74 protein-coding genes and 2 pseudogenes (2 of these 76 only partly in view) are annotated in these 115343 nt (G+C 29.3%); 73 read left to right on the forward strand and 3 right to left on the reverse strand.

From position 1 onward, the window contains the following. Positions 1 to 1018, forward strand: the 3' portion of a protein-coding gene (gene ltrA / locus KHQ81_01055) for a group II intron reverse transcriptase/maturase (GenBank protein ID QVK18335.1). The gene continues 254 nt to the left of window position 1, outside the view; the window shows 1018 of its 1272 coding nt (coding positions 255-1272); its start codon lies beyond the left edge, outside the window; it ends in the stop codon at positions 1016 to 1018. A 564-nt stretch (positions 1019 to 1582) separates the two neighbouring features. Continuing rightward, positions 1583 to 2083 carry a GNAT family N-acetyltransferase gene (locus KHQ81_01060; protein QVK18336.1) on the forward strand — a complete coding sequence of 167 codons (501 nt, stop codon included), beginning with the start codon at positions 1583 to 1585 and terminating at the stop codon, positions 2081 to 2083. A gap of 181 nt (positions 2084 to 2264) precedes the next feature. Here the strand turns inward: KHQ81_01060 and KHQ81_01065 are convergent. Beyond that, positions 2265 to 3043, reverse strand: a pseudogene (locus tag KHQ81_01065) (DDE-type integrase/transposase/recombinase). An 859-nt stretch (positions 3044 to 3902) separates the two neighbouring features. Here KHQ81_01065 and KHQ81_01070 point away from each other — a divergent pair. From KHQ81_01070 to KHQ81_01285, 44 genes are all read left to right on the forward strand, one after another. Continuing rightward, complete coding sequence (locus KHQ81_01070) at positions 3903 to 5006, forward strand: hypothetical protein (protein QVK18337.1); 1104 nt, start codon at positions 3903 to 3905, stop codon at positions 5004 to 5006. Positions 5007 to 5134: 128 nt separating this feature from the next. Further along, on the forward strand, positions 5135 to 5968 hold the full coding sequence (locus KHQ81_01075; protein ID QVK18338.1) for a PRD domain-containing protein: 834 nt from the start codon (positions 5135 to 5137) through the stop codon (positions 5966 to 5968). Positions 5969 to 6011: 43 nt separating this feature from the next. After that, positions 6012 to 7988, forward strand: a complete 1977-nt coding sequence (gene ptsG / locus KHQ81_01080) for a glucose-specific PTS transporter subunit IIBC (GenBank protein QVK19517.1) — start codon at positions 6012 to 6014, stop codon at positions 7986 to 7988. Positions 7989 to 8268: 280 nt separating this feature from the next. Beyond that, a complete protein-coding gene (locus KHQ81_01085) occupies positions 8269 to 9366 on the forward strand; it encodes a sugar-binding protein (protein QVK18339.1) in 1098 nt (365 codons plus the stop codon). Positions 9367 to 9460: 94 nt separating this feature from the next. Continuing rightward, entirely contained in the window at positions 9461 to 10984 is a 1524-nt protein-coding gene (locus KHQ81_01090) for an ATP-binding cassette domain-containing protein (protein QVK18340.1), read from the forward strand. 4 nt (positions 10985 to 10988) lie between these two features. Further along, complete coding sequence (locus KHQ81_01095; GenBank protein QVK18341.1) at positions 10989 to 12164, forward strand: sugar ABC transporter permease; 1176 nt, start codon at positions 10989 to 10991, stop codon at positions 12162 to 12164. A 609-nt stretch (positions 12165 to 12773) separates the two neighbouring features. After that, the gene (locus KHQ81_01100; protein ID QVK18342.1) at positions 12774 to 13418 is read left to right on the forward strand and encodes a DUF2971 domain-containing protein; all 645 of its coding nucleotides are present in this window, start codon (positions 12774 to 12776) and stop codon (positions 13416 to 13418) included. A 333-nt stretch (positions 13419 to 13751) separates the two neighbouring features. Continuing rightward, positions 13752 to 13985: a hypothetical protein gene (locus KHQ81_01105; GenBank protein ID QVK18343.1), complete on the forward strand. Its 234-nt coding sequence runs from the start codon at positions 13752 to 13754 to the stop codon at positions 13983 to 13985. 359 nt (positions 13986 to 14344) lie between these two features. After that, on the forward strand, positions 14345 to 16564 hold the full coding sequence (locus KHQ81_01110) for an ATP-binding cassette domain-containing protein (protein QVK18344.1): 2220 nt from the start codon (positions 14345 to 14347) through the stop codon (positions 16562 to 16564). Then, positions 16557 to 18989: an ABC transporter ATP-binding protein/permease gene (locus tag KHQ81_01115; protein QVK18345.1), complete on the forward strand. Its 2433-nt coding sequence runs from the start codon at positions 16557 to 16559 to the stop codon at positions 18987 to 18989. Before KHQ81_01110 ends, KHQ81_01115 begins: the two co-directional genes overlap by 8 nt. Positions 18990 to 19236: 247 nt before the next feature. After that, entirely contained in the window at positions 19237 to 20508 is a 1272-nt protein-coding gene (locus KHQ81_01120) for a hypothetical protein (protein ID QVK18346.1), read from the forward strand. 13 nt (positions 20509 to 20521) lie between these two features. Further along, complete coding sequence (locus KHQ81_01125) at positions 20522 to 21418, forward strand: hypothetical protein (GenBank protein QVK18347.1); 897 nt, start codon at positions 20522 to 20524, stop codon at positions 21416 to 21418. 228 nt (positions 21419 to 21646) lie between these two features. Then, positions 21647 to 23212 (forward strand): WG repeat-containing protein, encoded by a 1566-nt coding sequence (locus KHQ81_01130; GenBank protein ID QVK18348.1) that lies wholly within the window; start codon positions 21647 to 21649, stop codon positions 23210 to 23212. A 79-nt stretch (positions 23213 to 23291) separates the two neighbouring features. Continuing rightward, positions 23292 to 24764: a WG repeat-containing protein gene (locus tag KHQ81_01135; GenBank protein ID QVK18349.1), complete on the forward strand. Its 1473-nt coding sequence runs from the start codon at positions 23292 to 23294 to the stop codon at positions 24762 to 24764. A gap of 940 nt (positions 24765 to 25704) precedes the next feature. Then, positions 25705 to 26517, forward strand: coding sequence for a MurR/RpiR family transcriptional regulator (locus KHQ81_01140; protein QVK18350.1), 813 nt, complete (start codon positions 25705 to 25707; stop codon positions 26515 to 26517). A gap of 7 nt (positions 26518 to 26524) precedes the next feature. Then, a complete protein-coding gene (locus tag KHQ81_01145; GenBank protein QVK18351.1) occupies positions 26525 to 27217 on the forward strand; it encodes an N-acetylmannosamine-6-phosphate 2-epimerase in 693 nt (230 codons plus the stop codon). Between the two features lie 13 nt (positions 27218 to 27230). Then, the gene (locus KHQ81_01150; protein QVK18352.1) at positions 27231 to 28697 is read left to right on the forward strand and encodes a hypothetical protein; all 1467 of its coding nucleotides are present in this window, start codon (positions 27231 to 27233) and stop codon (positions 28695 to 28697) included. 71 nt (positions 28698 to 28768) lie between these two features. Continuing rightward, the gene (locus KHQ81_01155; protein ID QVK18353.1) at positions 28769 to 32389 is read left to right on the forward strand and encodes a DUF5011 domain-containing protein; all 3621 of its coding nucleotides are present in this window, start codon (positions 28769 to 28771) and stop codon (positions 32387 to 32389) included. Positions 32390 to 32463: 74 nt separating this feature from the next. After that, on the forward strand, positions 32464 to 34005 hold the full coding sequence (locus tag KHQ81_01160) for a phosphodiester glycosidase family protein (protein QVK18354.1): 1542 nt from the start codon (positions 32464 to 32466) through the stop codon (positions 34003 to 34005). Between the two features lie 8 nt (positions 34006 to 34013). Further along, on the forward strand, positions 34014 to 34676 hold the full coding sequence (locus KHQ81_01165) for a DUF624 domain-containing protein (protein ID QVK18355.1): 663 nt from the start codon (positions 34014 to 34016) through the stop codon (positions 34674 to 34676). 25 nt (positions 34677 to 34701) lie between these two features. After that, positions 34702 to 37476, forward strand: coding sequence for an extracellular solute-binding protein (locus KHQ81_01170; GenBank protein ID QVK18356.1), 2775 nt, complete (start codon positions 34702 to 34704; stop codon positions 37474 to 37476). A gap of 224 nt (positions 37477 to 37700) precedes the next feature. Next, the gene (locus KHQ81_01175; protein ID QVK18357.1) at positions 37701 to 38633 is read left to right on the forward strand and encodes a sugar ABC transporter permease; all 933 of its coding nucleotides are present in this window, start codon (positions 37701 to 37703) and stop codon (positions 38631 to 38633) included. A 1-nt stretch (position 38634) separates the two neighbouring features. Further along, on the forward strand, positions 38635 to 39552 hold the full coding sequence (locus tag KHQ81_01180) for a carbohydrate ABC transporter permease (protein QVK18358.1): 918 nt from the start codon (positions 38635 to 38637) through the stop codon (positions 39550 to 39552). A 9-nt stretch (positions 39553 to 39561) separates the two neighbouring features. Continuing rightward, a complete protein-coding gene (locus KHQ81_01185) occupies positions 39562 to 41031 on the forward strand; it encodes a hypothetical protein (GenBank protein QVK18359.1) in 1470 nt (489 codons plus the stop codon). Between the two features lie 25 nt (positions 41032 to 41056). Further along, a complete protein-coding gene (locus tag KHQ81_01190; GenBank protein ID QVK19518.1) occupies positions 41057 to 41680 on the forward strand; it encodes a YIP1 family protein in 624 nt (207 codons plus the stop codon). A 9-nt stretch (positions 41681 to 41689) separates the two neighbouring features. Next, complete coding sequence (locus KHQ81_01195; GenBank protein QVK18360.1) at positions 41690 to 44224, forward strand: hypothetical protein; 2535 nt, start codon at positions 41690 to 41692, stop codon at positions 44222 to 44224. 11 nt (positions 44225 to 44235) lie between these two features. Further along, complete coding sequence (locus KHQ81_01200) at positions 44236 to 45195, forward strand: sugar ABC transporter permease (protein QVK18361.1); 960 nt, start codon at positions 44236 to 44238, stop codon at positions 45193 to 45195. Continuing rightward, the gene (locus KHQ81_01205) at positions 45179 to 46186 is read left to right on the forward strand and encodes a carbohydrate ABC transporter permease (GenBank protein ID QVK18362.1); all 1008 of its coding nucleotides are present in this window, start codon (positions 45179 to 45181) and stop codon (positions 46184 to 46186) included. The genes KHQ81_01200 and KHQ81_01205 overlap by 17 nt, the downstream gene beginning before the upstream one ends. 16 nt (positions 46187 to 46202) lie before the next feature. Continuing rightward, complete coding sequence (locus KHQ81_01210) at positions 46203 to 48149, forward strand: family 10 glycosylhydrolase (protein QVK18363.1); 1947 nt, start codon at positions 46203 to 46205, stop codon at positions 48147 to 48149. Beyond that, positions 48146 to 50452 (forward strand): family 10 glycosylhydrolase, encoded by a 2307-nt coding sequence (locus tag KHQ81_01215; GenBank protein ID QVK18364.1) that lies wholly within the window; start codon positions 48146 to 48148, stop codon positions 50450 to 50452. Before KHQ81_01210 ends, KHQ81_01215 begins: the two co-directional genes overlap by 4 nt. A 1-nt stretch (position 50453) precedes the next feature. Then, the gene (locus KHQ81_01220; protein ID QVK18365.1) at positions 50454 to 51419 is read left to right on the forward strand and encodes a GNAT family N-acetyltransferase; all 966 of its coding nucleotides are present in this window, start codon (positions 50454 to 50456) and stop codon (positions 51417 to 51419) included. Positions 51420 to 51447: 28 nt separating this feature from the next. Continuing rightward, a complete protein-coding gene (locus tag KHQ81_01225; GenBank protein ID QVK18366.1) occupies positions 51448 to 52965 on the forward strand; it encodes a DUF4127 family protein in 1518 nt (505 codons plus the stop codon). Positions 52966 to 52976: 11 nt separating this feature from the next. Further along, on the forward strand, positions 52977 to 54740 hold the full coding sequence (locus KHQ81_01230) for a family 20 glycosylhydrolase (protein QVK18367.1): 1764 nt from the start codon (positions 52977 to 52979) through the stop codon (positions 54738 to 54740). 11 nt (positions 54741 to 54751) lie between these two features. Next, the gene (locus tag KHQ81_01235; GenBank protein QVK18368.1) at positions 54752 to 56263 is read left to right on the forward strand and encodes a DUF4127 family protein; all 1512 of its coding nucleotides are present in this window, start codon (positions 54752 to 54754) and stop codon (positions 56261 to 56263) included. 48 nt (positions 56264 to 56311) lie between these two features. Then, positions 56312 to 57778, forward strand: coding sequence for a hypothetical protein (locus KHQ81_01240; protein QVK18369.1), 1467 nt, complete (start codon positions 56312 to 56314; stop codon positions 57776 to 57778). A 131-nt stretch (positions 57779 to 57909) separates the two neighbouring features. Continuing rightward, positions 57910 to 58461, forward strand: a complete 552-nt coding sequence (locus KHQ81_01245; GenBank protein QVK18370.1) for a hypothetical protein — start codon at positions 57910 to 57912, stop codon at positions 58459 to 58461. Between the two features lie 36 nt (positions 58462 to 58497). Beyond that, entirely contained in the window at positions 58498 to 60078 is a 1581-nt protein-coding gene (locus tag KHQ81_01250) for an FAD-dependent oxidoreductase (protein ID QVK18371.1), read from the forward strand. A 201-nt stretch (positions 60079 to 60279) separates the two neighbouring features. Continuing rightward, positions 60280 to 61875, forward strand: a complete 1596-nt coding sequence (locus KHQ81_01255) for a WG repeat-containing protein (GenBank protein ID QVK18372.1) — start codon at positions 60280 to 60282, stop codon at positions 61873 to 61875. 233 nt (positions 61876 to 62108) lie between these two features. Continuing rightward, positions 62109 to 63566 carry a WG repeat-containing protein gene (locus tag KHQ81_01260; GenBank protein ID QVK18373.1) on the forward strand — a complete coding sequence of 486 codons (1458 nt, stop codon included), beginning with the start codon at positions 62109 to 62111 and terminating at the stop codon, positions 63564 to 63566. 377 nt (positions 63567 to 63943) lie between these two features. Beyond that, complete coding sequence (locus tag KHQ81_01265; protein QVK18374.1) at positions 63944 to 65227, forward strand: hypothetical protein; 1284 nt, start codon at positions 63944 to 63946, stop codon at positions 65225 to 65227. A gap of 418 nt (positions 65228 to 65645) precedes the next feature. Next, positions 65646 to 66416 (forward strand): alpha/beta hydrolase, encoded by a 771-nt coding sequence (locus tag KHQ81_01270; protein ID QVK18375.1) that lies wholly within the window; start codon positions 65646 to 65648, stop codon positions 66414 to 66416. 149 nt (positions 66417 to 66565) lie between these two features. Beyond that, positions 66566 to 69280 (forward strand): DEAD/DEAH box helicase family protein, encoded by a 2715-nt coding sequence (locus KHQ81_01275; protein QVK18376.1) that lies wholly within the window; start codon positions 66566 to 66568, stop codon positions 69278 to 69280. A gap of 62 nt (positions 69281 to 69342) precedes the next feature. Further along, positions 69343 to 71214, forward strand: a complete 1872-nt coding sequence (locus tag KHQ81_01280; GenBank protein ID QVK18377.1) for an ATP-binding cassette domain-containing protein — start codon at positions 69343 to 69345, stop codon at positions 71212 to 71214. Positions 71215 to 71600: 386 nt separating this feature from the next. Continuing rightward, a complete protein-coding gene (locus KHQ81_01285; GenBank protein QVK18378.1) occupies positions 71601 to 76547 on the forward strand; it encodes a hypothetical protein in 4947 nt (1648 codons plus the stop codon). A gap of 141 nt (positions 76548 to 76688) precedes the next feature. Here the strand turns inward: KHQ81_01285 and KHQ81_01290 are convergent, their stop codons facing one another. Further along, entirely contained in the window at positions 76689 to 77987 is a 1299-nt protein-coding gene (locus KHQ81_01290) for an ISL3 family transposase (protein ID QVK18379.1), read from the reverse strand. 486 nt (positions 77988 to 78473) lie between these two features. Between KHQ81_01290 and KHQ81_01295 the strand changes: the two genes are divergently transcribed. From KHQ81_01295 to KHQ81_01385, 19 genes are all read left to right on the forward strand, one after another. After that, the gene (locus KHQ81_01295) at positions 78474 to 79649 is read left to right on the forward strand and encodes an NADP-dependent malic enzyme (protein QVK18380.1); all 1176 of its coding nucleotides are present in this window, start codon (positions 78474 to 78476) and stop codon (positions 79647 to 79649) included. A gap of 442 nt (positions 79650 to 80091) precedes the next feature. Further along, positions 80092 to 81024, forward strand: coding sequence for a sugar-binding transcriptional regulator (locus tag KHQ81_01300; protein QVK18381.1), 933 nt, complete (start codon positions 80092 to 80094; stop codon positions 81022 to 81024). 40 nt (positions 81025 to 81064) lie between these two features. Beyond that, complete coding sequence (locus KHQ81_01305) at positions 81065 to 81724, forward strand: L-fuculose-phosphate aldolase (protein QVK18382.1); 660 nt, start codon at positions 81065 to 81067, stop codon at positions 81722 to 81724. Between the two features lie 11 nt (positions 81725 to 81735). Beyond that, complete coding sequence (locus KHQ81_01310) at positions 81736 to 83031, forward strand: Na+/H+ antiporter NhaC family protein (protein ID QVK19519.1); 1296 nt, start codon at positions 81736 to 81738, stop codon at positions 83029 to 83031. Positions 83032 to 83234: 203 nt separating this feature from the next. After that, entirely contained in the window at positions 83235 to 84524 is a 1290-nt protein-coding gene (locus KHQ81_01315) for a Na+/H+ antiporter NhaC family protein (GenBank protein ID QVK18383.1), read from the forward strand. A 91-nt stretch (positions 84525 to 84615) separates the two neighbouring features. Continuing rightward, positions 84616 to 85668 (forward strand): S-methyl-5-thioribose-1-phosphate isomerase, encoded by a 1053-nt coding sequence (locus tag KHQ81_01320; GenBank protein ID QVK18384.1) that lies wholly within the window; start codon positions 84616 to 84618, stop codon positions 85666 to 85668. A gap of 29 nt (positions 85669 to 85697) precedes the next feature. Further along, the gene (locus tag KHQ81_01325; GenBank protein ID QVK18385.1) at positions 85698 to 86906 is read left to right on the forward strand and encodes an S-methyl-5-thioribose kinase; all 1209 of its coding nucleotides are present in this window, start codon (positions 85698 to 85700) and stop codon (positions 86904 to 86906) included. Positions 86907 to 86919: 13 nt separating this feature from the next. Further along, positions 86920 to 88092 (forward strand): iron-containing alcohol dehydrogenase, encoded by a 1173-nt coding sequence (locus KHQ81_01330; protein QVK18386.1) that lies wholly within the window; start codon positions 86920 to 86922, stop codon positions 88090 to 88092. A 254-nt stretch (positions 88093 to 88346) separates the two neighbouring features. Beyond that, a complete protein-coding gene (locus KHQ81_01335; protein QVK18387.1) occupies positions 88347 to 89939 on the forward strand; it encodes a spore germination protein in 1593 nt (530 codons plus the stop codon). Between the two features lie 7 nt (positions 89940 to 89946). Further along, a complete protein-coding gene (locus KHQ81_01340) occupies positions 89947 to 91125 on the forward strand; it encodes a Ger(x)C family spore germination protein (GenBank protein QVK18388.1) in 1179 nt (392 codons plus the stop codon). Positions 91126 to 91139: 14 nt separating this feature from the next. Further along, the gene (locus KHQ81_01345) at positions 91140 to 91352 is read left to right on the forward strand and encodes a hypothetical protein (protein QVK18389.1); all 213 of its coding nucleotides are present in this window, start codon (positions 91140 to 91142) and stop codon (positions 91350 to 91352) included. Between the two features lie 4 nt (positions 91353 to 91356). Continuing rightward, positions 91357 to 92436, forward strand: coding sequence for an endospore germination permease (locus KHQ81_01350; protein QVK18390.1), 1080 nt, complete (start codon positions 91357 to 91359; stop codon positions 92434 to 92436). Between the two features lie 166 nt (positions 92437 to 92602). Then, on the forward strand, positions 92603 to 93682 hold the full coding sequence (locus tag KHQ81_01355) for an endospore germination permease (protein QVK18391.1): 1080 nt from the start codon (positions 92603 to 92605) through the stop codon (positions 93680 to 93682). A gap of 88 nt (positions 93683 to 93770) precedes the next feature. Next, on the forward strand, positions 93771 to 94850 hold the full coding sequence (locus KHQ81_01360; protein ID QVK18392.1) for an endospore germination permease: 1080 nt from the start codon (positions 93771 to 93773) through the stop codon (positions 94848 to 94850). 254 nt (positions 94851 to 95104) lie between these two features. Next, complete coding sequence (locus KHQ81_01365; GenBank protein QVK18393.1) at positions 95105 to 95557, forward strand: GNAT family N-acetyltransferase; 453 nt, start codon at positions 95105 to 95107, stop codon at positions 95555 to 95557. Further along, positions 95554 to 96483: a ribokinase gene (locus tag KHQ81_01370; protein ID QVK18394.1), complete on the forward strand. Its 930-nt coding sequence runs from the start codon at positions 95554 to 95556 to the stop codon at positions 96481 to 96483. Before KHQ81_01365 ends, KHQ81_01370 begins: the two co-directional genes overlap by 4 nt. Beyond that, on the forward strand, positions 96476 to 97396 hold the full coding sequence (gene rihC / locus KHQ81_01375; GenBank protein ID QVK18395.1) for a ribonucleoside hydrolase RihC: 921 nt from the start codon (positions 96476 to 96478) through the stop codon (positions 97394 to 97396). Before KHQ81_01370 ends, rihC begins: the two co-directional genes overlap by 8 nt. A 35-nt stretch (positions 97397 to 97431) precedes the next feature. Further along, entirely contained in the window at positions 97432 to 98847 is a 1416-nt protein-coding gene (dcuC, locus tag KHQ81_01380; GenBank protein QVK18396.1) for a C4-dicarboxylate transporter DcuC, read from the forward strand. 166 nt (positions 98848 to 99013) lie between these two features. Further along, positions 99014 to 100027 (forward strand): LacI family DNA-binding transcriptional regulator, encoded by a 1014-nt coding sequence (locus tag KHQ81_01385; protein ID QVK18397.1) that lies wholly within the window; start codon positions 99014 to 99016, stop codon positions 100025 to 100027. A 79-nt stretch (positions 100028 to 100106) separates the two neighbouring features. Here the strand turns inward: KHQ81_01385 and KHQ81_01390 are convergent, their stop codons facing one another. Then, the gene (locus tag KHQ81_01390) at positions 100107 to 101366 is read right to left on the reverse strand and encodes a hypothetical protein (GenBank protein QVK18398.1); all 1260 of its coding nucleotides are present in this window, start codon (positions 101364 to 101366) and stop codon (positions 100107 to 100109) included. A gap of 504 nt (positions 101367 to 101870) precedes the next feature. Here KHQ81_01390 and KHQ81_01395 point away from each other — a divergent pair. The 8 genes and pseudogenes from KHQ81_01395 to KHQ81_01430 all read left to right on the forward strand — a co-directional run. Beyond that, positions 101871 to 104207 carry a beta-galactosidase gene (locus tag KHQ81_01395; GenBank protein QVK18399.1) on the forward strand — a complete coding sequence of 779 codons (2337 nt, stop codon included), beginning with the start codon at positions 101871 to 101873 and terminating at the stop codon, positions 104205 to 104207. 47 nt (positions 104208 to 104254) lie between these two features. Next, positions 104255 to 105694, forward strand: a complete 1440-nt coding sequence (locus KHQ81_01400) for an extracellular solute-binding protein (GenBank protein ID QVK18400.1) — start codon at positions 104255 to 104257, stop codon at positions 105692 to 105694. Positions 105695 to 105714: 20 nt separating this feature from the next. Further along, entirely contained in the window at positions 105715 to 108612 is a 2898-nt protein-coding gene (locus tag KHQ81_01405; GenBank protein ID QVK18401.1) for an extracellular solute-binding protein, read from the forward strand. Then, positions 108605 to 109489: a sugar ABC transporter permease gene (locus tag KHQ81_01410; GenBank protein QVK18402.1), complete on the forward strand. Its 885-nt coding sequence runs from the start codon at positions 108605 to 108607 to the stop codon at positions 109487 to 109489. The genes KHQ81_01405 and KHQ81_01410 overlap by 8 nt, the downstream gene beginning before the upstream one ends. Positions 109490 to 109501: 12 nt before the next feature. Next, positions 109502 to 110371, forward strand: a complete 870-nt coding sequence (locus tag KHQ81_01415) for a carbohydrate ABC transporter permease (GenBank protein ID QVK18403.1) — start codon at positions 109502 to 109504, stop codon at positions 110369 to 110371. A gap of 11 nt (positions 110372 to 110382) precedes the next feature. After that, complete coding sequence (locus KHQ81_01420) at positions 110383 to 112392, forward strand: YIP1 family protein (protein QVK18404.1); 2010 nt, start codon at positions 110383 to 110385, stop codon at positions 112390 to 112392. Continuing rightward, the gene (locus KHQ81_01425) at positions 112385 to 114559 is read left to right on the forward strand and encodes a hypothetical protein (GenBank protein QVK18405.1); all 2175 of its coding nucleotides are present in this window, start codon (positions 112385 to 112387) and stop codon (positions 114557 to 114559) included. The genes KHQ81_01420 and KHQ81_01425 overlap by 8 nt, the downstream gene beginning before the upstream one ends. Further along, positions 114552 to 115343 (forward strand): annotated as a pseudogene (locus KHQ81_01430) (sugar ABC transporter permease) (it continues 15 nt past the right edge of the window). Before KHQ81_01425 ends, KHQ81_01430 begins: the two are co-directional and overlap by 8 nt.

Here is a 115343-nt window from a genome sequence, read left to right on the forward strand (position 1 = left end):
TAGAATCATTCAACAAGCCATTAATCAAGTGCTATCACCAATTTTTGAGAAACAATTTAGTGACTCTAGTTTTGGATTTAGACCAAATCGAGGTTGTCATATGGCAATTGAGAGAAGTTTAATGTATTTAAATGATGGTTACAAAGTAATAGTTGATACGGATTTAGAGAAATTCTTTGATAAGGTTAACCATGATAAACTCATGCAAATATTATCTTTAACAATTAAAGATAGTGATTTAATGAGTTTGATAAGGAAATATCTAGTTAGTGGTATCATGATAAATGGAGTCGTAATAGATAGTGAGGAAGGAACACCACAAGGAGGACCATTAAGTCCATTATTATCAAATATCATGCTTAATGAACTAGATAAAGAGTTAACTAAAAGAGGATTAAGATTTGTACGATATGCCGATGACTGTAATATATATGTAAAAAGTATACGTGCAGGACAAAGAGTAATGGAGAGTATAACTAACTTTATTGAAAAGAAGTTAAAACTCAAAGTTAATCAGAGTAAAAGCAAAGTAGATTACTATAATAAAGGAATCAAATTTTTAGGCTTTGGCTTTTACTACAATCCCAGGCACAGACAAGTTAGAATCAAAGTACATCCAAAATCAATTAAAAGAATAAAAGAAAAGATTAAGAAATTAACATCTAGAAGATGGAGTATCAGTTTAGATTATCGGTTACTCAAAATAAAACAACTTATAACAGGTTGGGTTAATTATTATAAAGTAGCCGATATGAAATGGTTATTGATAAAATTAGATGAACAAATAAGATTTCGTGTAAGAATGTGTATTTGGAAAGCATGGAAAAAGATTGGGAAACGATTTAAATCCCTAAGGAAACTAGGCGCAAGTCGTCAAAAGGCTTGGGAATACGCAAACAGTAGAAAAAGCTATGCGCGAATCGCACATAGCTTTATCTTAACAACTACGATTACAAATAAAAGATTAGAACGTCGTGGTCTAATATCAATGACCGAATATTATTTATCTGTTAGATAACATATTGAACCGCCGTATACCGAACGGTACGTACGGTGGTGTGAGAGGTCTGAAATGAATAGAAAACTATTTATTTCTTCCTACTCGATTGTTTATTTGTTTTTAATATTATTATATTTGGTTATTAGTTTATTCCAACGACCAGGTATAAGAAATGTTAGAATAATTGCCGTTATCACAAATTGAGCAATTCCTCCGTAGATATAATACTTATGATCTGAAAAGTATTCTCTTTTAAGTATAATTGACATCGCCAATAAGTGCCCCAAAAAGAAATTGCAGATAAACCTAAATTAATATATTGTTGAATATAGAAACTTTTTTTCCCTTTTTTATAGATTTTAATTACTTTGCGTTCTTTCATAATCCCACCCCGTTTAATTATAAATTTAATAATTATATTACATATGTAAATGTTGTATCAAACAACTTCTTTTACATAACAAATATTATTGAATTATACGTTTACCTAAATATTATATTATTATTGAAGTTATCCTATTTATAATGATATAATTTACCTATATCAGAAAAAATGGAATGGTTTAACTGAGGAGGTAAATGATGGAATTTAAACTTAAAAATATTACACTTAGAACAGTAGTAGTTGATGATTTAAAAGAAGTTGCAAGAATATGGAACTTTGAAAAAGGAGAAATTACATTAGAAGAAGCAAAAGAAGCAATTGAGTGGATGAATAAAAATCATAAGTTAAATCAACTACATAAGATTGAACATCTGTGTTTTGCTATATTTGAAAATAATACCAGAAAAATAATTGGTTGGTGTGGTTTAGATGGCAGATATGAAAATACTGTTAAGATATTTTATTTAATTGATAAAGATTATAGAAGACGTGGTTATGCAACAGAGTGTTCGAAAAAGCTATTAGAGTATGGTTTTTTAAATATGGAAGTTGAAAGAATTGAGGGAGAATGTGCTATAGACAATATTGGATCACAAAAAGTACTTGAGAAATTAAAAATGAAAAAAGTTATCAATGAACAAAAAAAGGAGTCACATCATTATTTTATGACTTATAAAGACTATATAAATCTTTATTAGGTGTGTTGGTAGTGTCAAATAAATTATGAAAACTCATGATAACTCTATGACCCAAAATAAAAAAAACTGGAATTGTAGTATGTTAGATTACAATACTCAGTTTTATCTTACTATATCATTATATGCAAATAAAAAAGGCATATTTAAATACGCTTATATAGAGATACTCCTTAGTTAAAAATTAGTTTATATAAGAGTAACTCATATCTATTAGAGAAAGCCATTTGCTTGGCATATGAGGTAAATCCTCAAACTCTTCTAATTTAACAGGTGGGTTATAACCTAACGATTTATGTGGTCTTAGAAAGTTAAAAAACGTTGTAAACAAGACCATATAAGCATTAGCGCTCTTGATATTACCAAATCCGTTCATTTGGATATAATCGTCTTTGAAAGTTCTATTTAAACGCTCAGTTACTTGTTTAAATGGACGGTAATCCTTGTCTGTTTTCGTGTTATTAGTGAGTCCTATAACTTGAAATAAATCGAAATTTATGTTCATGCTTTTAAAGTATGACCATGCAACGTTGTAAATAGGATTACCATCCACAACTACTTTCAAATTCTTAGGTAGTTCAGTGTATTTTTTGAATGTTTGATATAGTGAAACGACTGCTGAAAAAGTATCACGTTTACTAAAAACTTGATAAGAAGTAATAATCTTTTTAATTTTATCTGAGAAGAAGAAGATATAATGCTTCTTCCCTTAACCCTAACATATGTTTCATCCCCACAAAGGTCAGATGATAAATCATATGGGTAATTTTCAAGTAAGGGACGAATCATTGTAGAAACACTATTTGCATAATTCATCACGGTTTGATGGGAAATCTTAACTTGGTGAATATCATACATGATAGCTGCAGTTTTCCTACTCGACAAACCGTAGTTAACGTAATACGTTAAGATTAAGCCTAGAGTATGCTTAGAATGTCTGATATTGGCTAAATCAACCTTCATATTTAAATTAGACATAGAGTCACGTTCTAGGGAATCAAAGTTAATATCGAAAGCACGATAGATATAATGAAGTTTAAATTTACCTGGTTTCTTTTTGAATTGTTTTAATTGATCTGGTGTTAATTTCTTTAATTTATCTAAATAAAAGGAACATTTCTTATGTCTACATTTATAAATAATATAACTATTACGGTCTTTAATTCTTTCAAGGTTCTTTGAACAATGAGGACATTTTAAAATAATCTTTTCAAGAAAATCATTATTCAAGGTAAATGTATGACTACATACCTTACAAAGTAACTGTTTTGATTTAATATTATTTTCATAGATGTAATCATGAGGAGCACCACAAATAGGGCAATTTCCTTTGAAATCAAGTTTTGATGGCCTTCGTCTAGTAACTGGTTTGAGATGCTTATTGTACTTTAAAAAATACACATTAAGCAATTCTTGATAATCTAGCTTTTCAACCTTCTGAATAATAGGTTCACCATCAACAGTGAACTTCCTAAAAGGTTCATAATAAGTGCCAGATGACTTAGAACTAGGTGTAGAAATAATGTGTGAATCTAGAAAAAGAATAAATTTATAAAGTAGTTTGTTTAAATACTTTAAAAATACTGAAAGAACTGATATAATTTTAACCATGATAGATACTCCTTATAGTTTTTTTGTGGTGATTAAATTATATCAGGTGTATCTATCTTTTTGTATATAAAGGGTTAAAAAAATATAACGAGAAACCTCCCAAACACAGGGGGGGAACTCATTATATAATAAAAAATAATATATATATAAGGTTTTGTATAGGGTTTAAGAAAAACTTTTACACTACCGGTGTGTTACAAGGGAGATATTTATGAATGAAAAAGAAGCAATTATAATAAACGAGTTAAACACGACTGGAGAATTATTTGGGATTGATAAATTTATATTTGAGAAAATAATACAAATGAGTAATTCATCTGTTTTAATAAAAGATATAAAACAGGTTGATTATATCAATAGAAATTATTATGGAGGTCGTGGAGAAAAGATCGTTTTAAAAATTAATTATAGTGAAAACAATAAGGATAAAGAAACTTCATTATTTATAAAAAAACATTGTCAAAAAAGTCCCAATGAAGCATTACACTATAAATACTTAACTAAGTTTAATGCTCCAATACCTAAGCTTTATGCTTATTATAGTAAATTAAGTCAACAAGACATTATTATTACGGAAGTTATAAAACCATTTTATGTAGATGATGACCCTATTTTTATGTTAAATAAGGATATATTAAAACCTTTTATAGAAACAACAGCCCTTTTTAATATGATAAAAATAAGTGATGAGTATAAAGAAATTATTTCTAGGGACTATGATATAATAAATGATAAATTGATACCGTTTGAAAATAAAATTCATGTGATGTTTAATAAAATAAGAACTGATTCAATATATTATAACTTAAAAAATAAAGTTTCTAAGAAAATGGAAGTTGAAATAATAAATATATTAAAAGAAAATATTGAAAGAATAAAAGTAATGGAAAAAGGGTTATATCATTGGGATCATAAACCACGGAATATGGGATGGAGTGAGATTCAACAAAAACATGTTCTTTTTGATTTAGAAGATACCTTGTGGGGACCTCGTTTTTATAATATTGGTATGTGGCTTGGAGGAGATGATAAATTTGAAGAGAAGTATACATCTAGAGAACAATTAGCAAAAATTTATTTAGATATATATAATGAGGAGAATAAAACAAAGGTTAGTGTTGATAGTTTATTACATGAATGTTATCCTTTATGGATTGTTTATAAAATAGAAACATTATTAATCTATTTTTATGAATCTGGTGAAAATCCTTATCGTTTAAGAAATCGAGAACCAAATGAATATAAAAAAGAGATGGAAGATAAATTTATCTATATATTAAATTTATTATGTAATTTGAAGAAAGAGATACATTAACTATAGTTAGTGTATCTTTTCTTATTTTCTCATTTAGAATAAATTCAGTGTCATATTTTATATTTATGGACAAACTATTATAAAAAGTAAAAAATATAATAATTTCATAAAAGAATGGTGTTAACTTAATGAGAAATTATGAGATAAAAAAAATATTAAGTAATAATGTAGTCCTTGTTAAAGAGGGAAAACATAATTATATCTTAGTAGGAAAAGGGATTGGATTTGGAAAAAAGAAAGGACAAACACTTGAAGATAACGATATAATTGAACAAAGTTTTATATCATTAGATAATTTAAATCAACACGAGCAAAAGACCTTTATTAATGAAGTTGATTCAGTGGTATTTGAGATATCAAAAGATATCGTTGAATTTGCAAACAAAAAGTTAGGTGAAACCCTAAATCCTAAGATACATCTGGGATTAATTGATCATATTAATTATGCGATGAAGCGTATTAATGAGGGAATTGAGATAGTTAATCCTTTCTTAAATGAAACAAAGGTTTTATATCCTGAAGAATACAAAATAGCAGAAAAAGCTATTGAGATGTTATCAAAACATTATAAAATTGAAATTCCTGAAGCTGAGATTGGTTTTATAACTTTACATATTTATGGGGGGAGAGATAATCGTTCAAAAACAGAGGCTTTAAAACATACAAAATTGATTAAAGATATTACTAAATATGTTGAAAGGCGTTTAGGAATTGATTTTTCTAAGAGTCCTTTTAATTATTCTCGCTTTATTATTCATTTAAAAGCTTTGATAAATCGCATCGAAATGGGAGAAACCGTAGATACCAATATTACTGATTCCTTAAAAAATGAATTCACTTTAGAATTCTCATTAGCAAAATCAATTGTGAAAATGATAGAACATTCATTAAAAAAAGAAGTATCAGCTAATGAAATAGGATATATCACATTACATTTAGGACGATTAAAACACTTAAAATAAAATCGTTGTTGGAGATGATTTAGTGAAAGCATTAAAGCAAAATATTAGTGGTTTATTTGGCATATTACAAAGAATTGGACGAGCGATTATGCTGCCTATAGCCTTATTACCAGCAGCAGGAATTTTATTAGGTGTAGGAATAGCCTTACAGGAGGAAGCTCTATTAGATTTATTACCATTTTTTAATACTTATTGGATAGAGAAGATAGCGACCATTATGTCTTCATCGGGTCAAATTGTATTTAATAACATACCCTTACTCTTCGCTGTTGGGATTGCAGTTGGTTTATCAAAAGGGGATGGTGTTGCAGCTCTTGCTGCTCTAATTGGTTATTTAATTATGAATACAACCATTGGAGTCATCCTTGATATTGACATGGAGATGGTACTTGATAAAAATAATCCATTGTATGCCTTAACCTTAGGGATTCCAACCATACAGACAGGGGTTTTTGGTGGAATTATTGTTGGTGTGTTAGCAGCATATCTATACAATCGATTTTATAAGATTGATTTACCTGTTTATCTAGGTTTTTTTTCTGGTAAACGATTTGTCCCAATTGTAACAGCAGTAGCAAGTGTTTTTTTAGGAATTGTTATGTCCTTTATTTGGCCAACCTTTCAAAATTGGTTAAACTTATTATCAAGGAATGTAATTGAGACGAATGAAACATTATCAGCATTCTTTTTTGGAATCTTTGAAAGAAGTCTTGTACCATTGGGGTTACATCATATTTTTTATTCACCATTTTGGTACGAATTTGGGTCTTATATAACTAGTACAGGTGAGATTGTTCGAGGCGATCAACGTATCTTTTTTGCTCAGTTAGCTGATAATGTTGAATTAACTGCTGGTACTTATATGACAGGAAAGTTTCCATTTATGATGTTTGGTTTACCAGCAGCAGCATTAGCGATGTATCATGAAGCAAAACCACAAAATAAAAAATTTGTTTCTGGCATCTATGTTTCAGCAGCTTTAACTTCATTTTTAACTGGAATTACTGAACCACTTGAATTTATCTTCTTGTTTGTCGCGCCATTTTTATATGTTATCCACATCTTGTTTGCAGGACTATCCTTTATGGTTATGCAACTATTAAATGTAAAGATTGGGATGACATTCTCTGGTGGGTTAATTGACTTTTTATTATTTGGTGTTATTCAAGGCAAAACCGACTGGTGGTGGGTGATTATTGTTGGATTAATTCTAGCAGTAATTTATTACTTTGGATTTCGTTTTGCGATTAGAAGATTTGATATTCAGGTTACAGGACGGGAGTCAAATCGTAAGAAGAAAAACAAAGATGTGGATAACACAACTTATCATCTAAATGCTGAACAAATTATTAATGCACTGGGTGGAGCTCAAAACATCGTTCATATTGATTCCTGTATTACCAGATTAAGAATTGAATTAAATGATATTAGTATCGTACAAAAAGAGAAAATTAAAGATTTAGGGGCTAGTGGATTATTAGTTATAGGAAATAATCTACAGATTGTCTTTGGAACAAAATCAAATATTATCAAAACAGAAATATGCAATATCATTGGTCATAAGAAAGAAGAATTGCGCTCATTTATTGCGCCTATGAGCGGGACTTTAATTCAACTAAAACATGTACCAGATGAAGTCTTTTCACAAAAACTAATGGGAGAAGGTTTTGCGATTATTCCAAATGATGGTGATGTGGTATCACCAATCAATGGTAAAGTCGAGAGTATTTTTCCTACAAAACACGCAATTGGATTAGTAGATGAGAATCAGAATAAAATTTTGATCCATATTGGAATAGATACGATTCATCTTAAGGGTGAAGGATTTGAATTGTTTGTTGAAGAGGGCTCAAATGTTAAAAAAGGCGATTTACTAGTAAGATTAGATTTATTTCGTATTCGTGATAAAGTCCCAACACTAATTACTCCAATTATAATTGAAAGTAAAGATGATACTCCCATAAATATTGAAGAAGGGATTGTTGTCACAAAAGGTGAAAAATTTTATTTTAAAACCTAATGAAATTTGAAAAACTAAAAAAATAATATAATATTTTTTTTAGTCATACATAAAAAACTTTATTTTGTATAATTTTGGCTAGAAAAAAGATATTGAAAACGCTTTTTACTTATGATATACTTTCCCTGTAATTAAATAACTGAAAACGTGTTACTAATTCGATTAGGCATGAGTGATTAAATAATAGGAGAAAAATCTCTTTCTATTATTGATTATTCATGCCTTTTTTGTGGTTTGTTTCAGTTATTAATTAAAATATTAAAATTAATAGGAGGAGAACATGAAAAAGATATTATCAATTTTTGCTGTTTTATTTGCAGTTGTAGCATTAACTGCATGTGGTAAAAAAGAAGATGTGAATATTGGGATTGTATTACCAACTAAAGAAGAACCAAGATGGGTTCAAGATGAGGCAAGATTTAAAGAAGCTTTAAAAGATACTGATTATTCAGTTGAAGTTTTATTTAGTCAAGGAAGTTCAGCAAAAGAAAAAGAAAATGTTGAAGCTTTATTAACTAAAGGAATAGATGTATTAATAATTTGTGCACATGATGGTTCTGCTGCAGCATCAGCTGTAGAATTAGCTAAAGAAGATGGTGTTAAAGTAATTGCTTATGACCGTTTAATCACAGATACAGATGCAGTTGATTACTATATTACTTTCGATAGTATTTCAGTAGGGGAAGCGCAAGCTCAATACTTAGTAGCTGCTGCTGGAGACGCATTAGTAGCTGATGCTTCATTACCATTATTCTTATATGCTGGTGCAGCTAGTGACAATAATGCTTTCTTATTCTTTGAAGGTGCTTTCAAAGTATTACAACCATACATTGAAAATGGAGCATTTGAAGTTCAAAACTACAAAGGAAGTGTAGATTTAACGAAAGAAACATTAACAAGATCTGAAATGGCTGATGTTTTAGGTGTTATCACAACAAATTGGGATTTCGCTGATGCAAAAGATTTAGCAGAAGCTAACCTAACAGGATATACTGGTGGTGCTGATACTTATATCTTAGCTCCAAATGATGGAACTTCTCGTTATATCGCAGATGTATTCGCTGCTGATGAAGCAATTGATAGCTATGTAATCACAGGACAAGATGCTGAAAAAGCTTCTATTCAATATATCATTGAAGGAAAACAAAGCATGACAGTATTTAAAGATGTTCGTGAGTTAGTTAAAGGTGCTATTAATATGGCGACTAATATTTTAGAAGGTAAAACAATTAACACAGATGGAACTTACAACAATAATGAAATCGATGTTCCAGCTGTACAAGTTGAAGTTGTTGTTGTTGAACAAAGTAATGTTAAAGCTAAATTAATCGATACAGGTTACTATGCTGAAACAGATTTTACTTGGCCTAAATCATAGTTAATTATATTAGTAATCTATTTTAATTAGTGATAGGGGTATTCCTATATCTCTATCACTATCTATTAAAACAATATTATTGGAGGTGAATTTCATGTCAAAAACACTTTTAGAGATGAAAAATATAACGAAAAAATTCCCAGGTGTCAAAGCTTTAGACAATGTTAATTTTAAAGTTAAAGAAGGAGAAATCCATTGTCTAGTTGGGGAAAATGGTGCTGGGAAGTCTACACTAATGAAAGTATTAAGTGGTGTCCATCCATATGGAAGTTATGATGGTGACATTATTTTAAATGGAGAAATTCAAAGGTTTGGACGAATTAGTGACAGTGAAAAAGTAGGGATAGCAATTATTTATCAGGAGCTAGCTTTAGTACCGGAGTTATCAGTTTATGAGAATATTTTTTTAGGACATGAAATCTGTTCTAATAAAATTGTCAATTGGAATGAAACGATTATCCGTGCAAAAGAAGAATTAGCAAAAGTAAAACTAAATATCAACCCGAATGTAAAAATAAAAGAATTAGGTGTTGGAAAACAGCAGCTAGTTGAAATCGCAAAAGCATTAAGTAAAGATGTTAAGTTATTAATTCTTGATGAACCAACCGCAGCACTTAATGAAGATGATAGTGAAAATCTACTACAATTATTAAAAGAACTTAAGAACCAAGGGGTTACATCAATTATGATTAGTCATAAGTTGAAAGAAGTATTAGCGATTGCTGATACAGTAACTGTACTAAGAGATGGACAAACAATTTGTTCTATGGATAAAGAAAAAGATGCCATTACTGAAAATGCCATCATTAAAAACATGGTAGGTCGAGAAATAAAAGATATTTATCCTAAACGTAAAGATGTCAAAATTGGTGAGATGAATTTAGAAGTGAAAAATTGGAATGTCTTTGATAAGACAGGAAGACAATTGATTAAAAACGCCAATTTAAATGTTAAAAAAGGTGAAATTATCGGTATTGCTGGTTTAATGGGAGCAGGAAGAACAGAGTTAGCACTTAGTTTATTCGGAAATCCTAATGGTTATAAAGTTTCTGGACAAACATTTATTGAAGGAAATGTAGTTAAACTTAAAAATCCAAATCAAGCAATTAAAGCTGGACTAGCTTATGTTTCAGAAGACCGTAAAGGTAATGGTTTAATTTTGATAAACGATATTAAAGAAAATATCTCTGTAGCGAATTTAAATGGATTAGCTAAATCAGGTATGATCAATAAAAATGAAGAAATTAAAGTTGCAGAATATTATAAAGAATCATTTAAAATTAAGACCCCATCAATTAATCAACAAGTTAATAATTTAAGTGGTGGGAATCAACAAAAGGTTTCCCTAAGTAAATGGTTATTTACTAATCCAAATATTTTAATCCTAGATGAACCAACTCGAGGAATTGATGTTGGAGCAAAATTTGAAATATATTCTATTATGAATGAACTTGTTCATAAGGGAATGAGTATAATAATGATTTCATCTGAATTACCTGAAGTGCTAGGTATGAGTGATCGCGTCTATGTTATGAGTGAAGGTAATATCACAGGTGAATTAACGATAGAAGAAGCTAATCAAGAAGTAATAATGGAATTAGCTACACAAGGAGGTTAAAAATATGAAAAATATAATAAATACAATTAAGCCTAATATACGTGAATATGGGATGTATATTGCGCTTATTACAATCTGGGTATTCTTTGATATGTTTACAGGTGGTTTATTCTTATCATCCAGAAATATGAATAATCTATTCTTGCAAACAGGTTACATCGCTGTATTAGGGATTGGTGTAACATTAGTTATTATCATTCGTCACATCGATTTATCAATTGGGTTTGGATCAGGATTTTTAGGTGCGATTGCAGTATCGTTACTTATTAACTCATTCTTTCCACTACCAATTTTTATTGTAATTCCTTTAGTATTAGTACTAGGGGTAGTTGTAGGGTTGTTTAATGGATTTTTAATCTCTTTTGTTAAGATTCCATCGTTTGTAGCAACCTTAGCAGGAATGTTAATCTTCCGTGGTGGATTATTACTTGTAACAAAAAGTGAGACACTATTACCAAAAAATGATGTCTTACAAGCAATTGGATCAGGTTATATTTGGTCATTTGGAAAAGTTGGGGAATACCATTTATTAACGCTTATAATTGGATTATTAGGAATTGGTCTGATATTTTTTATGAGTATGTTAACAAGAACGAAAAAACAACGATATGGATTTGAAGTAGCATCCTTACCATTATTTATTATAAAGATGGCAGTTATGTCTGGAGCTATTTTGTACATTACATTAAAATTAGCAGAATATAAAGGATTATCTTGGACAGTAGTTATCGTATTAATCGTAACGATTATCTATCACTTGATGACAAATCACACAGTAATTGGACGTCATATCTATGCTGTTGGTGGAAACCCTGAAGCTGCAAAATTATCTGGTATAAGTGTACAAAAGATTACATTGTATGTATTTGGATCAATGGGATTACTAACTGCTTTATCAGGTATCTTATTTACAGCCCGTCTTAATTCAGTTGGACCACAAGCGGGTGAAATGTTTGAATTAGATGCAATTGCTGCTGCCTACATTGGTGGGGTATCTGCTGCAGGTGGTGTTGGTAAAGTAACAGGTGCAATTATTGGAGCACTTGTAATGGCATCATTATCAAATGGGATGAACCTTATGAATGTGGGAATCAGTTGGCAATATGTCATTCGTGGATCAGTCTTAGTAACAGCAGTTATATTTGATGTTATGACAAGAAATATGAAAGTTTCTAATTAGTCCTTCCTATATTAATAATTAATATATTTATGAAAAATAGGTGAACCTGATAAACAGATTCACTTATTTTTTATGTATTTATACATTAAAAATTTGATTATGAGCGATGAGTTAGTTTATACAAGTGATCATGTTAAAGATTCAAAATCCAAAATACTATTGGATTTTAAACAGAAATAAGGTAAAGAGAAATTTGCAAAATATACAATGACATCCTACGCCTTTATTTATTTGATAGAGAAAGATAATTATTTAATTATAATTATAGAAATAAAGAAATCTATGATTTATAATAGAATTATAGATATTTTCCGTGTGAAGTAACAAAGAAATAGGACAAATTAAGAAAATGGAAACGAATATAAGATTACTACTAGATTAAAAAGACAAAATACTGATAATTTAAATTAAAGAAAAGTTTTTATATATAGGGGAGATGGTTTTACGGAGAGAATACTTGAAGAAGAATTTAATACAATAGGAGATATTAGAAAATATATAGAAAGTAAGGGAATTAATCATAGTAGTAATTATAGTCATTATACAAACATTGATTCACTCTTAAAGATATTGTCGAGTAAATCAATGCTTCTTTCAAGAATGGATAAAATGAATGATAAGGAAGAAATAACTAAAATCCTACCCAAGTCAGAGGTGTGGAAGAATGTATTTTCGCTTTGTATGAGTTGTAGTGATGGTGAAAATATGGCGCTTTGGGGATTATATTCAATACCATATGAAAAAGGAGTGAGAATTTCATTTAGTAAAAATGTGATGAATAAAATACTTAAATGGAATAGAAAATTTGTAGAAATATGTGGTGCTAATAATAAGAAAATTTTTCCACAGGAAATAAATCTTCTAGATGTTTTATATGTGTCAAAGAACAAAGCAGATTTAGAATATCCCTATATCTATAGAAGAAGAAATGATAACTTCATTTCCTATGACAATTTCAAATCAAATTCTGAAATTGAACTGTCCCAATTAATTGGATGTATAAAGAATGATGCATGGAGATATGAAAATGAAGTAAGATTAAGAGTTAATTTTATAAACAAAATTAATTGCGATAAGATAAAAATCAGTTTACCTGAAATTGATTATTCAGAAATAAACATTATGTTTAGCCCATTTGTTTCTAATGAAGATAGATTAAAGTATATTAATATAATAAATTCTATTAATGACGAATATAAAAAAATAGTTTATGAGGAAAGCATATTTTCTGGACTTGTGAATTTAAAAACATGATGTAATTTTTATGGAAATAAATAAATATTCAAATAGACGCAGTACAATTAAGACTAAAGATGATATTAGTGAAAAATAAAATTGTTGGGCAAATCAATATAATAGTAAGATTAAAAAGTATGAAAATGAGAATAAATCTTTTTAAACGATAAATGGAATTATAATCTATTTTAGAGAATTATTTTTTGAAAGAATAAATTAAAATTTCAGAGAGTGGATAATATTTTTAAATTATGGTTTTATAAAACCATAGCTCAATTCTTGTTGGTATTTACCATAAGAAAACATTATGATATTATTGTTATATAATTAAATAAAGGGAGGGTGTACTCTATGAAAAGAGAAGATTGGCATTTTCACTTAATTATCTTTTTAGGTTCGTTGTTAGTTTGTATAATTGGATACTCCAAAGCAATAGGTGCAGCACAGTCTAGTGATGTTGCAATAGCTATTGGAGGTTTAACACATGCAATTGTAGGATCAGCATTATTTATTGTAGGTGCATGCGGTATCTTACTACAATATTTTTTGAATATTAAATATGTAAATAAAGATGGCAGTGAATAGCATAGGCACTTTATATATCTTATACATTTATTTGAAATAAGATATTAAAGATTTAAGAAATTCATTGAAATATATATTTTTATATTTAGTAATTAGGAAGGTTCTTTTATTTGTGTAACTTATAATATCATAATAACAATTAGTGAATAAACCTTAATCATATATATATGCATGAAAAAATTACTACTAAATTTTTATATGAATAAATAAAAGTCTCTTTTCACAAGAGACTTTTTTGATTCATCCTTTAACATTTGAGGAACAATAAAAGTTGAAATTAATATACAAAAATGCTATAGTTAATCTTGTATTTTTAGATTGATAGTAAAAAAATAACTTATGGAATAAGAGGTGTACATATGCTTAAGTTAGAGAATATATCTAAATATTATACGAGAAATGGAACAGTCGCATTAGGGCTTAGAAAAATAAATTTAAGTTTTGGTATTGGTGAATTTGTCGCTATTGTAGGAGAAAGTGGTAGTGGGAAAAGTACCTTATTAAATGTTCTTTGTGGTCTTGATACCTATGAAGAAGGTGAATTATTCATTAATGGTGAGGAAACATCTCATTATACGGTTAATGATTGGGAAAAATATCGTAGAAAATATATTGGATTTGTATTTCAAAATTTTAATATTATTGAAAGTTATACAGTCTTACAGAATGTTGAAGTAGCTTTAACCTTAGCTTCCTATGATGAAAGCAAAAGACGAGAAAGAGCCTTAAGTATTATTAAAAGGGTTGGCTTAGAATCTCATGTAAATACAAAAGCCAGTAAATTAAGTGGTGGACAAAGACAAAGAATCGCAATAGCTAGAGCACTTGCAAAAGATTGTCAAATAATCGCTGCTGATGAACCAACGGGTAATCTTGATTCTAAAACAAGTAAAGAAATTATTGAATTACTATATGAAATTAGTCAAGATAAATTAGTTATTATTGTAACGCATAATTATGAGGAAACAAAAGATTATGTAACTAGAAAAGTTACTTTACATGATAATCAGGTCGTAGAAGATCAATCAATTAATTCAAAACAAAAAGTAGATCCAATTAAGACAAATGAAGAAATTGATCAAAAAGTTGGATTAAAAGATGGTTTTAAACTAGCCTTTAATCATTTATTATCAACCCCTATGAAGTCGTTAATTATGTTTGGTGTCCTCCTATTAATGACATTAGGGTCAGCGCTCATTTATGGGTCTATGCTCAACTTTAAGGATGAAAATGCACAAAAAAATCAAAATAATTATTTTAATAATAGTATAGAAGAACGAATTGTCGTTAGAAAAGATGATTTTTCTCCTTTTACTGAAGATGAACTGAGTCAGTTAAATCATATAAGTGGCGTACGTGATGTTGTTAAAGGTGATACAGCATTAGATCAAACACTAGATTCTATGTATACCTTATCATCTTATCAAATGCATGTAGTGAGAGCTAAAATAAATCCACAAACATTAGTGAAAAAAGAGGATTTAACAGAAGGAAGATTGCCTACTGAAGAAAATGAAATTGTGATTAACACTAATATGATTAGAGATGGGATTGAGGTTGATGCGATATTAAATAAAACATTTGACTATACCTATAAAGATCATCTTTATTCATTTAAAGTAGTGGGGATAAGTGAAAATAAAAAACTAGGAGAAGTTATCTATCTGGATAATGATAATTTAGAACGTATCTCTAGTGATATAAATGATCAATATATTAATTTCAGTTATTCTACAGATCAATTTAAGAAAATGCCTTTTGTTCCACAAATCTATGTAGGAGAATCAACTCTAAATGAAAATGAGATAATTGTTAATTCTTCTTTTACATACCTTTATGGAATGTTAGAAAACAATGATTTAACATCTTTTGAGGATGTAATTGGAAAATCAGTACAGATTGAATCTTCAAGTCTTTATGAAACAAAAGAAAAAAGTTTTACCATAAAAGGAATTGTTGATAATGAATACGAAGGTGAAGAAGCAAAAATTTATCTTAGTAAAGAAGCTTACCATAAGTTAACTAAAGATGATGATACTTATCAAGTTAGTTTAATTGTTAGTAGTAATACAATCGCTAAACGAGTTATTGGACAGTTAGATAGTGATACTTATAAAGTATTTTATCCATTTGGAACCTTAAATAAGATATCGTATTTATTAAGTATTCTTAAAATTATTTTATATGCGTTATATCTCGTGATATTTATTGGAATAATCTTTTTTGTTACTTACTTTATTTTAAGAAACATTATGCAAAGTAAAAAGAATGATTATATCATATTAAGATCTATTGGAGCTACACAACGATTAATTAAAAGAATGGTGTTTTTTGAACTTCTTATATTAATGACATTAACTTATGTCTTTACCCTACTTATTGTAAGTATTAATAAATTCGTTGAAATTAAATATGTCACAAAAGCGATTGATAAACTATTTAATTATTATCGTATTGTGGATTACGGTTATATCTATATCATTATGATTATATTAGTGTACCTATTAACGAAACGATTCAATAAGAAGATATATAATAACAGTGTTATGACAACATTTAAAGGTGAGGTTGGTGAGTAAAATGATTGAAATTCAACATATTAATAAAACATTTAATAAAGGAAAAACAAATCAAATTAATGCGATAAAAGAAACCAGTTTAACCTTTCCTAATAAGGGGTTTGTGGTTATTGTTGGACCATCAGGTAGCGGGAAAACAACCCTCCTTAATGTATTAGGTGGATTAGAATATATTGACTCAGGTAAAATAAAAATTGATGATATTGAAATAACTTCTAAGAATAACCGCAAATTAGATCAAGTCCGAAATAGTAAAATTGGTTATGTATTTCAAAATTATAATCTTTTGTCAAATCTTTCAGTATATGAAAATATAGAGTTAGTCTTAAAAATGTTAGGAATAACTGATAAAGAAGAAATAGACAACAGAATTCATTATGTTTTAAAAGCAGTTGGTATGTTTAATTTTAGAAAACGTAAGGTAGCTAGTTTATCTGGAGGTCAACAACAAAGAGTTGGGATTGCCCGAGCTATTTCAAAAAATCCTGAAATAATCATTGCAGATGAACCAACTGGTAATTTAGATAGTAAAAATACTGTTGAAATTATGAATATTATCAAAAAAATATCTAAAGAAAAACTAGTTATTATGGTTACGCATGAAAGAGATATCGCTAACTTTTATGCTGATAGAATCATTGAAATACGTGATGGTGTTGTTCAAAAAGACTATCTTAATAAAAACCAGAATGCATTAGATATTAAAAATCAAAATACGATATATTTAAAAGATTTACAAGAAGAAACTTTATCGAAAACGCCTATCAAAATTAAACATTATAAAAATCAAGAAGGACAATCAACAGAAAATATTGAAGTAACCTTAATTAGTCAGAATGATTCTTTGTATATTAAAGTAAACTCAAATAATAACCAAAAGGTTCGATTTATTGATGAAGAATCGGATGTATTAGTGTTAGATGAACATTATAAAGGGTTAGATCAAACCGATGTGGATAAAAATGAATTTGATTTTAATGAACTTAACCTTAAAGAACAAAAAGACTTAAAAAGAGGATCTGTTATTAAAACAAAAGATGCAATCATTTATGCTTTTAAGAAAATGCATGGTTATACCAAGTTACAAAAGCTAATGTATTTAGGGTTTGTGTTTTCTGCGATGATGATTGCTGTGGCGATTGCACTTATTGGTAAAGTGGTTTATGCTAATCCTGTTGAGTTTCTAACGGTTGATAGAAATTATCTTCAGATAAATGTGAAAGATGTTGATAATATAAGAAGTCAAGACCATATTGAAATTATCAATCCAATCGTTGAACCGTTTTATTTTGTAACTCACATTCATCAGTTCTATCAAGTAAATACCTATTTACCATTTTCAGCACATCCAACCCCACTTAATCTTCTTAAAGAAAATGATGTAATAATTGGTCATTATCCTAGAAATAAACTGGAAGTTGTGATTGATAAACGAGTAGCTGATGTAATCATAAATAATGATGCCTACAAGCAAGCGGGTATCAATAGCTATAAACAACTTTTAGGATTATCTTTAGACAATGAAAATATTGTAGATAAATTAATAATAGTGGGAATTAGTGACAAGTCATCTCCAACGATTTATCTAGATGAGGATACTGTTTTTGAAATGGCAATTAACTATGAAGCTCTAAGTCTCCCTAAACTTTCGGTTTTAGAAACAGAACAAGTAGAAATTATCGGTTCATTACCTAAAAATCCAGGTGAAATCTTATATCCTGAAAAATTAAAATCAATTAATGATTTAGAAATTGGGATGACAATTGTTAGAGGTGAAGTAAGTAGAAGCTATACCATTGTTGGATTTTATAAAGATAAGAGTAATGATTCATCAAATGATGAAATTGTATTAACCACAAAAGATTTACTTGAATCAAATTATTATCAATTAGTTAATGATGAAACACCAATATTAATATATTCTAATAATTTGAAACAAACGAAAGCTTATCTTAATGAAATGAATTACCAATATAAAGATATTTATAATGAGAATTTAAAAGAACATCAACAAGGTGTACGTACAGCTTTTTATTCATTATTAGTCTTTTCAATAATCCTATTAAGTGTTTCATTACTACAGTTATATTTTATTGTAAGATCTAGTTTAATGAATCGAATCTATGATATTGGAGTATATCGATCATTAGGAGCCACTAGATGGGATATTCATAAATTGTTTGTTACTGAAATTATTATAGTTACAACAACTACCTCATTAATTGGTTATATTCTTATGACTTTAATCATTAAAGAAATTGAGAAAGTGATTCCTTATCCATTTACCTTATTTTATTTTCCACTTTACTTAATCATTGGTGGAGTCATATTGTTGTATGCCATTAATATTTTCTCTGGACTATACCCAGTGTTCAGATTAACTCACAAGTCTCCTTCGCAAATATTAAAACACTATGATGCATAAATGTTTGATTGGTTTTAGATTGATGAAATCCTATTGGATTAAGTAGAATAAATATAATTTTATAAATCATATATATCACAATAATTTAATTAATATGAGGATTTTATTTAATATTGGTATAGAAAAGATAAAGTTATTGGTTTATAATTAAATCAATAACTTTTTTATTATTATAAATAATAATATAGTATAATTAATTGAAAGAACGTTTTTGTGATGAATAAATTATAAGATGGAGTCGTTATAAATGAAAAAAGAATGGATGAGGCTTGATAATGCCGCGAAAATATATCCTTTAGTAGAGTCAGAATATATCACAACGGTTTTTAGATTTAGTATCACACTAGATATGGAAATAAAGAAAGATGTTTTGTTAAAAGCTCTCAATAATATCATTTCACGTTTCCCATATTATAAAGTTACTTTGAAAAAAGGATTCTTTTGGTTTTATCTTGAGGAAAATAATAAAGATTTAAAGGTTTTTGAAGATATTAAAATGCCATGTAGAAGAATGGATAGAGTTGAAAATAATGGTTATTTATTTAGAGTTTTATATATTAATAATAAAATTTCTGTTGAATTTAATCATATATTAACTGATGGGACTGGGGGGTTAACCTTTCTAAATACCATTGTCTATGAATATTTAAAATTAGAAGGATATGAAGTTTCAGTAAATGATTGGATAAAAGATATTAAAAGTGAAGTAGATGAACAAGAATATGAGGACTCACATAGTATTATCGGTAAAAAGCATCTAAAAACACATAACAATAAGGTTGATAGTATAAGAGGTGTTTTTCATCTAAAAGATAGATTAATAAAAAGAGATCAATATATTGTTACTTATTCAATTATGGATTCAAACCTCTTATATACTACAGCGAAAAAATTCAACTGCAGTATTACTGTATTTTTAACAGCGATTTATTTAGAAAGTATGTTAGAAGTACAGAAGGAGCAAATAGCTAAAAAGAAAAAAAGAAAACCTATTGCTATTCAAGTTCCAATTAATATGAGAAAAAGACTTAATAGTGTAAGTATGCGAAATTTTTCATTGTTTATTATCCCTTATTTAATGCCTAATAAGGATTATACATTTGAAGATATCATTGAGTATGTTAACCAATTTTTCAAAGAAAAGACAGATATTAACTATCTTTTAAGTTTGATGGTTCAAAATTTAAAGACAGAAAGAACTCCTTTCGTCAGACTATTACCACTTAAACTAAAAACAGTGGTAACCCCATTTATTTATAAGTCTGTAGGAGTAGATACTTATTCTGGTACAATTTCAAATATCGGTAGAATTCAATTGCCTGAGTCTATTGAAGAGCATGTTAAGCGCATTGATTTTGTCTTAGGACCATGTCCATTGACAAAAAATTCATGTGCAGTATCAGGATATAAGGATAAAATATATATTACATTTGGAAGAAATATAAAAGAAGCAAGAGTTGAAAGAGAGTTTTTTAGAAAATTAGTAAAATTAGGTGTTGAAGTTCAAATAGAGAAATAAGGAGATGATATAAATGAAATATTGTATGAAATGTGGCGTTTCTATAGATGAAGAAAAAAATCGAGTTTGTCCTTTATGTCATACGATTATCTTAAGTGATGAAGAGATTAAGAAACTATCACTTGATGAAATTAATATTGAACAAGAGGTAAAGAAAGTTAAAAAAGTTAAAGTTAATAAAGATATGAACATCAAAACTGGGGTAATTCCTCTAATTATGCTTTTAGCTTCGTTTATATCAATATTTTCTTTAGTCGTAATTGATTTAGCTAGTGGATTTAATATTGAATGGTCTTTAATACCCATAATTTCTGTTATTCTATTTATTTTAACCGTATGTTTACCCTTTATGAAATTTAAAAAGACTATTTACTGGTATATAACATATGATACGATTGTACTCTGTGTTTATTTTCTTAGTCTTAATTATATAATTACTAAGGAAATAGCATGGTCATATTATGTTGTATTAGCAATTATTCTAGTTTGGGTATACCTATCATCAATTTTCATTAATAAAATAAAAGGGTTTGTCTTAAATATCGCAATCGATTTTATCGCAACCTCTATTTTTGTCCTTTTAGTAACATTAGGACTTGATGCAAGTTCTGGATTTTCAAGATTAGCACTCCCGATTAATGGACTAGTCTTTATACTAACTGTCATTACCTATTTGTTTATTAAAACATACAGATATAATTGGCGTGTTATAATATCAACAATATCTATAAACGTAAGTATCCTTTGTCTTGGAATTGATCTTCTAATACAAAGATATGTTAATCATCAATTATACTTGAAATGGTCATATATTGTTCTTTTTGTATTGATACCAGTTACTCTATTAATGATGTACCTTGATAATCGATATAAAGTTAACAAATATATTATAAGAAAATTTCATATTTGATTAATTATGTTCTTGAAACAATTACCTTTAAATATTTTTTAATTAATTCAACTCATGCAATAGGGAATACATATCTAAATTTTACAAAGTATGAATTCGTCTTTTAAATATAACTATAGAAAAGAAAAAGTCTTTGGTTTATAATAAAACTAAAGACTTTTTACATAATATTCCATATTTATAAAGAGAGAATATTTAGAAAAAATTCAATATAAGGGGAATATGTATATGAAAATAAGAAATATAGTAATTTTCATGGTGATAGTACTGCTATTTGTGTTTGGATTTTGTTGGTACAACAAATCGTATCGTAATCATTATTCTTTATATCCTGTATCTGGAGATATTTTTGAATTTACAACAACAGGTAAAAGAGGGTTGATTAATGTTAGTAATGGTGAAGTTATTGTAAGTCCTAAATATGAATATTTGGATTGCATGTCAGGCAAATATTGTATAACTAAATTAAGTAATAAGTGGGAGATTATCGACTTAAATGGGAACATTCTTGTAGGTCCTTTAGAAGAAGGGGTTGATTTTATATATATTATGTCGCAATATGTTATTATTAGGAAAGATCAACAAGTGAGCCTACTAGATATGCAAGGAAATATTGTTGTTGATTATTTACCATTAAATACCTATATATATAGTATTGATTCTACCAATCAAATTGTCTATTTATGTAATGGTGAACAAGATAAATATGGATTTATTAATTTAAAAGATAATATATCTGTTGAACTAGTATATAGAAATAAGTTAATGTTTTCTGATAAAATAAGTGTTGCTAAATTAGGTAATAAATATGGATTTATTAATGATAAAAATGAAGTTGTTGTCGATTTTCTATATGATTGGATAAGTAGTGATTTTCATGAAGGACTAGCTATTGTAAAAAGTTATTATAAGTATGGATATATCGATAAAATGGGAAATGTAGTGATAGATTTTAAATATGATGAAGCTAAAAATTTTTATAATGGATTAGCTATTGTAAAAAACAATTCCAAGTATGGATACATCGATAAAACAGGAAATGTAGTAATTGATTATCAATATGATGAAGCTACTAATTTTCATGAAGGATTAGCTGTTGTACAATATAATTCTAAGTATGGATACATTGATAAAACAGGAAATGTAGTGATTGATTACCAATATGATAGTGCTTTTAATTTTAACTATGGGGTTGCTCTTATTATGCTTGATGATTATGAGGGTTTTATTAATAAAAACAATGAAAGAATTATTCCTATTCATAAAAGTAGTAATGATTTTAAATATAAAATTATACATTCTACTCATAAAAAGACCTATTATATAAATGATGATGGAACTGTATATTGTAAAAATGGGAGTGGAGCTTACGGTTTAACAATTGATGGTAAAAAGATAATAAATCAAAAAGGTAAAGTCATCATAGATAAGAAATTTAAAGATATTCAGTACATAAATGATAATATGTTTTGTATAGAAGTTGGTAATTTGGAGTGCTATAACATGGATGGTGAAATATTATTTGCACATGACAAATTCTCTTACAGAAATTATTATAATTTTGATTTAGGTGAATTTGATTCGCGAAATGTAATTTTTGAAGATTATTATATTTATTACGTATATGATGTTAATGGTAATTTTATTTATAAGTCCAGTTTGGGAGATAAAAATTTACTAGTTTCTAAATCAAATAACTATATTGTATATACAAAAGGGAATAAAATTATATCATATAATATTAATAGTAAAGAGAAAAAAGTAATATATGAAAAGCCTTTGTATAATTGGTAACACTAATAGATAACTTTATCATACTTTGCTTATTGGATGAACATTTATTGTAATGATTTTGAAAGGGGAAGTAGTATTTATGGAAGCTAGGAATAAGGCAATTTTCATAATAATATGGATGTTTTTTGTGTTGTTAATTTGTTGGTATTCTACATCATATAGTAAACATTATTCTATTCATACTTTTCCAGTGACTGGGGATATCTTTAAATTTAGTATATCAGGAAAAACTGGCTTGATTGATGTTAGTAATGGTGAGGTCATAGTAAAACCAACCTATGAAGATATAAGATGGTGTAATCAAGTAAATGAAATTTGTAGAACAGAATTAAATAATAAGTATGGGATTATCGACTTTGATGGAAATGTCCTAATTAGTAATCAATATGATGAGATACATTTCGATAATAACCAAATCGTTTTAGTAAAAGATAAGAAATATAGTATTATTGATATTCATGGGAACTTACTTTTAGGACCTATGGAAGAAGGAATAGTAATAAAAAGAATCATCTCACAATACGTAATTATCACTAAAGATCAGCAAAATAGTGTGATTGATATACACGGAAATATAATTGTGGATTATTTACCATTTAATATAAGGATTTCTTATATTGATTCTACAAACCAGATTGTTTATATAGAAAATAGGTACAATAACAAGAATGGATTTATTAATCTAAAAGAAAATATAATTGTAGAACCAGTCTATGAACGTTTATGGGGATTTGTTGATGATATAGCCCTTGCAGAATTAAATAATAAATATGGATTTATTAATGATAAAAATGAAGTAAAAACAGAGTTCATTTATGATAAAGCACATGAGTTCAGTGAGGGATTAGCGCTTGTACAATATAATTCTAAGTTTGGATACATAGATCAATTAGGTAATGTGATGATTGATTATCAGTATGACCATGCTCTTGATTTTATAGATGGCGTAGCTCATGTTGAGTTTGGTAATTCAGATGCTTTTATTAATAAAAATAATGAAAAAATTATTCCTATTCATAATAGTAGTCATGAAATTGAGTATATAAATCAATATGATTCAACTGATAATACCAAATATTATTATGTAAATGATGATGGTTCTATTTTTTATAAAAATTGGGATGAAGATTATGGTTTAATAATTGATGAAAAAAAGATAATAAATCAAAAAGGAGATATTATACTTGATAAGCATTTTAAAAAGATTAGATATATAAATGATAATATGTTTTGTATAGAAACAACTGGCTGGCAATGTTATAACATGGAGGGGAAAAAATTACTTGAACATGATTTTTTTTACTATAACTCCTATGAAGATTCACCATTTATTCATTTTAGTGATCATTTTACTCATTACGTTTATGATAAAAATTGCAGTTTAATTTATAAAAGTAGTATAAGAGAAGGAAACGTATACTTTTCTCAATCTAATAATTTTATTGTAACTACAAAAGGTAATAAAATTATTTCCTATAATACCAAAACTAAAGAGAAAAAAGTAATCTATAAAAAGTCATTTACTATTGAGTCTTTATATAAGTGGAGGTAGGATATAATTTAGTTTTTAATGTTGTAAATGTTAATATAAAAAAAGAGTACTTTGTGTTAATTGATGAACTAATTAGACATTTATAGTAATCGGGGTAATGATTATAGAATATGGGGGGGTTATGTTTAGATATAGAATGAAGAAATTTATGAAAAAATTAAAGTTATTTCTTTTTAATATAATTATTGTTATACTAACATCATTATTTAGGTTTTTAACATGTGATAAAGAATTATTACATTTTTATAGATAGTAGGATATATTATAAAAATGATTAGACAAGATAATAGTCCTAGATTAAATTCTAATTAATTGGATTGTATTAATTATTTCTTGTTACCTAGACTAATTCATAAGATCATACTATCATTTTATTTTTTTTAAAAATTATATAACATATTTTAAGCCCATATCAAATTGAGATAGGGCTTTTTTGGTTTTTTATCAGCCGGTTGGGTAAGGAATTATCTTCCAAATTTAAGTACAGGAATTTTAGTCGTTTCGCTTTGATTTTTAATTCGATTAGGAAAGTGCTTACAAAAGGAAAAATTTTCATCTATTTAATTCAAGGTTTTTGCGTTAGAATTTAGTTAGATAACGATTTCAATCTATGCCTATTTTACCAATAATGTAACTGCTTTTTATTTAGAAATTATAAGAAATAAAATATTGAACACAGATTAGTTAAGTATCTTAGTATATCAAGGTATAATTGAATTTATTTAATTTTTGTAAATGATTTTTAAAGGTAAAAATATCTGTATATAAATACAATAAATTATTAGTTTAAAATATATTTTTATTGATAGATATTTTTCGACAAATTTTTTAAGTTTCTCATTTACAAATAGGGTCGATACTGTTAAAATAGAATTATACACCAAAAATGATTAAAAAAAATGGTGGATTATTTCAAAATTAAATATTTGGGGGCTATTTAATGATTTTAAACGAATATTTTAAAGCTTATTATAGTCAATTAACAAAATCAGAAAAAGAAATTGCGACATACATTGAAGAAAACATTGAAAATGTTATGTATTTCTCAATAGCTGATTTATCTAGAGAAATAGGTGTTGGTGAATCAACTATCGTTCGTTTCTGTAGAAAATTAGGGTATAGAGGTTTTTATCAATTCAAGATTGAATTAGCTAAACAATATGCATCTGAAACAAATGATGAATCGGAAGATTATGTCGATCTAATTGAGAAAAACATGATTAATGTTATAAAGTCAACGAAGTTAATTGTAAATAAAGAGAAATTACAAGAAGCAATTAATCTAATTTTAGGTGCTGGTTATATTTATTTGTATGGTGTAGGGGCATCAGGTTTAGCTGCTCTTGAAGGTGAAGGAAAATTCATGAGAGGTGGTCTTAAATGCAAAGCGGTTACTGATTCGCATTTTCAGACGATTCTTTCAGGAACACTAACAGAAAAAGATGTAATCATTGTTATCTCTTTATCAGGTAGTACCAAAGACCTATTTGAACCAATTGATATCGCTTATAAAAATGGTACGAAGATTATTGTCCTTACAAACAATGTTAATTCAAAACTAGCAAAATATGCACATGTAACAATGCAAACAGCAGGTTATGAAAAACCATTAGATGGGGGCTCATTTGTTGCTAAAATATCTCAATTATATATGTTGGATTTATTGTACACTGGAGTTGTATTGAGCGATAAGAATAAAATTTCAAATAACGAAAGAAAAGCCGCGGAAGCAATAAGTAGAAAAATAGATTAAGAAGTGAGTGATTATTTTGATTAGAAAAATACTGAAACCAGGTCTGATTGTTTCGTGTCAAGCATTAGAAGATGAACCATTACATAGTTCAAAGATTATGGCAAGAATGGCTGTTGCAGCTCAGATGGGAGGGGCGGTAGCTATTAGAGCTAATTCTGGTAAGGATATTAAAAAAATAAGAAAAGAAGTAAACATTCCAATCATAGGTCTTGTGAAGAAAGATTATCCTGATTCAGAAATTTACATAACCCCTACTATGAAAGAAGTTAAGGAAGTAGTAAAAGCTGGTGCTGACATTATCGCAGTTGATGCAACGGACAGATTAAGACCAAATTCCGTGACACTTGATGAGTTTTATAAAGAAATTAAAAAGAAATATCCAGACATTTATTTAATGGCAGATGTTTCTACATTTGAAGAAGGAATAAAAGCTGATGAACTAGGGTTTGATTTAATTTCAACGACTCTTAGTGGTTATACAAGTTATACAAGTGATGTGAATTTACCTAATATTCGACTTGTTGAACAACTATCAAAGGAAATAAAAAATGCAGTTTTAACTGCAGAAGGTGGAATCTGGAGTTCAGAAGATTTAAAAAAGTGTATGGAATTTAGTTATAGCGCAGTAATTGGGAGTGCAATTACGAGACCACAATTAATAACAAAACATTATGTAGATGGAATGAAAAAAATAAATTAGTGGAGGTAAGAGAATGAAAAAAATAAGTCTATTTCTTCTCGTTATATGTGTAAGCGTATTCATCACGGGTTGTACTGAAAAAAAAGTTGAGACAACTACAACAACTGAGTCTAAATCATGTGAAGAAGATCCAAATCAAGCGAAGTGTTCGGAAGACGGTAAAGAAGAGAATAATTATGATTTCCAAGGAAAAGATTTCATTATTATGGCAAATAATCCGAAAACAGCTGACCCTTTTAGTGATACCTATGAAGGGTTATACCAAAGAGAGAAACAAGAAAATCAAAAACGTGTAGAAGAAAAATATCATGTTAAAGTCAAATATGTTGGTTATCCAGCTAAGGCATCATGGGGAACACCACGTGATAACTATATCATTAACTCTGAGGTAACTGGGCAAGCAGCAGCACATATTTATAATATATCTGCATCTTCTATCCCTGTTCTTGCTTCAGCAGGAGCGATTGTACCAATTGGAGAGTATTATGATAAATATGCTCATGATCAATTCATGCAGTATAAAAAAGAATTTGTGAAGTTCAAGGACGAATATTATGGATATGATGATTCTTACCCATTTACAGATATTGGAATCTATTACAATCAAGAATTGTTAGAAGAGTTAGGTTATACACCAAATAAACCATCTCAAATGTGGCGTGATGGAGAATGGACATGGGACAATTTTGAAGCGTTTATTAAAGAACTTAACACTAAACTAGACAATCAAAATGGAGAATATCCAATGGGTGGTAAAGTATATGACTGGACAGATGGAATGGTTCCAGCTAATGGTGGATTTTATTTAGATGATTCATTGGAAATTGGTGTGGAAAACCCAGAAACAATTGAGGCTCTTGAGAAATTAGCTGAAATGTATGCAATTCCAGGAATGTGGATAAGTGAAGTCGATAATGCTTATTCAACAGAAGAAAACTTCAAACAAGGTAAAGTAGTTTTTAATCCTGGTGCACATTGGCATTTGTTTGATTCATCAAGAATGGGAGAAGCAAATTTTGATATAGGTTTTGTACCATTTCCTAAAGGGAAACATGTGGTTGATGGAACAGCTGAATACAAAACAATTACGCAAATTTGGGGAGCAGCAACCTATGTTTATAGTAGTAGTTATGATGATGTTCCTGAAGGATATGAACATATGATGTTGTCTACAGAAACTATTCATATGATTCATAGTGAACTATTATATTTTGGAGATCTTCAGGATACATTTATAGATTTATCAATAGACTTTTTAAAGTATTATGCTGATGAAGAATCAGTTAATGCGCATCTAGATGTACTAGACAAAGCACACAATGAGGTATTATACGGATTAGGAATAGATGCATTTGGATTAGAAGATGATAGTTGCATCGTGTTGCTTAATAAAGCAGTAAAAGAAAATAATGTTCGTGCAACAATGAAAATAATGTCAGAAAATATGAAAGAATCAATAGAGAACATGTTCAATAATTGATTATATTTTCAAAACTATAGTTCGTAATATGTGAAAACATATTATATATAAAGTAAATAGGAGGGAATAAAATGAAGAAATTATTTAGTATGATGTTAATTCTTTTGGTTTTTGGATTAACATTAGCAGGATGTAACAAGCCTAAAAGTACTACAACAACTGGAACAGAGACAGAAACAAGTACAGAAATAGAGACAGACACAATAAAACCATTATTAAAAGTAACTCCTACAGATGTAACAATTATGTTTGGAGAAAATTATGAGTTAATGACTGGTGTAGAAGCTACTGATAATAAAGATGGCGATATTACTGGTTCTGTTACTGTTGAAGAAGGTGATTTCAATAATGAAGTCCCAGGACAATATGTTATTACTTATCGTGTAGCAGACTCTTCAGGTAATGAAGAAACTGCAACAAGAAACTTAACTGTCCTTGAAAAAATGCCAGCAGTGGTTGTTGACGGTAATAAATATGGTATGGTTTACAATCCACTACTAAATCCAAAATTCTTAATGGGAAATTCATTTGATAAGAATGGTAACGAAGTTACTAACCCATGGCATTTTGATTTAACAAAAGTCAGTGTATTTAGTAAAGATTATTTTGACTGGTTATATGCAAACTATCCAAATCGTCTTTATGCAGGTTGGACAAATATTGCAGTTACAGATGCTGATGGTAAGATTGTTCTATTAAGAGATCATAACTGTAACCAGTACTCTGAAGAAAATGGAATTGAAGTATGTAGTATTTGGTCAAATGGTACTCAAGATAATGAGTACAAAAATCTACATGCTGGATTTGCTAATTTAACAGTTCCAGATGGTGGACATGTTATGGTATTTATCAATGATGGTTCAAACCAAGAAGGTTCACCTAGAGCATTTGGTGATGCATTAATGGCTGGTGGAGCAGGTCTTGGAAAAGAAATTGAAATTCAGTTTCCAGAAGTGATTGTTGATCATGCAAGTAATCAACTTCCTATTATTACAGTTCCTGAAGATGATTTCGTAAAAGAACTTATTGTAAATGATACATTTGATGTAATGGAAGGTGTTACTGTAACAGATAATGAAGACGGAAACGACGTTACATTAGAAACAAAGATTTTAAAATTTGATGATACTGAATATGTTGAAGTTTCTGAAGTAACTACAACTGAACCTAGTATCTATATAATTGAATATAGTGCAGATTATGATGGATTTAGAAAAGTTACTGCACGTCGTCAAGTAGTAGTAAACTCTGAAGTAGCTCCTGAAGAAAAATTCTTAACATTAGGAGATTCACAAATTGCTGTCGTTGAAAATCCAATTAATTGGACTGTTGATGGCGTTCATTTATACACAAAAGAATATTGGGATGCTAATGTAGCTGATTGGGCAACAAATTCTTATCAGTGGGCAGTAGTAGCCGTAACAGATCAATACGGAAGAATCGTTGAGGTAAGATCTGCATGGGGTGCTCCATTCGGACACTATACAGTAGATAACCCAAATGGTGCAGCACCAGACGAAAGTGTATGGGGTAGTATTGATGGAACAACTTGGGCTGTTGATATGATTACTAATTTAACAGTACCTGATGGTGGATTTGTTATTGGATTTGGACATGCAGCGGGTACAAATGAATATAGAACATGGGCTTATAAAAATTTACTTACTGATCAAGAATTTGATGGAACTAATGATTCATCAGACCCACAACAATATGCAAATTTAAGCCCAATTGGTAAAGTATTTGGAGGGGAATGGTTCCCTAATGTTATTACAGTTGGACAAGAAGACATTTTAGTAGTAGAAAACCCAGCAGATTGGGCAACTTATTACAATGTACATAATGGACATCTATATACAAAAGCATTCTGGGATGCAATTGATCAAAGCCAATTAGTAGATATTGGTGATGGATGTATGTATCAATGGAGTCTAGTAGTCGTTTTAGATGCATCAGGAAAAGTTGTAGAGATTAGAGATGGAGCAACTGCATTTGAATATACTGAAGCAAATCCTTCAGGTATTGCAGCTACATCATGGACAGGTCAAACTCCTACAGCTGGATTAAATGTACCAGAAAATGGTTATGTATTAGCATATTATCTTGATAAAGAAGTAGGTTATAAAGCATTTGTACACACTAGTGGAGCTCCTGCAGAGGGTGTTACAGATGTTAATGCGATTGGAACAATCGTTGAAGGTAAATGGTTCACTGAAGAAGTTGAAGAGGTTGAACAAGATTTTATTACAGTTGGAGATGAAGACATCCTTGTAGTTGTAGACCCAGCAGATTGGGCATCTTATCATACTGTACAAGGTTCACATCTTTATACAAAAGCATTTTGGGATGCAATTGATCAAAGTCAATTAAATGGTATTGAAGATGGATGTTTGTATCAATGGAGTCTATTAGTTATATTAGATGAATTTGGTAGAGTAGTAGAAATTAGAGATGGATTAACTGGAACTGAATTTACTGCTACTAATCCAGCAGGTGTAGCAGCTACAACTTGGACAGCACAAACACCAACCGCTGATTTAGTTGTACCTGAAAATGGTTATGTATTAGCTTTCACTAAAATTGGTGAAGATACTACATGGAGAACAGCTGGATATACAGCATTTGTTCATTCTAGTGGAGATCACAAAACAGCTCCAGGTACTACAGATGTAAATGCGCTTGGAACATTCGTTGAAGGTAAATGGTTCGCTGAATATGTTGAACAAGATTATATTACAGTTGGAAATGAAGACATTCTTGTAGTTGCAGACCCAGCAGATTGGGCATCTTATCATACTGTACAAGGTTCACATCTTTATACAAAAGCATTTTGGGATGCAGTTGATCAAAGTAAATTAAATGGTATTAATGATGGATGTTTTTATCAATGGAGTCTGTTAGTTATATTAGATGAATTTGGTAAAGTAGTTGAAATTAGAGATGGATTAACTGGAACTGAATTTACTGCTACTAATCCAGCAGGTGTAGCAGCAACAACTTGGACAGCACAAACACCAACCGCTGATTTAGTTGTACCTGAAAATGGTTATGTATTAGCTTTCACTAAAATTGGTGAAGATACTACATGGAGAACAGCTGGATATACAGCATTTGTTCATTCTAGTGGAGATCACAAAACAGCTCCAGGTACTACAGATGTAAATGCGCTTGGAACATTCGTTGAAGGTAAATGGTTTGCTGAAATAGTTCTTCCTCATATTACAGTTGGAACTGAAGACATTCTTGTAGTTGAAAATCCAGTAGATTGGGCATCTTATCATACTGTACAAGGTTCACATCTATATACAAAAGCATACTGGGATGCAGTTGACCAAAGTCAATTAAATGGTATTAATTATGGAAGTTTTTACCAATATAGTTTACTAGTTGTATTAGATGAAACAGGTAAAGTAGTAGAAATTAGAGATGGATTAGCTGGTGATGGTTTTGAATTTACTGAAACTAATCCTACAGGTGTAGCAGCAACAACTTGGACAAGAACTACACCAACAGCTGGATTAATTGTACCAGATAATGGTTATGTATTAGCTTTCACAGCTATTAATAATACCGACAAAACATGGAGAACAGCAGGTTATAAAGCATTTGTTCATACTAGTGGAGACCACGCTGTAGGTCTTGGTACTACAGATGTTAATGCGATTGGAACTACTGTCGTATTACCTAATTAATTTAATAATTACACTAACTAGTTATATGGGGATTTATCCCCATATAACTAAATCTATTAATATAGAGGTCTAATATGGGAAGAAAAATTAAACAAATATTTTTAGGAATCATATTAAGTTTTATATTTACTAACTCAATCTATGTGTCTGCAGATGAGGCACAGGATTTTAAACTAAATCTTGGTGATGTAACTAAATACGACCATGAACAAATAAGTGATATATTATATGAACGTTTCGAAATAGCTGGCAATGATGGGATAAAGAGAGTTGCATTTAAAGCAGCTTTTGATCAAAAATCTAGTAATGTTGATATGGTACTTTGGGATAATTATATTGATGCTAATCATTATAAAAAAGCTACTGTTATGGAGATTGCAAAGAATTTTGAAGAAGAAACTGGTAGAAAAGTATACGCTGCTGTAAATGGAGATTTCTTTTTGATGTCATATCCACAAGATAAAAATCTAGTGGGTAAGACTTTGCACACTTACATGAAAGATGGGAAAGAAATTGTTTATGGATGGGAAACTAAATTAACTAATTTCGGTTTTAATAATCAAGGTGAGTATAAGATTCAAACTGGGGTTCTAACACTGGATACTCAGAAAAAGAAGATATTACGCGTTTATCTTGATGATAACAATTATAAAGATTTTGACATTGATAAATTAGATAAAATGGTAATTGGAGGAGAAGTTGGTATTTATACACCAGCCTCTAAACAAATAAACGGAACATTTACAGGAAAGTATATTGCAAAAGTCGAAAACAATAATTATGATTATCCGATTAAAGCGAACATTGTTAGAGATAGTAATCAAGAACTATTAACGAATAGTTTAGTAGATATACCTTCAGGTCATATTGGAATAGCAGTTAATTCTTTCGGACAATACATAAGTGGTGAAGCACAATTTTTCTATGAAACATTACAAAATGGACAGAAAATTGAGATTTTAGAAAAAGAACATTATAGTGATTCAGGGTTTGAAAATTTAAATTATGTTGTTGGTGGAAGAACTAAATTAGTATTAAATAGAGAAATAACACCAGAAGGAACAAGTATAGCAGTAGGTCCAACTTCGACACATCCAAGAACAACTCTGGGAGTTACCGTTGATGGAGAATTCTTTATTCAAGTAATTGATGGAAGACAATCAGGATATAGTACAGGACTTACTACAAGAGCTCAAGCTCAACTTGCCTATGATTTAGGTGCTAAAGATGCGATAGAATTAGATGGTGGTGGTTCAACAACATTTATTTTAAGAGTAAATGATGAATTACAGGTAGTTAATCGACCATCGAATGATAATAGGGTTTTACGACCAGTTGGGAATGCTGTTTTATTTGTAGAAGCAGTAGGTAGTGAATTATCAGAAGAGGTGCCTAACTGCGAAGCTTATAGTAATTTAGAAGCATGTAAAACTACTACGACCGAAACTGAAACTACTACAGAAAATACTACTACTACTGATACTCCGATAGATAATAACAATGACAATGATAATGATAATAATAATACTAATATTTATATTATTTCTGCTATTGTTGGAGTTATGGTAATTGGAGCCCTTGGAGCCCTTGGAGTAACGATCAAAAGGAAGCGTTAGGTGATAAAATGAATTTTGAAAAATATATAGACAGTAAACTCTACCACTTCTTCGATAAGGCTTTTAATTTAATTGTAATAAACTTATTATTAATTTTAATAAGTATTTTAGGGTTAGGAGTGTTTACTTTATTCCCTGCCCTAGCTGCTACTTATGTTTTATTACAATGTGAAAGCAATGATATTGGTGTATCACTCATAAAGAGTTTCTATATAGTAATGAAAAAAGATTATATTAAATTACAGAAATTATTTATTATGATTGTACTTATTATAGGAATATTTGCGTTTAATACAATGTTTTTTTATGAGTACGCAATAAGTCAAAATGGGTCAATGTTTCATTTTGTTGGTTTATTTGTTATTTTATCGATAGATTTATTAATAATTGGTATGCTATTACATTTATTTCCTGTCTATATGTATTTCAATAAATTAAAACCCATTGGAATCATAAAATTCTCTACATTGATGGTATTTGCCTATCCGTTTAGAACCATCTTAGTGGTACTTATATCCTTTGGGTGGATTCTTTTAATATCATTTCAACCGCCTACTATTCCCTTTATTTCAGTTACTATTCCAATCTATATATATTTGAAACTATTTAATTCGACCTATAAAAAATTGACAAATAATGATACACCAATAGAAAATTATTATTTTAGCTAAAAAAATAATGTGGAGTGATGAGAGTATGCTTAAGAAACTACTATATATATCAGTATTTCTTGTTATAGTATTAATTACTGTATGTATGAGAACTGATGAAGATGCTTATGCTCTTAATATGAATGCGATACAAGAAAAAGACGTAGAAAACCATATTGAAAAGTTAGAGTATTTACTATTTAATGACAACAAATACAAAAAACTTAGTAATTTAGAGAATCCTGATGAAGAAATCGTAATAGATGGTTATGATTATTCATTGCTATCAGATGGGATTCCAAATTACGATGAAGATAATATTTTAACAAACCCTGCAGATGATTTAGAGGTAAACGTACTAAGTGATTATGAAGGGTTAGAAGGAGAAGCATTATTAACACCTGAAGAAGGGACAGTTACTTGGGATTTTAATGTTTCAGAATCAGGATATTACAATATTGAAATTTACTACTATCCTTATGAAGGTAAGAGTTCTAATCCTGAGCGTGAGATTGCAATAAACGGTGAAATACCTTTTACTGAAATGCGTAATGTGTCTTTTTATCGTCTATGGGGAAATGAAAGTCCAGTAAAACATATTGATGGTAAAAATGATGTAAGACCTTCAAGAATTGAAAAACCAGAATGGCATAAAAGAATTCTAGAAAATGAGGAAGGATATTTTGAACCTTACTTCTTTGAATTAACAGAAGGTAAAAATACCATTTCTTTAACAGCAATTCGTGAGCCATTATTGATTGATAAAATTATCATTCATAAAATAGATGAAAGAATATCTTATGAAGATTATTCACAACAATATAATTCTTTTAATCAAAGCGATAAGAAATTGACTATTCAAGGAGAAGATTCTGTCCTTCAGTCTTCACCAACATTGTATCCACAAATAGATAGAACAAGTATTAGAACAGAACCATTTCATAATACACAATTAAGATTAAATTGTATTGGTGGATACAATTGGAGAGCTGTCGGAGATTGGATTGAATGGGAAATTGATGTACCAGAAACTGGTCTATATAATATTTCAATGAAAGCTCTTCAGAATATGAAAGCTGGTTCATTCTCAACAAGAAGTTTATTTATTGATGGAGAAATACCATTTAAAGAAGCTGCTAATATTGAGATAGTTTATAAAAGTGATTGGCAAAATGTCACTTTTGGAGACGATGAAGGTGCCTATTTATTTTATTTAGAAGAAGGAACTAGAAAAATCACTTTAAAAAATACCTTAGGTAGATATGAACCTATTATCGAAACCGTAGAGCAAGAAATATATAATCTAAATACCTTATACCGTGAAATTATTATATTCACAGGTGTATCTCCAGACGTATATAGAGATTATCAGTTAGAAAAAAGAATTGAAAATTTACCTCAAAAACTTAAAGATAGTTCCGATAATTTGAAAAACGCGATTGATCAAATAGTTGAAATAACTGGTGAGTATAGTTCTAATATTTCTGTCATCCAAAAGACAGTAATGCAACTTGATATGTTTTCTAAAAATGTTAGAAAAATACAATCAAATTTAGCTTCCTTTAAAAATAATATTGTTTCTTTAGGGGCATGGACAATGACAGCAAGAGAACAGCCATTATCAATTGACTATCTAGTAATCCATAATGATAATTATGAATTACCAAGAGCCCATTCTAACTTTTTTGAAAAACTATGGTATCAAATCACATCTTTCTTTTCATCTTTCTTTGTTGATTATTCATTGATAGAAAATGATGAAGGTGATACAGAAGATTATGAAGAAATTACGGTTTGGCTTCAAGGGACTGGGCGAGATCAAGCAATGATCCTCAAGCAATTAGTTGATGAGACATTTACTCATCAACATAAGGTAAAAGTAAATCTTAAACTGGTTAATGCTGGTGTGTTATTACCTTCAACTTTAGCTGGTGTAGGCCCTGATGTTGCAATGTTTACAGGAGAATCATTACCTGTAGAGTATGCAATGAGAAATGCGATTTATGATATCAGCAAGTTTGAAGATTTTAAAGAAGTAACTAATAGATTTACTGAAAGTGCGATGACGCCTTATTATTATAATGAAGGTTGTTATGGTTTACCTGAAAGTCAAAATTTTATGGTTATGTTTTATCGAACTGACATTTTAGAAGAGTTAGGAATTACTCCACCAAAAACTTGGCAAGAAGTAATAGATATAGTTCCTGTTCTTCAAAGAAATCATTTAGAGTTCTATTTACCACAATATGAAGATTTAAATGCGCTTAACCCAGTATTTTATTCTCTGTTAAATCAATATGGAGGAAAATTATATGCTGAAGGTGGAGCGAGAACAGATTTATTATCAGATGAAGCATTAGATGCTTTTGTTGATTATACGAATTTCTTCAGTAAGTATAGTTTTTCAATACAGGCTAACTTTGTAAATCGATTTAGAAGTGGCGAAATGCCAATAGGAATTGATTATTATACTTTATATAACTCGTTAAGTGTATTCGCACCTGAAATTAGAGGCCAATGGGATTTTGTCCCTATACCAGGAACACCTCAAACGGATGAAAATGGAGATCCAATTTATGTAACAAATCCTGATACTGGTATGATTGAACAATTAATTGATAATACAACCACTTCCACTACATCTGCTGTTGTTATGCTCAAAAAGAATAATAGTCATGAAGCATCATGGGAATTTATGAAGTGGTGGACATCATCAGAAACTCAAATAAGATATTCAAGAGAGATGGAAGGTATTTTTGGGGAAGCAGGTAGACATTCTCCTGCAAACTTAGAAACACTTGATCAATTGCCTTGGCCTTAAAAATATCACACCATTTTAAAAGAACAAATACATAATACAGAAGGTATTCCTGTTGTTCCAGGTTCTTATATTGTGGGAAGATATGTGAATAATGCTTTCAGGGAGTCTTATAATATTGCAACGAACCCAAGAGATACGATGTATAAATATGATCGAAAAATTAATAACGAAATAGCCCGTAAACGAGAAGAATTTGGTTTAGATTAAAAGAGAGGGTTGTTAATATGCACGATAAATCAATTACAATGGAAAAACAATCAAAATTTCAGAAATTCAAGAAAAAAATATATAAAGATCGATACTCATATTATTTAATGGCTCCATATTTAATTATTTTTGGAACATTTACAGTTCTCTCAGTGTTCATGTCAATAGTATTAAGTTTCACAAACTTTAATTTATTAGAATTCCCTAAATTTGTGGGATTTGATAATTATATCCGTTTATTTTTAGAAGATGAATTATTTATCACTGCCATTAAGAATACATTAATTATTGCGATTATCACAGGTCCAATTTCATTTATTTTGGCCTTTGTGGTTGCTTGGTTAATCAATGAATTACCAAAAAAATGGCGATGGTTCATGACTTTAGTATTCTACGCACCATCTATATCTGGTAATGCATATTTATTGTGGAAACTAATTTTTTCAAGTGATATGTACGGATATGCTAATTCCTTTTTATTAAAGAATGGATTGATAACTGAGCCAATTACTTGGCTTCAAGATCCAAAATATGTTATATGGATTATTATACTTGTCCAATTTTGGTTAAGTTTAGGAGTATCGTTCTTAGCATTTATAGCTGGTTTACAAAATGTGAATACTTCATTATATGAAGCTGGTGCAATCGATGGTGTCAGAAATAGATGGCAAGAATTATGGTATATCACTTTACCACAAATGAGACCACAACTTCTATTTGGAGCAGTTATGCAAATTACAGCATCCTTTGGAGTCGCGGATGTATCAGCAGCAATTGCAGGATATCCATCAGTTGAGGATGCAGGTCATACAATCGTACTTCATTTAATGGATTATGGTGGTATGCGTTTTGAAATGGGGTATGCTTCCGCGATTGCAACCATATTATTTATGATTATGTTAGCTTCTAACATAGTTGTTCAAAAATTCTTAAGAAGAGTAGGTAGCTAGGATGGAAAAGATTGCAAAATTAAAGAAAATTGTGAAAAATATCTACAATAATTTACTCGTTCGCAGAAGAATAAAAAGAAAAAAACGTATTAATAGATCAAGATCAGGAAATATCGTAATATTTTTATTCTTGCTTATATTTAGTGTATTCAGCGCTTATCCTTTAATATTTATTATCGCGAATGCGTTTAAACCACTTCATGAATTATTTATATTTCCACCTAAATTATTTCCATCTGACCCAACATTTAAAAATTTCAGTGACTTATTAAATTTGATAGGTTCAACTTGGGTTCCTATGTCTCGATATATATTTAACACGATATTCATTACCTTTGTTGGTACAGTAGGGCATGTCCTTATTGCTTCAATGTGTGCCTATCCACTAGCTAAGCATCGATTTATGGGGAAAACACTTATTTTCACCCTAATAATCTATTCATTAATGTTTAGTGGTGCGGTTACAAGCACACCTGTATTTATGATAATGAGTTGGCTTGGACTAATTGATACTCATTTTGCAGTCATCATTCCTGCTTTCGCATTTCCATTAGGTTTATATTTAATGAAACAATTTATGGAAACCATACCCAATAGTTTGTTAGAGGCAGCAAAAATTGATGGCGCTCATGAGTTTAAGATATTTTGGAATGTTGTCATGCCTCTATCTAAACCAGCTTGGTTAACACTTGTTATTTTGTTATTCCAATCTCTATGGGGAACTAGTGGTGGTGGATACATATTCTCAGAACAATTAAAAACATTGAGTTATGCTTTAGGACAAATTGTTAGTGGAGGAATTGCTCGAGCAGGAACAGCAGCTGCTGTATCTGTTGTGATGTTAATCGTTCCAATCACAATATTTATCATTTCTCAAAGTAAAATTATTGACACAATGTCACATTCAGGTATGAAGTAGGTGAAAGTTATGAAGAAGTTTAGCTTAATAGTAGGAATTTTTATTGTCATGTTATTTACCTCTTTTAATGTCAAGGCAGGGTACTACTACTCTTATTGGGGAACTCCTATTGACTCAGTAGACCCTTACACACATGTTAAAACAATTACTCCACCTGAAATTGATGTTGAAATAGGCGAACTGACAGATATGTATGTACACAATGATAATATCTATTTATTGGATGGCAAATTAAATAAGATTGTAATCTTAGATGAAAATTATAAATTTGTTAAACAATTTCCTGAAAATTTGGAAATGGATCCAGTAAAGATGAACGGACCTAAAGGTATATTTGTAAGAGATGAATTAGATAAATCTGGTGAATTAAGAACATATATATATGTTGCTGATACAGGAAATGGTCGAGTTCTTAGAATAAAAGATAACTGGTTATATAAAGAATTTAAAACACCGGATGAATTGATTTTCCAAGGAGAAGAAGCCGTTGATTATAAACCGGAAAAAATAGTTGTTAACAATACTGGGAAAATGTATATTATTGCGACCGGTGTATATGAAGGAATATTAGAACTTGATCCAGATGGGACATTTAGTCGATTTGTAGGGACAAATAAAGTCGCTATCAATATTATTGATAGATTCTGGATGATGTTTATGTCTAAAGAACAAAGAGATAAAATCAATTTATATTTACCAACAACATTTTTGAATTTTCATGTCGATGAAGATGGATTCTTATATACGGTTACTCAAACAAGTGATGGAAGTGGTAATGATATGATAAAACGTATCAATACAAAAGGTGTTGATGTTTTATCAAGAACAGGTTACTTTTTTCCTAAAGGTGAAGTATCGTATACTTGGTGGGATAATGGAGATGTTCCAACAGGACCTTCACTATTATTAGATATTACAGCCAACGATTATGGATTATATTCTGTGGTTGATGTTAACCGAGGAAGAATATTTACTTATGACTTTGATGGTAATTTACTATATATATTTGGTGGGAATGGAAAGCAGGTAGGGAAATTTAGTAATGCGACAACCATTCAATATGTACATGATAATCTACTTGTAATGGATTCCACAAATAACACAATATCAGTATTTGAACCAACTAAATTTGGTGAACTAGTTAATGAAGCAACAAGGCTATATTATGAAGGTGATTATGAAGAATCAGCAGAAGTTTGGGAAAAAACTCTAAAATATAACACCAATTATTATTTAGCTTATCGTGGTATCGCAAGAACCCAATACATTAAAGGTGATTATAAAGCATCTATGGAGAATTTTAAACTAGCAAACGATAAAACGAATTATTCTTTAGCTTATAAAGAATATCGAAATGAGCAACTAAAAAAATACTTTCCTATTATCGTTGTTTTAATGTTCAGTTCTGTTGGATATTTACTTTATAAATCAATAAAAGATAATATCCGAGAAGCAAAAGAAACAGGAAGGGATGACTAATATGAAATGTAAAAAATATATGAAGATGATATTTGAAGACTTGGTAAAGTTTCCTTTGTATATCATTTCACACCCCTTTAAAGGATATGATGATTTTAAACTTCAAAAAAAGGGGAAAATGTATGTTGCTCTAATATTATTAGCATTGACTTCATTAATTACAATATTACGTTTTACATCAATAGGATTTATTATGAATCCTAATAACCCTAAAGATTTAAATAGTATTAAATTAATTTCATTTGTTTTATTCCCAGTTTTATTATTTTCAATTGCAAACTGGAATGTAACAACACTTTTTGATGGAAAAGGAAAATTAAAGGACATATTCATGATGGTTTGTTATTCCTTATTTCCTTATATAATCGTTTCATTTTTTGTCATTATTGCTAGTAATTATTTAACATATGAAGAACTTTTAATATTAAATGTTATTGATTATATAGGAATTTTGGGAATTGTGTATTTAATGTTTTTTGGAATGATTTGCATACATGAATATTCACCTACCAAAGTATTCATTACTACAGGTTTAACAATTGTTGCGATAGGGGTTATTCTGTTTATTGTGTTGCTAATATTTACGTTAATCAGACAATTTTATACATTTGTTTATGCTTTGCTAAAGGAAATATCTAAAAGATATTAAGGTGATTTTATGAAAACATTTATAATTAAATTAATCAGTTTATGTATAGTGATAACAGCAATTTATCTTTTGGTTACAACCGAATATAAAGATGATTTAAGAAAACCTCGAAAAGAATATGATAAAACAGGTTATAAACTTGTCTCTGATGGAAACTTAACTAACACAAATAAAAGTGTTGCAGAAAACTCTGAAACGGGATTATCTTTATATATTGATGAGACTACATCACATATTACATTAGAAAATACAAATACAGGTCAAACGTGGACCTCAAATGTTCAAGAAAAAGATAATTTTGAGGGAATTGTTAGAAGTACAAAAAAGTTACAACAAAGTACACTTAAAATTTGGTATTACAATAAACTTGAAGACCCAAAAGCGATGCTTAATTATGAATTTAGTATTGAAGAACAAAATTATTTAATTAGATACATACCAAATGGTGTTGAAGTGCTTTATATAATTTGTGATACGAATCATTCCGTGTATGATTTACCACTAAGAATTAGTATTGAAAGAATGCAATCATTAGTATTTGATAAACTAGATAAGTTAATCGATACAGGTGATATAAGCGCAGCAAGAGATAAAAGATTATTAAATAGTAACTATATGTACAATGAAAAATATGGTATTTATGTATTGAAAAACCCTGAAAATTTAGCTCAAAATATGATTGATATTATTTACGGAATTTTATATGAAAAAGGAGATTATACTGCACAGGAATTATTATATGATAATGAAGTACAAGGCGTTAGTGATGATAAGGGGAAACCTTATTTTGAAGTTGGTGTAAGATACACATTAACAGATAGTGGCTTTAAGGCAACTATAATAAATGAATCATTATTTGAGAATAAACATTACCTTATTTCCCATATTGATTTATTACCTTATTTTGGAGCTGGAAGTGTCAATGATAAGGGATATATTGTTGTACCAGATGGTTCAGGAGCTATTATGAATTTTAATAATGGTAAAACTTATGCTACTCAATATGAAAAAAAATTATATGGTAAAGACTATGGAAAAGCTGTTTATTCTGCTCCAGAAAAATCATATAATGCATCGATGCCAATATTTGGGATGAAGAAAAATGATGATGCTTTCTTAGCCATCATTACGGAAGGTGATGCTGCAGCATCAGTTATTGCTGATATCAGTGAAAAGTATGATTCATATAATAAGGTATATGCAAGATTTTATTGTCGTGAGAAGGATGTACTTCCTTTACTTGGAATTGGTAATAAAATAAATATGTGGAGTGTAGATTTAAATTCTACCGATTATTCAATTGAATTTAGATTCCCAGAAAAGAAAGACTACTTAGGTATGGCAGAAATATATAATAGTTACTTAAAGAGTCTGGGAATGAAAGAAAAAGAGAACAAGGGGTTAAGACTTAATTTAACTTTCCTTGGTGGATATAGTGATACAGAACATTTTCTAGGTATTCCTTATACTAAGGTAAAACCATTAACTACGACCAGTCAAGTTAAAAAAATTACCCAACAACTCCTTGATGATGGTATCAAAAATATTGATATATCTTATCGTGGTTGGATGAATGGTGGAATTACCCATTCATTACCAAATTCAATAGATATTGAAAATTCAATTGGTGGCGAAAAAGGAATTAATTCATTGATGAAGTTTTGCAAAAAAGAAGACATTAATTTATTCTTTGAAACAGATTTCTTAAAGATAAATACTACTGATCATTTTAAAAAAGGAAAAGAAGCAACTAGACTAATGTCTGGTGATGTTGCAACACATTATCCATTTAATGATGCAACATTATTACCTGATATTTCGAAAAATCCTTATTGGGTATTAAATCCATATTCAATCGAATCAAATATAAATCGTATGAATAAAGAATATAAGAAATATGGACTTAAAAATATTTCATTATCAGATTATGGAAATATCTTATCTGGTCATTATGATGAAAAAAAATTCTATTATAAAAATGAAACATTAGCTATCATTCAAGAGAATTTCAAAGAAATTGAAGATTCTTATAACCTAACCATGGCACACAGTCCTAATATTTATTCAACTCCTTACCTTGATCATATCGTGGATTTACCACTTGAAAGCTCATATTATAGTATCTTGGATGGAGATATACCATTTTATCAATTAGCTATTTCTGATAGCATTAATTACGCTGGAACCGCCATTAATTTAGATGAAAAACATGATATAAATTGGCATATGTTAAAGGCGATTGAGACTGGGTCAAATATTAATTTTACTTGGTCATATTCTGATACTTTTAATTTAATGACAACAGATTATAATCAATATTATTCTACAAAATACAGTGAGTGGTATGATGATGCGGTAAATTTATATAACGAACTAGATAATTTGGGAATATATAATGAAAAATTAGTTGAGCATGAAATTATTAATGAAATGGTTAGAAGAGTTAAATACAGCGATGGTACAGAAATTTATATTAATTATGGAAATACTGATTTTGATTTAGAAAATCTTACGATATTAGCGAATAGCTATACATTGGTTTAGGTGGTGATAATATGGCAAAAATACTAAAAAAAGCAAGTGTTTCTAAGGAAATGAAAAAAACAGCAAAGAAAATAAAAAAACCAATGTCTTTTAAAAATAAGAAAGTGATTTTAGGTGTAATATTTTTATCACCTTGGTTAATTGGGTTTTTAATGTTTTTTGCTTACCCATTTTTCACAACAATTTGGTATAGTTTTAATGAAGTTAGACCACGAGATGGCGCACTTCAATTCAAATTTCTTGGATTTTATAATTATCGTTATATTTTTAATGAACTTGTGTATTTTGAAAAAACATTTATTCGAGTTTTATGGGAATCATATAAAAAATTACTCATAGATTTACCAGTCATATTAATTTTTAGTTTATTAATTGCAACGTTACTGAACGGTAAATTTAGAGGTAGACCATTTATTAGAATGATGTTCTTCATACCAGTTATTCTAAATGCGAATATTATTGAAATCGTGATGAGAGGTTCATTCTCGAACATGTTTTCAGCATCAACCTATGGAAGTGTTTTTGATAACATTCAATTTGAAGCTTATCTAATAGAATTAGGTATTGGTCAAAAATATATCACGTTTTTACTATCATCCGTTACTAGAATATTGACGATTGTTAATCAGTCCGGTGTGCAAATATTAATATTCTTGGCAGCTATTCAAGCAATACCTAAGCATTTATATGAAGCTGCTGAAATTGAAGGCGCAACGAAGTACGAATCATTTTGGAAGATTACTTTTCCATTAGTGTCACCGTTATTCTTAACAATAATAATCTATACAATCGTAGATTCTTTTATAGATTCTCCTGTTATGGCTTTTATTGATTATGCAAGAGATCAAGATCGTTTTTATGGATTATCATCAGCTATCTCAATTGTATTCCTTATTACAAACTTGATTCTAATATTTATCATTTTCTTAACTATAAGAAAGGGTGTATTCTTATATGATGACAAAAAATAATAACATAGCAAAATTTCTTAAAAAAGAATATAATCGAGTAAAAAATGGCCTAGATTTTAGTAATCCAGTTAAGAATAAGGTAAAAATCTCGAAATCAAAAACTTTTGGATTGGCTGTAGTTAGAACAATTGTTTTATACGGATTAGCTTTTATGATCATTTATCCCTTGATACAACAGATTTCTGTTGCATTGAGGGAACCAAGTGAAATAAATAATCTATCAGTTATATGGTTACCAAAAAAGTTTTCATTAGATAATATTAGACTTGCAATAGCGTCACTTGACTATTGGAATGCATTAAAAAACACAGTAATTATATCTACGTTAGCAACAATCGCACAACTTGTTTCTTGTTCATTAGCAGGATATGCATTTGCAAGACTAAGATCTAAATTTAGTGATATTTTATTTATATTTGTCATTTTTACGATTGTTGTTCCAACATCAACTTTATCTTTACCTCAATTTATCTATTTTCAAAAAATAGGTTTATTAGGAAAAACATATTCAATTATTTTAATGAGTTTATTTGGACAAGGTATTAAATCAGGAATCTTTATATACATCTTTAGGCAATTCTTTATAGGTATTCCTAAGGAATTAGATGAAGCTGCACAAATGGATGGTGCAGGACCAACTAAAATATTCCTAAAAATTATGCTTCCAAGTGCCAAAGGTGCCATCGTAACAGTTGGATTATTTGCTTTTGTATGGCAGTGGAATGATGGATATTTTTCTTCATTATTCTTACGTGATACAACTAAAGTATTGACAACAGCAATGTATTCAATTCAATATGGTGTTCATGGTCACTTACAATCTCTAGGACTATGGAAATTAATTGGTGGAGACATTACTAAAAATCCATTATTCTTATCGATGATACTAAATACAGCAGCAATATTGATTATGGCTCCATTATTAATTATGTATTTCTTTGTACAAAAATTATTTGTTGAAGGTGTCGAAAGAACAGGAATCGTTGGATAATAAAAAGGTGAATAATATGAATGAAGATTTCAAACTATCATTAAGAATTGATGGTATAAATACAGTTAGAGGAACGAATCAAATTATTATATATACCTATGATAAGAGAAATGCAAATAACAAAACAGGGACCAACGAATACGGTTATGAAGTAGCTATTGACTTAAACAATCGTGTTTGTGAAAAAGGGACCCATGTTAGTTTTTGCGAGAACGGTATAATTATCTCAGCACATGGAGAAAATGGCGACATTTTTTCAGATAAAATCGAAATAGGTGATAGGTTATTCTACTCAACTGACACCAATAGTATTGTATTTACAAGAGAAATAAAAGATATTGCATTAAGATTAAAAAACAAGATAAAGTTTTTAAAAGAAAAGTTACACAGATTTGAGACTGGTTTATATGATCTAGATTTTGATAGTCTCAAAACAAAACTTTCAATTATTGAGAATTCTTATCAAAAGGTTGAAGCATTGATTATTGAAAATCAAGACATCTCCAAAGTAAAAATTAATGATCTTGAAAATAAACTACATGAACTAGAAATTCAGTTATTTCCATCAATCGTAATTGAGTCTCGAGGATGTTGGCATCGCCCAAATGTCCTTGGGACTGAACATACGCTTGAAGGAATTGAAGCTATATTATCAGAAATGAAAGAAGTTGGAATAAACTCAGTCTATGTAGAAACATTCTGGTGGGGAAGATCAATTAGTAATTCGAAGATTGCCTTCTACCATCCAAGAGTAATGAATGGAAACTACGGTGATTATGAGGATTATTTAAGTGCTTTTATAGATATTGCTCATAAGATGGATATGGAAGTTCATGCATGGACTGAAACATTTTTTATCGGTGGAGAAGTTAAAGAACAAGTACCACCATGGATTGAAGGTAGGGAACACTGGATGAATACAACTTATAAAGGAGGACATATTCAAACAGGTAAAGGAACTGAGGAAGGTTTTATCTTTTTAGATCCTACTAATCCAGAAGTTAAGGACTTTTTAATTAGTTATTATAAAGAATTATCAAAATATAATTTAGATGGTATTCAGCTAGATTATATTAGATATCCACATGAGGATAATCTAGAAACAAGTAGTGGCTATACAGAATATGCCATGAACAAATTTATGGAAGAAATTGGTCTTGAAAAGGCAGATAATTTAAAAGAATTATTATTAGATAATGACAAATTATTTACTGATTGGAAAAATTTTAGAAAAAAACATGTAAGTAATTTTGTTGAATTGGCAGTTAAAGAAATCAAAAAAGTTAATCCTAATATTCTAATTTCAATAGCAGTTGGTTCTGATCCTGAAATAGCAAAAAATATTCTTCTTCAAGATTGGCCAAGTTGGGTTAATAATGGATTGATTGATATCATTGCCCCAATGGCATACTCAAGAGATATTGATTACATTAAAGGTATTGTTAGAAAGATGAATGGAATTTCTAAAGGGATAACTTATAATTATACAGGTATAGGAACCTATATGGAATTTCCTGAGATTGAAAATGTTAGACAGATGATGGCAAGTAGAACCGAAATGGGACTAGGGTCTGTCATGTTTGCCTCACAATATTTAATCCATCAAGATAAATTGAAGAAAGTATTAAAAAATGGCATTTTCCAGAAAGAAGCGATTACGCCAAATACTGATATTGAGAAATTATTATCGGTTTCTTTTCAAGATATATTAGATAAAATAGATCGAATTTATTTAGTTAAAAAAGAAGTAACATTAGAATTTAGAAAGATGATTGAATCTGAATTTAATCGTATTAAAGAAACAGGAAATAACTTAAAAATTTGTATTAATCAAATTAGCAAGTTAGTTGATATCATTCCAAGATATGCAAATAACGAAGCAAAAGAGAGATTAATCGAAGATTTAATATATTTAAAATACATTTTAAACATCAAATTGAATAAGAAGGAGATGAAGAAATGAGAAAGAGTAAATATTTTGTACTACTATTATCATTATTTTTTTGTGTAATTGGTTTTTCTTTGAAAAGCTCTGCTGCAGAAAATTCAGTAACATTGAATTACACTGCTGAAAATCAAGTTAGAGGTGCTAATCAAGTTATCATTTATACATATGAGAACAGAACACCTAATAATAAATCTGGTGCTAATGAATGGGGCTATGAAGTTTCTGTAGATGAAGATAATATTATCGTTGAAATGGGTGTTAATGTTACATTTGCGCCTAATGGTTATATTATTTCTGCTCATGGTGATGACAACCTTGCGTTTATAAAGAATAATGTTTCAGTTGGTGATAAGGCAATCTATGATGAGACTAATAAAACCATCACATTTACTTTTTCAATTCTAGGAAGTATAGCTAATCTAGAAAAAGAAATTAAAAATTTAAAAAACACTAAAATTGAATTAGATTATGGTGCATATGACGTAGATATAAAATCATTAGAAAATGATATTTCAAGCATAGAACAAAAATATGATGAATTATTAATTCTATGTGATGAAGTAAAAAATATGCAGGATTCAGTAGAAAAGACAGAAAAAGAAGCATTAATAGAACAAAAATATGGTGAAATAATTGAAATAATAGGTCAAGCAAATTTAAAAACAATCATTTCACTTAACGTAGAATCTCGTGGTGTTTGGCATCGTCCCAATGTCTACGAGGGTGAAAAAACAATAGAGGGAATTACAAGTACAATTGATGAAATAAAAAGTGCTGGTTTCAATCAAATTTTTCTTGAAACTTTATGGTGGGGGCATACAATCGGTACCTCTGAATACATGGATTATCATCCAAATGTAAAAGATGGTGATTATGGTGAGTACAAAGATTATTTAAGTGCGTTTATAGATATTGCCCATCAAAAAGGGATTGAAGTTCATGCATGGACAGAACCATTCTTTGCAAGTCATTCGAAAAGTGATGGTACCCTTAATCATTATCCAAAATGGTTAACTAAGAATCCAGAATGGTTGAATTTAACTTTTAACGGAGATTTTGTTCAAACAGGAAAAGGAACTGAAGAAAATTTCATTTTTATTGACCCAGCAAATGAAGAAGTTAGAAATTTCTTAACTAATTTTTATAAAGAATTAGCCGATAATTATGATTTTGATGGGATTCAATTTGATTACATTAGATATCCGCATGAAGATAATTTAGAGTATAGTTCTGGGTACACTGAAGTTGCCATGAAGGCTTTTAAGGAAGAATATAATATTGACGCATCAAGTGATTTAAAAATATTATTAACTCAAGAAAAGAGTTATGGAAAAGATGGTTTATTTACTCAATGGAAAGAATGGAGAGCTGCACAAGTCACTAAATTTGTGGAAGAAACCGTTGGAAAAATAAGAGAAACTGATAAAGACATTCATTTTTCAATCGCAACAGGACCTGATTATGAAGGTGCTAAAACGCATCTAATGCAAGACTGGAAAACATGGGTTGAAAATGGTTGGATAGATATTATTGCACCAATGGCCTATACTTTTGATGTTAATTGGGTTGAAACTGTTGTTAAGAGAATGAATGACATATCAAATGGGTTAACTTATAACTATACAGGAATAGGTGCTTATATGGGAGGAAGTCCTTTATTGTATACTGATGAAATACTTGCTTCTAGAAAATTAAAGGGACTAGGTAGTATTCTTTTTGCATCACAAAATATTCTTGGACAGACTGAAATGAAAACTGTTCTTTCAGAAGGTTTATATAAACATGAAGCGATTTCACCTAATACTAACATAGAAAATTTAATTAGTACGGTGTTTGGAAATATTATAGATAAGGCTGAGAGAATATATATTCCAAAAGAACTAATGACCGAAGAACAAAAATTAGCTTTAAAAACAGAATTAGATAATATTAAAAAAATGCCAATGAATAATGCAGATGATTATAATAAAATCATTAAAGAAATTAAAACACTTATCTTTGATGTAAATAATTATGTGGATTCTGTTGGTGCTCAAAGAGTAAAAGAAGATTTATTTTCTTTAACGGATTTAATTGATTTAAAAATCTCTAGATATCTTATTAATAATGGTTATTGGGATCCTAAGACAGAAAGTGAAAGACCTGCAACTGATTCATTTGAGTATCCAGTAGAGAAAGAGGAACCAGGAGACAAAGAGGAACCAGACAATAAAGAAGTAAAAGAAGATAATAATTATATTCCTTATATAATAGCTGGAGGAGTTTTAGTTTGTGTTGCAGGTGCATCAGCTGTATTTGTTTTAAGAAAAAAGAAATAATATGGACTTAGAGATAAGAAGTTTATCTGATTATAATAACTATCAGGCAATGATTGATATTTGGAATCATACGATGGATGAGATGCATCAAGTATCCTATAACTTATTTATGCAAAACAGTATATTAGATGATAATATAGTAAGAAAAAGTAGTTATGTTGCAATTCATAAAGGAACTTTAGTTGGTTATATTATCTTAAAAACCAATAAAGATAGTTTATTAATAAATAATTCCCAAATGGAAGCTTTTATCAACGTTATTTTAGTTGATAAGAGCTTTCAAAAACAGGGTATTGGTTCAAAATTATTAGCCATGGTAGAGTCATATTCTCGTGTCATTGGGATTTCAACATTAACCCTTGGATGTTCAACCAAAACCTATGGACCTGGCGTTTTTGGTAGTGATAGCGAAAAGATAATTAGATGGTTTAAAACAAGAGGTTATAGACACACCTATGAAGCTTTTGATTTACACATGAAAGGTATTAATGGTAACCTTATCAAGTTAGAAAATCATCAAGATGTCTATTTTCGTAAAGGGATTTTAGAAGATAAAGAGAAGTTAATCACATTTTTAAAGAGCGAATTTCATGATGGATGGGCTCACGAAGCGATTGTTTATTTTAAACAAGGCGGAGATGGAAGTGAGTATGTCTTACTCTTTAACTCAAAAGATGAAATAATTGGTTTTTGTAAACTAAATGATTTGAATTCCATTACGTTAGGACATAGTGTAAGTTGGCATGTTTATTATCACAAAATTGGAGGAATTGGTCCATTAGGTGTAGGACAAGCATATCGCAAAAAGAACTTAGGCTTCTATATTACTGGTGCTGCGATAAATGAATTAATAACACAAGGTTGTGAAAATATTATTGTCAATTGGACAGGAATCGTTGATTTCTATAAAAAGTTCGGTTTTCAGATATCAGATAGATATTATGGATTTCAAAAAAAATTATTTTAATAAGTTGTCAAGTAAGGAGGCGTTTATATTGAAAATTATTTTTATACCATTAGATGAAAGACCTTGTAATTATAAATACCCAAAAATGATTGCTGAAACGAGAGATGATGTGGAATTATTAATTCCTCCTTATGATATTATGGGGAAAAAGAAAACAGCAGCAAATGTAGAAAAAGTGTGGGATTTTATATTTGAAAATATCCATGATTGTGATGCTGTGGTATTGTCAATTGAAACTCTTTTGTATGGAGGACTGATTCCCTCTCGACTTCACTATCTTACAAAAGAAAAAGCGAATGATTTGTTAGATAATATTAAAAAGATTAAAGAAATAAATAAAGACATTTCTGTTTATGCTTCAAATATGATTATGCGTACCCCTAGATATTCAAGTGATGATGAAGAACCAGACTATTATGGTATTTGTGGTTTAGAAATCTTCCAACGTGCTTATTATACTGATAAAAAAGCAAGAGTTGGTATATCTGAAGAGGAGCAAATCATATTAGATAAAGCAATTAAGAATGTAAAACAAGAATATATTGATGATTACGAAACAAGAAGAGAATTTAATTCGATGATTAATGGTAGAATTCTTGAATTAGTGAAAGAGGGATCTATTGATTTTCTTTCAATAACTCAAGATGATTCCGCAAGATTTGGTTATACAGCTAGAGATCAACAAAAGGTTGTAAAGAAACTTAAAGAATACAAATTATGGGAAAAAGTAATGATGTATCCTGGAGCTGATGAAGTTGGATGTACATTGATTTCAAGGGCATTAAATCATTTACTAAATAGAGAACCAGAAGTCTATTGTTTCTTTAGTTCAACGAATGGACCGATGATTATTCCAAATTATGAAGATAGACCGATGAATGAAACATTAAAATCTCATATTTTGGCTGCTGGATGTAAAATCACAGAGAATTTAGATAATGCGGATTTCATTTTAGCGATTAATTCACCAGGTCAGAAACAAGAAGAAGCGCCTTGGCAAGAAAATAAAGATGTGACGTATTCTTCATTTAGAAACTTACTAGATTTTTCTGTACGAATTAAAAATTATATTAAAGAAGGAAGACCTGTGGTTATTTCTGATAGCGCTTTTTCAAATGGTGGCGATATCGAACTTCTACAGATTCTTGATGAGATGAATGTTTGTGATAAATTAATATCATATAAAGGTTGGAATACTAACGCAAATACATTAGGTACTACAATAGCAGCTGGTGTCTATGGTTTTGAAAAGTTAAAAGAAGATAAAATTAAAGAAAATGTTTTATTCCATGTATTAGAAGATTGTATGTATCAGTCAATTGTTCGTCAATATTTTGTGGATCATGTCTTGCCTAAATATGATTGTAGCTATGGTGATTTAGGAGATAAAACAGAGATTATAACGAAACTTATAGCCGAAGAAATGAAAGAAAAGTTTAATGCACTTATTTTAAAATCATTTACTGGTTATAATGATGTTGTTTTAGAGGTTGATTCACCATGCAATAGAATGTTTGAAATAGATTTAAACATAGATGTTAAATAGGAGAAGTTAAAATGGAGAATACACTTAAAAATGCAATTAATGAATTAAGCAGATATTATGAGGAATTTAAAGACTTAAACTTAGAAATTAAACATTCTAATGAAACAAAAATAGAAAATGGTATTTTATATTTTAATCAAGTCAATAAAGCGTTACTCTGTTTGGTTAATTATATTAATGGACGAAGTGTTGAGATTAGTGATCACTTTGAGACATTTGGAACGATGATTGATTTATCTAGAAACGCTGTCTATACGCTTCAGTATATGAAGTCAACGATCCGAAAGAAAGCGTTAATGGGTGTTAACAGCATCATGCTTTATACTGAAGACACTTATGAAGTAAAAGATGAACCCTATTTTGGTTATATGCGTGGAAGATATACTAAGGAAGAAATAAAAGAAATTGTTAGATATGCGAAAATATTTGATATTGAAGTGATTCCATGTATACAAACATTAGGACATATGGAACAGTACCTAAAATGGGTTAGTAGTCACAATATAAAAGATAATGATCGTGTTTTAATGGTTGATTTACCAGAAACATATACATTTATTGAAAAACTCATCTCTTCTGTTTCCGAAATGTATGAAACAAGCAAGATACATATTGGAATGGATGAAGCCCAAGGATTAGGACTTGGAAAATATTTGAAAAAGAATGGTTATAAAGAACAATTTGAAATTTTTTCAAGACACTTAAATCAAGTGGTAGAAATTTGTCAGAAACATGGATTTGAAGATATCATGATTTGGTCTGATATGTACTTTAGAATGGCAAGTATTAGAGATGAATATTATGATTTCAATGTTACGTTTACTGATGAAGTTAAAAATAGCATCCCAGAAAATGTACAGTTAGTCTATTGGGACTATTATCAAACAGGGAAAGAACAGTATGATAATATGATCAATAAGCATAAAGATTTTCGTAAAGAGATTATTATGGCATCTGGGATTTGGACATGGACTAAATTGGTATATGACAAGAAGTTAACAGAAAACAGAGCATTAAAGTCAATCCAATCATGTATTGATAATAATATTAACTCAATATATTTTACAATGTGGGGCGATGATGGTGCCTATTGTGATATGGATTCATCACTACTAGGTGTTTTTGATATGGCAAATTATAGTTTTGTTCAAGATAAGATGGACAAGGTAGTATTTAATTATATTACTAAATATGATTATGATTTATTTAATACCCTATCAGATCTAAATGAGTCACCAATATGTCCTGTGGCTTTACTTTGGGATGATCCATTATTAGGAATTTATTTAAATAATGAAATGATTAAAGATGATAATATTCTTAATACTACAAAGGATTTTTTAACTGAGTATAGTGAGAAATTGAAGAAAACACAAAACCATTGTTTTTCATCAAAACACACATATTTGTTATCAGAAGTACTAAAATATAAACTATTGGTTAGAAAAGAGTTATTAGATTGTTATTTCAATAAAAAATCTATGACGAATGTTATTGAACTATGTGAAGAAGCAGTTCATTGGACCAAAGAGTTAACAGAATCATTTAGAACGATGTGGATGAGCCGTTATAAACCATTTGGTTTTGAAGTAATTCAATCTCGATTAGCAACTATTATGATTAGATTAGAAGAAACAAAAAGAAGAGTATACGAATATGAGAATAAAGAAACTTCAAATATTATTGAATTAGAGGAAAAAGCTAAGCATAGTCAATATATTTATGAACGTCATGAGCTTATAGCGTATTCAAGTTACTCTAAGCTAGTTGGTTAGGTGAGGAAAAAATGAAAAAGAAAATAATTTTAATACCATTAGATGAAAGACCTTGTAATCAAGAGTTTCAAAAACTTTTAACAATTGATACCGATTATGAAGTATTAACGCCACCTTTAGAATATTTAGGACTTCAAAAAAAACCAGGTGATATTGATAAAATATGGAATTGGTTACATAAAGAAGTAAAAAATGCCTTTGGTTTAATTCTATCTATTGACACGTTATTGTATGGTGGACTTGTTCCATCACGTCTTCATAATCAAGGTGTAGAAGAGTTATTAAAAAGAATCGATGATTTAAAGGCTATTAAAACAGATAATAAAGATTTAAAGATTTATGCTTTTGATACTATTATGCGTACACCAAGCTATTCATCAGATGACGAAGAACCTGATTATTATAATGTTTGGGGTAAAGATATTCATGATTTTGGTGCCCTTACTCATAAGGTTGAAGTTAATGTTGCATCAGAATCTGATAAGCAATTACTTAGTGAAATAAAATCTAGATTACCGATGGAGTTTTATCAAGATTATACTGACAGACGTAAAAAAAATGTTGAAGTCACAAAAAGAATCATTGATTTTGTTAAAGATGAAACAATTGACTTTATGGTTATTCCACAAGATGATGCAACGCCATTTGGATTAACCGCTAAAGATCAAATTGTCATTAGACAATATATTCACGATCAAAAAACACAGTTGAAAGCTTATATGTATCCTGATGCAGATGGTGTTGCCAATACCTTATTAGCTCGATTAATCAATGTGGATAAAGGAATTAGACCAAGTTTCTATGTGAAATATGCTAGTGAAGCAGGTAAATTGGTCATTCCTTGTTTAGAAGACCGTCATATTATAGAAACAATTAAATATCAAATATTAGCAGTTAATGGTGTTTTAACATCCTGTGTGGAAAACGCTGATGTGGTGTTAATGATAAATGTTGCACCTAAAATGTTTGATGTACGATTCTCTTATTTAAAAGGAATTGAACACGATGTATTTAGAAATTTAATTGAGTATATTGAGTATGCTGATTACGCTGTTAATACATTGAAAAAACCTGTTATTATCGGTGATGTTGCTTATGCGAATGGCTCTGATTTAGAGTTAGTTGACCTTATTTACCAAAAAGGTTTAACTTATAAATTAGCAGGTTATGCTGCTTGGAATAGTTCATCAAACTCATTAGCAACAGCTATTGCTCAAGGAATTATCTATAATATATATGGAAAAACAAAATCACATTTAGAATTCTTAGCGATGAGATTTATTGAAGATGCTGGGTATCAATCTATAGTTAGACAAATTGTTGTGGATCAATTACCTAGTATGGGTATGGACTTTTTTAACATTGATGGACCACGTGGAAAAGTTGCAACTATGGTTAAAGAGGGATTACAAAAATATATCAATGAGGAGCTACCAAAAGAGTATCCTGTAAAGATTGTAGAATGTTATCAACCTTGGTCAAGAATGTATGAGGTAGGCTTAAAGGTAAAAATCAAAGATTAGTGAATTATTAATATTAATATAATGATTATGAAAGATAGGGAGGATAAAATGAAAAAAAATTTACTATTATTATTGTTTATTTCAATTAGTTTGTGTTTAGTAGGTTGTAATAAAACTGAAACAAAAACAACAACTACATCAACAACAACATCAACATCAAAATCATGTGAAGAAGATCCTAATCAAGAAAAATGTGTTGAAGAAGTGAAATATGATTTTCAAGGAAAAGACTTTATTATTAGGGTAAATGATCCTAATAAAGCAGATCCATTTAGTGATTCATTTGAAGGACTTTATCAAAGAGAAAAACAAGAGAATCAACGTCGTGTAGAAGAAAAATACCATATAAAAGTTAAATACGTTAGTTATTCACCTAATCCAAGTTGGGGTGTTCCTCGTGATAATTGGATCATAAATTCTGAGATAACAGGACAACCAGGAGCACATGTTTATAACATCCCAGCATCTTCAATTCCTATTCTTGCAGCTGCTGGTGTTATTGCACCTTTAGGAGAATATTATGATAAATATGCAGATGCTCAATTTGTAGAAAATAAAAAAGAATTTGTTAAATTCAAAGATGAGTTCTATGGTTATGATGATTCCTATCCATTTACTAATTTTGGATTATATTATAATCAAGATCTATTAGTAGAACTTGGTTATGAACCTGATTATCCTACAAAGATGTGGGAAGAAGGAGAATGGACTTGGGAAAATTTTGAAGCTTTCGTAAAAGAATTAAATACAAAATTAGAACCTCAGGATGGAGAGTATCCTATGGGAGGAATACTATATGACTGGGCATACGGTATGGTACCAGCAAATGGTGGTTATTTTCTTAATGATGCATTAGAATCTGGTGTTAAAACGCCTGAAACTATTGAAGCACTTGAAAATTTAGCGGAATTATATGCTATTCCTGGAATGTGGATTAATGAAGTTGATTACTCTCTTGCGACTGAAGAAAATTTTAAACAAGGTAAAGTTGTGTTTAATCCTGGAGAGAGTTGGCATGCATTTGATCCATCACGAATGGGAGAAAGAAGTTTTACAGATTTAGGATTTGTGCCTTTTCCAATAGGAAACCATGTGGTTGATGGAACGGCAGAATATAAAACGCTTGTAAGTATTTGGGGTCCTGCAACTTTTGTTTATAGTTCTGGTTATGATGATGTTCCTGAGGGCTATGAACATATGATGTTCTCAACTGAAACCATTTTTATGATACATAGTGAATTATTATATTTTGGAGATTTACAAGATACATTTATTGATTTATCAATTAACTTCTTAAAGTACTATGCAGATGAAAAATCGGTTAATGCTCACCTAAATGTAATAGATAAGGCTTATAATGAATATCTATATGGGTTAGGTAAGGATTCTTTCGGATGGGAAGAAAGTAATTTTAATGTTCAAATAAATAGTGCGATAAGTAATAATAACGTTCGTGCTCAAATGACAATATTGGATGAAAATATGAAAAGTGCAATGGATTCTTTATTTGAATAGTTAAATAAAATTCTCCAATAAAAAGATTTAATTATTACAAGTAAAAAAGGTACTATTCATAAGAATGGTACCTTTATTTATTACTAAGAAATAGTATTAAGATTTTAATAAAAAGAATGGAGATAATGTATATGTGTAAAAAAAATATTGTTTTCCTTGGTGATTCTATAACAGCAGGATTTACCTTACTAGAAAATTATGATAATGTAGTAAACTTAGGTGTAAGTGGTGATAAAACAACTGAAGTATTAGATCGTATTCATGATGTGTTTCAATATAATCCTGAAAAATTAATAATTCTTATTGGAATAAATGATTTTTTAGTTAATAAGAAAGTTTGGTTTCATCCTACTGAAATTAATATTCCAGAGAATTTTCAAAAAATAATTGAAATATTAAGAGAGAATTTACCTGATACTAAGTTTTATAGTATCTCGACATTTCCATTAGGAAAAAATGAACTTTTTAGTAACGATTTATTACCACAATATAATCAAGAAATAGATGACTTAAATAATGAATATAAAAGAATATCTGAGAAATATCATGTAGAATTTTTAAATATTAGTCATATATTAAAAGATGATAATGGTATTTTGAAAGATGAATATACATTAGATGGTGTTCATTTAACGGAAGCTGGATACAAGAAATATTTAGAAGCAATTAAAGAATTATTATAAGAAATATGTTTATTTTTCATTCATGAGGTGAAAGGTATGAAAAAAAGAAAATATGATATTGTTATTATTGGTGGAAGTATAGGGGGTACCCTAGCAGCATTATCATGTGCTAAGATGGGGAAACGTGTTGTCTTAACGGAAGAAACGAAATGGATTGGTGGACAATTTACAAATCAAGCTGTTCCAGCTGATGAACATAGATGGGTAGAAGAATTTGGTTGCACAGCTACTTACCGACAATTTAGAGATGCTGTAAGAGATTATTATAAGAATCATCCTTATATTAAAGAAGGTATTAAATCAAAGAAAAATTTAAATCCTGGTGAGGGTTGGGTGAGTAGAATATGTCATGAACCTCGTGTATCGCTAAAGATTTTAGAAGATATGCTTTTACCTTATATAAACAAGGGTTCAATCACAATTTTAACTGAGACAAAAGCAATCTATTCTAAAAAAGTGGAAGATGATATTAAGAGTATTACTGTTAAAAGTTTACCCACTAATGAATTAATTGAATTAATAGGAAAATATTATCTAGATGCTACCGATACTGGTGAATTACTTCCCTTAACTAGTACAGAATACATTACTGGAGCTGAAAGTAAGGATGAGTTTAATGAACCCCATGCATTAGATACTGCTAATTGTGAAGATATGCAACCTACGACTTGGGTAGCTGCTCTTGAATATATAGAAAATGAAGATCACACGATTGAAAAACCGGAAATGTATGATTTCTTTAGAAATTATCAAATGAATTATGATGATGATGTCATTTTAAGTTGGTATGCCCCAGACCCAGATGAGCGAAAGAAGCGATTATATGGGATGTTTGACTGGATTACAACGAAAGATGGTCAACAAATTCCACCGTTATTTACCTATCGTCGAATTATTAATAAAAATTATTTTAAGGAAGAATTTAAGTTAAATGATGTGACATTATTAAATTGGCCTATGAATGATTATTATTTAGGTAATATTTTTGATAATGAAAATAGTGAATATCACAAATATATGGCAAAACAACAAACATTATCACTTGTTTATTGGTTGCAAACTGAGGCAGATAGACCAGATGGTGGTAAAGGTTTTAAAGGATTAAAACTTCGTGGTGATGTACTGGGGACTGAAGATGGATTAGCGATGGCACCTTATATTCGAGAATCCCGTCGAATAAAGGCAAAATTTACAGTGGTAGAACAGGATATAAATGCTGATATACAAAAAACCTTACCACATTTTTGGGATACCGTTGGAATAGGTTGTTATCATATTGACATCCATATGACAACCGTCTCAAACTCCTATTTTTATCATACGAGTTGGCCATTTGAAATTCCATTAGGATCAATGATCCCAATAAAGACCAAGAACTTAATTGCTTCTTGTAAGAATTTAGGAACAACTCATCTAACAAATGGTTGTTATCGATTACATCCAGTTGAATGGAATATTGGAGAAGTTGCAGGATATTTGGCTAGTTATTGTATCAATCATAATATTACTCCTGCAAAACTGTATGAAGATAAATATCTTGTTGAAGAATTTCAACAGTTATTAATAAAAAATGGGATAGAGTTACACTGGCCTGAAGATAAAGTGCATGCCATCTAAATCATTTAACAAAGTTCTGTATAATATATTTTTCTTAAATAAGCAATAAATAATTAAAAGGGTATTTGTTTGATGCAAATACCTTTTTTGATTATAAGAATCTTTTTTAATTTAATTAGTATATATATATATTTTGTGTATTTGATGATATAATAATGCTAAATTATGGGAAAATTATATTTGTTATAAGGGGGAATTATTTTGAAAATGAGAACTAAGGTCATTTTAATTTTGGGGAATCTTTTGATAATAACAGCTATTATTTTGCTCGTCATAAAGGGATTGTATTATCAAAATTATGTATATGTGTATCCTATTACAGGAGATGTCTTTGAATTTAAGCATGAAATTGATGGTAAAAAGGGATTAATTAATGTTAGTAATGGTGAAGTTATTGCTGATGAGATATATGAAGATATAGAATGTGACACTATCGGAGCAGTTTGTAAAACTAAATTGAATGGAAAGTATGGGATTATTGATCTAAATGGGAATGTTTTAGTGAACAACTTATATGATAACATGAAGTTTAATTCTAACTTTTACTATGTAGACAAAGATCAAAATTATAGCCTTATTTATCTTAGTGATCGCAATACTCTAAAGATTAACTTTTATGATATAATGGATTTAAAATCCAACTTATTGATTGTTGAGAAAGATTTAAAATATAGTATTATTGATATGGAAGGGAATACCATTTTAGGTCCTTTAGATGAAGGGATTGTCATTGAACATGTTAGTCATCAGTATGTTCTTATCACAAAAGATCAACAGTATAGTTTAATAGATATAGAAGGAAATATAATCGTTGATTACTTACCAAAGAATCAATTTATTTACCGTATAGATTCTACAAATCAAATTGTCTATACTCGTTATCTACATGATAAGTATGGATTCATTAATTTTAAAGAAAATATAGTCGTTGAACCAGTATATGAGGAATTATCATCATTTGTCGATAAAATAAGTTCTGTAAAATTAAATAATAAGTTTGGATTTATCAATGATAAAAATGAAGTTGTAATAGACTTCAAATATAGTGATACAAATAATTTTAGTGAAGGATTAGCTTGTGTAGAATATAATTCTAAGTATGGTTATATCGATAAATTAGGAAATATTGTAATAGATTTTCAATATTCTAATGCTCGTGATTTTAAAGATGGTGTAGCTATAGTTGATGAATATAAATTTATTAATAAAAATAATGAATTCATTATTCCTACCCATAATAGTAATCATGATATTGAATATAAAAATCTATATACTTCATATAGAAAAATGAAATATTATTATGTAAATGATGATGGTTCTGTTTTTTATAAAAATTGGAAAGAGGATTATGGTTCTTTAATTGAAGAAGGGACAAAAATTACTAATAAAGAAAGTAAGGTTATCCTTGATAAGGAATTTCACAATATTGAATATATTAATGATAATATGTTTTGCATAAGGTCAAATGAATCATATGAATGGGAATGCTACGACATGGAAGGTGAAAGGGTATTTAAAAAATATATGTATAATACTTATAATCACTATTTTATTGATTCCCCATATTTTTATTTACAGGATCACAATAATCATTATATATTTGATTATAATAGAAAATTAATTTATAAAAATGATAAAAGTGAAACTAATTTATACATTTCTAAATCTAATCAATTTATAGTAACTACAAAAGGAAATAAAATTTTATCTTATAATATAAACACTAAAGAAAAAAAGGTCATATACAACGTGTCATTTTTTAAGTCTTTATTCAGTGGCGAACTTTTCGATGAATAAGAAATAAATAATATTAAAGACAACTCTACTTATTCAATATTTATTAATTATAAAGGGAAACTGTGTGATGTTTCGTTTTTTCTGTTATCCTAATAGATATTTGATTTATAACAATATAGTTATAGAAAAGTAAAAATCTTTAGTATATAATAAAATTAAAGACTTTTTTGACAATACATGAATCGTACAAGTATGGATTTAGATATTGAAAGTAGAAATAGAGGGAGAATTATATGAATAAAATTAAGAAAATTTTTATAATAATATGGTTGCCTATTGTGATAGCAATCTGTTGGTATAATACGAGGTACCAAAAATATTATTTTGTAAGTGTTACTCCTGTATCTGGAGATATTTTTAAATTTGAAACATCTGGTAAAGATGGATTGATTAATGTTAGTACTGGTAAAATTATTGTTAAAGCTAAATATATTTATATGGAATGTAACAAATCTAGTGAATTTTGTGTAACTTATAATGGTGATTATGGAATTATCAATCTTAATGGAAAGAAATTAGTTGATAATGTATATGATAAGATGAAAATTCAAAACGACAAAATCATTGCAGTGAAAAATGAAAAATATAGTATCGTTGATGCTCACGGAAACATACTTTTAGGTCCTTTAGATAAAGGGGTAGAAATTAAATACAGTAAATCTCAATATGCCATTATTACTAAAGACCAACAATATAGCTTAATAGATATGGAAGGAAATAAAGTGATTGATTATTTACCTACAAATACATATATCTATCCAAGTTATTCTAACGATCAAATTGTCTATATCATAAATAAAAATAATAATAAGAGAGGATTTATTAATCTAGAAGAAAACGTGATTGTTGAACCAGTATATGATAGTCTTCCGCTTTTTGTTAATGAAATAGCTGTCGTAAAATTAAATAACAAATATGGATTTATCAATGATAAAAATGAAGTGATAATCGACTTTAAATATGAGGATGCAAATAATTTCAGTGAGGGATTAGCTAGTGTAGAATATAATTCTAAGTTTGGATATATCGATGAGTTAGGTAATGTTGTGATTGATTATCAATATGATAACGCTAGTGATTTTATAGATGGAGTTGCTCATATCGATTTTGGTGATTCAGATGGGTTCATTAATAAAAACAATGAAAGAATAATTCCTAATCATAATAGTAATCATGAAATTGAATACAAAAACTATTTTAACAATTCGAAATACTATTATGTAAATAATGATGGATCTATTTTTTATAAAAATTGGGGTGAAGATTATGGTTTAATTATCGATGAAACAAAAATTATCAATCGAAAAGGTAATATCATCATAGATAAGGATTTTCAAAAGATTGAATACATAAATGATAATATGTTTTGTATACGATCAAGAAATTGGGAGTGCTATGATATGGAAGGTGAAAAATTATTTGAATATGAACATTCTATATTTGATGCATATAACATTAATAAGGATTTAGAAAATGAAGGATTACCACTTTTTTATTTTTCAGAGGGAGAAACTTATTATGTATACAATGACAATGGAGATTTAATATATAGGAGCGGTAAAGGAGAAGGACAAGCATACATTTCTGGATCTAATAATTTTATAGTAACTACAAAAGGGAATAAAATTATAACCTATAACATTAACACTAAAGAGAAAAAAGAAATATATAAAGTGCCGTTTACAATTTAATTCAGTAATTAGTTAGACATAGTGTTAATAATATTAAAAATACAAAAAACATTCTGATGTATTTACGTATAAATAAGTTAATTGTTCTACAATAGAAAAATTATTAATATATATAGAAATAGTATGCTTAAGATGTTATAATAAAAAAATTAAATAAAGGAACAGAAACAATATAGAATCTAATCTTAGTAATATTTATATTTAAAGATTTTTCTAATCTAGACTTCAGTCAGGGTGACATCCTAAGATTAAGTAATATAGGTGCATAGTAAAAGGTAATACTTGAGAGAGTATTACCTTTATTACCAAGTAGATATTTCCTGTAAAATAAAGAATATAATTGTTAATCTTATAATTAAAGATAGAGAGGAATAATTATGAAAAAGAAAGTTGTGATTATATTTCTTATCGCTGTATTATGTGCTGGGGGGGTTGCTGCTTATAAATATTACAAATATAATTACTTTAACAATGAGGTTTTTTATACTGAAAGTAAGGTATCCTTTGAGAATAGTACTCACCATTTTAATGGAACATGGTGGGGATTTAACCAATCTAAGATTGTACGAATTAACGATATTATTTTTACCTATTATATAAATAATGACTTACAAATTGGCGAAGTAGCCAATAAGGATAACCCAAATCAGATGGTTTTTGTGATGATAAAGTCAAATGGTCAAACAGTTGAATTTGATCAACAGAAGACAAGTAGACCAGGAAATGTAGTAGCTGATCCTAACAGAAATTTAGTATATTATTTCATGTTAGAACCGACTTCTAGTCAAGATAGTGGAACATTAGGAAAATTGATGATGTACACCTATTCATTTGAAGATGACGATATAGAACTTATAAAAGAGGAAATAATAGTCGACCATGATGGGACTAATCCTGAAAAAGTAAATACTAGATTTTCTGCCACCATTGATAGTAGTGGAAATTTAGCGATAACCTATGCTGTTCATGACACCAACTATGTATTCTCAATGTATGTTTTAACTTATGATATAGATAATGGGAACTGGACTGAAAAATCAGTTTATATTGAAGGTTTACAACACCCTAATTTCTATCCCGAAGTTGCGATGAAAGACCTAGATCATTTTTTAGTCGTAGCTGTTCAAGATTATTGTCATCATGGTGATTGTTACTATCAATATGTTCGATATTTCTTATATGAAAATGGTGAATGGACTTATGATTACCTTGTCGACTATCAAAATGAAACGATTGCAAGCAAAAGACCTAATCTTGTAAGTCATACAGAAGTATATCTTGGCAGTAATGATAGCTATCACGTATTAACAGTCTCAAGAATTGAAAAAGATGAAAATGATAAATTAGTTAATCATTTTATTTTTGATAAAGATAAAACAGAGATAGTAAACTCAGAATTTGAAGGCTCTTATAACTTTGTAAGAATTGTTGAAGTAAATAATGAATTATACTATGTTGCAGTAGATAGTGATTTCTTATACATTTTACATGGTGAAAAATACGATATTATTCACAAAGCAAAGTTGATGGAGGGAGCATATCCTTATGTCATTAGCTCGAATGAGAATGACTATTTTGATTTATTATTGAGTCCTGGGTTTAGCGAAGCGTTTAATGATGTAGATAATTTATATTTGAGACTTGGTCTATGTAAAGAATGAAAAAGCAAAATTAAAGCATCCTGAAAGATGGTTTATAAACATACGTAATTGGGATGTGGATAAGGTAATTTGGTTAAACCTTGTAAAATCAAATCTTAAAATAATTATTTGCTACAACTACCTTGACATTAAGTGTTTATAATGCTTAAATACTGAAGTATGTCTTTCTAAGTATGTAATTGCTTAAAAATCTTGAAATTTATAGTAATGTTTATTTTTATAAAAGGAATGAATGATGAAAACAAAAAAGGGAATATTATGTTGAATATATGTATGCTTTAATTATTTTTTTGATAATATAATAAAAAATAATATAGAGATTCATAAAAGGTATTAGAGTTGAATTGCTATTTAGTGAAATAATATTAGCTATTGTAGAAGATGAAGAAAAAAATATCAAATTATACGAGGTGTAATAATGAAAAAAGTTAAAATTGAACTTAATAAACATTTAGATATTCCCTATCTATTATATTATTTAGAAAATTCAAAAAATTGTCCTTTAGTTATTATGGGACACGGATTTAATAATGATAAATATGAAGGTTCTGATATAGCGATTAAACTTGCTTCAAAAGAAGTTTGTGTACTTTCCTTTGATTTATATAAACAAGGAGAGCGATATGATGGTTTCTTAGATAAGGTTAAAAGTGATGCAGAATTTGGATATACATTATTTAATATTATAAAGAAATCAAATGAAGATCTATTAAAATTAATTGACTTTTTTAAACAAGATGATAAAGTTGATGCTTCAAAAATTGGCATGTTAGGCTTTTCTTTAGGTGCAAACCTGTGTTTTTATTCTTTCGCAAATAATAAGGATTTAAAATTTGCAGTACCTATATTAGGGAGTCCAGATTTTACAAACTTATTAATATATAGTATGGAAAAAGAAAATGAGTCAGATTTTAAAACCCAAGAAGAGATAAAATTACTTGAATTTATTAAAGGAATTGACCCATATGATAATTTAGTTCAAAATGAAAATCGTCACTTGTTTATAATTAATGGAACAAAAGATGATGATGTTCCATCTAGATTTTCAGAGAACTTTTATCAAGAAATAAAGAAAAGGTATGATTTAAATGATAGTAAGGTTGAATTATTGATAACAGATGACAATCATTACGTTTCAAATGAAATGAAAGATAATGCGATTGAGTGGATTATTAATAATATCTTATAGGAAACTTGGTTTCCTTTTTTTATTTTGATTTTATAAAAAGCTTATTCTAGCTAATCTATCATTAATTAAATAGATATTAGTATAGAAAAGAGTCAAACTATCGTTTATAATAAAAATGGATATAATAAACGAGTTAGGGGATGTAGAAAATGGATTTTAAATTTAAAGGTCAATGGAGACTTTATCAACAAAGAGTATTAGATGAACTAAATTTTCATTTAGATGATAAAAAATTACATGTAGTTGCTGCGCCTGGTTCTGGTAAGACAATATTAGGGTTAGAAGCGTTGTTTCGTTTGGGACAAAATACATTGATTCTTACACCGACTATTACGATTAGAGAACAATGGATCACCCGATTTGAAGAGTTTTATTTACCTGATGATAAAGATAAAGATGCTTTCATCACAAATGATTTGACATCGCCTAAGTTATTAACCGTCTCAACTTATCAAGCGCTTCATTCAGCTTATAAAAAACTTATTAATAAAGAAACAAGTGATGATATAGGACATGAAGTAATTGATTTTTCAAAGATAGACTTAATTAAAGAATTAAAACAGATTAATATAGGTACGATTGTTATTGATGAAGCTCATCATTTAAGAACTGAATGGTGGAAATCATTAACTGATGTCATTAGTAAACTAGGTAATATAAAAATTATCGCATTAACTGCTACGCCACCATATGATGTTTCAAAGTATGAATGGGATAAGTATCAAGAATTATGTGGTATGATTGATGCAGAGATATATGTGCCAGAATTAGTGAAAGCTAGGAACTTATGCCCACATCAAGATTACGTTTATTTTAACTATCCAACTGATAATGAATTAGAAAGTATCAATGAGTTTAGACATCAAGTTTACAAAATCGTTAATGAATTATTCAAAAATGAATCATTCATTAACGCAATTAAAGATGATAAATGGATTAAAGAACCTAAACAATATTTAGAAGATATTTTAAAAGATCCTGAATATTATACAAGTATGCTTGTATTTTTAAATGAGTTGGGTATTAAAATCACTAAAAATAAAATTAAGATTTTAGGACATTGTTCTAATTTACCTAACCTAAATTATATCTGGTTAGAAAAATTGTTGAATGGTTTTCTATACAACCACAATGAAAATTCTGATAATGAGGTATTAAGAAAAGAACTTAAATCTACATTAAAAAAACATGGTTGTATTGAGAGGAAAAAGGTTTATTTAAAGAGTACGAACAAAATAAATAAACTATTGATTAATAGTTTAGGTAAATTAAATAGTATTACAGAAATTGTTCATAGTGAATATTCAAATCTTAAAGAAGCATTACGTATGGTAATATTGACCGATTATATTCGTCAAGAGATATTGCTTAAAGAAAACGATGAAATGACACCAATAAATATGATTGGTGTTGTACCAATATTTGAAACTTTACGTAGAAATTTAAATGTTTCAAAACTAGGTGTTTTAAGTGGTTCAGTTATTATCATCCCTAAGGGTTCTATCAATAAATTTCATAATATTTTAGATAGTTATAATATCAATAGTGAACAGATTAAAATTACTGAACTAACACATGATGAAAATTATTGTCAAGTTCAGTTTAATGGGCAATCTAACAAACAAAAAGTGAATATAATATCTAGACTATTTTCTGAAGGTGAAATTAATGTCTTAATCGGGACAAAATCACTTTTAGGTGAAGGTTGGGATGAACCATCCATTAATTCATTAATTTTAGCGAGTTTTGTTGGGTCTTATATGTTGTCAAATCAAATGCGAGGAAGAGCGATTAGAATCGATAAAAATAATCTAAATAAAACCGCAAATATTTGGCATCTAGTTTGTATTGATAGAGATGATTATTACGAGGGTAATATCTTAAAGAAAACATACTTAAAATTAGAGCAAGCTGAACTTTATGGAAATAAAATAATGAATAGTGAGGATTTTACAACATTAAAAAGAAGGTTTAATAGTTTTGTTGGTATTTCTTATGATGGTTCTGTTATCGAAAACGGAATTGATCGTTTAAATATTATAAAACCTCCTTTCACAAAAAAACATATATCAGAAATAAATAAGATGATGCTTAAATTATCAAATCAACGTGAAGATTTAAGTGAAAAATGGTTTAATATCTTAAATGATATTGACGATTTTTCGCAAGTAACAGAAATAGTAGAAGCAGACAAGAACCTAATTCCAAATCGATTTATTTATCTTGATAAATATGCCTTACTTATTGCTGAATTAATGTCAATGTCAATCTTTTTACTTAATTATATAAAAGTAGGATTGCATAATTCGGTCCTGTCTACTACTATGTTTATTATTGTATTATTGCTCATAGTTCCTGCTTTTAAATCAGCTAAGATTGTATTGCGGTATGGTAACGTAAGAGGAAGAATTAAATTAATCGCAAAAATCATATTAGAAACATTACAGTATATTGATGTTGTTGAAACAGAAGGTATTAAGGTAAATTCCGAGGAATTAAATAAATACCTAGTTTCATGTTCACTATATGGCGCTACAAGTTATGAGAAAACAGTTTTTAATGATTGTTTAAAACAGTTTTTTAATCCGATTGATAATCCGAGATACTTGCTTATAAGAAAAAGTATGTTTGGTATACTGAAAAGAAAAGATTATCATGCAATTCCAGGCATTATTGGTATTAATAAAAAAGGTGCAGAGTTTTTTTGTGATAGATGGCACAAAAAAATTGGATCATGTGATTTAATTTATACGAGAAATTTTAAAGGTAGACAGATATTGTTGAAATCTAGAACAAATTCACTGTCATATTCCTTATTGTCTAAAACAGAAAAGAAACGGATATGGAAAAATAAATGGCATTGATATAAGTTGAATTTAATCATCAATAGAATATAGTTGATTATCAATTATTGGAGGTGATTGTGATGATTGAAATAGGAATTAACCAGTTGCGTAAATTTTATGGAGCTAATAAAATATTTGAAAATGTTTCATTTGAATTACAAACAAATGATATTATCGGGTTAATTGGTCAAAATGGAACTGGAAAAACAACATTAATGAAGGTTTTAATGGGAGAAGAAAATGCTGAAGGGGATATTTTTATAAGAAAGGGAATTAAATTAAGTTATTTACATCAAATTCCTATCTATGATAAAAATGATTCTGTTATTGATATATTATATAAGGCATTTATAAATATTCAATTATTAAAAAAAGAGATGAGTAAATTAGAAAAAGAGATGGCTATTCTAAAAGATAATGAACTAGATAAAATAATGAATCAGTATAGTCAAATGCAAACGGAGTTTGATATATTAGGTGGATATGAAATAGAAGAGAAACTTGGAAAAATTGTAACAGGACTTCAACTTGAAAAATTTATTAATATGCCATTTAATACACTAAGTGGTGGAGAAAAAACGAGAGTTATGTTAGGAAAAGTATTGTTAGAAAATCCTGATGTTTTATTACTTGATGAACCTACTAATCATTTAGATATAAAGATGGTAAGTTGGTTAGAAGGTTATCTTACAAGATATAAACTTACTGCGATTATTATTTCCCATGATAGATATTTTTTAGATAAAGTAGTTAATAAGATAATTGAACTACACTCAAAAGGAATAGAAGTTTATCACGGTAATTATAGTTATTATAAGGTAGAAAAGGTAAAAAGATATGAAGCGTTAATGAAAGAATTTCAGAATCAACAAAAAAAGATAAATAATATGGAAGAGCAGATTAAAAGGTATCGAATTTGGGGAAAAATGCGAGATAGCGACAAAATGTATAGAAAAGCGAAAGAACTAGAGAAACGATTAACAAAAATTGATAAATTAGATAAACCAAATAAAGATAAAGTTATAAAAATGAATTTTGACCAACAACATAGATCTAGTAAACGTGTCTATGAGCTTAAAAATATTAGTAAAAGTTATCAAAATAAACCAGTATTTAGTGATTTAAATCTTGAAATATTTTATCAAGATACTTTAACAATCATCGGTGATAATGGGAGTGGAAAATCAACCCTATTAAAAATTATGATGCAAGAAATAAGTCCTGATCAAGGAACAGTTCAAGTTGGGTCAAGAGTTAAGGTGGGGTATCTTCCTCAAGAAATAATCTTTAATGATGAATCCTTAACTATCTTGGAAACCTATCAAAAATTCTTTGAGTGTACGACTTTAAAAGCAAGGAATGCTCTTGCTGGAGTACTATTTACAAAGGAAGATGTATTTAAAAAAATAAATGTACTATCAGGTGGAGAAAAAATAAGATTAAAATTACTAATGCTTATGGACCAACAGGTCAATGTCTTATTATTAGATGAACCGACAAATCATTTAGATATTGATTCAAGAGAAATATTAGAAAATAGTTTATTGTCATTTAAAGGGACTTTAATTGTGATATCTCATGATAGATATCTAATAAATAAATTATCAAATAGAATTGCGGAAATTGAAAATAATAGATTAAAAGTTTATGAGGGTGACTTTGACTCATATTTGATAGAGAAACAAAAAGAAAGGGATAAACAAAAAGAAGCAGTAAATAAAGAGAAAATGAAAAGGTCTTTTAAGAAAAAAACTGAGAAAATAAATAAACAAGATAATATATCAGAAGAAAAAATATTAGAGGAAATAGAAAAGAAAGAAAATCAAATAACCGATATCATTCATCAGATGAATTTAAATTATAGAGATGGAGTACGTTTAAAAGAATTGAATAATGAGAAAGATGAGCTTGAAAAAGAAATTGAAGAACTGTATGAGTGTTTAGAAAATTAATATATTATTTATTGATGAAATTATCTTTGGTTAAAGTATTGAATAATATAATAAATATTGTGATAAATAAATAAAATTAAATAAAAACACCTATAATGAATAAATAATCAATATTATAGGTGTTTTTTGATTTATAAATAATACATTATTAGATTTTAGATTCGAAAATTCTTTATTAGAACTAATATAGTATAAAATGTCAACATATAATGCTATACATTATAATATGAGATTATTAACTAATATTATTGTAAAAAATGGTTCTATCTGATATTATAAAAAATAAGATATATTTAGACTGTGTTTAATTATTTTACTAAATTAGTATCTAAATATTAATGTTTTTATTATCATAAATTGAATATGAATATTAAAGGAGGATAAATATGCCTGGAATTCTTAGTTATCAAGTTATATTTTATATTTTATTCTTTTTGATTCTTGGTTTAGGTGTTTTATTTGGTTTCATGAAAGGATTAAAAAAATCATTATATGGTTTTTTTGTAAAACTTATTTTCTTTGTTATCTTTTTCTTAACCGTTGATTTACTTGCTAATAAATTATGGGGGATGAACTTACCTTTTCTTGGTAGTTTGTTAGGGAACTTTGTTCCTGAAGTATCAGATGCATCTAGCCTAAAAGAAGCGATGCCATCTATTTTAAATGTGTATCTAGGAGATTCACTTGAATCAAGTTTATTAAATGAGGAATTTATTGTGTTTATCACAAGTATTTCACTTTTAATCATAAAAATCGTTTATGCGGTACTTTATTTTACTGTATTCAATCTTATCTATAAACTTATCTGTTTAATCATCCGTACTATCACTTTACGAACTAAAAAAGATGGGAAAGAAGCAAAACGTCGTGGATTAGGAGCAGCTTGTGGATTATTAAGTGGTATGGTTACTTTGTATTTTGTATTAATCATATTAGGTGGGACTATAAGTGTAGCAGGTAGTGCTCAAAAATTATTACCTGATGAGTATAAAATTGAAACTATAGAGCAAGTCGTAGATGCTTATAATCAAAATGTGGTTGTAAGTACAGCGAACTTAATTGCTGTAGAGGATGAAACTAGTAATGAAAAAATAGCTTTAACTGATTATTTGTTTGATTCTGTCTTTTCGTTTAAATATCGTAAAAAACAAGTATCATTGAGAAAAGAACTTATGGTAGCTGCAGATGTCAATGACATATATAAGGAATCTACTTATAAAGAAACAGATGATTTAAGTGATATTACTGGTGAAGAGGTTAGAGAAGTCTTTATAGTTCTATCAGATTCTGACTTATTCACTGCTGTTTTACCACTTGGAATCGAAACTGCTTCGGATTATTTAGATACTGAAGTTACTTTTCCGAAAGAAGAGCTGTACGCGATTGATTGGGAGACCGAAATGATGCAATTAGGAGAAGTCGCTGCTGTTTCTTTTGATCTCGTTAATGCAGCGGGACTCATTGATGAGGATGTAGATATTGAGACAAGAACAATTAACGGAGATCATGTAAGAAGTTTATTTAATTCATTATCTGAATCAAAATTAGTAACTTTAGCTGCCTATGAGGCATTAGAACCAATTTTAGCAGAAGCAGGTTCAGATGTTGAAGCTATCATCACTGTACCAGAAGATTTAGTATGGGAAGATGAGTTTAAGGCCATGGGGTTAGTTGCTGGTGAAATAGTCGATACTGGTATAACGGTAGGTGACCTTAAATCTGGAGATCCATCACAATTAATCACTTCATTATCCCAACTTGACTTTACAGTTATATTAGATTCAGATATCATATCCAATGCCTTAATAAATGTTATATCAGGTAAAGGTGATATGGAAGGATTTGATGTGTTTGTTGTACCAGATGATATAGTTTGGATAGATGTTTGTGATGATGAAGGTAATATCATTGAAAATGGTGAATTAAGAAATATATTACTCGCCGTTAATGAAATATCTCAAAACGCTAGCAATATTGATTTTGATAATTTAGATATGAATGTCATTGCTGATTTTAGTGATGAGTCCATCGATGCTATTTTTGATTCAAGAGTATTAGTGGCAACTGTATCTACAAAAATCTTAGAGATGGAATTAGGAAATACACCACTTCTTATTGCTGATTCAGTATTTGATGATAATGATTATATATATAAAACAGAATTAACAGCGCTTGTTAAGTCTGCACGTTTAGTTGTTACCACCTTAGTTTGTGATGAGGGCGATAGTTGTGAAGAAACTGGATTTGATTTATCAAAAGCATTTGACCTTTCTAATGAGAATATCGATACCTTACTATCTTCTAAAATAATAGAAGCTACTATTGGAAATTTAATCATCGATCAAGGTGGAGAAGTTCTTACCATTCCTAATAAAGCTCTATCACAGATATATGTAGAAGAAGTAGAAAAAAATATTGTCTCAAAAGAAGAAATTAAAAAGGTGTTTAAAGCAGTTTCTGCTTTAGGTTTTACAGACCTAGAAAATATGACTTTTGATGCTTCAATTCTCCAAAATTTAGCTACAGCACCAGACAGTAAAGTATTAGATCAAACGAAAGCAGATAACCTGTTTAATTCAGATATAATCCATGCAACTTTATCAACCATGTTATTTGATTTAACGACTGGTGAGTCTAAGGTGCTAGTTGTACCTTATAAAGATGTAGATAATGCAGTAATACGATATATGGATGAAATTGAGTATGTTTCTACTGATGAATTAAATGCAGTATTAGAATCTGTTTTAGTATTAGATATTGCTGATTTTGCTGAAGTTGATACCCTTGATTTAAATTTAATTATTGATAATATTGATACCTTATTAGAATCAGCTATTCTTCATGCAACGATATCTGACCAACTATTTTCTCTTGGTGAAGAAACTGTCACTATTCCATATGTAGATGAAGAAGAAAATTTAATTAGAAAAAAAGTGGGAGAAGTTACTCAAGAAACAGAATTCATAGTTAAAGATGAATTAAATAATATATTAGATGCACTTGAATTATTAGGTATGACCGATATTAATAATTTTTCTGGAGATATTGATTTAGGAATATTGTATGATGACAATAATCAAGATATTCTTTTAGCATCATCTGTTATGCAAGCTACTATTTCTAAACAAATTCTAGATTTAGGTCCTTCAACTTTAAGTGTGCCATATAAAGATTCAAATGATATTGCGGTTAGAAAAACAGTCGGTGCTGTTGGTCAAGAAACAGAATATGTCGTTAAAAATGAAATTAAGGCAATTATTGAAAGTCTTGAAATTCTTGGAATTGCTGATATTAATAATTTCTCTGGAACAGTTAATTTAGATAATTTTTATGAAGAAACTAATCAAAATATCTTATTGACATCGGCATCACTTCATGCAACGGTTTCTAAACAAATACTTGATTTAGGATCAGGGATATTGAGTGTGCCATACTTAGATTCAACAGATAACACAATTCGTGTAACAATAGGGATTGTTGGACAAGAAACAGAATATGTTGTTAAAGATGAAATAAAAGCAATTATTGAAGGTCTTGAAATCCTTGAGATAGATGATATTAATAATTTTGCTGGTACAATTGATTTAACAAAGTTTTATGAAGTAGATACTAGAAATACACTGCTTGCTTCAGCATCACTTCATGCAACGGTTTCAAAACAATTGTTTGATTTAGGAACGGGTACTTTAGTTATTCCACAACAAGATGTGGATGGTATTGATATTCGATTATTAAAAGGCTTACCAGGTGAACAAACAGAGTATATTATAAAGAATGAGATACATGCTGTTTTTGAAGCCTTAGAAATATTAAATATTGGTGAAATTGGTAGTTTTACAGGAACAGTTAGTTTAGTAAATCTATATAATGAACCAAATCAAGATATCATGTTGACTTCTGCATCAATGCATGCTACTATCTCAAAACAAATGAATGATTTAGGTCCTGGTACATTACTTATTCCAGATAAGGATATTGAGGATAATGATGTACATGTGACCGTATCTAGTACTGATTATATCTATAAAACAGAGATCAAAGCACTTATTAATGCTTTAGAAGTATTAGAAATTAATGATATTACGACATTTTCAGGTGGGTTCAATTTAAATAAATTATCAGATGAAAACAAGCAAACTACTTTATTAACATCAGCATCAATCCATGCAACGATTTCAAAAAAATTATTTGATTTAAATGATGATGTTTTAATCGTTCCAATGTATTCACAAGCTGGTGAAGTTGAAGTTAATAGAATTCAAAAAGAAGTGAGTTTGACAAACTTTGTGGTTAAAAATGAAATTAAGTCTATCATTAATGCTTTTCTTGCCATGAATTACACCGACTTAGACAGTTTTGGTGGATCAATTGATTCAAGTAAATTCTTTAGTCAAAGGGATACGTTATTATTGTCTTCATCAATACAAGCAACACTGTCTAATAAAATGTTGAATGGTACCGGTGGAAAATTGGTTGTACCAAACCAAAATATAAATAATGCAGAGTTAATACGAATCGTATTAAGTGATGTAACCTATATAGAAGTTAATGAAATGAAGTCTATTCTAACTGCTTTAGAATTACTTAACTTAACTGATTTTACCGCAATTGACATGAATCCTGCGAATGTGTTCAATGTTGATTTTGATACCTTACTTCAATCAGCTTCAGTTCAAGCAACGTTATCAGATAATATTTTAGATAACGCCTTAGATGATAGCGCAGCTCCTGGTAGTGGCACTCTTCTTGTTCCACATTATTTCAGAGAAGCGATTGTTGTAGGTTTATCTTCAGAAACGCAGATAGAAAAAGTAGAATTAAAAGCAATATTAACATCACTTCAAACTTTGGATGTATCTGATTTTGGTGGCGCTATGAATGCTTCTACGATTACATCAATGAGTGATGCAGAACTTACTACGATGCTTGAAAGTGGTTCTACGCATGCAACCTTTGATAACATGCTAAAAGGTAATGCTAATATTAATACAAAGATTCCTGACCTTGCTAAAGAAGATGTTTATAATATGCTAGGTATTACAACAAAAACAGAAATTAAGGCCTTTATCAAAGCAGCTAATACACTTGCAGTAGGTAACTTCACAACCGTATCATTTAATGTCGCTGCTATTGCAGGTTTAACTCCAGCACAAAGAGACGTTGTATTAGATTCTATGATTGTTAGAAATTGTTTAACAGGAGAATTAGAACCAATCATTGATGCAGATCCATTCTTCTCAGTAGATAGTACCTATTATGAAAATAATGATGAAACAACATTCTTCACAAAACCAGGTATTATTCTAGTATTAACGCATTATGGACATATTTAAATCATCTTTACAAATTGTAATTATTATATGTAAATAAATAACTCTCCTATCTATTAAGATGGGAGAGTTTTTTTTAGGCTCTTTGTCAAGTAGTGTGGGTAGAGAATATCCAATAAACTGACATTAAATCAATTACGAGGATTAAGCTGAATGGCTTAGTCCTTTTTTCATTGTTCCCATTCCATGAGAAATGAGAATTCGTAGTTTAAAATGATGATAGCTTCTATAACCAAAAGCTATACGCTTGATAACTTTTATTTTATTATTTATACCTTCAATTACACCATTTGTATAATTAGTAGACATTAGATTTAGAATATAGGATTTATTCTTACGAATAGATTTAACTGATGTTTTCATATAAGCTGATATGTTTGGGTATTCTTGTTCAATTTGATCAAGAGTAGTTGTAAAGAGTTCTGGATTTTTGTTTTTAATACTATGTAAAAGGTCCTGATATAGTTCATATGTATCTCTAAGTTCCTTACTTTGATCTAGTAAATAATTTACAATATCTTCTTCACACATCATTTGTTTAAAACAATAAACTTTTCTATAATTTTTGATGTCTAATTTAGCCCGATCTTTCAATATAAGCTTCCAATAACGTTTAAACTTATTGTAGTTCTTTTTATCTTGATTCATAATTCTAACTCTAGTTTTATTTAATGAGCGAGAGATTAATTGAATAATATGGAATTTATCCATAACTATTTTAGCGTTAGGAAAGAGCATCTTTATAAGTTGAATGTAGGGCTTGTACATATCGATAACGATTAATTTTACACTTCTCCTTGCTTTTTTAGTGTATCGTTGGAAATATTTGATTAATGAATTTAAGCGTCTATCTTCAACGATATCAATTATGCTTCCATTATGAGCATCACAAAAAAGAAAAGACATAGCCCCTACTGATGATTTAACTGATTTAAATTCATCAAAACAAAGTTGTTCAGGTAAATAATTATAATTAGGCTTATGCACTTCATAGAAACTGTTTATAACACGATTTACAGTGGAATGTGATACATTATGTTCTTTGGCTAAATCACATTCAGAAATCTTATTAGAAGCTGCAAGAGCAACAGCTACTTTAGTATTATTAGATATATAACAATGCTGATTAACAATAGATGTCTTGAGAGTAAAGGTACTATTACAATGATGACATTTATAACGTTGTTTTTTAAGTTTTAAATAAGCATTCATATTAGATACTTTAGGTAAAGTTATTGTAGATGTCTTAAAGCCATGCTTTTCAAACTGGTTATCAAATACACAACCACATGAATAACAATATTGAGGCTGATATGTGAGAGTTCCATAATAGATTTGTGATCTAACACCCTTAATAATTTCTTCTGAGTAAAAGTTTTCATTAAAAGAAATATTTTCATCTTTTAAATTTAGTACTTTTACGATACAATTGTATTGAGACATATTTCCAATCCTTTCATTAGTGATTTCGTCGTTATTAATTGTATCAGGATATTGGAAATCTGTCTCATTTTTTTATGCAAATTAAATGGTGTGAGTTTATTACCCACACCAAATATTATAGAACCTTTTTTTATAAGAAATGGATGTACCTTTTGATAAAATAAAAAGAGATTGTTTATTTAGATTTTTATACCTGATTTTCATAAAATATAAGTTAATTAAATTAATTTTTTATGATAGATAATTTTGTTAAATATATTGTTATAAATTAACAATTTGATTAAACAACATTGACTATATTTCATGTATTTTAGTAGAAATTTGTGAATGGGTGGTTTATAATAAAATATTGGTTATAATAATGAAATTAAAAATGTATATTAGGAATATTTGAAGTAATAGAGGGTGATATTTTCAAAAGGAATAAATACTAATATGTCATAAAATAAGTAGTTTAACAAAAATGATATTACAAGGAGAATTAGAATGAACTATTTTAAAGAATCGTTAAAATTACATAAACAACTAAAAGGTAAGATAGAAGTTGTTTCTAGAATATCAAATTTAGATCAAGAAATGTTTTCACTCGCCTATACACCTGGTGTTGCAGAACCTTGTAGAGAAATTCAAAAAGATGTGAATAAAAGTTTTGAACTTACACGAAGATCAAATACAGTTGCTGTTGTTACAGATGGTACGGCCATTTTAGGACTTGGGGATATAGGACCTGAGGCTGGAATGCCTGTATTAGAAGGTAAAGCTCTTATTTTTAAAACCTTCGCTGATATTGATGCTATTCCCTTATGTATTCGTTCTAAAGACTCAGAGGAAATAATTCGTACCATTGAGCTTTTAGCAGGTAGTTTCGGTGGTGTTAATTTGGAAGATATTTCAGCACCTCGTTGTTTTGAAATTGAACGTCAGTTAAAAGAGCGTTGTGAAATTCCAATATTCCATGATGATCAACACGGAACGGCTATAGTAGTAGGTGCAGCTCTTATAAATGCCTTAAAATTGGTGACTAAAGAGATTGATAAAATCCGAGTTGTAATAAATGGAGCTGGTTCAGCAGGTATTGCAATCGCGAACTATCTCATGAAATTAGGGGTTGTAGATATTCTGATGTGTGACCGATTTGGGATTATCAGTGAAGGTATGAAAGAATTAAATTCTGCCCAAACAGAAATAAGCAAAAAAACAAATCATAATCATAAAAAAGGAATATTAAAGGATGCATTAGTTGATGCTGATGTGTTTATAGGTGTTTCAATTGGAAATGTGGTTACACAAGAGATGATTAAATTAATGGCTGATAAACCCATCGTATTTCCTCTAGCCAATCCAATACCTGAAATCTCTCGAGAAGATGCATTAGAAGCAGGTGCTGCAATTGTTGGTACCGGACGATCAGATTTTCCAAATCAAATTAATAATGCATTGGTATTTCCTGGGGTTTTCAGAGGTGCATTAGATGTACGAGCGAAAGATATTAATGATGAAATGATGCTAGCAGCAGGCTATGCTATCGCAAATTTTATTGATTCTGATGAATTAAGATCAGATTATATTATACCAAATGCTTTAAATAAAGACCTTCATCAGGCTATCGCAAAAGCAGTATCTGAAGCAGCTATAAAAAGTCAGGTGTCCCAAGTTAAATAAATGAATAATAATTATATTTTTTTAGAAGTATTTAGGTTAGTTTTTAGTATTGAGATATGGATAAATTATTAAAATCATCAAAATTGAATATAACATTAAACAACATGGTTCTTATTGAATCATGTTTTTTTCTAGATAATACTTAATAATTTTAAGGTTTATTGAAGATTATGTTTAGTATATAAACAAAAAGAAAGAGAATAAATGGATATCTAGTAATAATTAGTAAAGTATTCTATTCTTTATTATTTTACATAATTATGCAAATAATAAAAAATGAATATATATTTAAAATTAATATATTATTTGACAGAAATCGACAAAAAAATAAAAAAACGCTATCAATTTTATTGCATAGTAAAAATTAAAATGCTATAATACTATTACATTAGGCGTTACAAAATTTCATATGATGAGCATATGTAACATAGGAGGGGGTAAAATGAGTGCGAATAATCGAGAATTAATTAAGATTGCCTATTACTATTATAAAAAGGGATTAACCCAAGCAGAAATAGCAAAGAAAATGGTAATGTCTCGGCAACGAGTTAATAGATTACTGAAAAAAGCACTAAATGAAAATATTGTCCAAATTAACATTGTTGATGTCGATAAACATCATTTTGATTTAGAAACAAAACTAGAAGAGAAATACAATCTGAAACAAGCGATTGTTGTATCTTCAATCGATGAAAAAATGATTCCAGTGAGCCTAGGTGAAGCAACAGCTGAGTACTTAGATGATATTCTGGTTAAAGATGATGTAATTGGTGTAACTTGGGGAAGAACTTTATCTGAAGTTGCTAAAAAAATATCGTATAATCAACAATTGCAGTTACCTGTTATACAATTAGTGGGTGGTCTTGATATCGCATATTCATCATTAAGACCAGATGATATTACTCGAACGATTGCTGATAAATTAGGTGGAAAGCCTTATTTATTATATGCACCAGCTGTTGTTGAAAATAAAGAAACAAAAGAAGCAATGCTAAAAGATGAATCATTCAAAAAAATTATTAAAAATATGGAAAATTGTAATATTATACTTGCTGGTATTGGTGAGTTAAAGAGTGATACGACACTTTATGAAAGCAGATTTAATAACGAGCAATATAAAGAACATTTGATGCGTCATCAATGTGTTGGAGATATTGGATTTAGATGGTATGACATTGAAGGACGTGCAGTTGAACATGGTTTCAATGATCGAACCATTGGATACAATATTTTGAAAAACAAAGGTAATGCTTTAGTCATTGGAATTGCTGGAGGTCATAAAAAATATGAAGCAATCACAGGAGCTTTAAATGGGAAATATCTTGATGTCTTAATAACTGATAGTGAGATGGCAAATAAACTCATTGAAAAATAGCTTATAGGTTATAGAAATAATGTATGAAAGGAGGTAGTATATGTTGTTTCAAAAAGAACGAGAATTGGTAGTGGAATACGGTAAAAAGTTAATCGAAAAGAATTTAACCAAAGGTACTGGTGGTAATATAAGTGTGTTTATCAGAGATAAACAATTAATGGCAATATCACCAAGTGGAATCGATTATCTTAAAACACAACCCGAAGATGTTGTAATAATGGACCTTAAAGGAAATGTAGTAGATGGGAAACAAAAACCATCAAGTGAATATGATATGCATCGTATATTCTATGAAAATAGAGAAGACATAAATGCAGTTGTTCATTTACACGCAAATTATACAACCGTATTATCTTGTATGAACTGGGAATTACCCGCTGTTCATTACTTAGTTGCCATTTCTGGAGGAAAAAACGTAAGATGTGCTGAATACGCCACCTTTGGAACAAAAGAATTAGCTCAAAATGCATTTGAAGCAATGAAGGATCGTTATGCTGTTTTACTAGCTAATCATGGTCTTTTAACAGGAGCAAAGGATTTACCGAATGCCTTTAACAAAGCAGAAGAAATTGAGTATTGTGCAGAAATCTATTATAGAACGAAAACTTTAGGTGACCCTGTCATCCTATCAGATCAAGAAATGCATAAAATGTTAGGATTATTTCAAAGTTATGGACAAGTAAAAGAAAAAAATAAATAAAAGGAGCGAAAATAATGAAAAAAGGAAACTTCATCGGATTACTACCCTTAATCTTTTTCTTAGTACTGTATATGAGTACAGGAATCATTACAGGTAAATTTGATAGTATGCCATTGTTATTAGGATTTGTATTATCAGCTGGGTTTGCCTTATTACTTGATAAAAAAGGTGAAAAAACATCATTAAATGATAAGATTGATATCTTCGCTAAAGCAGGTGGAGATGGAACAATTATCTTAATGGTTGTTATCTTCTTATTAGCAGGTGCGTTTTATTCAATCGCAGATGCAATGGGTGCAGTTAATTCAACTGTAAATTTAGGATTAACATTCTTACCATCAAACATGATATTACCAGGATTATTCCTAGTTGGATGTGTATTATCATTCTCAATGGGAACATCAATGGGAACAATTACAGCATTAGGAACAATTGGTGTAGGAATCTCAACACAAACAGGAATTAGTTTACCATTAGTAATGGCTACAGTAGTAGGTAGTGCATTATTTGGTGATAACTTATCATTCATCTCAGATACTACAATCGCAGCAATTAGAACACAAGGTGTAGAATCAAGAGATAAGTTTAAAGCAAACTTAATGACAGTATTACCGGCAGTAATCATTACAGTAATCATCTTAACATTCTTATCAACTGGAAATGCAGAAGAGTTAGAAAGAGATTTCAACTTAGTAAGAACGCTTCCTTATGTAGCAATCATCGCTAGTGCATTACTTGGTGTAAACGTAATGGTAACATTAGGACTTGGAATTGGAACTGGAGCAGTTATCGGTTTAGCATATGGTGATTTCAATGTAGTAGAATTATTTGGTGTATTACAACGTGGTATGGGATGGATGGAAGACTTAGCAATCATCGCAATCATCGTTGGTGGATTAGTTGGACTAATGACTTATTATGGTGGAATTGATTTCTTATTAGAAAAAGTTACATCAAGAGTTAAGACGAAAAAAGGTGCGCAACTTGGAATGGCATCATTAGTAAGTTTAATTGACGTAGCAACAACAAATAATACAATAGCAATCCTTGCAGCAGGACCACTTGCAAAAGATTTATCAGAAGAATATGATATCGATCCAAAAAGAACAGCGAGTCTATTAGATGTATTCTCATCTGGTTTCCAAGGTATTACGCCTTATGCAGGACAATTATTAGTAGCAGCTGGAATTGCGGGAATTTCGCCAATGGAAATCGTACCATATTCATTCTATTCATTCTTAATGATTATATTTGGTTTAGTATTTATCTTCTTTGATATCTCAAAAATAACTAAAAAAAATAAATAATAAAATATAAAATAAATAATAAAATATAAAATAAATAATAAAATATAAAATAAATAATAAAATATAAAATAAATAATAAAATATAAAATATATAATAAAATATAAAATATATAATAAAATATAAAATATATAATAAAATACCCTCTTAGAATATTCTCAAACGTAAAAAATTATGTCTATAATAATTAAAAGGAGCGAGAAGGATGAAAAAAGGAAACTTCATCGGATTACTACCCTTAATCTTTTTCTTAGTACTGTATATGAGTACAGGAATCATTACAGGTAAATTTGATAGTATGCCATTATTATTAGGATTTGTATTATCAGCTGGATTTGCCTTATTACTTGATAAAAAAGGTGAAAAAACATCATTAAATGATAAGATTGATATCTTCGCTAAAGCAGGTGGAGATGGAACAATTATCTTAATGGTTGTTATCTTCTTATTAGCAGGTGCGTTTTATTCAATCGCAGATGCAATGGGTGCAGTTAATTCAACTGTAAATTTAGGATTAACATTCTTACCATCAAACATGATATTACCAGGATTATTCCTAGTTGGATGTGTATTATCATTCTCAATGGGAACATCAATGGGAACAATTACAGCATTAGGAACAATTGGTGTAGGAATCTCAACACAAACAGGAATTAGTTTACCATTAGTAATGGCAACAGTAGTAGGTAGTGCATTATTATTAACTGGTGATCACTTATCATCAGATACTACAATCGCAGCAATTAGAACACAAGGTGTAGAATCAAGAGATAAGTTTAAAGCAAACTTAATGACAGTATTACCGGCAGTAATCATTACAGTAATCATCTTAACATTCTTATCAACTGGAAATGCAGAAGAGTTAGAAAGAGATTTCAACTTAGTAAGAACGCTTCCTTATGTAGCTATCATCGCTAGTGCATTACTTGGTGTAAACGTAATGGTAACATTAGGACTTGGAATTGGAACTGGAGCAGTTATCGGTTTAGCATATGGTGATTTCAATGTAGTAGAATTATTTGGTGTATTACAACGTGGTATGGGATGGATGGAAGACTTAGCAATCATCGCAATCATCGTTGGTGGATTAGTTGGACTAATGACTTATTATGGTGGAATTGATTTCTTATTAGAAAAAGTTACATCAAGAGTTAAGACGAAAAAAGGTGCGCAACTTGGAATGGCATCATTAGTAAGTTTAATTGACGTAGCAACAACAAATAATACAATTGCAATCCTTGCAGCAGGACCACTTGCAAAAGATTTATCAGAAGAATATGATATCGATCCCAAAAGAACAGCGAGTCTATTAGATGTATTCTCATCTGGTTTCCAAGGTATTACGCCTTATGCAGGACAATTATTAGTAGCAGCTGGAATTGCGGGAATTTCGCCAATGGAAATCGTACCATATTCATTCTATTCATTCTTAATGATTATATTTGGTTTAGTATTTATCTTCTTTGATATCTCAAAAATAACTAAAAAAAAATAAGTAAACACAAAATAAATATTTAGGGTAAAGAGCTAGAAGTTATCGAGTTTCTAGCTCTTCCCCTTTAAATTTAAAGAAAGGATTGACAAAAATGATTCGACAAGATCAAAATTTAGCATTTATGCTTCAATATGAAAATGTTGCTTGGTATGAGAATGCTTCTGTAAGAATACTAGACAGAAGGGTTTATCCAACTGAAGTAAAATTCGTTACTTGTCATACACACCAAGAAGTAGCAAAGGCAATAACAGACATGGTTACACAAAGTGCAGGACCTTATACAGCAGCTGGAATGGGAATGGCCTTAGCTGCTTATGAGTGTAGAAATTTATCAAAACAAGACCAAGTGACATATTTAGAAAAAGCAGCCTATACATTAGCAAATGCAAGACCAACAACAGCAAATAGAATGACATTAGTAACAAAAGGATGTTTAAAAGCAGCTTATAATGCATTAGAAAAAGGTGAAAAAGTTGATTTAGCGATTTTTAATCATACGATTAATTCATTAAATAACCGCTATTCAAGAATTAACACTGTAGCAAAATATTTAGTTGATATGTTTCCACAAAATGGTCATGTTATGACTCAATGTTTTGGAGAAACTATTGTTGGTATGATGCTTAAAGAAGCAAATATACAAAATAAGAATATTAAATTATTCGTTCCAGAAACAAGACCTTATTTACAAGGAGCTAGACTAACGGCTAGTGTTGCTTATGACCAAGGAATTGATACAACAGTTATAACAGATAATATGGCAGCATTCACTATGAAAACAAAACACATAGATGTATTTACCTCAGCAGCAGATTCAATTTGTTTAGATGGACATATCGTTAATAAAATTGGAACATTACAAATCGCAATTGTAGCTAAGAATTTTGGGGTACCATATTTTGTAACAGGTATACCTGATAAAGATTATCAAACAATTTCACAAGTAAAAATAGAAGAAAGAGATCCTAACTTAGCATTAGAATGTAGAGGAATTAAAAATACGATGGAAGGTGTTAAAGGATATTATCCATCATTTGATATTACACCTCCTCATTTAATTAGTGGAGTCGTGACAGATAAGGGAATTTATAGTCCCTATGATTTACATAGATATTTTGATACAAAAGTAGAAGACTATTATTAAAATAAGATTTTTAAAGGAGTGTATAAAAATTGTCTAAATTTAATAAACACTTTCGCATGGAAATTGAAGATGCTATTCTTTATGCAAAAGAAAAATTATCTATCTTTAACCAAGATGCAAAATTAAACGCAGTTGAGATTGGTGATGGAAATATTAATTACGTTTTTAAGGTTTGGGATGAAAATACAAAGCAATCCGTTGTTATTAAACAAGCGGATACGCTTCTTCGTTCATCTGGTAGACCACTTGACGTTGATAGAAACCGAATTGAAGCAGAAGTATTGATGCTTCAAGAAAAGTTAGCTACAGGATTAGTTCCAAAAATATATAAATATGATCCAGTAATGTGTGCTGTATCTATGGAAGATATATCTGACCATAGTAATTTACGTAAAGTCTTACTAGAAAGAAAAACCTATCCAACTTTAGCTGATGATATTACCACATTTATTGTTAACACACTTCTACCAACAACTGATTTAGTCATGGATTCAGGAGAAAAAAAGGATAATGTTAAAAAATATATTAACAAAGACCTTTGTAAGATTTCAGAAGATTTAGTTTTTACTGAACCATATATTGACTATAAAGGTCGTAATATTGTCTTAGATGAAAATATGGAGTTTGTTCGTAAAGAATTATACGAAGATAAAAAGTTAATTCTTGAAGCTGGAAAATTGAAAAATCAATTTATGAACAATGCACAAGCGTTAGTTCATGGGGATTTACATTCAGGTTCAATCTTTGTAAAAGAAAATTCTACTATCGTACTAGATCCAGAGTTTGCTTTTTATGGTCCAATGGGTTATGACCTAGGAAATGTAATTGGTAATTTATTTTTCGCTTGGGCAAATGCTTGTGTAACAGCTGATGCAAATGAAACTTTAGAATTTACTAATTGGATTTCAGAAACAATTGACAATATTGTTACGCTATTTAAAGAAAAATTTATTAAACTTTACAAAGAGACTGTCACAGATGTAATGGCAAAAGAAGAATTATATATGCATTGGTATTTAGATACAATTCTAGCAGATACAGCAGGTCTTGCTGGTACTGAAATGCTTAGACGTGTTGTAGGTGATTCAAAAGTAGCTGACGTTACAAGTATTAAAGATATTGAGGCTAGAGTTAAAGCAGAACGTCTATTAATTCGTGCTGCGAAAACCTTTATTTTAGAAAGAGAAAACATTAAGTATGGAAAACAATATGTAGATATCTTTAAAAGTAACATTTAAGGAGAGATATAAATTGAATAGCTTTTATTACTATAATCCAACAAAACTTGTTTTTGGTACAGATTCTGTATCTAAAACAGTGGATAACTTTCAAAATTATAAAAAAATAGCATTGGTACACTATGGTGTAGATATTTTAAAAAAAGCAGGTCTATCAGGACTATACGATCAAGTTGTTGAATTATTAAAGAAAAACAATAAAGAATTTGTTGAAATATCTGGTGTTAAACCAAATCCAAGTATTGATCTTGTTCGTGAAGGGGTCAATATGTGTAAGGAACAAAATATTGACTTTATTCTTGCGATTGGTGGTGGAAGTGTTATTGACTCTGCAAAAGCAATCGCAGCAGGTGTTTTCTATGAAAATGATCCTTGGGATTTGTTCACACAAGATATTAATTTGGAAAAAGCTTTACCAATAGGTGTAATTCTTACAATTCCAGCAACAGGAAGCGAAAGTAGTTCAGCAACAATTATAGATAACGAAGAAACACAACAAAAACTAGGATTAGAAAGTGATCTATTAAGACCACAATTTGCGATATTAAATCCAGAACTAACCTTGACATTACCAAGTAGACATACTTTTGCTGGAATTGTTGATATCTTATCTCATGTAATTGAAAGATATTTTACAAATACAACAAATGTACATTTAACTGATCACTTATGTGAAGGAGCTATGAAATCAGTTATTGATAATGCTTATATATTACTTGATGAACCTAATAATCTTGCAGCAAGATCTGAAATTATGGTAAGTGGAACGATTGCTCATTCAGGAATTCTTGGATTAGGAAGAGAAGAAGATTGGGCAAGTCACCGTATTGGTCATGAATTAACTGCAATCTATGGAACTACTCATGGGGTGACTTTATCGATTATCATGCCTGCATGGATGAGATATGTGTACAAAAACAATATTATGCGTTTTGTTCGTTTTGCTCAAAAGGTATTTAATATAGAAAACACTACTTTAACAAATGAAGAAATTGCATTATTAGGAATTGAGAAATTTGAACAATTCTTAAAGGATGTTCATATGCCAACTACTTTAAAGGAAGAAAATATTCCTTATGATGAATTCAATAAAATGGCAGAAAAATGTTGCGGTTCAAATACAGTGGGTCGATTCACTAAACTATCACAAGAAGATGTGATAAAAATATTTGAACTTGCAAAATGATGAAATAACCTTTCCCTATTCCTTTCTCTCTCTATATATATTTTATTAAAATACCTACATTTATAGTGTAGGTATTTTAATCATATAGTCATTGTAAAATTTTAAAAAAGACAAATTGATTGAAATAAAATCGATTTGTCCCTTTTAATTTTGTTTATAATTAAATAATATTCCTAATGACATTTCCTTAAATATTATGTAAAAGAGTATAAATTTGACTGCTAATTAAGATAATATATTAAGAGGTGGATTATATGTTTAGGACAATATTTAGGAAATTTAATTATCTAAGATTGAATTCTATAAATAACTCTTCTAATAATGACGCCCCCAAAAAGGAAAATATTCCAAAATCTATAAAAGTGGTTAAAGAAAAATTAACTCAAACCTTTTCTGAATGTAGTGATTTTGTTATTCGAGAACTTGATATAGGTGAAAAAAGGGATTTAAGAGTTATTTTAGCCTATATAGATGGTCTAGTAAGAAAAGAAATAGTAGATACAGAACTCTTAAAAACAATACTAATAGACTCAAGACTCACGAACTTAAATCAAGAATTTAATAAGGAAAGCACACTTGTAATTTTAAAAGAAAATCTATTGGCCATAAGTGGGATTAGTGATATTGATGATTTTAATGAAAGTATCCAAAGTATTCTTTCTGGAGATACGATTCTTTATATAGACGGAAATAAAAAAGCATTAAAAGCAGATACAAGAGCTTTTGAATCTAGAGGAGTAGAGGAGCCAGATACTGAATCAGTTGTTCGAGGACCTCGTGAAGGGTTTACTGAATCAATTAGGTTAAATTCAGCATTGATCCGTAGGAAAGTAAAAAACGTCAATCTTAAATTTGAAACAATGACATTGGGGAAACAGACCAATACTGATGTCATGATATGTTATATAAAAGGGATTGCTCATGAAGATGTAATTGAAACAGTAAAAAGAAGATTAAAGAAGATTAATACTGATGCTATTCTTGAGTCAGGCTATATTGAAGAATTTATTGAAGATGCACCTTACTCTATTTTTCCAACAGTTGGTAATACAGAAAAACCTGATGTAACTGCTGGAAAATTATTGGAAGGTAGGGTGGCCATTTTATGTGATGGAACCCCTTTTGTCCTCACAGTTCCCTACTTGTTTGTTGAAACAATACAAGCAAGTGAAGACTATTACTCACGATTTATTTTCTCATCTTTCTTAAGAATTATAAGAGTATTAGCGTTGATATTATCAACATTAACTCCAGCAGTATATGTTGCTTTAATTTCTTTTCATCATGATATTATTCCTGAGAAATTGATGTTAACTATCGCTGCATCAAGAGAAGGTGTTCCTTTTTCTACCTTTGTTGAAGCACTATTAATGATTTTAGCATTTGAAATGTTAAGAGAAGCAGGTGTCAGAATGCCTAGACCAGTTGGTCAAGCAGTAAGTATAGTAGGTGCATTAGTACTAGGACAGCAAGCTGTTGAGGCAGGACTAGTAAGTAATTTGATGGTTATTGTAATTGCATTAACTGCTATTACTAGTTTTATTGTTCCTCCTATGGGTGGTACAATTCCTTTCTTAAGATATGCTTTGCTAGGAGCAGCTAATATATTAGGATTTATGGGTCTTTTTCTAGTAGGTGAAGTTATTTTAATCTATTTATGTTCATTAAGATCCTTTGGTGTACCCTACATGGCTCCATTTTCACCATTATATGGGATGGACTTAAAAGATACATTTATAAGAGTACCTACTTGGGCGATGTTTAAAAGACCAAAATCTTTAACAGCAAATAAAAATGGAGATAATTCATATAGGATGAAAGTTAATATTAGAAAGAAGGAAGATTAATACGTTTATGAAACATTGTATTAAAAGGTATCTATTATTACCAATTTTTTGTATGATTTTAATATGTCTAACGGGATGTTGGGATAACAGAGATATAACAGAATTAAGTGTTGTTTCTGCAGTAGGTATTGATAAAACGGATGACGATCAAATTGAAGTGACGATTCAAATAATCAAAATTGGAACTGTGAAAGCAAAAGAACAAGGTAGTAGTGATGAGGCATATTGGTCTATTTCTAAAACAGGTAATACTATCTTTGAAGCACTAAGAAATATATTAACTACTGTAGATCGTAAACCATTTTATACTTATAATGAATTGATTGTTATTGGTGAAGATATCGCAAAAGAAGGGATAATGGAAGTACTTGATTTCTTTGAGAGGGACCATGAAAATAGACGACAGGCACTCGTTCTAATAGCTAAAGGATTATCAGCGAAAGAAGTATTAAATGCTAAAACTGAGTTATCAACAATACCATCATTACATTTATTGGAAGTAATAAGAAACTCGCAAGCATCAACTAAAATAATTGAAGTCGAACTTTTTGATCTTTTAAGAGATGTTTGTCATCCAGGAAAAAATGCTGTTGTTGGTATTATTGAAAAAATAGATAATGAAAAAGAAGAGTTAAAAATAAAAAATTTAAGAGTTGCTGGTGGAGCAGTTTTTACGAAAGATAAATTACAAGCTTGGTTAAAACCAAAAGATACGATAGGTTATCTTATAATAACTAATGAATTGAAAAATGGTATTATCAATATACCGGATCCAACTGATGAAAATAAATTAGTATCTGTTGAATTGAAACGGGTAAAAAACAAAATAGAGGTAAAATTTAAGGATAACAAACCAACATTTTTATTGGAAATCAAGGCAGCAGGAAACATAGGTGAACAGCAAAGTACTAGTGATTTAACAACAAAAGAAATGGTCAAAAAATTAGATAAAGAAATAGAAAAATTGATTGAGGATGAATTAAAAAAAATAATAAAATTGGCACAAGAAGAGTTAGAAAATGATATTTTTGGTTTAGGTGCGATTGTCCATATGAAAAATTTAAATTATTGGAAGAAAGTTGAGAATGATTGGGATAGTGTATTTAGCGAAACACAAATTGAAATAAAGGTAGATGCAAAACTTAAAGCACCAGGAACAGTAAAGAAAGCTCTAGAACCAAAATAAAGAGGTGAACAAATATGGTTGTTGCTCTTATTGGCGTATTTTTATTAGTGATTATTATTGATATATCGGGATTAATGAAAACAAATCAACGACTGAAAACAATGATTGTTTATTTCACATTGTTAACTTTGGGATTTATTATTAGTTTATTACAGGTAATTGACAAAAAACCCGTAAGTCCATCAATAATTATTGAGAAGATTGTAAAATATTTTATAGCAAGGTGATAGGATGTTAGATAAAGTAAAGATATCTAGTACTCAACTATCTTTAGTAATCATCGGATTTATATTTAGTGAATCTATTATATCTAATCCTGCAATTGCTACAGGTTCGGATGCTTGGTTGGTTATTATACTTAGTTTAATTAGCGGAATTGTGTTGATTGCGATCTATTCTTATATATCTATTCTGAACCCTGGGAAAACACTTATCGATATTTTGATAGATGTGTTTGGTAAGATAGGGGGTAACATTATAGCTGTGCTTTATATATGGTATTTTATTCATCTTATGTCTTTAGTTTTAAGAAAATATTTGGATTTTATATCATCTACTATATATACTCAAACACCAATAGTTTTTGTAGCAATTATTTTAATGGTAATAACCGCTTATCGTGTAAAAAGTGGTATAGAAGTGATGGTAAGAGTTGCTGAAATTTGGACTCCAATCATGATTTTTATCGCAATTCTCTTGTTTTTTGCATTAATCAGTAAGTATGATATCAATTATTTTTTTCCTTTTTTAGAAAATGGAATTAAGCCAGTCCTAATGGCCTCTTTTAACATGATGGCTTTTCCTTATGGAGAATTGGTTGTGTTTTTAATGATTTTTCCTCATTTGAATAAACATAAGAATATCTTTAAGGTAGCTAGCATTTCCACCATTTTTGCTGCCTTTCTAATGTTGTTAGTGACAGTAAGAATTATCATGGTTTTAGGACCTATCATGATGGGAAGAATTTCTTACCCTAACTTTATAAGCGCAAAGTTTGTGCCAGATATTCATATAGAGGTTTTTATAGCGATAAACGTTCTATTAGGAGGGGCAACGAAAGCTTGTATAATATTATATTCTATAGTTATGGGAATATCTCAACTTTTCAAACTTGATGATTATAAACCACTTGTCATGCCTAGTACAGTCATCGTGATTGCTATAACATTATGGTTGTTCGATAGTATGTATGAACATCTAAGTTGGGGAAAAGAAATATATCCATACTATGCACTTCCTTTTCAAGTTATTATACCGATTTATATATTATTTATCATAATAATAAAAAACAAAATGAAGTTATCAAAATAACTTGATTCCATACTACTTTATATAAATATAAAGTATTTGGTTTAGTAAAGAAAATATTTATCTGTGGGATTTGTCGTTAGTTTATTACAGGTAATTGACAAATAACCTGTAAGTTCATCAGTAATTATTGAGAAGATGGTGAAATATTAATTAACAAGGTGATACTATGTTAGATAAAGTTAAGATTTCAAGTTTTCAATTATCTGTATTAATCATTGGATTTACGCTTGGTTCATCCACTATTTTTAATCCTGCTTTCATGGCAGGATCAGATGCTTGGATGGTTATTGTTCTTAGTTTATTAAGTGGTATTGTCTTGATTGCTATATTTTCTTATATATCTATTCTTAACCCTGGAAAAACACTAATAGGTATTTTGACGGATGTTTTTGGTAAGATAATAGGAAAATTTATAGCTGGTCTTTATATATGGTATTTTATTCATCTCTTATCGTTAGTTATAAGAAATTTTATGGAGTTTATCTCGGCTACAATCTACTACGAAACACCTATGCTTTTTATTTCATCTATTTTAGTATTAGTATGCGCTTATAAAATAAAAAAAGGTTTAGAGGTAATGGCTAGAGTTGCTGAATTACTGATTCCAATTATTATAATGATAATTTTCTTGTTACTTATTACATTAATAAGTAAGTATGATGTTAGTTATTTCTTCCCTGTTTTAGACAAGGGGTTAAAACCAGTTCTAAAGGCGTCTTTTTTAATGATGACTTTTCCCTATGGAGAATTGGTAGCTTTTTTAATGATATTTCCCCATTTAAATAAACAAAAGAATGTCTTTAAAATAGCTAGTATTTCCGTCATTCTAGCGGGCTTATTATTACTAGTAGTAACCCTTAGAACCTTATTGGTTTTAGGACCGATGATGGTAAGTAGGATTATCTATCCTAGTTTTATAAGTGTAAAGTTTGTTCCAGAAATTCATATAGAGGTTTTGTCAGCTATAAACCTACTAATAGGAGGTGCAACTAAAGGTTGTGTATTATTTTATTCTATTGTGATGGGAATAGCACAAATACTTAAACTTGATGATTATAAACCATTTGTTCTCCCTATTTCAACAATCTTAGTTGGTTTATCATTGTGGTTATATGAAAGTTTTTATGAACAACTGAGCTGGGCAGAAGAAATATATCCATTCTATGCACTTCCATTTCAAATCATTATACCTATATATGTATTGATTATTTCTTATAAAAGAAATAAAAAAAATCTTAATAATTGATGATTTTGGTTAATTTTTCTAATTAATAAATTTGTAAAAGAGAAATGAATTCAGAATTTGATAAAATATGTATAAACAAGGTGATATTATGCTAGATAAAGTAAGAATTTCTAGTTTTCAATTAGCTTTATTAATAATTGGATATATTCTTGGTTCAGCTACTATATTTAATCCTGCTTTTATTGTAGCTTCTGATTCTTGGATGGTTGTAATATTTAGTTCAATAAGCGGGATTGTATTGATTGGTATCTATTGTTACATATCTATACTTAACCCTGGGAAAACACTAATAGATATTTTAATAAGTGTTTTTGGTAAGACATTGGGTACAGTAATTGGTTTTCTCTATATATGGTATTTTATCCATCTTTTTTCTTTAATTGGAGATTCATTTATTGATTTTAATGCAACTGCTGTTTATGTTGAAACCCCAGCTTTATTTTTCGCAGTTGTTTTTGGTTTAGTGACTATTTATAGAGTAAAAAAAGGTTTAGAAGTTATTGCTAGATTTAGTGAAATAGTAATTCCATTAATGATTTCTTTTACTTTATTAATAGTTTTCGCATTAATAGGTGAATATGATGTTAATTATTTCTTTCCTGTTTTGGAAAATGGATTTAAACCAGTCCTAAAAGCTTCTTTTTTTATGATGACTTTTCCATTTGGAGAATTAGTTGTTTTTTTAATGATCTTTCCACATTTGAATAGACAAAAGAATATCTTTAAAATTTCTAGTGTTTCTGTTATTATTGCAAGTTTTCTATTACTTTTATTAACCATAAGTACCATAATGGTTATAGGACCAGCTATGATAGGTAGAATTACTTATCCAAGTTTTATTAGTGCAAAGTTTGTACCAGAAATTAATATAGAAGTGTTAACAAGTATTAATCTATTAATTGGCGGGGCTATCCAATTTTCCGTATTACTATATGCTACATGTATGGGAATTTCACAAATTTTGAAACTAGACGATTATAAACCATTTATAATACCAGTAATTATAATTGCGTATGCTTTATCTTTTTGGTTATTTGAAAACACTTTTGAACATACGGTTTGGTCAGAAAAGGTATTTCCATACTATTCACTTCCTTTTCAAGTCTTCATCCCCTTATATATATTGATTTTTTCCATTATAAAAAATAAGATGAAATCTTCTAATTAATTGTAAAAAGTTAGTAAAAAGGTTAATAAAAGGTACACTGTTTTTCAAAAAAGACAGTGTATCTTTTAATTTTGGATTATAGAAATATATAGTGACAATTTGTTGAATAATAAGCAATCTAGTGGGGAGGGATTCTTGTTTTTTATATACAGATATTAAATTTTTCCTACTATAAACTCATGTAAATTTATTTAATTTTATAAAAAAAAGATTTGACAACGCTTTCTTCAGTTGTTATAATAGGCTTAAATTATATGATAAAACGTTTTACTAAGGAGTTTGCTATGAAAATTGTAGAAAATACTTTAACTTCTCAAATATTTAGTGAACTGCGAAATACAGGTCCATTTATGCCTTATGAAGAAGAAGATATAATATATGCTTTAGAACATTCTTTGTTTAATGTGGTAATTTACGATGAGCAAAAAGCTGTTGGAATTGCCAGATTAATTGGAGATAATCGTTTGACTTTTATTATTAAAGACGTTGTGGTATTGCCTAGGTATCAAAAAATGGGCGTAGGTGATTTATTAATGAAACAACTGTTAAAATATATTGATGCTAATGCTTGTGCTAATGCTTATATTGGTCTAATGAGTACCCCACATAAGGAAGGATTTTATGAAAAGTATGGTTTTATTCGAAGACCAAATGAAAAGTATGGTGCAGGTATGGTGATGTTTTATGAAGGAGGAAAAAATAAGTGAATAAAATAATCGTCTTTGGTAGTGTCAACACTGATTTAGTGATATCATCCCCAAAGATTCCTATAGAAGGTGAAACATTAAAAGGACATGATTTTTTTACAAGTCCTGGTGGAAAAGGAGCTAATCAAGCAGTTACTGCTTCTTTACTTGGTGGTTGTGTGGAACTGATCGGTTGTGTTGGTAACGACTACTTTGGTATTAAATCATTAGAAGTATTAAAAAATAGTGGAATAGAAACTAGTCACATCCATCAAATTGATGGAGCCCAATCAGGAATTGCGATGATTATAACAGTTAATGGTGATAATCGCATCATCCTAGATAGTGGTGCTAACAAAAAATTAAAAGTACAACATTTACAACAATATATTAATCAAAACAAAGTATTCGGTGATGTATTTGTTACACAATTAGAAAATGATGTAGATGAAACAATTGAAGCACTTAAAGTAGCTAAGAAACATGGAATGAAAACTATATTTAATCCCGCACCAGCAGTCAAAATCAACCCAGTTGTATATCAAAGTGTTGATATGCTTGTACTCAATCAAAGTGAAGCTCAGATTTTAACTAATACATATCCTACTGATCAAAGTGGGTGTCAAGCTGTTTATAAGCATTTATCTACATTAGGTGTTAAGATGGTCATTATCACGCTGGGTTCACAAGGAAGTGTACTGGTAGATGAAAAAGGGATTAAAGAAATGAAGGGTTATCAAGTTCCTGTTGTTGATACAACAGGAGCAGGAGATGCATATATTGGAGCACTAGCGTATGCTATATCAAACGGAATCAGTGTTTATGATAGTATGAAACTTGCTAGTCAAGTTTCTGCACTTGTTGTGACGAAAAAAGGGGCACAAATTGCGATGCCGACATTGAATGAAGTAAAAAATTATTTCAAGAAGGAGGATAAAAATGAATAAACGTCCAATTATAATTGACACAGACCCTGGTATTGATGATGCCGTTGCCATTGCCATCGCGTTATTTAGTGATGAATTAGATGTAAAACTAATTACAACAGTTGCTGGCAATGTTAGTTTAGACAAGGTAACATCTAATGCGTTAAAATTATTGAAGTTTTGGAATAAAAAAATACCTGTTGCTAAAGGAGCTAATGAACCGCTCATTAGACCTTTAGAAGATGCAAGTAGCGTTCATGGAAATAGTGGAATGGATGGTTATGAATTTGAAACAGGAGATTCATCACTTCTTCTAAAAGATAATGCAGTTGAAGCAATGTATAAAACCATTATGTCTAGTGAAGAGAAAATTACCATTATGCCAATTGGTCCTTTAACAAATATCGCATTACTTTTAAAAGTATATCCACAAGTTAAAGAGAAAATTGAAGAAATTGTATTAATGGGTGGATCTGTCACTCGAGGAAATAAAGGGGTTATGTCAGAGTTTAACATAGCTATAGACCCAGAAGCAGCAAAAATTGTATTTTCAAGTGGTGTTCCAATTGTCATGGCAGGACTTGATGTAGGGTGGAAGGCTCTAGTATATCCAGAGGATAGCGCTAAAATAAAAACCTTTAATCGTACAGGAGAGATGATATACTCATTATTCCAACATTATCGTGGAAGAGGTTTAAGAAATGGCCTTAAAATGTATGATAGTTGTGCAGTTGCTTATTTACTAAAACCTGAGATGTTTGAAGTGGTTAATACATTTGTTGATGTAGAACTAAATGGTAGTCTAACCACAGGAACAACGGTTGTTGATTTGAAGGGATATTTAAAACAGCCAAATAATGCGAAAGTATGTGTAGATATTGATCAGGAAATTTTTAAAAATTGGTTGCTTAATGCATTGAAAAAGTGTATTTAAAGTGAATATATATTAAATTAAAGGGAGGAAAAATCGTGGAACAATTTATTATGTGGTCCGCTGCTTTTATTGCTGTAGCGTTAGTTGTTTATATGTTACTAATAAAAGCAGATATTAAAATGACATTATTAGGAGTTGGATTGGCATTATTATATGTTGCTACCATATTGTTGGGAAATTCTGTTGCAGAAACTGGAAATGCAATTCTAGATCCATTCCAAGTTGTTGTTGATCAGTTCAAAAAAATCTTACCAAAAGCAGGGCTAATTATTCTAATTTTAGGTGGTTACTCAAGTTATATGAGTGCAATTGGCGCAAATGAAGTGACTGTCGATGTATTAACCAAACCACTAAAAGGGATTAAATCAGCTTATGTTTTGGTACCATTTGTATTCTTACTAGGAAACCTATTATCACTTGTTGTGCCAAGTGCTTCAAACTTAGCAATTATTTTACTTGCTACTCTATATCCTGTATTAAAAAAATCAGGAATGTCTACATTAACAGCAGCTGCTGTCATCGCTACAACAGCAACTGTTATGCCAACACCATTAGGTGGGGACAATGTAGCAATCGCAGAAGAATTATCTCAATATTCTGATTTCACTGGATTAACTGCTTCTGAATATGTATTCAGTTATCATGCACTTGTATCAATTCCAACATTAATCTTAATGGCAGTTGTTCATTACTTCTGGCAAAAATATCAAGATAAGAAATTAATAGCTAAAGGAATCCAAATTGAAGAAGATGTAACAATAGATACAACAAAAGCAGTTGAAATTCAAGGTGGAGTGCTTTACAAAACAGTGTATGCATTATTACCTATATTCCCAATCATTTTATTACTTGTCTTCTATATCTTAGGTACAAGTAATGTAGTTAATGTTAATTTATCAGTTGGATTATCAGTATTAGTCAGCTTTTTAGTCGCAATTATTGCTGAATTAATCCGTAGACGTTTTAATGGTAAAGAAGTGTTTAAACATACTGAAACATTCTTTAAAGGGATGGGGAATGGTTTTGGAATCGTAGCGTTATTAGTAGCTGCCTCTGTATTTGTTTCAGGTCTAAAAGGAATTGGAATTGTTGATGCAATTAGAGAAATTATGCAAAATAATCAAGGTCAAGGATTTGTATTGCCATTAATATTAGTTCTATTCACTGCTTTAATTGTTATCTTAAGTGGTAGTGGAACAGCATTATTCTATTCAATGGTACCACTTATGTATCCACTAGCAGCTGCTGCAGGAATTAGTGCATTAGCAGTAACAATCCCAATGGGACTTGCAGGAAACTTATTACGCGCTGTATCTCCTGTTTCTGCCGTTGTAGTTATCGTTGCTGGTACAACAAAACAAAATCCATTTAATATCGTGAAACGTACGTCAGTTCCTATGATATCTGGTGTTATATTCATGTTTATATTATCAATGATCATGTTCTTATAATTAAAATATATATATTATAAATAATTTTAAAAACTGCGCCTTTAAAATTTATAAGGAGCAGTTTTTAATTTGCATATAATAACACTATTTATTAGAATTTTATTATTTATTTACTGAATTTTTATTCGATTTTTGATACAATTATAATTGAAGTGGGTGATGTTAAATGACAACTATTAAAGATGTTGCAAAAGAAGTGGGGGTATCTGTCACAACTGTTTCTTTGGTTTTAAATCATAAATCAGTTCGTGTATCAGAAGCAACAAGGAAAAAGATATTTGAAGTGGCAGAAAAACTTAAATATACTCCAAATTTCGCTGCTAGAAGTTTAGTATCGAAAGAATCAAAGACTATAGGTCTTATAATTCCTGATATTGAAAATGCATTTTTTTCAAGCTTATATAAGTCGATTGAGGATTATGCTCGTTCTCTTGGTTACATGGTATTATTAATGAATAATAATGATTCTCATCAAACCAACCTTGAAGTGATTGATTTATTATTAAATAGACATATTGATGGTTTATTACTTGTTATTTCTAATGAGTCTTATCAAGAGCAGTATCAGGAAGAAATGAAACGTGTCCTATTAAATTTATCAATTCCTTTAGTTATGGTTGACCGTGTATTTGATGATTCCTATGTAAATAAGGTTCATTTTGATAATCAATTAGGAGGGTATTTAGCTACCAGGCACCTTATTGATCATGGTCATAAAAAAATTGCTTGTATTACTGGTCCGAAAGATACGAAAAGTTCAGAAAAAAGGTTAAAGGGGTACTATCAAGCAATGAAAGAAGCTAATTTAACGATTAATGAGGACCTATTGCTAGAAGGTGATTATCACTTTGATAGTGGTAGAATACGAATGAATGAATTGTTAAATAAAGATTTAACTGGAATTTTTGCTTTTAATGATTTAATGGCTTATGGTGCGATTTTCTCTATATATGATGTAAATAAAGATATCCCAGATGACTATTCAATTATTGGGTATGACCATTTTTTACTGGCAACTCTACTTAACTCACAATTAGATTCAATTGAACAAAATAGTAAAATATTAGGTGAGGAAGCGTGTAAAATTTTATTTTCAGAGATTAAAAATAAAACCGAAGACCGACAAAATATTTGTTTAGAACCAGTATTGTTTAAAAGTGGTAGTGTAAAAGAAATATAGTTGATAAAAAGAAAAAGTGATAAATCTAATCATATGATTTATCACTTTTTTAAATGTATATAAAGTAAGGGTATATAATTTATGCTTTTGTTAAACGTTCTGTGAAGAATGTTAAACCTCTTTTAAAAGCTGTTAATCCATAAATCATGCTACTCCAATCAATTACTGTAATTACTAATGGGTACCAACGATTATTTTCTTTTAAATGAGACCAAGAATAACGATGTAATCCATACTGATAAGAAGAACGGAATTTAATTTCATCTTCTTTATCATGTGGATTTTTATAATGATTATAAGGGATATGTTGATATAGGGCATATAAATCATAAATCCCTTCAGGGTATACTGGTAGGAAACCAGCTACGATATAGGCTGAAGCTATATTTCTTTTAGAATCATTAATTCTATCTGCATGATATTCATCATATAGTCCTTTATTTGATCCAGCCCCATATCCCCAGACAAAAGATGGAACATCTAATTCCTTCCATTTTAATCTATCAGCCATACAAGCATTTTTAAAATACTTTCTATAGACTGAACTAGTAGTATATTCTGGAACTAGATAAAAGGGAAATTGATGAACAAATGAAGATAAAAAGTGATTTTCTCTATCGGTTAATACCTGAATATCACGATAAATTGATTTAGGAAGTTGATTTATTTTATCTAATGCAAAGGTATTATCCCATAGGTTGATGATATCTTCGCTATCAGGTTGACATAATTTTGCTAGATAAGAGACTAAAACATATTCATTATAAGCAGGAAGTGGTGCTATCCCCTTTCCTTCTTTTGAAATCATATTGATAACCCCTTTATCTTTATCATTAACAACAATACGCCAATCAATTGAATGTAATAAATCGTTGGCTAATTCCATTATTTCAGGATGTGTCTTTTTAAAGTGATTACCAGCAAAAAGAGCCCCTGCAACTAATAAAGAGGTATCGATGGTTGAAAATTCTGAATGGATATTTTCTCCTGTTTCACTATCAACAAAATGGGCAAAAAAACCTGATTTCAAATCACGTGAAACACAACATCCTTTCTTCTGTCCTAAAACAGTTTTCAGTGTGATTAGTACTTTTTGTGCTGCTTCACTATCCCAGCCTTCCATATCAGAAACACAAAGTCCTATTAATCCAACACCAGTTGCAGCGATTGAACATCTTGTATCAGGATTCTTGTCCATTGTCAGAAAAGAATCAGCATATAATCCTGTATTAGGATGTCTTGAAGCTTCTAGTAATCTAATAGAGTCTCGATATTGAGTATCGAAAAATTGTTTGACATTGTAGGGTAAATTATTATAATGATTAGTTGTTTGCATCATATAAACACTACTTTCTTTAAAAGGTTATCATTATTATAGATTTATTTTATGTAAAATTCAATCATTTTTTACTGAATTATTTTCAGTGAATCTGAAGATAACATAAAAACATTGTATACAAATTAAAAATTAGTCTTAACAGTATTAAATATATTTTTAACTAATGAGTTAATTAAATGTTAATTTGATTCTATAATACTTCTTTTCATATACATCAAAACAATAACATTGTATTATTTCATCAGAAAAACCTAAGAATAAAATAATTTTTATTAATAGGAAAAATTTGTAAAAATTAAAGTATTGGATTCATCTTGACAAAAAAAATGTCATATTGTATAATTGACTCAAACGTTTCAATAAAACGTTTACAAATCAATGTTGTTTATATAAATACTTATTTTGGTATTTATGGTTATTATTGGAATTATTTCTAATTAAAATAAAGATTTAAAATTATTTTTTTAGATGCAACTGAAACGTTTCAGTAAAGTGGAGGACATCATGATAGAGATTAAAAATCAGTGCGTATCTATTGATGGAGAACCTGTTATATTAAAGGGTGCTGAATTTCATTATTTTAGAAACGATGCTAGGAATTGGGAATCAATTTTAAATAAAATAAAAGCTTGTCACATAAATCTTGTTAGTACTTATATTCCATGGATGTGGCATGAACCTATTGAAGGAAAAATTGATTTAACCGGAAAACGTCGACCAGAAACTAATTTAGCTGCTTTTTTTCAAGCGGTTAAAGATGCTGGGATGTATTTACTCGTTCGACCAGGACCTTATATTATGTCAGAAACGATTAATTCCGGTGTTCCCATGTGGGTAAATGAGAAGTACCCAGAAGTGATTTCTAGAAAAGCAAATGGTGAGTTTTCACCTAGTCAAGTGGCAAATTATTTGCATCCTAAATTTGTTGAATTAACAACTAAGTGGTATCAAGCGGTTTGTCAGGTGATAAAACAATATAGTGTTGAAAATGGTGGTAATATCATCATGTTCCAATTAGATAATGAAGTTGGGATGTTACAATGGGTAACTAATCAACCAGATTTAAGTGATGAAGCCCTAGATCGGTTTAGCTTATACTTAGGAGAAAAGTTTAGTACCATTGAAAAGTTAAATAAATATTTAGATTTAGATTTAACACAATTTTCAGATGTTGCTAACTATATAAAATCACCTGTTGAAAGAAGTTGTTTAAAACTTCATGAATTGTTTGGTTATTTCTTGCGTGAAGATTATGCAAATTATATAAAATCCTTAAAAGGATTGGCTATTCAAAATGGATGTAATATGCCTTTTATCGTAAATGTTCATGGATTTGACCAACATGATTATTCAAAAAGAGGAAAACAATATCCTATTGGTCTATCTCAACTGTATGAGATAAGAAAAATTGAAGGTTGTCTTTATGCAGGGGATTATTATATAGGAAATATTGTTCCAGATAATTATTATGATGTTGTTTTGGCTAATGAATTTACAAAAGCGATTCAACCTAAAGAACAACCGCTATTCTCAGCTGAATTTCAAGGTGGATTTCAATATGGAATACCTAAATTACAGCCGACTACATACGATTTAAAAACAAGATTATGCTTCGCAAATGGTATGAATGCGATAAATTATTACATGTTTGTTGGTGGATATAATGATGAAGGGATTGGATTACTTGCCCCAAGACATGATTGGCAAGCGCCTATTTCAAGTGATGGAAGTTTAAAAATCCAGTATCATTATATTCATGACTTAATGAAAGTATTTAAAGCATATGAATCAGAATTAATTAAAACAAAACCACGTCACTCTGTTTGTTTAGGATTTAATCCTGACTATTATATGACTGAATTTGATAATCAATATACAAAACCTCGTAAAGACATGCTAGTGAATTATAGAAATGATTTTCTTTATGAAGGGGTAGGTAAAGCGATTGTTAATCAGAATATATATCCCAAAGGAATTGATTTACTTAGTTCTGACTTATCGAAGGAAAAACAACTAATTGTTTTTTCAACAGAATATATGAATCAATCCATTCAATTAAAATTAATAGAATTTATTAAATCTGGAGGTAGTTTGTTCATTTATCCGCAAATACCAACGAAGGATATGAATGGAGAAGTGTGTACCTACTTGAAAGACTATCTTGATATTGAGATTGTTGATAAAGAGTGGTGGAAATTAACTAATATTCTGGATTATAAAGAGGTCAATGTTGCTTTCACAGAACATTATCAGGTTAATGACGATTGGAAAGAATTAGGAAGTAATGAAAGCAGTAATTATCCACATACTTGTTTAAAGAAAATAGGCAAAGGACAAGTTCTAATCTTTGGATGTGCTATGAAAAATGATTACGCTTATAAAGATGACATTATTAAACGATTGCTTGAGTATATTCAGGTTTATCCATTATCAGAAGTAGATGAGTGGGTAACCATTAATATTAGAGAAGATAAAGATACATTATTATTCTTTATTAACAATCTTGATGAGTATGATAAAACCATCTGTATTAAAGAACTAGCTAATCATCCAATTCATATTCCGATGAGAAAAGGACTTATATTACCAAAACAAATGAAAATAACAGATGAGATTACAATTCTTTATTCAACCCTTGAAATAAAAGAAAAGAAGATTGAGGACAAAAAATGTACAATAGAGTTTGGTTCTGAGAACAAAAACGGATTTGTTAAACTCGAAATTTTAAATCCTGATCTTAATATTTCATCTATCGGTTTTGATCTTATTAAAAAAAATGATCAAACAATTTTATATAAAATCAAAGAAAATTCAAAAAATCTTACAATAATCATTGGTTAATACCAACAACTGTTGGATTAATAATAAATTGGGAGGAAGAAGAAACAATGAAGAAATTGGTTTACGTTTTAACACTATTTGTATTTGTTATGACTGTAGCAGCTTGTAATACTGAAAAGAAATCTACAACAACTACAGAAGAAACTACAACTACAGAGGGAACTACAACTACAGAAGCAACTTGTCCAGGTGGTGTTGTTACAATTAAATATGCTAACTGGAACTTAGGTACTGAAGAAGAAAACAATTTAGAAAGAAGAATGATTGCTGAATTCAATGCTCAAGATGAGTGTCGTCAAGTTGTTATCGATGAAAATATTGACCCAGGTGATTGGGCAGGTTCATTAAACGCAGCAGCAGCTGCTGGAACATTACCAGATGTATTTATGTTACAAACAGTTCCAGATGCAATCGCTAACGAATGGGTATTAGATATTTCATCATATGTTAAAGATGATGCTGAATGGGATGGTTTAGCAAGTGCTCTAACAGATTCAATTACTTATGATAATGAAACATATGCTATTCCATTTGCGATGTTTATCCAAGGTTATTGGATTAACAATGATTTATTCAGACAACATAATGCTTATGCTCCTGAATTCGGATTTACATGGGATGAATTTGATAGTGCAATTTCTGCAATGACAAAACCACTTGATGGTGTTGTTGGTCTATCTGAAGAAATATCAGTTGTGGACTATTATCCTGCACTTAAATCAGAAAATTTAGGTTGGTATTCATTTGATGGATCACAATATAATTTAAATTCATCTGTATTTATTGAAGGTGTAACTAAAGCCAAAAGTTATTTTGATAACGGATATGTACTAGATGCACAATCTCCTGAAACAAAAGAAAATTATTTTGATAGTCCAGGTTGGTGGGGAGAAGCATGGGACTCAGGTCATATTGCAATTGCTTGGGAAGCATCTTGGGCATTACCTCATATGATTAATGATTTAACATTTGATTGGGATTTCATTGGATTACCTGATGGTAAAGTTGTTTTAATTCCTGACTTTTTAGGAGTTTCAGCAGCGTCAGAGCATCCAGAAGTGGCTTATGAATTTGCTAAATGGATGAGTTTTTCAAAAGAAGGATATTTAAAACGTATTGAAATCGCTAACAACAATGAAGGAATAGTAGTCAATACATTACCATTAATTGATGATGAAGATGTAGTTGATGCTTACTTTGAAACTTTAGATGTTCGAGGATTACGTGCTGTTTATAATGATTTAGATGCATCAGCTATCGTTGAAGGTGTTAAAGTTATTCCTGGTTATCGTGATTCAAGATGGGATGCACCAACAGGTATCGCTATGGGAACTCCAGGCGAAGATGGTTATAAAGATAATGCAACAATAAATGACATTCTTTGGAATTCATTTAGAGGAAACTTAAACTATAGTGACCATGCTGACGCTATAAACACAATAGCAAACCAAAAATATACAGATGCAAATGCATCTTTAGGTAAGTAGATTAATTGGAGGAGAATTAAATGAAAAAGGTACTTAGTTTAGCATTAGTAACCTTTATAGTGATTATCACTTTGGTAGCCGCTATTAGAATCGCTAATGAAAAGAAACCTATTTCAACCTATTCTCCTTCCTTTTTATTAAAAGGAAGTCACGAAATATTACCAAGTTCATATGAATTGTTTTACCAAATCAATCAAGAAGATAATGTTGAGGGCTATCAAACAGAATTAAATCAATATGATTATGAAGGTAGTACTTTGTATTTGAATGATGGACAAACGGTTACATATGACTTGCATATTTTGGAAGAAGGAGAATATGAAATAGGTTTTGATTATATAACCCTAAATGATTCAATCGTTCCAATAGAAATTACTATCTTAATTAATGGTGAAAATCAATTGGATCGAAATCTAATTATTGATAAATATTGGGTTAAAAACGATAAAGAAAAAAGATTTGACAGAAATAACAATCAAGTTTTACCTCAACAAACACATTATGAAGCTTGGATGACAAACTTTTTTAAAGATTTAGATACATTAGAAGATGAAAATATAAAATTTCATTTAGATAAAGGAATAAATCAAATTGAAATCAAAGCAGTAAATGAAACAATTTTACTTGGAAATGTATATGTAGTAAAGAACAAAATGGTTAAAACATATGATGAATATCGTAACAAATTACCTGAAAAAAATAATGAACTCATCACAATAGAAGCAGAAGATGTTAGTTATAAAAATGATGTTGGTATAATTATGGGGGTTACTAGAGACCCAAATGTTTCACCTTCAAGCAGTAATTATAACTTATTAAATCATTTACCTGATTATTCATTTAGTCAACATGGAAGTGAAGTAAGTTATCATTTTGAGGTAGACCACTCTGGTTATTACAATATTAGTCTAAAATACCAGCAGAGAAAAAAAGTTCATTCAAATATATTTTTGGATATAAAAATAGACAATGAATTCCCGTTTAAAGAATTAAATAATTACTGTATCAATCCTGCATCTAGTTGGACAAATACTGTAATAGGAAATCAATTTGGAGGATATCAAATTTATTTAGAAGAAGGACTCCATACACTTACTATCCAAAATGATGTATCTAATTATCAAGAAGATTATAAATCGCTTCAACAAATATCAGAAGAGATTAATGATCTTACTTTAAAGATACGAAAAATCACAGGGAATCAAAATGATCCTTATCGTGAGTGGGACTTAGAAAAATACATTCCAAATATTAAAGATATATTAAGTGATTGGGAAAATGAAATAGCTGAAACCATTCAATCAATTAAGAGAATGAATCCCCAAGAAAAAAGTAATTATGAGATTAAAAATCTCCAATCTGCTTTAAGAAAAATCAAAGAATTAAAAAGTGATGTTGATAAAATACCGAATAAAATGACCTTATTATCAGAAGGTTCTAATTCGATTGCACAGACTTTAACCCTTGTTTCAAATTATATAATAGATCAACCTATCTCCATTGATAAAATCTATATTCATGGTAGTAAAGCTGAATTACCAAAGGCAAAACATAATTTCTTATACAATACCTATTTGAAATATGAAGGAATAATAGCGACGTTCTTTAAAAAAGGTGAGATTGAGAATCAAGAGGAAATTAATGTATGGGTAAATCGTCCACGACAAATTGTTAATATCATGCAGCAAATGGTTGATACGACTTTTACAAAAGAGACAGGAATAAAAGTTAATTTATCGGTTATGCCTGATGAACAAAAATTGATTTTAGCGAACGCTGCAAGTACACAACCAGATGTCGCCTTAGGTATCAGTAATTGGATACCATATGAACTTGCGATAAGGGGGGCCTCTGTTGACTTAAGACAATTTGAAGGTTTTGGAGAATTATTAAATAACTTTCAGTCTGGTGCTATTTTACCTTATGTATTAGATGATGGGGTTTATGGATTGCCAGAAACACAAGATTTTCAATTAACCTTATATCGTAAAGATATTATGGAGTCATTAAATTTAGAGATTCCAGAAACTTATGAAGAAATAAAATATATATTACCAACCTTACAACGATATGGGATGAATTTTTTCCTACCATTATCATCAGCAGGAGGATTAAAACCTTATGCAGCTACATCCCCGTTTATTTATCAGTATAGTGGAGATTTTTATTCTAGTGATGGATTAAATTCTACTATTAATACCGAGGAATCTTATAAAGCATTAAAGATGATGACTGATTTATATACCATTTACTCATTACCACAACAAGCACCAAGTTTCTATGAATACTTTAGAAATGGAAAACTTCCAATCGGAGTTGCTAATTTTTCAGAATATAAAAAACTTTTATTTGCTTCACCAGAATTAGCTGGAAAGTGGAATATAGCACTTCATCCAGGTGTTGAAAATGAAAATGGTGATATTGATAGATGGGCTACAGGTTCTGCTCAATCAGTCGTTATGTTTAAAAAATCTTATAAACAATTAGAGTCTTGGGAGTTTATTAAATGGTGGATGTCTAAAGAAACACAAGTTGATTTTATGCATACTCTCCAATCAGTTCTTGGCTCTGAATATTTATGGAATACTGCCAATGTTGAAGCCTTTAAAGAATTACCAATACCTGATGAACATAAGGAAGTAATCTTACAACAATGGCAACATCTAAGAGAAGTTCCACGTGTACCAGGTGGCTATATGGTAGAGCGTGAAGTAAGTAATATATGGAATAAAGTTGTATTTGATGGCGTTAATTTACGTTTAGCAATTGATGATGCAACCTTGACTATAAATCGTGAACTTAGAAGAAAGCAAAAAGAATTTGGTTATATAGAAGGTGATAAAGTGGTCAACAAATACATTGTTCCGACTATTGAACAAGTCGAGTCTTGGAAAGTGAAACCAAAATATAATGAATAGATTAAAAAAAATAAATTCAGCTTATTTATTTATATTACCTTATGTAACCATGTTTTTAATCTTTATTGTCTTACCAGTATTTATTGCTTTCATATTAAGTTTCACCTATTTTAACGCAGTAGAAGCACCTGAGTTTAATGGTGTACAAAATTATATTTATATCTTGACACAAGATAAAGTATTCATGCAAACAATATTGCCTAATACCATTAAGTTTTCTTTAATCGTTGGTCCTGGTGGGTATATCTTATCTTTTCTCCTTGCTTGGATTTTAGCACAAGTTCCTCATAAGCCAAGAACAATCTTAGCTTTAATGATATACTCACCTTCTATGACCGCTGGAGTTGCCATAACTGTTTTATGGCAAATCATCTTCAGTGGTGATGAAAAAGGATTAATTAATGGATTTTTAATAAATTATAATTTCATAAGTGAACCCATTCAGTGGTTACAATCTCCTGATCATTTGATGATGGTAATGATTATTGTCTCCTTGTGGAGTAGTATGGGCGTTGGATTTTTGGCAATGCTTGCAGGTGTATTAAATATTAACACTGAAGTATATGAAGCAGCTTATATTGATGGGTTAAGAAATAAATTTCAAGAAATATTTTATATTACCATGCCATCAATGAAACCACAAATGCTTTTTGGAGCAGTAATGTCAATTGTGGGTACCTTTAGTGCAGGAGCGATTGGGGTTCAGTTATCAGGAGCTAATCCTACCCCACAAAATTCAGGACAATTAATTGTTAACCATATTGAAGACTATGGTATCTTAAGGTCTGAAATGGGGCTCGCTGCAGCATTTTCAGTTGTTTTATTAATTATTATTTATGGTATTTCAAAATATGTCAATAAATTATTAAATGATTAGGAGGGAAAAGGCATGTCTTATTTTGGAACAAAAATAAACCCTAAATATCATCATAGAAGTCAAATTAAATTTTACCTATTTGTCTTACCCTTAGCCATCTTTATGGTTTTACCAATTATCTATATTTTTGTAACAGCATTTAAACCAATTGATGAACTATTCGCCTTCCCACCTCGGTTTTATGTGATTAACCCAACATTAGATAATTTTAGAGATTTAGCTTATATGAGTGATAGTAGTGGGTTACCGATGGGGCGTTATATTTTAAATAGTATCTTAGTGACTGGTTTTGTATTAGTTCTATCATTATTATTCAGTACAATGGCAGGTTTTGCCTTATCAAAAAAACATTTTAAAGGGAAATCTTTATTATTTGAAATTAATACACTAGCGATTATGTTTGTGCCTATTGCCGTTACAATTCCAAGATTTTTAATCATTAGTAAATTGGGTATTATCAATACCTTTTCAGCACATATTCTACCATTACTAGCTGTTCCTGTTGGATTGTTTTTGGTTAAACAATTTATTGATCAAATACCAAATGAATTAATTGAAGCAGCCTATGTGGATGGTGCTAATGATTTTTATATTTATAAAAAGATCATTATTCCTTTAATTAAACCAGCGATTGCAACCGTTGCAATTTTAGCGTTTCAGTCTACTTGGAATAATGTAGAAACCTCAACTTTGTTTGTAAATAATTCAGAGTTAAAAACATTTGCGTTTTATTTAAACACATTTGTGACCCAATCAAATGCGGTTGCAGGAGCTGGGATAGCAGCAGCTTCTTCAATGATCATGTTTTTACCTAATTTAATTATATTTATCTTTTTACAAAGTAAAATTATGAATACAATGGCTCATTCAGGAATTAAGTAAGGGGGAGAATAATGAAAAAATTTACAGAAATCTTAATTATATTTTTCCTCTTATTTACCCCTTTAGTAAAAGTAAAGGGAGAATCTGCTTACGATACATTTACAATTGATGCAAAAGGGAATTTTGTACCAACCCAAGAAGCTTTTACAGCGATTGATATTATAAATCTTGATTTAAAAAATCCCAGTGACTTATTTATAGATCAAAACAATAATTTTTATATAGCTGATACAGACAATCATCGGATTGTTAAATATGATCAGTCAAGTGAAGAAATTACCTATTTAGGTGATTCTGTTTTAGAAAGTCCTACAGGGGTTCATGTAACACAGGATAATCTTATATATGTAGCTGATTTTATAAAAGAAGAGATTGTTGTACTTGATACAAAAGGAAATTTAATAAAATCTTTAGCACGACCAGATGAAATCTATTATGGTGAAGATATTAAATTTAAACCTCGAAAAGTTGTTGTTGATGAAAATGAAAACATTTATGTAATAACAGAAGGGGGAGTTAACGGGATTGTTCAATTGAACAGTAATGGAGATTTCCTAGGTTACTTTGGAGCGAATTCAACAAAACCAACCTTAAAGATGATTATTCAACGGGCAATATTTTCTGAAAAACAATTATCCCAATTAGCTCAATTAATTCCACCTTCTCCTACGAATATCGCAATAGATAAAGAGTCCATTGTTTATCCAATCTATAAAGGTCAATCAAGTGAAGCACTTAGAAAATTAAACTTAAATGGGACAAATGTATTGTTTATGGATTATAATTCTGACTCATTAATTGATATTACAGTTGATAACGATGGGAATATCTATACTATTGATGAAAATGAGGAAGGAAATATTAGCATTCATGATAGTTTTGGAAACTTATTGTTTCGTTTCGGTGAAAAAAATACCTTGTCGATGCGATTAGGTCAATTTATTAATCCTAGTAGTATCGCTGTTGATACAAATGGTAATATTTCAGTACTTGATTATCGTACCGGTTCTATTCAGATTTTTACAAAGACTGAATTTGGTGATTTGGTATTTCAAGGTGTCAAACTATTTAAAGATGGAAAATATACGGAAAGCCAAGGTATATGGGAAGATGTACTAAAACAAAATCCCCGTTTTGCTTTAGCCCATGTAGGATTAGGAAAAGCGTATTTGAAAAATTCTTTATATCATGATGCCTTAAGAGAATTCAGATTAGGAAATTCAATGAGCGATTATTCTGAAACTTATTGGGAAATTAGAAATATATGGTTACAACATAATATCATGTATTTTATTGGAATCCTTATCATATTTATTTTTATCAAAAAATGGTTTAATCGTCATAAACAATCATATGAGCTTTATAAGAAATATCTGAAAACAAGAAATAAGATTCTAAATACTACTTTATTTAAGGAATTATTTTATCTTAAACATATATTGAAACATCCTGTGGATACATTTTATGATATAAAGAATAAACGTAAGGTATCGGTAAAAACAGGTCTGCTATTGTATGTGGTTTTATCACTAGTAGTCGTTCTTTCTACGGTAATAAAAGGGTATCTATTTAGAGGTGAACTTGAACAATTATCCTTACTCAATTTAGCACTATCCTTTACAGCTCCTCTCCTAATTTTTACAGTGGCAAATCACTTAATGAGTTCTTTACAAAATGGGGAAGGATTTTATCGTGATATTTTTATTGGAGCAATCATTAGTTTTTCACCAATTATTTTGTTTAGTTTACCGCTTTCGTTGATCACAAATTTCTTAACATTAAATGAAGGATTTATCTATACATTTGCTTATAATATTTTATTTATTTGGTCAGTAATAAATCTTATTTTAATGGTCAAAGAGATCCATAACTATAAAATGAAGACATTGATATTAAATCTATTACTAACATTGTTTACAATCATCATTTTAATTGTTTTATTTGTGATAATTAATATTTTAACAACACAAATGATTCAATTCTTTGAAGGGATTATAAAGGAGGTAAGGCTCAATGCGTAAAGGTTTCAAAATTGGTTTAACATTGTTTATTCTATTTATTACAATAACAACTTTTAGAACATTTGCTTACACTGAACCAGTTGTTCATGATAATTTACCAAATCAATCCCAAAACAATTTGTTGAAATCGAGCTTCTTTACTCATCCTTTAGATCATCTTGTTTATAATCAACCAGAAGTAGAATTATCTAATTATGATATTTTACTCGAAAATGATAGTTTAAGGGTCTATATTGATGATGAATCATTGGCATTAAGAGTACTTAATAAGGAAACACAATATGTTTGGATGTCTGATTTAGACAATATATACGATGAACGATTGAATAGAGACTGGGTTAATTTTGTTCGCTCAGCTGTATCATTTAGCTATTTTAATAGTAAAGAAGTCGTTAAATACGATGATCTCATTAAATCTAAACGAGACATTACAATAGAGAAAACAGTTCAATCTGATCAAGTACGTTTTGACCTTGATTTTACCTATACTAAAATCAAATTAAGCTTAATCATCAAATTAGATGGTAATGCCTTAAGTATAAAGATTCCAAAAGAATCAATTGAAGAATATGGAAAAAATAAATTATTTAAATTACAATTATACCCATTTTTAGGAGCAACAAAATTTGATGAAATACCAGGATATTCTTTTATTCCTGATGGTAGTGGCGCTTTAGTTCGCTTTCAAAAAAATAATATCATGAAATCAAGTTTTAAGACTCGTTTCTTTGGTAACGACATCTATTTAAATCCTGTGAATAATGATATTTTACCATTTAATTTACCTGTTTATGGGATGGTTCATGGACATAATCAAAACGCTATTTTTTCAGAAGTCACCAGTGGTGCTCAATTTGGTGAGTTTATCATGCAGTTTGCTGGAAATACCACTGACTTTAATTTTAATTATGTTAATTTTCTATTAAGAGAAAAATACTTTCATCGTTTAATAGATGATCAAGGAATATCAAAGATAACAGAAGATAGATATCTTTATGATATTGAGGTTATACATAATTTTTTGAGTAATGAAAAAGCGAATTATATTGGTATGGCACAAACTTACCAAGATAGTTTATTCTATAATGATGAAAAACTGAAAACTGATACAAAAGACATACCTATGCATTTAGATGTAATCGCAGCGGATTCTTATCAATCAATTTTGTTTCAAAAATATGTCAAAATGACAACATTAGATGAATTGGTTTCAATTAATAATGAATTAAAAGATGAAAACATCAATGAGTTATTATTCACTTATAAAGGATATAATAAGGGCGGATTGTCTAAAATCAATTTAAACAACTATCAATTTGATAGAAGACTAAGAAATCAATCTAGTTTAGATAAATTAGATAATATGTATCTATATTATGAACCTTCTTTAGTCTATGAGAAAGAAGCAGATAAGAAATATCTATTACAACAAATTAATCAAAATTATGTATTGATAGATGACTATTATTATTATAATAACAATAAAAGTATCTTAAAAGGAATTCAACATGCTAAAGAATATGCTACTGATATAGGCACAAATATTGCACTTGATGGCGTGAGCAACCTCTTGTATTCTGATTTAAAAAATAACATCACAAGAGAAGAAATGATTAAACGTCTCAATGAAAAAATTGTTGATGATATCCCAATGTATAAACCAGCGAGTTATTTATTAAATAAAACCAGTGATTATTTAAATACTGCGAATAGTTCGAATCAATATCTTTTTATCACCGATTCAGTTCCATTTGTTCAGACCCTTTTACGAGGATATGTTAATTATTATTCAGAAAACATTAATAATAGTGGTAACAGAACATCAGAAATATTAAGATGCGTCGAATATGGAACCTATCCATCTTATCTGATTTCCAATAAATCAAGCTATTATTTAAAGAATGAAATATTTAATGACATATTTGGGATTGAATATGATTTGTATCGAAATTTGATTGCTGATGAATATCATTATGTGAATGAAGCTTTAAAACATGTTATAGATAGTAAAATTATTTCACATCACATCGTACATGAAGGATTAGTCGAAGTGACTTATGATAATGGGATAATAATCATCGTGAATTATAATAATCAAGAAATGAATTACCTAGGAAAGGTAATTGAAGGAAAAAATTATATTGTGATAGGTGATCAAAATGAATAGAAGAAAAAGTAGGGTAGGTTTATTATTTATTTCACCTTGGATTATCGGATTTAGTATCTTTACACTCTATCCATTATTATATTCCTTATACTTAAGTTTTCATAAAGTAAAAATTACAGCTCATGGAATTGTACTAACTAAAGTTGGATTTCAAAACTACAGTGACATGTTTATAACTGATGTATTATTTCTTGATTACTTAACTGATGAATTAATAACAATGGTTATTATGACAATTGTAATAACGGTATTTTCACTAATATTTGCTTTAATATTAAATATGAAAATCCGTTTTAAAGGACTGATTAGAACCATTTTCTTTATCCCTGTTGTTATTATTTCAGGTCCTGTTATTTCAGAATTAATCGAACAAGGGGCAACACAAGTTATTGATATTTCTAATTTCAATATTATAACCTTAATTACAAATGCTCTTGGTGATAAATTTTCACTTATTATCACTACGATATTTGATAAATTAATTTTAATTACTTGGTATTCAGGAATTCAAATTCTAATCTTTCTTGCTGCTTTACAGAAGTTAAATGGTGAATTATATGAAGCAGCAGCAATAGATGGTTCTAGTCCTTGGGAATCCTTTTGGAAAATTACGTTACCTTCATTAAAACCAATGATATTAGTTAATATGATTTATACTTTCATTTTCTTATCAACATTTTCATTAAATAAAGTAGTCAATCTTATTATAGAAAAGAGATTCAAGCTAGGTGCAGGATTTGGTTATGCATCAGCTATGTCATGGTTATACTTTGTCATTATCTTT

The organism is Mycoplasmatota bacterium, from assembly GCA_018394295.1.
Lineage (GTDB): Bacteria > Bacillota_I > Bacilli_A > Haloplasmatales > Haloplasmataceae > JAENYC01.

Coding starts and splice junctions, on each gene's coding strand:
- KHQ81_01060 (QVK18336.1), top strand. CDS start 1,583: ATGGAATTTAAACTTAAAAATATTACACTTAGAACAGTAGTAGTTGAT.
- KHQ81_01070 (QVK18337.1), top strand. CDS start 3,903: ATGAATGAAAAAGAAGCAATTATAATAAACGAGTTAAACACGACTGGA.
- KHQ81_01075 (QVK18338.1), top strand. CDS start 5,135: ATGAGAAATTATGAGATAAAAAAAATATTAAGTAATAATGTAGTCCTT.
- KHQ81_01085 (QVK18339.1), top strand. CDS start 8,269: ATGAAAAAGATATTATCAATTTTTGCTGTTTTATTTGCAGTTGTAGCA.
- KHQ81_01090 (QVK18340.1), top strand. CDS start 9,461: ATGTCAAAAACACTTTTAGAGATGAAAAATATAACGAAAAAATTCCCA.
- KHQ81_01095 (QVK18341.1), top strand. CDS start 10,989: ATGAAAAATATAATAAATACAATTAAGCCTAATATACGTGAATATGGG.
- KHQ81_01100 (QVK18342.1), top strand. CDS start 12,774: ATGAATGATAAGGAAGAAATAACTAAAATCCTACCCAAGTCAGAGGTG.
- KHQ81_01105 (QVK18343.1), top strand. CDS start 13,752: ATGAAAAGAGAAGATTGGCATTTTCACTTAATTATCTTTTTAGGTTCG.
- KHQ81_01110 (QVK18344.1), top strand. CDS start 14,345: ATGCTTAAGTTAGAGAATATATCTAAATATTATACGAGAAATGGAACA.
- KHQ81_01120 (QVK18346.1), top strand. CDS start 19,237: ATGAAAAAAGAATGGATGAGGCTTGATAATGCCGCGAAAATATATCCT.
- KHQ81_01125 (QVK18347.1), top strand. CDS start 20,522: ATGAAATATTGTATGAAATGTGGCGTTTCTATAGATGAAGAAAAAAAT.
- KHQ81_01130 (QVK18348.1), top strand. CDS start 21,647: ATGAAAATAAGAAATATAGTAATTTTCATGGTGATAGTACTGCTATTT.
- KHQ81_01135 (QVK18349.1), top strand. CDS start 23,292: ATGGAAGCTAGGAATAAGGCAATTTTCATAATAATATGGATGTTTTTT.
- KHQ81_01140 (QVK18350.1), top strand. CDS start 25,705: ATGATTTTAAACGAATATTTTAAAGCTTATTATAGTCAATTAACAAAA.
- KHQ81_01150 (QVK18352.1), top strand. CDS start 27,231: ATGAAAAAAATAAGTCTATTTCTTCTCGTTATATGTGTAAGCGTATTC.
- KHQ81_01155 (QVK18353.1), top strand. CDS start 28,769: ATGAAGAAATTATTTAGTATGATGTTAATTCTTTTGGTTTTTGGATTA.
- KHQ81_01160 (QVK18354.1), top strand. CDS start 32,464: ATGGGAAGAAAAATTAAACAAATATTTTTAGGAATCATATTAAGTTTT.
- KHQ81_01165 (QVK18355.1), top strand. CDS start 34,014: ATGAATTTTGAAAAATATATAGACAGTAAACTCTACCACTTCTTCGAT.
- KHQ81_01170 (QVK18356.1), top strand. CDS start 34,702: ATGCTTAAGAAACTACTATATATATCAGTATTTCTTGTTATAGTATTA.
- KHQ81_01175 (QVK18357.1), top strand. CDS start 37,701: ATGCACGATAAATCAATTACAATGGAAAAACAATCAAAATTTCAGAAA.
- KHQ81_01180 (QVK18358.1), top strand. CDS start 38,635: ATGGAAAAGATTGCAAAATTAAAGAAAATTGTGAAAAATATCTACAAT.
- KHQ81_01185 (QVK18359.1), top strand. CDS start 39,562: ATGAAGAAGTTTAGCTTAATAGTAGGAATTTTTATTGTCATGTTATTT.
- KHQ81_01190 (QVK19518.1), top strand. CDS start 41,057: ATGATATTTGAAGACTTGGTAAAGTTTCCTTTGTATATCATTTCACAC.
- KHQ81_01195 (QVK18360.1), top strand. CDS start 41,690: ATGAAAACATTTATAATTAAATTAATCAGTTTATGTATAGTGATAACA.
- KHQ81_01200 (QVK18361.1), top strand. CDS start 44,236: ATGGCAAAAATACTAAAAAAAGCAAGTGTTTCTAAGGAAATGAAAAAA.
- KHQ81_01205 (QVK18362.1), top strand. CDS start 45,179: ATGATGACAAAAAATAATAACATAGCAAAATTTCTTAAAAAAGAATAT.
- KHQ81_01210 (QVK18363.1), top strand. CDS start 46,203: ATGAATGAAGATTTCAAACTATCATTAAGAATTGATGGTATAAATACA.
- KHQ81_01215 (QVK18364.1), top strand. CDS start 48,146: ATGAGAAAGAGTAAATATTTTGTACTACTATTATCATTATTTTTTTGT.
- KHQ81_01220 (QVK18365.1), top strand. CDS start 50,454: ATGGACTTAGAGATAAGAAGTTTATCTGATTATAATAACTATCAGGCA.
- KHQ81_01230 (QVK18367.1), top strand. CDS start 52,977: ATGGAGAATACACTTAAAAATGCAATTAATGAATTAAGCAGATATTAT.
- KHQ81_01235 (QVK18368.1), top strand. CDS start 54,752: ATGAAAAAGAAAATAATTTTAATACCATTAGATGAAAGACCTTGTAAT.
- KHQ81_01240 (QVK18369.1), top strand. CDS start 56,312: ATGAAAAAAAATTTACTATTATTATTGTTTATTTCAATTAGTTTGTGT.
- KHQ81_01245 (QVK18370.1), top strand. CDS start 57,910: ATGTGTAAAAAAAATATTGTTTTCCTTGGTGATTCTATAACAGCAGGA.
- KHQ81_01250 (QVK18371.1), top strand. CDS start 58,498: ATGAAAAAAAGAAAATATGATATTGTTATTATTGGTGGAAGTATAGGG.
- KHQ81_01260 (QVK18373.1), top strand. CDS start 62,109: ATGAATAAAATTAAGAAAATTTTTATAATAATATGGTTGCCTATTGTG.
- KHQ81_01265 (QVK18374.1), top strand. CDS start 63,944: ATGAAAAAGAAAGTTGTGATTATATTTCTTATCGCTGTATTATGTGCT.
- KHQ81_01270 (QVK18375.1), top strand. CDS start 65,646: ATGAAAAAAGTTAAAATTGAACTTAATAAACATTTAGATATTCCCTAT.
- KHQ81_01275 (QVK18376.1), top strand. CDS start 66,566: ATGGATTTTAAATTTAAAGGTCAATGGAGACTTTATCAACAAAGAGTA.
- KHQ81_01280 (QVK18377.1), top strand. CDS start 69,343: ATGATTGAAATAGGAATTAACCAGTTGCGTAAATTTTATGGAGCTAAT.
- KHQ81_01285 (QVK18378.1), top strand. CDS start 71,601: ATGCCTGGAATTCTTAGTTATCAAGTTATATTTTATATTTTATTCTTT.
- KHQ81_01290 (QVK18379.1), bottom strand. CDS start 77,987: ATGTCTCAATACAATTGTATCGTAAAAGTACTAAATTTAAAAGATGAA.
- KHQ81_01295 (QVK18380.1), top strand. CDS start 78,474: ATGAACTATTTTAAAGAATCGTTAAAATTACATAAACAACTAAAAGGT.
- KHQ81_01300 (QVK18381.1), top strand. CDS start 80,092: ATGAGTGCGAATAATCGAGAATTAATTAAGATTGCCTATTACTATTAT.
- KHQ81_01305 (QVK18382.1), top strand. CDS start 81,065: ATGTTGTTTCAAAAAGAACGAGAATTGGTAGTGGAATACGGTAAAAAG.
- KHQ81_01315 (QVK18383.1), top strand. CDS start 83,235: ATGAAAAAAGGAAACTTCATCGGATTACTACCCTTAATCTTTTTCTTA.
- KHQ81_01320 (QVK18384.1), top strand. CDS start 84,616: ATGATTCGACAAGATCAAAATTTAGCATTTATGCTTCAATATGAAAAT.
- KHQ81_01335 (QVK18387.1), top strand. CDS start 88,347: ATGTTTAGGACAATATTTAGGAAATTTAATTATCTAAGATTGAATTCT.
- KHQ81_01340 (QVK18388.1), top strand. CDS start 89,947: ATGAAACATTGTATTAAAAGGTATCTATTATTACCAATTTTTTGTATG.
- KHQ81_01345 (QVK18389.1), top strand. CDS start 91,140: ATGGTTGTTGCTCTTATTGGCGTATTTTTATTAGTGATTATTATTGAT.
- KHQ81_01350 (QVK18390.1), top strand. CDS start 91,357: ATGTTAGATAAAGTAAAGATATCTAGTACTCAACTATCTTTAGTAATC.
- KHQ81_01355 (QVK18391.1), top strand. CDS start 92,603: ATGTTAGATAAAGTTAAGATTTCAAGTTTTCAATTATCTGTATTAATC.
- KHQ81_01360 (QVK18392.1), top strand. CDS start 93,771: ATGCTAGATAAAGTAAGAATTTCTAGTTTTCAATTAGCTTTATTAATA.
- KHQ81_01365 (QVK18393.1), top strand. CDS start 95,105: ATGATAAAACGTTTTACTAAGGAGTTTGCTATGAAAATTGTAGAAAAT.
- rihC (QVK18395.1), top strand. CDS start 96,476: ATGAATAAACGTCCAATTATAATTGACACAGACCCTGGTATTGATGAT.
- KHQ81_01385 (QVK18397.1), top strand. CDS start 99,014: ATGACAACTATTAAAGATGTTGCAAAAGAAGTGGGGGTATCTGTCACA.
- KHQ81_01390 (QVK18398.1), bottom strand. CDS start 101,366: ATGATGCAAACAACTAATCATTATAATAATTTACCCTACAATGTCAAA.
- KHQ81_01395 (QVK18399.1), top strand. CDS start 101,871: ATGATAGAGATTAAAAATCAGTGCGTATCTATTGATGGAGAACCTGTT.
- KHQ81_01400 (QVK18400.1), top strand. CDS start 104,255: ATGAAGAAATTGGTTTACGTTTTAACACTATTTGTATTTGTTATGACT.
- KHQ81_01405 (QVK18401.1), top strand. CDS start 105,715: ATGAAAAAGGTACTTAGTTTAGCATTAGTAACCTTTATAGTGATTATC.
- KHQ81_01410 (QVK18402.1), top strand. CDS start 108,605: ATGAATAGATTAAAAAAAATAAATTCAGCTTATTTATTTATATTACCT.
- KHQ81_01415 (QVK18403.1), top strand. CDS start 109,502: ATGTCTTATTTTGGAACAAAAATAAACCCTAAATATCATCATAGAAGT.
- KHQ81_01420 (QVK18404.1), top strand. CDS start 110,383: ATGAAAAAATTTACAGAAATCTTAATTATATTTTTCCTCTTATTTACC.
- KHQ81_01425 (QVK18405.1), top strand. CDS start 112,385: ATGCGTAAAGGTTTCAAAATTGGTTTAACATTGTTTATTCTATTTATT.